Genomic DNA, 105,324 nt, shown 5'->3' with positions numbered 1-105,324 from the left:
CTGATCGGCGTCACGGCGGCCTACGGTCTGGCGCTCGCCATGCGGGAGGATGCGTCGCGCGACGGGATCGACCGGGCGGTGGCGACGCTCGCCGCCACGCGCCCGACCGCGATCAACCTGCGCTGGGCGCTCGACCGCGTTTCCGCCAACCTGCGGCAGGCCCAGCCGGGCGAGCGGTTCACCCGCGCCTTCGCGGAAGCCGGCCGCATCGCCGAGGAGGACGTGGCGAGCTGCCGCGCCATCGGCGCCCATGGTGGCCAGATCATCGCCGACCTGCACAAGGCCAAAGGGAACGGGCCGGTCACGGTCCTGACCCACTGCAATGCCGGCTGGCTCGCCACGGTGGACTGGGGCACAGCCCTGGCGCCGATCTACGCCGCTCACGAGCGGGGCGTGCCGGTGCACGTGCTGGTCGACGAGACCCGGCCACGCAGCCAGGGCGCGGCGCTGACCGCCTTCGAGCTCAAGGGCCACGGCGTGCCGCACACGGTGATCGCCGACAATGCCGGCGGCCACCTGATGCAGCATGGCGGAGTCGACCTGTGCATCGTCGGCTCGGACCGGACCACGGCGAGCGGAGACGTGTGCAACAAGATCGGCACCTACCTGAAGGCGCTGGCGGCTCACGACAACGGCGTGCCGTTCTACGCCGCGCTGCCGTTCTCGACGATCGACTGGACGCTCGACGACGGGGTGAAGGAGATCCCGATCGAGGAGCGCGACGGGCGCGAGGTCACCCACATGACCGGGCGGCTCGCCGATGGCGGCTTTGCCACGATCGAGGTGGTCTCCCCCGGCAGCCCCGTGGCGAATCCCGCCTTCGACGTGACGCCGGCCCGGCTGGTGACCGGGATCATCACCGAGCGCGGCGTCTGCGCGGCGAGTGCCGAGGGCTTGTACGGGCTCTATCCGGAGCGCCGGAACGCGGCGTGAGCTGCCTCACCGCACCCCGGGCCGGCCCGATTCCGCGAGCTGCTGCGCCCGGACGCCCTGGCGCTCGAACATCCAGCCCGGATACTCGGCCGGCAGCGCGCTCACCGCGTCGAGGGCGTCGAGTTCCGTGTCGGTGAGGTTGAGCTCGGTCGCCGCGATGTTGTCCTCGAGCTGATCGAGGCGCTTGGCGCCGACGATGACGCTGGTCACCGCCTTGCGGTGCAGGAGCCAGGCGAGGGCCACCTGGGCCACCGAGACGCCGCGCGCCTCCGCGACTCTCCGCATGGCGTCGATGCAGGCTTCGGCCCGGGGGCGATCGACCGGCGGGAAATCGAAGCTCGCGCGCCGGCCCTCGCCCGCGCCGCCGGAATACTTGCCGCTGAGCAGACCGCCGGCCAGCGGACTCCAGACCAGAAGGCCGAGCCCTTCCGAGCGCAGCATCGGGACGATCTCCCGCTCCAAGTCGCGGCCCGCGATGGAATAGTAGGCCTGCAGGGTCTCGAAGCGCGCGAGCCCGGCCCGCTCGCTGATCCCCAGCGCCTTGACGATCTGCCACGCCGCCCAGTTCGAGACGCCGACGTAGCGGACGTGGCCGTGCTGCACGAGGATGTCGAGGGCCCGCACCTGCTCCTCAATGGGCGTCGCCGGGTCGAAGCCGTGGATCTGGTAGAGGTCGATATGATCGAGCTGGAGCCGCTTGAGGCTCGCCTTGCAGGCATCGATCAGGTGCCGGCGCGAGGCGCCCTTCGCGTTCACGCCCGGCCCCGTCGGCCCGTAACCCTTGGTGGCGACAACGACGCTGTCGCGCGGGACCTTGAGATCGCGCAGGGCCTGGCCGGTGATCGTCTCGGAGAGGCCCTCCGCGTAGACGTCGGCCGTGTCGATGACGTTGATCCCGGCCTCGAGCGCCCGGCCGACGAGGCGCCCGGCCTCGGCCTGGTCGAGGGCGCCGATCTGGCGCCACATCCCGGCGCCGCCACCGAAGGTCATGGTGCCGAGGCAGAGTTCCGAGACGAACAGCCCCGTGTTGCCGAGCTTCTTCTGGTACATGCGGCCCGATCCCGTCCCATTTCCCAGGCGACAACGCGCGGGACCGGACCCGGTGCGCTCAGGGCGCCCAGCGATGGAAGACGGCGCTGTCGAAGGCGAAGACCGGCTCCCCGCGCTGGTTCACTCCGGTGTTGTGGGCGAAGGCCAGCCCCCAGCCGGGTCTGGACGCGGAGGCACGCTTGTCGGTGAGCTTCGTGCTGAACCGGACCGTGTCCCCCGCATAGACGGGCTTCAGCCAGCGCAGGTTCTTGAACCCGGGGGAGGGGCCCGCCTCGGGAATCGGCCCGCGGGCGGCCGTGTAGGCGGCGTCGCGGGCACGGGTGGTGAGCATCCGGTTCATGTAGGCGGCGGTCGTGTGCCAGCCGGAGGCGCAGAGGCCGCCGAAATGGCTGCGCTTGGCCGCGTCGTGGTCGAGGTGGAAGGCCTGCGGGTCGTAGGCCCGCGCGAAGGCCACGATCGCCTCGGCGCTGAACGGGTAGGCGCCCAAGTCGCGCACGGCGCCGATCTCGGCGTCCCGCAGGAACGGCAGGATCTCGGCATCCTCCGGCTCGGTGACCGGCCCCGGCGCGCCGATCTCCACGGGCCGCGGGGGCAGGGGATCGGTGCCGCGGCGGGCCAGCATGAAGGTGAAGCGCTGGGTCAGCACGGTCTCGGCCCGCTGGTTGGCGAGGGCGACCTCGGCGGTCAGGAAGCCGAGGCCCGGCTTCGAGGCCGAGTCGCGCAGGCCCGCGACCCGGAAGGTCAGCGTCAGCGCGTCCCCCGGCAGGACCGGCGCGAGCCACCGCAGCTCGTCGATGCCGGGCGCGCCCAGCGACGAGCCGCCCCGGAACGGCCCCTGCTGGAGCAGCCGCATGCCCAGGGCCGCCGTGTGCCAGCCCGAGCCGATCAGCCGGCCCGCGAAGGTCGTCTCCGCCGCCGCCTCGTCGAGGTGGAAGGGCTGGAAGTCGAAATCCTTCGCGAAGCCCACGATGTCGTCGCGGGTCACCGTCAGCGGCTCCCCGACGATCACGTCGCCGACGGAGAAGTCTTCGAGCGCGGGATCGGGCATGGCGGGCTCGTCACGTTGATCGGTGGGGTGGGCGATCGGGGTCGCCGTCTTTGCGAGCGGAGCGAAGCAATCCAGGCGGCGGCGCGCTCACCGATGTCGCGCTGACCTGGGTCGCGTCGCTGCACGCGCGATGACGGGTACCGGACCTCAGTTGGCGAAGCGGAAGTGCAGCACGTCGCCGTCCTGCACCACGTAATCCTTGCCCTCCAGCCGGAGCTTGCCGGCGTCCCGGGCCCCGGCCTCGCCGTTGAGCGCCGTGTAGTCCTTGAACGCGATGGTCTCGGCCCGGATGAAGCCCTTCTCGAAATCCGAGTGGATCACCCCGGCCGCCCCGGGGGCGCGGGTGCCCTTGGTGATCGTCCAGGCGCGGGCCTCCTTGGGACCGACCGTGAAGTAGGTGACGAGGCCGAGCAGGTCGTAGCCGGCGCGGATCACCCGGTTCAGGCCCGGCTCGGCGAGGCCCACCGCCTCCAGGAACTCGGCCTGGTCGGCCTCCGGCATCACGGCGATCTCGCTCTCGATCTTGGCCGAGACCACCACCGCCACGGCGCCCTCCGCCTTGGCGCGGGCGAAGACCGCGTCCGAGTAGGCGTTGCCCTTGTCGGCGTCGCCCTCGTCGACGTTGCAGACGTAGAGCACGGGCTTGGCCGTCATCAGGCCGAGCGACTGGAACAGCTTCTCCTCGTCGGGCTTGCGCTCCACGAGGCGGGCGGGCTTGCCCTCGCGCAGCAGCGGCAGGGCGCGGTTGACGAGGTCGAGGGTCTCCTTGGCCTCCTTGTCGGCGCCCTTGGCCTTCTTCTCCAGCGACTGGGCGCGGCGCTCCAGGCTGTCGAGGTCGGCGAGCATCAGCTCGGTCTCGATGGTCTCGATGTCGGCGGCCGGATCGACCTTACCCTCCACGTGGGTCACGTCGCCGTCCGTGAAGCAGCGGACCACGTGGGCGATGGCGTCGACCTCGCGGATATTGGCCAGGAACTGATTGCCCAGGCCCTCACCCTTGGAGGCGCCGCGCACGAGGCCGGCGATGTCCACGAAGGTCAGCCGCGTCGGGATGATCTCCTTCGACGCCGCGATCCGGGCGAGGTCTTGGAGCCGCGGATCCGGCACCGCCACCTCGCCGACATTCGGCTCGATGGTGCAGAACGGGTAGTTCGCCGCCTGGGCGGCCGCCGTCTGCGTCAGCGCGTTGAAGAGGGTCGACTTGCCGACGTTCGGCAGGCCGACGATGCCGCATTTGAAGCCCATGGATCAGTTCCGTCGCAGCGCGTCGTCGGGCGACGCGCGGAAAGGGTTGATGAGAATCAGGCCCGCGAACACGGCGCCGCGCGCCCTGTCCTCGGTCGAGCACGCGCGGCACCGACGAGCCGGGTCGCAGCCACCGGGAGGCAATCGAACCGCCGACAGCCGGGCGTGTCGCGCACCGCCTTCATCGGACCCTCTCGCCCGCCCCGATATCCCGTCCCCGTGTGGGCGTGTCAATTTCTGGCGCCCAGCGTCTTCACGTCGTCCCAGCCGCGGCCGGCCATGGCGAGGTGGACCTTGTTCTGGAAGCTCGCATCCTCGCCGGCGGCCAGAAGCGCGGCGTGGTCGGCGATTGCCCGGCAGAGATCCTCGACCCAGGGCCGCTCGGCCTTGCCGAAATCGTTGAGCACATAAGAGTGCACCAGTGCCTTGTCGCCGGGATGGCCGATCCCGAGCCGGACCCGGCGGTAGCCGTTGCCGCATTGCGCGGTGATCGAGCGCAGGCCGTTATGGCCGGCATTGCCGCCGCCGACCTTCACCCGGAGCTTGGCGGGAGCGAGGTCGAGCTCGTCGTGGAGCACGATCACGTCGCCGAGCGGGATCTTGTAGAAGCGCTGCGCCTCCGCGACCGCCCGGCCGGACTCGTTCATGAAGGTCGCGGGCTTGAGGAGGATCGCCCGCTCAGGTCCCAGCACCACCTCGGCGGCCTCGGCCTGGAAACGGTGGCGGAACGGGCTCGCCCGGTGCTGCCGGGCGATCTCATCGACGGCCAGGAAGCCGATATTGTGCCGGTTGCCTGCGTAGCGCGCGCCCGGGTTTCCGAGGCCGACGATCAGCCGCATGGCGGCGTTCCTGGCAGAGCCCCCGGCGCAATCCTGGTCATGGTGCATTCCTCCGGCCGCATCCTGTGCGGCGCGGTCTCTGGCACGCTTCCGCGCGCAACGCATCCCCGGGGCCTTCGTACCGCTGCGGGCCTCTCCGGGCCGGTGCCCGAGGCATTCGGGGCCGGCCGCGTTCCGGCCGTGCGCCAGCGCACGGCGGCGCGCGAACCCGAGGTAGAGTATCTCCGTTGAGAGGTCACATTCGGCCAAGCAAAACCCGAGTGATCAAGACCGCCGGACCGACGATCTTCCTCACACGACACGACTGACCGGATGGCTTCCCGCTGAAGTCATACGAAGACACTCGGAGATCATCATGACCATTCGCATGCTCGCCGCCGCCGCTCTGGTCGCCGCGGTCGCCACGCCGGCCCTCGCGCAGGGCCTGGATTCGCGGCACTCGCCCTATCCGGCCTCGGCCTATTCGGGCTGGATCGGCAACGGCACCGTCCTGCGGCAGGATACCGTCCGCGCCGAGCGGGCGCCCGCCTACCGCTATTCCGGCCCGCATGCCGGAGGCCCGGCCAACGCCCTGCCGCGGTTCTGACACGCCGAGACAGGCCCGCGGGTGAACCGCGGACCGTTTCGCAAATCGACCGATCAGGACATCCGGACGGATCGCGTCTCGCCGCGATCGGCGCCGGGCCCGCCGTCCGGCCCGTCCGGGCCCCCCGCCATCGCACCTGCGGCCTCCGCGCGGATCTGCCCGGGACGCAGGGTTCCGACCAGAAGATCGACCTGACTCACGAGCCGGGTGAGGGACTGTCCCCGGTCCAGTCCGGGCCGCTCCGGCAGCGGCCGATCCTCGCCCAGCGCCGCCACGGTGGCGGCGATCCAGGCCCGCCAGGTCTCCGCCTCAGGGGCGGCGGCTTCGGGAGCGTGCCGCAGCACGGTGAGCCGGGCGCTGATCCGGCGCAGGGTCGCGTCGGCTACGAGGGCGGATTCCACCTCCGGATGACTGCCGGCCCGGGGCTGCTGCAGGGCTCGCGACAGGGCTGCCTCCAGGTCATTGAGAGCGAGGCCGGCCGCCCGGGTGCTGGCCAGGATCGCGGCCTCCCGGTCCGGCCCGGAGGGCGCGAGCAGCACGGAACCGGCGAAGTCCGCATGGGCTTTGAGCGCCCGCCGCAATTCCTGGCGGACCTGATCGGGCTCCCAGATCGGCCAGAGCACCAGGCAACTCGCCACCGCGATCAGCCCGCCCAGCACGGTGAAGCCTGCCCGCATGGCGACGATCTCCCAGGAGCTGTGGCCGGGCTCCAGCAACTCGACCAGCAGCACCACGAGGGGCGTCAGGCAGGTGACGAAGAAGCCGTAGGAGATCTGGCGCGCCGCGAAGCCGACGATGCTCAGCACCAGGATCAGCCCGGCCTCCGCGAGCGGGGTCGTGGCCGAGTAGGCGAGCACCGCGCCGACGAGGCCGCCCAGAACCGTGCCGCCGATCCGCTCCAGGGCCCGCTGCCATGTCGCCGCGTAGAAGGGCTGCATGGTCAGCACCACGGTCATCACCAACCAGTGCGTGAAGGCGCCCGCATAGGTCAGGGTGGCGGCGAGCGCCGGCGCCGCGACCGCGCTCGCCCGCAGCGCGTGGCGCAGATTCGGCGAGGCGAGGGTGAAGTTCTGCTGCAGCGGCCCGACATAGCGCGTCCAGCGGTCGAGGCGGCCGCCCTCCGTCAGCGTGCCGCCGGGCCGGTAGCCCTCCGGCGTCGAGAGCTTGGCACCGATCCGCACGCGGCCAACGATCCGGTCGGCGAGGCGCGCCAGGGTCGGATCCGCCGAGAGCCCCTCGGCCGCCCGGGCGATCGAGTGCTCCAGGCGGGCGAGGTCGAGGCTGACATCGTCGCGGATCGCCCGGGCGATGGTCACCAAGAGGGGGCGCAGACGCCGCAGGAAGATCTTGGCGCGCGCCCGGCGGTCCGCGTCGGGCCGGCTGTCGATCAGCTCGCCGATCGCGATCAGCGCGGAGAAAATCTGCTCGGCGCTCTCCAGGCGCAGCAGCGCCTGGGCGGTGCGGTCCGAGACGCGCTCACGGGAGCGGGCGAGGTCGAGGATCATGGTCCGCGCGGTCTCGATGCTGGCCCGCACGCCCCGCCGGTGGCCCCGGGCGTGGCCGTCGAAGGCGGCCGTGTCGGGCTCCGGCAGGGCGACGAGCCGCTCCAGGTCGCCGCAGAGCCGCGCGAGGTTGTGCCAGACCTCTGCCACGGCCCGGTGCGCCGGCCGGTAGGGGTGTAGCCGCCAGATGACCAGCGCCAGAAACGTGGCCCAGAGGCCGCCCGCGGCGAACATCAGAACGGTGATCCCGGCCTGCTCCGGGCTGAGCGGCCGGTCCAGGGCGATGCACAGCACCACGACGAGGACGTTCCCGGCCGACTGCGCCTGCACGCTCCAGACGCGCGCGTAGGAGCAGGCGAAGATCAGTGCGCAGGCCACCGGGACGACAACGAGGAGCCCCAGAGATTGGATCAGGCCGAGCCCGGCCCAGAGCAGCCCGCCCAGCAGCGAGAAGGCTGTGAGCACGCGCAAGCGCGCCCGCATGGGCCCGCCATTGTCGCAGAAGCACGCCAGGTTGGCGGCGAGCGCCATCGTGAGCAGGGGCGGCCATTGCAGCCAGATGTTGATCAGGATGACGGCGCCGAACGCGAAGGCGGCGCGCACGCCCTCCACGAGCCGCACACCCCGAAGATCGAGCCCGGTCGGCAGGCGCCGCAGGTCCGCGCCTGGCCGGTTCAGGCTGCCCCGACCCGCGGCGAACCGGCGGCGGGTCCGCTCGGAGGACGATGCTGTGGGACTCGGCGGTGGCAACCTCGGTCTCCAGACACGGGCGCGGCGCCCCGGCATGAACCGCGACCCGGCCTGTCCGGATCCGTTCCGCTTCGCAACCCCCGCGGCCGGAGGCCGCGCGGGATTGTCTCCCCGCCGGCGAATCCGGGATAGGGCGCAGCGGTTTGGCCCGCGCGCTTGACCCTCGGACAAGCCCGTGGCTTCTGGGGCCGCCTGGCACCCTGACTCCGTAGCTCAGCTGGATAGAGCAGCCGCCTTCTAAGCGGCAGGTCGTAGGTTCGAGCCCTACCGGGGTCGCCAGAAATTCGCCCGCTTGGTCAATGGCTTGGCGGGTTTTCGTTGCCGCAATGGCCTCTTTCGAGCGCGCAACGCGTCACAACACAGATCGTTATTTTACAATGGGTTACGACCCGAGCCGACGCGCTGGCGGCTGCTCCACGGAACACGAGCGCAACACGGAAGGCGTGCCGGCACGCCGCAATCCGAACCTCGCGCCATGGTGGGACAGCTCGTCCCGACGCCTCAGCGTTGCGCCTTGCGGGCGCACTTATGGCCGCTAGCTGGCGGGGTAGCCGGCTTGGTCCGGTGCCCGACGCCGGAGGGTCCGATGCGCGTTCTGATGGTGGGCTATGAACCGGAGGTGGTCGATTTCTCGGACCCGGCTCTCCCGCCCGGGCTGAGCGCCGAGAAGATCCGCCAGGGGATCAAGGTTGCCCTGGAGGACATGCGCAGCCGCGGCTGGACGGCCGAGCAATGCTTCATCCGGCCGGACGATCAGGCCGGCCCGATCCTGAAGCAGATGCTCACCTCCGGCTCCTACGACTGCCTCGTGATTGGCGCCGGTGTGCGCTCCTGGCCGCGTCACCTGCCGGTGTTCGAGATCCTCATCAACACAGCCCGGGAGGCCGCACCGAAGGTTCCGATCGCCTTCAACACGCGGCCCGAGGACAGCGGTGATGCCGTCGAGCGGGTGTGCGGCGCGAAGCGCCTCTGACCGAATTCCCCCTTACCGCCGTTCGAGCATCAGGCGGTCCGCCATCCCCGATCCCTCCGGAAGGCCGCCGAGACTCGTCGGCGGCGGATCAAGGCTTCGCGTCGAAGTCCTGCCGGTCCGGAATGCCCATCGTGTCGGTCATGCGCGGAGCGGACTCCGTGATGTCGTCCATGACCAGCTGGCTCATCGCACAGATGAACGAGGACAGGCGGTAGCCGTCGTGCCGCGACAGCGCGTTGTCGAAGGCCCGCACGTTCCAGAATGGATCGTTGGCCAGCGTGATCGGCGCGATGCCGGTCAGGGGCAAGCCGTGCAGGAAGCGCGCAGCCGGATGTGCGGCAGCCCGCTCGGCCGCGTCGGGCGGGCCGAGATCCTCGCTGTCCCAGAACGCCCCGTGCCGATCCTGCCGGCGGGTCCGCGCCCGCGTCAGCCATCCTGCTGCACGCGGGCAATCGATCGCCGCGTCGGCGAGCGTGGCGTAGGGGTGGTGCCGCTCGAATCCTGGCTCCTGCAACCCAAGCAGTTCGTGTGTGGTGCCAAAGGGCGCGGCCGAAGGCTGCGCGTCCGCGAGCACGCCCGCTGCCGGCCGCGGCGGATCGAGGTTGCCGATCGTGTGCGACTCCTCTCGAAGGCTCACTTGGAACGGGAAGGTCTCGGCGAGAACCGCGAGGGCGCGCAGCGGCAGCGTCAGGAGCCGGTCAGTGAACCGGAGGGGCTTGGGCGGCGCGCAGGTCATCCCGCGGGGCTGACGACCTTCGAAGCGGGCTGCGAGGCGGTCGAGGAACCCGGCAGCGGGGCGGAAATCAAGCTTGAACGCCGGGAACAGGTCGTGTGTCGCCCAGTCGTAGTCGACGCCGGTGTTGAACATCGTGTCCGTGCTCGCAAGCCGCTGGCGGATGCGCCGCCGCGCGGCCTCGTACCCATCCTCGACGTCTAGGCCGATCCAGGCGCAGTCCCCCGGCCGCAATCCTCCGGCCGGGAAGGCGAGCGCGGCCGTGACGGACATCATCACGGGGCGCTGCTCGGGCGGGAACAGGCCGGTGTCGCGGGCGATCGCGGCGGCTGGCGTGTGCTCGTCCGGGTGAAGCGCGACGCGCTGCCAGACGGCGCGCTGGACCGCCGTCCACTTGCTCGCCTCGGACGCTGGGTTGATCAGCACCACGAGGTTGCCAAGGACCGGCGGCAGCACCTCGCCGAAGCGGTGCCGCTGCACCGCCTTCAGCACGTCGTCCTTGAGGCCGGTCGCCAGCATGTTGCCGCCCAGGCTGTGACCGGCGACAATCAGGCGATTGTTGCGCTCGCTGCCGTCCGGGCGGGGGGCGGCGAGCACCGACTCGATGGACCGCAGGGCGGAGATCGCCGCCGGCGCGACCGCCTCGCTGACCGGCTTGCGGTCGAACAGGGTGGCCCCTGCCGAGAGGCCGCCAAAGAAGCCGCCGAGCGTCTCGCCGAAGAGCTGCTTGAGGCCGCGTTCATCCACCCGCGCGCCGCGCCAGCCGACATAGATGCCGGTGACCTTGGTCTCGCACGCCGTCGGATCGCTCGGGCAGCGCTGCTGCAGGAAGCGGGCGGCGTGCGCGGCGTAGAGCCGGAGGTCAGCGACGTTCGGGTCGCCGATGCGGGCGTCGTGGCGCCAACCATGCACGAAGACCATCACGTAATGCGACCCGGTCGAGAGACGGCGCATGAGCGCGTCGAGCTGGGTGATCACGGGTTGGAAGCCGGCGACGCGTCCGCCATTCGCGCGCCTCTGGCTCTCCATGGCGCGGCTGAGCATGGCACGCGTGTCGTCCTCCTCGCTGTCGCCGCTGCGGGACACGAGGGCGTAGGGCTCGCCGTCCTCCTGGAACTCCAGGAAGCCCAGGGTGTAGTCGATCGCCTTCGCCCCGGGCCGCTCGGCCGGGACGACGTGGCGCTGCAGGGCGCAGCGAAAGCGGGTGCTCCAACGCGGATCCGCCGCGACGGCCGCATCTTCGTCGTTGCTGGGATCGCGCCAGCCGCCGTCATCGGCCGCCACCATCGCGGTCAGCCGCGATCGCCCGGTCTGCGCCAGCACGGTCCAGCCTTGAGAGAGACCCTCGCGGCAATCGGGAGCGGTCGGGTCGAGATTCCGGTAGGCCGTCGCCTTCGGCGTCGAAAGGACGACGTAGTTCACGAAGAACAGACCAAAGACGACGAGGAGGACAGTGACCAAGCCGGCCAGGAGGATGCGCAGGACACGCAGATATCCGTGCCAGATCCGAGCGAGCCGGGACCGGTGCACCCTGCCCGTGTCCAATCGGGCGGCTGACGGCCGGGAGGTCACGGGCGCGTGCCCCGGCGAATGGCTGCGGGGCGAGCGCCCTGCCCGTCCCGGGATCGAGGCCCTCTCCGGTGCATGGGACGTCGAGCGCGCTCAAACATCAGTGAGCTTCTCCCAGCTGAGACCCCGGCCCGCCTCGAGCGATCGCCCTGATCCCTCGGCCCGAGCGCGCCAGCGCGGAGGACCGGGACACGCCGGGACGAAGGTCGGCGGCCTTCGGCCGAAGGAGGAGAGATCCGCCGGCAGCATCGTCGCGTGAGAAGGGCCCGAGCGCCTCCCCGTCCTCGCAGCCGGACAGGAGCCGCCGCAGGGTTCCGATTGCGCGGTGAAGGTTCACCTTCAGGGAGACCTTGCTGCGGCCCGTCCCGGCCGCAGCTTCGGCGAGGGAGCGCTCCCGGACCACGAGCTGTTCGACTGCCAGTCTCTGCGCCGCCGGCAGCGCCTCGATCGCCCGAACGAGACAGGACCGGCGATCTTCTTGGGCGAGCTGTTCGCAGGGCAGCGGCGCGGGATCGGCGACACGCTCGAAAGCGGTGGGCGCCTGCACCTCCGGTGCCCGGCGGGCGGACCGGCGCAGATGATCGATGCTCCGCCGCTTAGCAAGGGCGCGCAGCAAGGGCAGGAAGGGACGGGCCGGGTCGTAGGTGGCGCGCGCCCGGTGCAGCGTGAGCAGCGTCTCCTGCACGACATCCTCCACCGCGGACACGGGGACGCCTTGGGCCCGGGCCGTCGCGGCGATCACCGGCACGCAGTCGCAGAGCAGGATCCGGTAGGCGCGAGCATCCCCGCCCTGGGCCGCGGCCATGGCGGCTGCGAGGTGTGCCTCGCCGTGCGAGGGGCCGATCGGGCTCGTCATCGGCGCCTCACCGCGTCACGGCTGCGTGACCCGCCGCGGCCTCGTGCAGCACGAAGCCTTCGAGGGCATCGACCTCTCGGGTCCAGGGCGCCTCGGCGAGGACGCGTTGGGTGTGCCGGTAGCCGGCCTCCGCGCGCGCTCGGATTCCGTGCGGGCTGAAGTCGATGTCGCGCAGGTGGTCCTCCGTTTCGAGGCGGGGCGCGAGGAGCCGGACCACGTGCATGCGGGTCAGACAGCCATGAGCGGCGAGTGCCTTGACCTCGGGATCGGCCGCGATGTCCCCGGGCAGGCGGCGGGCGAGTTCCGCGATGACGTGCCGGAGCCGGTGCATCTGCTTCTGGCGCGCGATGTGGCTGTGGGCGCGGCTTGCGTACTGGAGGTCCTTCTGGCGGTTGGCGACCTCCCAGAGGGTGCGGGGCTCGGGGCCGGACGGGTTCCACATATGGACCGCGAAGACGATGCCGTCGCGCCGCGGATCGTCGTCGAATACCGCCTCGACGGGCGTGTTCGAGAGGATGCCGCCGTCCCAATAGAGGTCATCTCCGATGCGCACCGGAGGAAAAGCCGGCGGCAGTGCTCCGGAGGCCATGACGTGGCGCAGATCGAGCTCCATGTCGCGGCTGTCGAAGTAGCGCATCTGCCCGCTGCGCACGTTCGCCGCCCCGACTGTGAGGCGACAATCGCCGCGGTTCAGCGTCGGCAGGTCGACGAGTTCCCGCAGTGTCGCCTCGAGGGGGTGCGTCGAATAGTAGGCCGCGCCCTCGGCACCGAGCGGGACGTGCGGCCCCGCGAAGGCGAGCGGGTTCGGGGCGAAGAAGGGCCCGATCCCCTGAACGAGCGTCAGCCAGGTGGCGGCAGCGGGCCCGAGCAGCGGCAGTGCCGCGAACGCCTGATGCACCGGGCTGTGCTCGACTCGGCTCCAGAACGCGTGCAGGCGCTTCAGACGGCGTTCTACCGGGTTGCCGGCGATCAGGCTGGCGTTGATGGCGCCGATGGATGTGCCGATGATCCAGTCGGGCTCGATTCCGGCCTCATGCAGAGCCTGATAGACCCCGACCTGGTAGGCGCCGAGCGCTCCGCCGCCCTGCAGCACCAGTACGACCTGACCGTGCCGCCGACGCAGGGCGTGGGCCAGCAACTCCGGCTCGGGTGCCGCGGGCGGGGCTTGCGGCTCCTCGTGAACCATGTCGAGCATCGCATCCTCCTCGCTGGTCAGGCGCGCTCCGCCGTGTCCCGGGTTCCCCTCTCGCCCGTCAGCATGGCCGTCTCCTCGTCGCCGCGTGCTCACATCCGGTGAAGGTCACCCCTCACGGGAAAGAGGTCCGCCGAGAGCACGATGGCGGGCGTGCTGCCGGTGTTCTTCCACCAATGCGCGGTGGCGTGAGTCTCCGAGGTCGCTTCGCCCGCTTTGTGGGTGATCGGCACCGCGCAGGTGCTCGCGTATTCGACCACCTCTCCCGAGACTACGTAGATGATGGCTGGTCGGTCGCCGTGGCTGTGCCAGGGCACGATTCCGCCCGGCTCGATCACAAGCCGGCGCAGCCGGAACTGCCGATCGGCGATGCCAACCGGCTCCTTCGCGAGTTCCGTCGAGGCGATCACGGTGTCGGTCACGCCCCGCGCCCCCGACGTGCTCTCGGCCTGCCCTTTGCCGCCAGCCACCACCTTGTCTCCCGGGCAGGAACCCGCCTGGGCCGCGTGAGCGCCGAGCGCGACGGCGCCGGCCACCGCTAGTGCCTTGCACAGCGTACGGCAGTCGGCGCTGCGGGGCATCGAGATCGGAGTCATGCTGCCCTCCTGATGGTCTGGGGTCGCCCTGGATGGGACGTGCTCCGATCATCGGAGGCCAGGCGCCGCAGCGGAAATGCCGTTTGGGTTTCGGGGCGATGCCTTGCGGTTATCGAGCGGCCGGCCTCATGCGGGGAGCGGCAGCTCGGCTGGCCGGTCCTCGCCGAGGTCGAAGCGGCTCGGGGGCCATGCGTACTGATTGAGCGCTGTCACGAGCGCTGCGAGCGGCGAGGACCAGCGCCGGCCCGCGACCGTGACGAGGCAGACCTGCCGCGCAACGACCGGATCCAGCACCGGAAGCAGGGCGATGCCCGGTAGAGTGGCGGAAAACTCGGGGAGGAAGCACACGCCCATCCCGGCGACCACCATGCTCTGGATCCAGTCCTCGCGCTCGCTGCGATGCGAGCGCAGGATCTCGGTGCCCTGCGCGCGCAGAAGGTCGGCGAGATGGTCGCGGTACTCGCAGTTGATCCGCTGCAGGTAGATCTGCCCGGCCATGTCGCGCATGCGGACCGCGTTGAGGCAGGAGAAGTCGTGCAGCTGCCCGCAGGCGACCATGAAGCGCTCTTCGTAGAGGGGGCTGGCCCGCAACGGCTCCGGAAAGCCCTCCGGCCGGGCCATGATGGCCACGTCGAGCTCGCCCGCCAGCAGCATCTCGGACAGGCGCCCCGGCACGCCCTCGATCAGGGTCAGTTCGATGCCCGGATGCGTAACCCGGAAGTGGTTCAGGAAGCCGACGAAGCGCAGCGGGCCGACGGTGCACATCACCCCCAGGGTGAGCTGTGCCCCCTCCAGACGCAGGAATCGCGAGGCGGCGCGCTTGGCTCGCTCGCGATGCTCGATCATCTGACGGAATTCCGGCTCCAGCAGGCGACCGAGGTCCGTCAGATGCACGTGGCTGCGCTCGCGCGAGAACAGCAGGCCGCCGAGTTCGTCCTCCAGCTTCTGGATCGCCCGAGTCAGAGCCGGCTGTGTCACGTTGCAGTGTTCTGCCGCCTTGGTGAAGTTTCCGAATTTGCTGATCGCCAAGAAGTAGCGGATCTCGTGGAGCTCCATCGTCGCCTCCCGTTCCCGCTCCTCTGCATTCCGCGTCCGAGGCCTGCTGTGGCCAATGCCGGATGCGCATGCGTTCGATGAGACAAGAGTATTGGCGATAGACCGATCTGAGCCGCCATTCTCCTTAAGACAGCATCGGAGTCCACCGGAGAGGCACCCATGGTACACATCCTCCAGTCTGCCGGGCTCGACCGCGCCGGCACGGTGCGGCCGCTCGACGGCCGTGTAGCCATCGTCACCGGCGCTACGAGCGGCATCGGTTACGTGGTAGCCGACACCCTGGCCGAGCAGGGCGCCTTGATCGTGATCAACGGCCTCGGCGAGGCGGGCGAGGTAGAGCGCCTGTGCCGGGATCTGAGTGAGCGGCATCAGACGCCCGTCCGCTACGACGATGCCGACCTTTCGCAGGCCGAGGCCGTCATGGACCTGGTCGACCGCTCCGCACGCGCCTTCGGCCCCGTCGAGATCCTCGTGAACAATGCCGGCATCCAGCATGTCGGCCCGATCGAGGAATTTCCGTTGGAGAAGTGGGACGCCATCCTGTCGGTCAACCTATCGGCGGTGTTTCACGCCACGCGCTGCGTGCTGCCCGACATGCGCCGGCGCGGATGGGGGCGGATCATCAACGTGGCTTCGGCACACGGGCTGATCGGGTCGCCGTTCAAGAGCGCCTATGTGGCGGCCAAGCACGGAGTCGTGGGACTGACGAAGGTCACCGCGCTTGAGACAGCCGAGGCCGGGATCACCTGCAACGCGGTTTGCCCCGGATATGTCTGGACGCCGCTCGTCGCGCATCAGGTGCGCGCCCAGGCGGCCGCGCACGGCCTCGCGGAGGACGAGGTGGTCCGTAAGCTCCTGCTCGCCGAGCAGCCAAACAAGCGCTTCGCCACGGCCGAGGAAATCGCCGGGACGGTCGCCTTCCTGTGCAGCCCGGCCGCGGCGTCCATTACCGGCACGTCCATCAGCGTCGACGGCGGCTGGACGGCACACTGAGATGCACCTTCCTGGGGCTGGCGGAGAGATGCGCGCGTTCCCTTGCCGGAGCGTTCCCGTGCCGGAGATTGCTGCCGAAGATGCTCGGCGCCTCCATTACGGCGGGCCGCGCCAGCGTCTGTTGCGCGCCTCGAAGCGGACCTACGAGGCGCGCTGCAACGTCGGCAAGGATCATTTCGCGTCGAACGCCTGAGCCATCATGACGGTTCGGATCTGCGGTTCGAACGCCGGAAGCCGGCGGGCTGCCCCCGGTCGAGTCTGCAGACGCAGAACGTCACACTCACATGACCGGGCCGGGTGGAACTCGGACCTTCGCATCCGAACCCGTGCGCGTTCGAAGGCGCCTCGAACCGGACTACCTGCCCATGCAACCCAGTTCGCGCAGTCCAGATCGGATGATGCCCTTCGGGCAGGCCTCCATCGGCGCAGGAGCCGTTGGGGCTCTAGCGGGAGCGTGCCGGTCCAGGCCTGTCCGGCCCGCGAAGCGTGCGACGTGCCACCATCCCGAGCGTCGAGCCCTGCACGATGATGGTGAAGAGCACCACCGCGTAGGTCGCAGCCAGGATTGCCGATTTGTCCGGCCCCTCTGGCAGCGAGAGCGCCAGGGCTACCGAGATGCCCCCGCGCACGCCGGCCCAGGTTAGGAACGGCAGGTTGCGCGCCGAGAACAGGTCGGTCCACCGGACCAGAAGGAGCGGCATCGCGACGGCAACGGCTCTGGCCACCAGCACGATCGGAACCGCAGCCGCAGCCAGGATGATTGCAGGCACCTCAAAGCGCAGGACCAGCACCTCAAGGCCGATCAGAAGGAACAAGACCGAGTTCAGCACCTCGTCAACCAGGGTCCAGAGGGCGGACACATAGCCCTGCGTGCGCTCGCTCATGGCGTCGCGCGGCGCGCGATCGCCGACGAGCAGGCCGGCGGCAACGACGGCGAGCGGACCGCTGGTCCCGAGCTTCTGCGCAATGGCATAGGTCCCGGCGACAAGGGCCAGGGTGATCAGGACCTCCACCGGAAAATCGTCGATCGCCCGCATCGCGCGATAGGCGATGTAACCCGTGATCACGCCCAGGAGCAGGCCGCCGAATGCCTCCTGCACCAGCAGCCGCACGATCTCGGCAGTTCCATGCCCGCCACCTCCGGTTCCGGCCGCGTAGCCGAGCAGGATCGTGAACAGCACGACGCCGACACCGTCGTTGAACAGAGCCTCGCCCTGCATCTCGATCTCCAGGGCCTCAGGCACCTGCACGTTCTTGAGCGTGCTCAGAACCGCGACCGGGTCGGTGGGACTGATCAGGGCGCCGAACACCAGGGCCCAGGATAGCGGGAGCGGACGCCCTATGGCCTGCGCGGCCCCCCAAAGCCCCGCACCGACCAGAGCGGTTGAGATGACGGTTGCGACGAGCGCCAAGAGGGCGATCGGCCAAGCCCGCTCGCGCATGGCCTCCAAGTTGAGGTTGAGGGCGCCGGCAAAGAGCAGGAAAGCCAGCATCCCGTTCATCACCACCTGGGTGAAGTCGATCTGCTGGAGCGCCTGCGTCAGATCCTCGTAGAGGTGCTGCTCGGGAAAGACGAGATCGAGAAGGACGAGGAGCAGCGAGGCCACGAGGCCCAGGATGAGCAGGCCGATGGAGTGCGGCAGGCGGACGAAGCGGCGATTGAGCCAGCCGAACAGGGCCGAGAGGGTCAGGAGCAGGGCGGCAAGGTCGAAGATTGAGAGCACGCAATTTCCTCGGCTTCCCTCACGGCGGGCCAGGAGAGATCGAGATCCCTGCCCGGGCATCCCGGTCGGGCAACGTGCATCGGGGCAGTCGGATCGTTAGACGATCATCATCGGGCACGTTGAGCAGCTCCAAGGACGCCCTTCGGTAGTCCCGCCGCGCGCGTGAGAGGGCCGTGACGGACCGGAACGGTCGAGATTGCGCGTCCCTCTGGGGCGAAGACAGGAGCGGCGTGCCGGAACCCGCCACAATCCGCATTGTTGGCCGAAGACTTTCGGAGAGGTGGCTATGTATCCGCTGTTAGCACTCGCCTTAGCCGGCGCCACCGTTGTAGGCGCCGCATTCGGGGCCCTCGCGCAGGGCGCATCCGAGCGGAGCGACGAGCAGGTGTGCCAAGCTCGGGCTGACGAACTGAAAATGGCTGCCGACTTGCGTGATGCCTACATGCGCGAATGTCTGGCCGGTGAGCGCTTGAAGCGAGGCGGATCCGAACAGAATAGGTGAGTTCGCCTCGCATCATTCAGCGACACGCCGGGAATGGAACGGACCCGTATTCGGAGTCAAACATCCTGCCAGACGTCGACTGGCTCCGCTCGGCCCGGTCGCAGCAACATCCCGCAGGCGGAGCTAGGTCTTGCTCGTATTCACCGACGGATGTCCGCCCGTCCATGGCCTCAGCGCCTCCGGGATGCGGAAGTCGGCCGGGACCCCGAAATCGGATGCTGCGCCGCGCATCGCATGCGGGGGGCGTGGAAAGCCGCTCCGGTTCGCGTAATTGAACTTTCCCGGAGGCGCGAGACGCTTCTCGGCGATCAACCCCTCTGCGCAGACGACGTCGAGCAGCGTCACGCCCGCCACTGCGGCCGTCGCCGCCGCAAGGTTGGCCTTTCGAGGGTTGCCACCTTCGAATCCGGTGACCAGCGTTGCGAGGTCGAGCGCATCGCCACCGACACGGCCCAGGATCCAGGGTGTCGGATCATGGCTCATGAGGATTGCGGCTCCGGTCGCTACCTCGCGAACCCCATAGCTGCGGATCAGCGTCTCCCGACCGTCGAGCCCGAGTGCGCGACACAGGCCGTGCGCTGCCGTCAGCTCCAGGAGTCCGAGCCCGATGGAGAACCAACCGAGGCCGCGGGCGAGTTCGTCGTGACGCGTGCGGGCCCCTCTCCCGGGTGCGCCGCGGGCGGATACGATCATATCAGTCGATTGGACCGTGCGGGCGCTGCTCATGGCCGGATCACCACTTTGATGCAGCCATCCTGCTTGTCGCGGAAGACACGATACATCTCCGGACCCTCCTCAAGTCCGACGGTGTGGGTGATGACGAATGAGGGATCGATCTGGCCCTCCTCGATCCGCCGCAGCAGATCGTCCGTCCAGCGATTGACATGCGTCTGCCCCGTCCGGACCGTCAGCCCCTTGTTCATGAGCGCGCCCATCGGGAACTTGTCGATCAGGCCGCCGTACACCCCGGGCACCGAGATCACGCCTGCTGGGCGACAGACCATGATCATCTGGCGCAGGACATGGGAGCGATCGGTCTCCAGCATCATGGCCTGCTTGGCACGGTCATAGATGGCGTCGACGGCACCGAGCGCATGCGCCTCGAGCCCGACGGCATCGATGCACTTCTCCGGGCCTTTGCCGTCGGTCATATCGTTGAGCCGGCCAACGATGTTCGTCTCTTGGCCATAGTCGAGCACCTCGGCGCCGCCGGCTTGCGCCATCTGGAGCCGCTCGGGCACGCGATCGATCGCGATCACGCGCTTGGCGCCCAGCAGGATCGCGGATCGGATCGCCATCTGGCCGACTGGGCCGCAGCCCCAGATGGCCACGGTGTCGGTGGGCTGGATGTCGCATTGAACAGCGCCCTGCCAACCGGTCGGGAAAATGTCCGACAGAAAGAGCAGCTTCTCGTCCGGTATGCCGGTCGGGACCTTGATGTGGGTGGCGTCGGCGAACGGCACGCGCAGGTATTCGGCCTGTCCACCGGGATAGCCACCGGTCAGATGCGTATAGCCGAACAGACCCGCCGTCGTATGGCCGAAGGCGGTGTCGCCGAGGGCCTTGTTGCGGTTCGAGCGTTCACAGACCGAGAAATTGCCGCGCCGGCATTGCTCGCATTGGCCACAGATGATTGTGAACGGCACGACGATCCTGTCGCCAACCTTGAGCGCGCTGTTGTCCCGTCCGACCTCGACCACCTCGCCCATGGCCTCGTGGCCCATGACGTCGCCGGACTTCATGCCGGGCATGAAGTGGTCATAGAGGTGGAGGTCTGAGCCGCAGATCGCGCAGCTCGTCACCTTGATGATGGCGTCGCGGCCGTCCTCGATGGTCGGATCCGGGACAGTCTCACAACGAATGTCCTTGGTGCCGTGCCAGACAAGTGCCTTCAAGGCAGGACCTCCCAGTCACCGGATGGAGTGCAGCTCTCGGTGGTCCAACCGACGTCAGATGAGTTTGTTGCTGCCGGTCTGAAAGCGGTCGCATGTCAGCGCAACACGAACGTCGCACACTCAGTCTTGCCTATACGGGCTGCGGGGGCTCAGACTCGGTCGTCGGCCCCCCGGCAATTCTCCATCGTTCGGCAGGTCAAGCGTCCAGCCGGTCTGCCACGCCATGCCGGCCGCCATCAGCAATGCCTGGCCGAGCTTCCCGACGATCTCCTGCATCCTGCGTGCTCCTTCACCGGGAGACGTGCGAAGCGGACCTCCCCACCTCCCGCTTCGGGTCGAAACCAGCCGCTCGCCGCGGGTACCAAGAAGATTTTAGGCCGCGACTTCCATCGCGTTGAAACCTCAAGCCAAGGATCTGTTTGCCTGAAGGCGATCACTTTTTCGGCTTCGAAGGGATATTCAGTTGGGCCTTGAGCTCGCGAATCCTCTCCGCGCGCGGGCTTGCCTGCCGTGCAGCTTCTCGCGCGACTGACAAACAAGCTTCCACCCCCGCGTGCAGCGTGGCCACGACGTGGTCCGCACCGATCTGTTTGCGCAGCGTCTCATCCCTCAGCACGGCATCGTTCGACGGCCACAGGCCGACGAGAACCGGAATGTTACCCGCTCGCTGGCGCAGCCGCCGCAACAGATACCGTAGGTGCGAAGGGGTCCCGCTGATGTCGACGCAGGCGACGCAGATCATCGCCACCCCCTCGATATCAAGCTCCCCTATCCGGCTGCGCTTTGTGACGGTGTACGGAAGAACGCGTGCGCCAACGCCATGCTTCTTGAGAAGTTGCGCCATCATGGCAGCAGCGGCCTCGTCGAGCGGCCCTCGTCCGGCAATGCACAAGACTGCAGCTTCACCACGCCAGAGCGGCGGGAGCTCCTGTGGGTCGGGCGCTCGATTGGCGACAGTCCGGCCCTCCGGCAAGGCTTGCTCGGACTGAGACGGGATGTCCGCCGACGCCCGACGTTCCGCAGCCTCCGGATCAGGATCGCCGTCCTCATGATCATCCAGGTCCCCGATCAGTTCACCGAGGGTTTCGTTGATCAGCGCGATCTGGTCCGGCTTGAGCACGCCACGTCGTGCGTCTTCTGCGGCCATCTGCAGCCCTTTCAGCGCCACTTCGTCATAGTAGGACGAGAGGGAGCGCTCCTTGAGCAGTTGCTCCGCATGCTCCTCAGCCTCATCGGCGTCTCCTGCCAGCATGCGCTGATAGAAGTTCTCGACCGGCGTAAGGGCCGGGCGATCGCCGAGGAGAACGTCCAGGAACTCAAGATGCTCGATGTGCTTGCCCAGCACGACCAGGCAAAGGGTCAGAGGCGTCGACATGAGGAGCCCAACCGGGCCCCACACCCAGGTCCAGAACAGGGCCGAGATCACCACGGCGATCGGCGACATGCCTGTGCTGTGGCCGTAAAGGAGCGGCTCGACACCGTTGCCGATCACGGGCTCGGTCACGAGGAACAGGGCTGCCGTCCACAGCGCCATCGACCAGCCTGGCTCTGCAGCAGCGGCCAGCAGGATCGGGCCTGTCGCTGAGGCGAACGCGCCAACGTATGGCACGAAGCGCATGATGGCAGCGACGACACCCCATAGGACGGGGCTCGGCACACCGATCAGCCAGAGCCCGCATCCGATCAGCACACCGAAGGAGATGTTGACCCCAAGCTGTGCCAGGAAATAGCGGCTCAAGCGCCGTGCCGCGTCATCCATCGCGACCGTGGTGCGGTGTAAGTCGCTGGAGCCGAAGAGGCGGATCATGCGGTCGCGCAGGTCCTGGCGCTGCATGAGGATGAAGATCAGCACGACCAGGATGATGACGGTCGTGGCGAGGGGCTCAAGCAGCGGGGCGATCAGGCGTTCGGTGAGCGCCAGAGGCGTTGGAGCGGGCTCCCGGACCTCGACAGGAACCGGCTTCGGAGCAGCTGGCACCGGCGTGGCGTTACTGCCACTTGCTGGCTCATCTGCGGGCTTGGTGGGCTGCTCAGTGCGGGTGCGGGCACCGCGGTTGAGCTGGTTCAGCAGTTCGGAGACGCGCCCGAGAGTCCCTTCCTGAAGGCTCAGCACCTTCTGCTCGATGGTGCGCTGATAGTAGGGCAGATCCGTCGCGAGCTGAGCGACTTGGATGCCGATCACGCCGGCCACGGATGCAAGAATGCCGAGGGCGACGGAGACGGTGACGAGCACCGCCAGGATGCGTCCTATGAAGCGACGCAGGAAGCGCACGGCTGGGGCTAGGAGAAAACCCAGCAGGACTGCGAGGGCGATCGGGATGAAGATCTCGCGGCCGAAGTGGAGCACCGCGACCACCAGCACGAGAACAGCCGTGGTTCCGAGACCGGATTGACCGGGCGTGGAGGGCGGGAGCACACGTGGCGCGGCAGGCTGAGCTTCAGGTTGGTTGGCGGCTTGCATCCCGTCCTCGGCGAACTCACGACAGTGGCAAGCGCTCCGCTCGGCGGAGGCTCAGCTTTAGACAACGCGGCCGCTCATCCTCGTTTCAAAGGTCCGCACGGAACCGCTCGAACGGTCTTCGTGAGGACCAGACCTGTGCAATTCACCCCGCGTTGTGAGCGGCAGTGCTCCCGCACATGCGGCAGGCTCTTGGCGCGCCATCACGCTACAAAGTCCAGCTCTGTTGCGTCCGAAAGGCGGCCTCCGACTTGGCTTGAATGCCGCGCCATACCCCGTGTAATTTGCTGAAGGTGACCGCTGACGTGCAGATGTATGCCGTCGAACTGCGGGATTACATACAGACCGCCGGAAGCGCCGTATGCGTTGACTGTCGTGCAGTTCTCTTCCGAGCCGATCATGTCAATACGGAGCAGCCCAGCGCATACGGTGCGGAAGCCAGCGATCTGGTTTGAAGTCGCACGCCGAGCCGTACAGACGCTTCCGCATGTGGTGGAGGAGCTGAGCCCAGCCGGACCTGTGTTCAGGCTCGGCCGGCGGCGCTTGGCCTGGCTGGACGTGGATGGCGTCTCACTCGTGGTTCCCGTCGAATCTGACGAAGGTGAGATGCTGATCCAGGCGGAGCCCAGAACATTTTCTGCCGTCGGACGGAGGAAGGGGCGTCTGCTGCTCCGGGTTCATCTCGCCTATGTGGCAGAGGCAACGCTCAAGCGCCTCCTTGAGCAGGTTTGGCGCGAGCGCGCGACGCGCAAGCGTTCGTGATCGCGTATCAGCCGCAAGCCGCATCTGAGTGGGCGGAGGAGATCTGGTTGCGGCTATGCTGCTCGGGACGTGAGCGAATGGCTTCGCGGGGCTGCTGGCCCCTTCGGCATCGGTGAGCTCCCTGTGCGCCAGCCGCTGGTTCAGGCCGAACCCGGTTGCTTGCGGTGCGGCCTCGGGTAGCCCAACGGGGGACCCTCACGGTTCTGGGAGATTTCGGCACTCGGCCAATGTCCAATCCCCTCTCAGCGGGCCCCCAGTCACACTGATCGCGCTCACAGTCGGGCCCTCGCTTGGATGGCGCGGATAGTAGCTGTCCCGCCACGACGAGGTCCGGATCTCATGTGCGCCAGGGTAGGTGCGCGTGACGAACACGTAAGCGCGCCGGCCGTCCAGCGAACCGGACGTCACCTCGGTGATCTCACCAAACCGCACGTTGACATGCACCCCGTAGGTGTCCGCGACGAAGCGAGCGTTGTCACCGGCACGAACAAACACGCCCAGGGTAACCGCACATGCAACGGTCGGATCACGCCCAACAGGATCACCTAGGGCGCTGTGTTGCCCGTCGCCGAGGGGCCCGACCGCAGGAGTGGCCGCCTGCACGGCCAGACACAGGCAGGATGTGAGCAGCAGGACCTTTGCGGTGCTGGTGCGGAGCAGGTTCGTTGATCCGGCACAGTGCAGATGCATGCGGGCGTTGCTGCGCCTGACCTATGGGGGGCCGACTGTGTCGGCAGCAAAGGCCTGCCGGGATCCTAACGGCTTCGGGCGGCCGATCGTGCTGTCGCAGGCGGTCTGCCGCTCCATCTCGGCGTTCAACTCAGCCCCGAGAAGCACGATGACGACCGACAACCAGATCCAGGTCATGAATCCGACGCCTGCACCGAGCGAGCCATAAACTCGATTGTAGCTGTCGAAGGTTGCGACATACCAGGAAAACAGAGCTGAGGCGCAGACCCAGCACAGCGCTGCGACGGAGCTGCCCCAACTCACCCACCGCCATTTGGCCTCCCGTCGGCTCGGACCATACCGGTAGACCAGGGACAAGCCGAGGCTCACGAAGACGAGCAGGGCTGGCCAGCGCACGATCCGCAGCAAGGTGTCGGTGCGCGGGCCTAAGCCGATCTGGCTCAGCACGATAGGAAGGCCCACCACCATTCCCATGGCGGTGACGGCAACGATGGTGCCGCTGAGGGTGAACAGAAACGTCGTCGCGTAAAGGTGGACCAAGGTGCGCTTCTCACGCTCCTTGTAGATCACGTTGAGTGCATCGAAGAGCGCGCTCACGCCTGAATTCGCGCTCCAGAATGCGACCAGGAGGCTCACGACCGACGCTGTGCTGAGCGTTCCGGTGCTCTGCGTGGCGATGCGCTGGAGCTGGTCAGCAATGAGATCGAGCACCCCGTTCGGGAGTACGCCGGCAAGCAGACTGAGACTCTTGCCGATGACGCTCGGGTCCGAGAACAGGCCGTACACGGAGACGACGGTCGCAAGGCCGGGAAAGGTCGAGAGAAGGGCGAAGAAGGCGACGCCCCCGGCCGTTGAAAGGACCCGGTCTCGCGGCACGGCCCAGAATATGCGCCAGAAGATGTCCCTCCAGCCCCGGGCCGGTATCTGCGTGGGCTCAGTCGCGGTGCGGCCGTGGCCAGGTTCGCGAGCGCGGGCGCGAGCGATGTTGACGGTTGTCGCGTCGGGCGCGCGCGTGCTGACGGAGCGCCAATCCTCACCGTCTGCCTCGTCCTGGGTCATGAGGCCCCCGCGGAGGGAAGCGTAGGTCCTGCTGAGTTTATCGTCTGTCTCTTCAACGGGCCAGCGAACTCGTTTGCGCATCGCGCATCGCACCAGGCCTACGAAGTCCGGCAACGCGCCATTGCCGAATGGCGTCAAACATCGGCGTCCTTCCCCAGATCCCGATTCAGGCCCGCTGCCGGGTCCCCTTCAAGCTCGCGCCTCAAAAGCACCCAGCACCTCCCGGACATCGGGCAGGAGCTTCTCCGTCGCGTGACGGCCAAGCGCGATCGTCTCGGCCGCCCGATGAAACTCAAACAAGCCGATCTCCGCGAGGCGGGGAGAAATCATCAGATCTGGGGGGTCGCCGGCGAGCCGCGAGCGGGCGATGCGGTCCTGGGCGATGTTAAAGGCATCCGTCAGGATCGTCGCGGGACGCGCCGTGCGTGATGCCGAACGTGCGCTGCTCGGCTCCGGCGTGGCCCGTTGCGTCTGCAGGCGTGCCCACCAGCCAGCCGTGCTCGTGACAGGCTGGAGCGGCTCCCGCACGCAACCATGGGCGGGTATCACGGTGCCCCGGGTGCGCGGGTCGCCATTGAGATTGACGCAGATGACGATGTCGGCACCAAGGGCCCGTGCCAGAGTGACCGGTATCGGGTTCACCAACGCACCATCCATCAAGAGACGCCCGCCTGAGTTCAGCGGCTCAAGGATCCCAGGCAACGCGTAGGACGCGCGGATCGCATCGACCAAGGAACCCTGTGTCAGCCAAATCTCATGCCCGGTCGCGATCTCGGTCGCGACCGCAGCAAAACGCAGGGGCAAATCACCGATAGCGGTTGAGCCGAGATCTCTCTCCAAAAGCGCGCGCAGCCGCTCCCCACCGATGAGGCCTGCACCGCCGATCTGGAAATCGAGCAGGCCAAGGATGCGCCGCTTCGTCAGCAAACGGGCGAATGCTTCGATTTTGTCGAGCTTGCCTGCCGCATAGCATCCGCCGACCACGGCACCGACCGAGCATCCAGCAATGACATCCGGGACGATCCCGGCTTCGGTCAACGCTTGCAGCACCCCGATATGTGCCCAGCCCCGCGCTGCTCCGGAGCCCAAAGCGAGGCCGATCCGCATGCGGCTCCGCCGGTCCGCGAAAGCCGGGAGAAGGTCCACCAGCGTCGATCCTGAAGGGTCCCTGCTATGGCGTTGGTCATCCATCGCTCGGCCTGACTGCGTTGGGGTCAGGAGCATAGCTTCGGTGAGGCCGCCTACTGAAAGATGAATTACATGGGTAAGTCGATACCCACTAAGTCGCACTTGCGGGCCCACTCTGCCGCCGGGGCTCTGCTGCAAGCTCACATCTTCCAAAGAAGCGCGTTGCTTGAGTTGGGCGCATCATGTTCACCAGACCGGTATTTCGCACTGGGCCAGCAGAGAGGCCGCTGCATGGTGGCGGCCATGGGGAGTCGGAACGCCAGATCTGGCTCCATGACGGGCGCCGGCGGCCGGTGGTCGAACGATGAACGCGGCCGCATGCGGTTGTTGGTGTTCTGCCAGAGGCCGATCACGGCTTGCGCTTCTTTAGAGCGGGAAGAGAATCTCCTGCTACGGGTGCTCGTCACGAAGCTCTGCTCGGAGATATCTGCCTCGACGTCGCTGATCCGTCGGACTGAACAGAAGCGGACCTTCCGCAATGGGTGGAGAACCGGCATCGGGTCGCCGCCCGAAAGCCGACATTCGGCTTTACGCCCATTGCAGCCATCCAGCGCAGTGTGGGGGCATCGCAGAAGCGGATTTCGCGGGAGCTCGATTCATACGGAGGACTGGACGCGCTAAGCCTGTGCCGGGCTGGAGCAGCGGGCAGGATTGGCGCTACCCTGCGGCACCAAAGCGTGTTGTGGAAGTTATGCCGATGCTCCGAGGCTCACCGTGAGCCTCACGTATCGGTGAGACATGGCGGATCCGCGAACTCCTCTCGCCCCTTCTGCGCAAGGCAGCCACACCTCCCCGGTCCTCTGGACGGCCTTCCTTGGCACGGCCCTGCTGGGGCTTATTGCTCTGCCGAGACATCGTGCGTTTCCGCCGCGCGGAGTTCCAGCCTCTCGACAGGCCGGCGAGAAGCCCGGATCGGGGGATGGCCACGTCTCGCACGAGGGCGCTGCGGCCGGACGTCTGGCCGAGCGCGAGGCGGATCGGGGCCGGAAGGCGGACACGCCGTCCGAGATCTCCGCCCAGGGCTGGAAGGACGTCACGCTGCGCGTCTACCAGGAGTTCAACAGAGACCGTCTCTTGCTGGTCGCAGCTGGCGTCACCTTTTACGCAATCCTGGCCCTGTTCCCGGCTATCGCGGCGCTCGTCTCCCTGTACGGCCTCGTGGCGGACCCGAGCACGATCAACCAGCACCTGAATGACCTGCGCGGTGTTTTGCCGGGCGGAGCCATCGACGTCATTGGCGATCAGGTGAAGCGCCTGACCGCCAAAGGCGGCGGCACGCTGGGCCTGACCGCGGTGATCAGCGTCCTGATCTCGCTATGGAGCGCCAACGGCGGGATTAAGGCGATCTTTGAGGCTCTTAATATCGCCTACGAAGAGGAGGAGAAGCGCTCGTTCGTGATGCTGAACCTGCAGTCGTTCGCCTTCACGCTCGGCGCACTGCTGTTCGTCGTGCTGGCACTCACCGGCATCGTGGTTGTACCTGCGATGCTGCAGGTGCTCGGGCTGGACGAGAAGGCTTGGTACATCGCGCTCCTGCGCTTCCCGGCCCTTCTGCTGCTCGTGATCGGCACGCTGGCGGTGCTCTACCGCTACGGCCCAAGCCGCCGCAAACCGAAATGGCGCTGGGTGACGTGGGGCAGCGCGGTGGCGGGCGTGCTCTGGCTGATCGTGTCGGGCTTGTTCTCCTGGTATGTGGCGAACTTCGGCAGCTACAACGAGACTTACGGCTCGTTGGGAGCGGCCGTCGGCTTCATGACCTGGATCTGGCTGTCGACCACGGTCGTGCTGCTCGGCGCGGAGCTCAATGCCGAAATGGAACACCAGACCGTCCGCGACACTACGGTCGGCGACCAGAAGCCGCTCGGCGCGCGGCAGGCCCGCATGGCTGATACGGTCGCCGGATCCGGTCGAAGCTGAGGCCGGACATCGCACGTGTCCACGAGGAGACGTTCTCCGGCACGGCAGGAGAGCCGGGGGTTTTGATCCTCTCAACCCGCTTCGCAGCTCAAGCTCCCACGACCGACCTTGGCGCGCGGAGGAAGCGGAGCGCCACGCGGTCTGCGGCGTGAGGCGCATACGTCCAGAGCGCTCGCCTGCGCCGAACCGGCGCAGGCGAGCGCGTCAGATCAAGACCTGAGAGCCGCTTCCGATTGCAATGCGATCGGGAACGGCTCTCGGTCGGCCGTTCACGATGCGGAGCGGCCTCGCAGAGACGGCCCGGGATAGGAACCTGATCTTCATTCTGCAGTCGTTGCGGCGCGGAACCGACGCGGGCTGCCGAGAGGCTGCGGGCTACTCCGACCGATACTGGCGGGCGGTAGATGACGCGGAATCCAGGCTCAGCAGAGCGATATGTGAGTAGTCCGCAATCGTACAACTTGGCGGCCGAATCCCAGCACCGTGATGCAAGGTAGAGGATCGCATAGGGGCGAGTGATGTTGGTTCGTAGGTTCACCGTCCAGCACGCGAGGGCCCAGCCCATGTTCGACCCGCCGGAAATCCTGGCCGAACAGGTAGAGGAGTTCGCCGAAGCCGCTCGGCAGGCGATCGACGCGCGTCTAAGAGTGCACAGGGGTGAGTGTCCGGACTTCTGGGAGATCGTTGCGGGCCTCTACGCCCGAGGTCAGCCGAAGGCGCCTGAGGACACGAAGAACCACATCCCGGCCCCTTCCGTTAAGGATTCCGGAAGGGACGGGAATGTCGGCAGATCTCGCGATCCCATTCGTCATGGCCACCGTCTTCACGGGTGGTGCCATGCTGATCAAACACCTTGAGCGCCACGCGGAGCGCGTGACAGAGATCCTGGCGCTGATACTCACTACGTGCTTCGCCTTATTCGCCTGCGGTCTTATAGTCACGTATGGTGATTTGATCGCGGCTGACAGCGAGAAGAAAGCAGAAGTGAGGTCCAGTTCCGCAATAAGGAAGATGGATTCGCGGCTGGCCGGGAATTCCGGTGTTCGGCAATCTCTCGCCGTGCCGCCACGTTGACTGCCTGGGCTGCTTGTGGGAGGCGGCCAACAATTGATGCCATTTCTCGAGCCTCCGGCACCCTGTGCCGTTGAGCGCGAGCTCCCCGATGATTTCAAACCGAGATGTGCGCCCTGACATAGGTGCTGTCGATGGCGGCCGCCTCGCCCGACCATCATACTTTGGCCGGCGCGACGAGTATCCACTTCCGCAACCCCCACGGGATGCTGAGGCTGCCGCGTAGAGGGCACCGAAGGGCAAGCACAATGGCAACCGGCGCTAGGGGCGCTCCACGCGGGAAGTGGTGGGAACGCGGCGCAAGTTGAGTGCTTGGATCAGGATGCCGCGGCAGGCTGCCCAGGACGTCGCTTAGGGGCCGCGATCCGATCCCGGCCTCGCCCGGCAATTCGCGGAGAAGCGCGTGCATGGCCTACGAGATCGGTGTTGGTCCGGCTCAGATCACGATCAACGTCGGCGACAGCGTGCTCATCACCGAGATCGATGGCCAGATCCATCAGCCGAGCGAGCGCGGCCTGTTCTTCCGCGACACCCGCCTCGTCAGCTCCTGGACCGTCACCATCGATGACCGACCGTGGCAGGTGCTCAATTCCGCCGCCACCGACCACTTCGCCGCCCAGGTCCTGATGGTGAACCCGGCCCTGCCCAAAAATGCGGGCGAGGTGCCTGCCGGCAGCGTCAGCCTCACCCTGTCGCGTCTGCTCGACCATGGCGGCATGTGCGAGACGCTCAAGCTGCGCAATCACAACCGAAGTCGCGTGCGTCTCTCCCTCGCTGTGCGCTTGTCCTGCGACTTCGCCGATATCTTCGACGTGAAAGCCCACCGGATCGTCGTGCGCGGCGAAACCTGCACCCGCTGGTCTCCAGAGGAGGGCCGCCTCGCGACAATCCACACCAACGGCCGCTTTCGTCGCGGGCTCTCGGTCGGTCCAGCAGCCGGCGCCTTGAGGCCAGTCCTGCGGGACGGCGCGCTCTGCTTCCTCGTCGAACTCGATCCTCAGCAGTCTTGGAGTACCGACCTTGACTACCGCTGGATCGACGGTGACGCCGTGCTCGACGCACCGAGCGTCGCCTTCGCCGAGCGTGGGCGATCCAGGCCGGCCGCCGCCCTGCGCGACTGGCGCGATGGGGCCACGCGCCTGTGCACGCCGCACACTGGCTTGCAGCAGCTCTACGACCAGTCCTTCGACGACCTTGCCGCCCTGCGCCTGCCGTTTGAGGGCACGGACTGCAAGGCCTTTGTACCGGCCGCCGGCATCCCGTGGTTCGCCGCCCTATTTGGGCGTGACAGCCTGATCACCGCGATCCAGACCGTGCCGGTCTACCCCGACTTCGCCCGTGGTGCGCTGGAGATGCTGGCCCGCTATCAGGCCGACGAGACCGACGATGCGCGCGACATGCAGCCGGGCAAGATCCCGCACGAGTTGCGCCGCGGCGAGATGGCTGCCCTGGGTCTGAACCCATACCGGCCGTACTACGGCACCGCGGATGCCACCCCGCTCTACCTTATCCTGCTGCACCACGCGTGGCAGTTCACGGGCGACCGCGGCCTCATCGAGCGCCACCTCATCACCGCCGAGCGCTGCCTCGCCTGGATTGACGATTACGGTGACCTGGATGGAGACGGCTTCCAAGAGTACCAGTGCCGCGCGCCGGACGGGGCCGAGAACCAGGGCTGGAAGGATGCGGGCAACGCCGTCTTGGACGAGAGCGGCGGCGACGTCCCCGCGCCGAAGGCCCTGTGCGAGTTGCAGGGTTACGTCTACGACGCGTGGCGCCGGATGGCCCAGGTCTACGACGCACTCGACCGACCGGATCGGGCGCAGGGGCTCAGGGAAAAGGCGCGCGTTCTCCGCCGACGCTTCAACGCCGCGTTCTGGGACGAGGACGCGCAGTTCTACGCGCTGTGCCTGGACCCGGAGAAGCGGCGCGTGATGAGCGTCAGCTCGAACCCCGGTCACCTGTTGTGGTCGGGGATCGTGCCGCCCGAGCGGGCCGGGGCCATCGCGCGGCGGCTGATGGCCGAGGACATGTTCAGCGGCTGGGGCGTGCGCACGCTGTCGGCAGATCATCCGGCCTACAACCCGCACGACTACCAGCTCGGGGCGGTCTGGCCCCACGACAACGGCCTGATCGCGGTCGGGCTGTCACAGTATGGCTTCCGCGCCGAGGCGGCCCGCATCGCGGCCGGCCTGATCGCGGCGGCCAACCGCTTCATGCTGCATCGTCTGCCGGAGGTGTTCGCCGGGACGAGCCGATCCGACGCGCCTTTCCCGGTGCAGTATCTCGGGGCGAACGTCCCGCAGGCTTGGGCTGCGGGCTCAGTGTTCAGCCTGCTGCATGCCCTGCTCGGTATTCGGGTCGACGCCAGAGCCCGCAAGATCCTGGCCGACCCGCACTTGCCGGACTGGCTGCCGGAACTCACCCTGGTCGATTTCAGCGTCGGGCAGCAGACGGTTGATCTGCGCGTGTTCCGCGACGGCGCGGAGACCTGCATCGAGATCCTGCGCAGTGCCGGGGTGAGGCTGGTGCGGGAGCCCTTCGCCACTGCGGTCGAGTGCTCCTGAAACGACGATCCGTGCGCAATCGTGTGATCCCGAGTCCGGTTTGGACGCCGGCCGGCGCGCCAAAATGCCTGATCCGGCAGGGAACGGGCGGGTCCCTTTTGGGCTCTGACCCACTCTCCATGACGCCAGCGACGTTGGTGGTGCGGATCTCCCGTGGAGGAGCCGCTCGACGCGCCGCCCGCTAACCCGTCGCTAGCGGCGCGGGAGGCGCTCTAGAGAGCATCTGCCTTCACCCCCGACGGCATGAGGCTTACGTGGACCGCCCCATGAGATTCGGGCCCGCCCGATCCTGAGACCTGTCTGGGAGATTGCGCCACTTCACGGGCGACAAGGTCGGCCCGCGGGGCATTGCGTCCCGCTGGTAGAATCCACAGCGGTCGCGTCTGGACTGGGGCGGCGCGGCAGCCCGTTCTCAAACGGACAGATCTCTCGTCTCGGCGCGGAACGGGCCCATTGGCATGCACCTGTAAAGTCAGTTGGAATGGGGAAGGCGCACGGCAAACCCCTCACGATGCGCCTCGGGCCGATCCACGTAAGCCGCCACGCCCGCGAAGTCCCGTGGTGGGCTCAACTCGCAGCTTAGGCTGATCACTCCACGGTGCGCCACGTCACGGGCGGGAGGGCCTATCCTGGCGTGGTCGCATCCCGCTGGTCGAAGCGCCGCCGGTCGCCGGTTATGACCTCGGTCAGCCCGCCGATCGCGTCCACGAAGCCTTCCGTGACCTTGTCGGGCGGGCCCTGCGGCTTGGCCCGGGACAGGACGTCGATGCACGTCCGGCGCAAGCGGGCCGCCTCCCCGAGGAACGCGACCTCCTCGGCCCGCACGAACACTCCGCGCCGCGTCATTGTCCGTCCCCGATCCTTCAACAGGAGCTGGAGCGGCACCGCTGTGACGGGTGGCGGCGCTCAACGCCTGGGATCCCGGCGGCGCGGGGCGAGGCTTGGACAGCGACACGGGTTCGGCGGCCTCGTGATTCCGGCCCGCGATCCGAACCGTCGTGGACGGCGCGGTACGGAGTCAGTGCCCCGGCTGCTCACATCGAGCGGCGGCATAGTATGGTAGCAGACTATGGCCACATAATCGTGATCGGAAATCTTTGATTACGAACAAATTAAAATAATGTAATTTGAACTTCGATCCGAAAACAATATTCACCAATCATGCGCTTCGGCCGGAGAGAGAGCTATGGCTTCTCCTCGCAACCTGATCCTGTCCGCTCTGCCCGCCGAGGATTGGGAGGAGCTTGCGCCGCTGCTGGAGCGCGTCCCCTTGCGACGGCGGCAGGTGCTGAAGGAGACCCGCACAGACATCCCATACGTCTACTTCATCGAGCACGGGCTCGCCGCCCTTCAGGCGCGGACGCACGCGGATGGGGCGCACGGCATAGGGCTCCTCGGCCGCTTCGGCATGACGGGCCTGCCGCTCGTGCTGGGGACCAGGCGCTCGCCCTTGCGCGTCGTCGTCCAGACCGAGGGCGAGGCTTACCGGCTGAAAGCCGCCGATGCCGAAGTGCTCTTCGGCAGGGACACCGCGCTCCGGCGCTTGGCGCTGGCCTATGTTCAAGTGCGCATGGTCCACGCCGCTCAGGTGGCGCTCTGCAATGCGCACCACCCGGTCGAGCATCGCGTTCGGCGCTGGCTGCTGCTGGCCCAGGACCTGCTGGGTGAGGACGAGATCTGCGTCAGCCATGCCATCATCGCCGGTCACCTCGGGATGCGACGGCCCAGCGTGAGCGAGCACGTCAAGCAGCTGGAGAGGGCCGGCCTCGTGCGCCAGTCGTTCGCGTGCATCACGGTCCAGGATCGCGCGGGTCTGGAGCAGGATGCGTGCGAGTGCCACCGGCTGGTCTGGGCCGAGTACCGCCGCTTGCAGGTCCCGCTATCTGACTCGCATGGGCTATCGGTACCCAGAAGCGTCTCGATCGGCACGGCGGAACGGCCATCAGGATCCCGGCCGGTCAGTCACACGGGCGCGGGTTGATTGGGATCGGGAGGAACGAGCCATAGCTCAGGCGTGAGGACCCCCGAACAGGTCTCCGGGTGCCTTCCCCCGGACCAGCGTCGCCCAGCGCCGGCGCCGGTGCTCGGGCCAGTCGTGGATCATATGGCACCGCTGGTGGAAGGCCGCACGGTTGGCGTCCGCGTTGTTGGACGCGCCGTGATCGCGGTGTGCCGCGGCCAACACCACGCGAGGGGTGCGCACGACCGCCAAGGCATCGACCGTGCCGGAATCGAGGCGCACCCGGCGCCCTCGCCGGTCGCGCCACGTGGCCGTCGGCGCGCCCCACCAGTGCCCGTCGCCCAGGTGAAACACCCGTTGCCCGTGCGGTCGCCCACAGCCCTCACAGCACCCGCCCGCGCGCCGGAAGCGGATGGCAGCCGAGAGCTGAGGCCCATCGGCCGGATAGAAGAAGCGGTGCTCGCGCCGGATCGGCACGAGGGCGCACGGCGGCATCCGGGGTGAAGAAGGCGTAGCGCTCGCCCCAGGCCGCATCAGGGCACCAATGATTGCTCATCGGCGTTCCTCGGCGATTTTGCTGGCACACCCGGTGAAGAGATGAGCGAGGGATATAACCAGATCCTCGACGCGGCTGCGGCACTTCGGGCCCACGGCCACACCGTCGAGCTGGATGGCGCGTCTGAGCGCTGGCTGATCGACGGCGGCCTTTGGCTCACGGCCACGGAGTTGCTGGCCCTGGCAGTCCGCCTCGGCCTGATGGAAGGCCCTGGGCGGCCACAGTAGTCGTCGCGAACGGCAGGAGGCGCTTCAGCTGCCCCTCGCCGCGAAATCCGCCGGTATGCTCGCCTTCGTATGAGCACGAGCAAGCGTGGCCGCGTGCGTCATTGGGTGGTCACTTTGGTGAGCCTCGCAGGCTGGCTCGCCTTCTTCTCGGCGTGCTGGTTCAAAGCCTGTAACAACATGGCTCGAATGTGGGAGCGTCTTTTATGTTTATTTAATAGCTCGTAAGTAATAATCTGACTTGACTTGATTGCGACCGTCATTGCGGCTGCTCCACAGGAAAGAAGGCGCTGCGGCTACGTGTTGAGGTCCGGTCAAACCGTGGACGACCACTGATTGCAAATATTGATGCAATGTGGTTCTGCGCAGGTTGACTCATAATGCCCTCGAAGAAGGGCTCTGGTCGGGGGGCATGGATGTTGAGACGCTTCTACTTCGACTTCGAGGACGGTCAGGAGACGATCCGGGACGACGAAGGGGTCGAGGCCGAGGACCTGGAACAAGCGCTGGCCGATGCCCGAAGCGTGATCAGAGAGATGGCTGGAGAGGTGGCCGCCAACGATCCGGGGGAGGCCTGGGCCCTGGTCGTGCGCGACGAGACCGGATCGTCGGTCGCGCGACTGCCGATCGAGAAATCGCAGCACCGCTTCTCCAGTTCGGACCGGGGACGCGCGCTGAAATTGATCCAGCGCCCACACTGATTCAGAGGGCTGAACGGCTACGCTTGTCGATAGTTCCTCGTCAAAACTACCTAGACTATGGGCCGAGCATGCCGATTTCGCCGGGCCGAGTACGGTAGCGGACAGGTCGCCGTTGCGCGCGCGAACTGCTGTTCCAGATCACTGCGGACCGCGACGCCCAACCGAGCGGTCAGCCGCCCGGCCCGGCCCCGGCTGAGAGAGCCAGTAAGGCGCTTCGTGTCCTGTGCGCCTCATCCGGGCCGGGCGGCCGCCTCAAAGCGCGTCTTTGGACTGAGCGCTCACCGCGCCGCGGTAGCCAGCGCAGAGTTCTGCGGCAACTCGCGCTCGCCCTGCTGTGAAGCCGCGTGCTGCGGGAAACCAGCCTGCCAAGCCCAAAGGCCCGCAATGGCGCAGACAAACAGAAGGCCCGCTACTGCGACCGCCATCACGAGATGCAGTGACCTGCCGCCCGTGGAGTGACGCAGCGCAGGGGAGGCAGTGATGAGCACAGTGCATCTGCTCTGGAGCAGCAAGCCCGGTGCAAGGCCTCAAGAAAAGGATCTGCGCCGCAGAGGGCTGGCGCTGAACCTCGCTGATCGTCTGATTTTCTATCGCGACAAGGACGGTAAGGTTGCCCAGTGGAGCGCGGCAGCTATGCCGGACGAGCTTTGGGACCGGTTCGCCAATGGGTTTGAGCTGCAAGAGGCATAGGAGAAGCCCACCGCATCGAGACGGGGGTTGGCCTGCTCACGGGCGCAGGCTCCGCTCCCGGAGGGTGAAAGAGGCTAGAGGCCCTCCGATGAAGGCCCGCACGCGCGAGCCAGATCAGCGCGACATGGCCAAGCGTGACGTTCGCCTGCGACAATACGAACAATCATACCATCAGCGAACGATTCGTGACGGGCACGCTGCGGGCCAGGGCAGTCATCGCGGACACAAGCCGCCGCGGCATCCCGCGTTCTTGCCGCCGAGCCTCCTCACGCCTCGGATGGGCTAGCGCGAAGGCGCTTCGGCCAGCGAGTGGGTAAGGCGGGCGCTCGGGTCCGTCGTGCGGTCCGACAGCCCGCCTCGCGCGCCCACGCCTCCGCCCCGGCTGCCGCCTTGCCGGTGGCGGCCTGACCGACGGATTCGCGCGGCGACATCCTCGGCGCCTGTCTGGATCAGGGCGACGACGAACGGGAGCCGGCCACGCCGCTCCAAGCCCGGACGATGGCCTGCCAAGCCGAGGGCGCAGCCCTGTTTCGCGGTCTCCGCGAGGTCAGCGAGCAGATCGTCGAGAACTTGGAGGGCCGGCGGCTCCTGCGGCTCACGAATGCCTGCGCCGGCGCTTACGTGGCGCACGCGACTTAGGCTCACCGGCTGCTATCGCCGCACGGCAGGCCGGGCTCAAGCTAGCTCTCCTGCTCAGCAGGCACGCCCTAACCCGCCCGGCATCGGGAATGTAGGCCTGACAGAGGCTCATGGCGTCGGGTGTGCAGGCTTGTTGCTGTTCGGGCGTGCCCTGTGCGAGCGCCGGAGAGGCAAGGGCAAACAGGGATAGCCCAAAACAGGCGGTCATCATCTTGACGGTCATGGCCCCTCACGCGCGGCGCTTCATCGACGCCCGCCAAGATACGAAGCTTGAGCGTAAAAGCGAGGCTCGTGGCCCATCAGCGTTGGAACGGGACCGGGTTTCCGGGGCGGCAAGGATGCGGACCTTCGGTGCGGCTCTTCTATTCGGCCTTCAGGTACGGGCCTTCCAGATGTCCACCTGCCGGAACACCGGCTGATCGCCCAGCCGCGTCACCTTGACGATCCTCGCCTGTCGGGCAGCAATGCCCGTCGCCTGGCGCCTGGTTGACCGTGCGTATCGGGGCCCGGGTGTGGCTGAAGTCGGCGCCTTGCACGACCGACCATGTCTGCGGGCCGCCCAGCTCGCGGAAGGTCTCGTCTTTCAAGCCGTACACCTGCGCGCTGGCGGATCAGTTGATGCCGCCGCAGCCTTCGACCGTGTGGATGACCACGAGAGCGCTATCGAGCCGCGGGGTGCTCCGATCCGACCCGTGTTCAGCCGGCCCGTGTCGGTCACCTCGACGGAGCACTGCGCGTTCTCAGCCTCCAGCTTGCTGGCGATCTGCTGGAGGATGACAGAGCCTCGTGGGTGATCCGGCTCAGCCTGCACGACGCTGGCTGAGGCGGCACGCGCGAGGCAAGTGAGGACCTGGCGCGTAAATGCCGGTTACCTGCGCGGACCTGTCCTGGCCGACTCCAAGCTCGTGAAGCTCTTTGTGCCCGGCTGGCGCAGCGCGGCCGTGACGGTCTTGCACACAAGCGAGACGGTCTTCACGGACCAACCCTCCACCGGGCGAAAGGCCTTTCTGCGCACGTGCGTGCAAACAGGGGCTGAGACAGCGACAGCCTCTGCGGGCTTGGGCGCGGCACTCACTGGCCGCGCGAGGGCCGCCTCTGGGGCGGCCAGAAGCGCGAGGATGAGAATGTGGCGGAGCATGGCGGAGACCTCGGAGACACTCCGACGGGACAACGCTCAAGCTCGGCCGTTGTTCAAGCTTAACTGACTGAGACGGTTACCCGAGGCACTGCTCGGCACCGCCCTCAACGCGCGGCCGGAGCGCTCGTATGCGAGCCTCGGCGGTTGCGATGCGTCTGCGAGAGCGGCGGTTCGGACCCGATCGGTGGACGATGCGGCCATGGCTGCCTCCAGTCATTGGCACTTCGTGCCCGTTCCGGAGCTCGATGACATTCACATACGTGCTCGCCCCACCTGCGGCCCGGCAGAGTGAACATGCGGGCATCGCCGGCGTTTTATGGAACTCAGGGGACCTTTCATGAGGAGCGTCCCGTGTATGATTGGTGCCCGATGGACAGAGCGCCTCGCGATGGGCGCTGGATTATCGCCATCCACCGTCATGAGCCGGACCAGCGTGCTGTGATCCGATGGGACCCGGAGCGGGTGGGCGATCAACAGCCGTGGCATGTCGCCACCTGCGATCACGGCTATTCCAGCGATGCTTTCACGGACTGGATGCCGTTCCCGGACTGTCCATCGGACGCTCAGCGGAAGGAGGGAGCCAGATGACCCACCAGGGAGGTTCGTTCCGCCTGTATATCGAGTCCTGCAGGCGCGAGCCCAATCGTTACGCCTGGGTGATCCTCGATCACGAGCACATCGTGCGGCAATCCTGTCACTCGTTGCCGAGCGAGCAAGAGGCGCGCAGGCGGGGACGGGCTGAACTGAAGGACGTGGAAGCCCTGTGGCGCGATAGCCGCTGATCCTGCCCAGGATCGCCAATTCCCCTCGACAGGCTTTACGGTCCCACTCCCCGCCCCCGTCCTGGGGAGCCGGCCTTATCGTGTCCGAGCACCGTCCTGCGCAGAGGCCCCAGGATCGTCTGAGAGCCTTAACACCGGCCGGTGGTCGACGCCCGGCGTGGTCTGTCTGCCGCCTAAGGCCAAGCTTTGGACAGGGCGAAGCGGCGGATCCAAATACCACTTAAGTTTCCGACCACCTGCGGAATACGTATCCGCTGCCACTTTCCTTTAAGTATTTTTCTGAATCCGCCGCATTTGCAGATAGAGTTGCGACAAGCCGACACAAACAGCATTGTCCAGTTTTGGCTGCCCGGTCCGACATTGAGGAGCGGCCGCGTCGGAGGGAGGGGCAACGATGTCTCATTCCGCATCCAGAGCAATGCGTGTTGCCGCAATAAATCTCGGCTGCGCGTTTCCTCTGATATGCCATGCTGAGCCGCGTGAGGTTACGCTTCCGATGCTCGAAGTTCCTGATGGAATGGGCAAGTCAGGGCAGGTAATCTCAGGACAAGTCATCCCAGGGCAAGGTATCCGTCGGCTCGACCGCTCTGCGTTGCTCAAGAGACCCTTCGAGCTCTCAGATGCTGACCGGCGCATTGTAGCGCGTGAACAGGCTGCGTGGCGGCGGCTGTCTGGTTCGCTCTGCTCGGGCTGTGGTGAAACGCAGCGCGTCCGCAAAGTCGACTACGTCGACCCGATCGCCGTTCTGAACGCGAAGCCTGCGTCCTGGCGTCCGACGGTCGTTGCAACCCGTACCGTTCAGCCGTCGCGCGTCCATCGCGTTCAACTCGCGCATCGCCACCGGCATAGGTCGAGACTCTACGCCTACTTCAGCAGATTTCGCTATGCGCTCCTCAAGTGGCGCAGACACCATCATCATCGGGTTCGCCTCGTCCAGCGCTGATCCTTCTGCGCCATGCCTCTGCCTCCCCAGGCTTGCCGGGCAGGCAGAGCGCGCCGCCACTGCGCCGAATCATGCCGAAGCGCATCGGTTGAGGTCGTCCGCTGCCCTTCGGCAGCCTTGTAGGCGCGTTTCCGGGAACCGATCACCTGCCGGCGGATCTTCGTGTCAGGCGTTCATCGGTCATGCCCACCTCGGCCCGGCCGCGGTGGGCTTTCCCGTGTGCGCCCTCGCCTCTAGCCGACCACCAGCCAGATCAGCAGGATGGCCACGACCGCGCCCGCGACTCCGACGCCGAGCAGGACCAAGCTGCTGAGCTGGTCGATCGTGTTGATATCCTGGCCCAGCCGGTGGGCTGGTGTGTTTGCGGCCGCGTTGCTCGCCGAGGTTGTGTTCACATCTGAGTAGACTCGCGCGCTCATAGGGGACTCCTTTCGGCGGGAGAACGAGCGGCCCCACGGGGCGGTTCAATCTTCGCGCGGTTGGGGAGGGGCCTCCCCCTGCTCCGGGAACCGTTCGCCCGCCTTTCGCGTCGGTAGGGGAAACCCTGACGCGATGTGATGTGTTCGGTGCCCGCCCGGCCGATCCGGGCGGGCTTTTTCGTTCATCCAGATGGGGGACCTGCCTTTCAGCAGCGCTACGGCGGTCCTGTCCCGTATAAGAGACCACCTTCAGCCCGCCCGGTTCGCCGCGGCGGGCTTCTTCATGCGCGCGATGCTTGGCAATGGCTCAACTCTTAAGATCGCAGTCCGGCCAAAGGTAGAACTGCTCAGCTCGATTGTGTGTAGACAGATCTATATACGGATATATACTGGAATCATCCGCCTCTCCTGGCGGTTGGTTTTCCTGACCCGGACTAGCCCGCTGCGTTGGCGTAGCGGGCCTCCTTTTTTGGAAATGTTCGGGAGCGTACAAGGGCTAACAGACACATAAAGTAGAACACCTAAACAGGAGGATCGACCATGCCTAGGTTCGTGATCTCTGTATTATCGTCCGTCGTTGTGACGGATGTGACCGTGACGGTGCTCTCGCTACTGGCCGTGTAAGCGATTTCCTGGGAAACGATCACCCGCAAGGGGATTCTCCCGAGTTCCCAGTCTGGACCATATCCTGCCCGTCCGGTTCGCCGCGGCGGGCTCTTTCATGTCGGTTCGCTCGCCTCGCCCGTCACGAACCGGGCGGCATGCTTTTGGAGACCTGCGCCAACGGAGATGTCGGGATGGCGCGGCCTCGCATCCCGGCGATGGCTCGCAGAGGATCCGTGCCGGCGCTCATCCCGTCCGCTCGTCATCGTCCTATAGCTAAGCTCAGGGGGGGGGCGAGGGCGATCGGCGGGCCCCACGCCCGCCTGATCTATCCGCGGGCGCCGGCGCGCTCTCTGGCGATCCGAGCGGCCCCTGGCGGGTGGGTCCTCCGACCACCGCGGTGGGGATGCGGGGCCGCGCGATCCCGATGCCTCTCCAGGTGACCGGCTCGAAAAGGTGTACGCACCGTCGGCGCGGAAGGCCGCCCGCTCGACGGGCTTCGGACAAGTGCCGAACGAGACACGGTGCGTCCCGCCTGGACTCCGCTGTTAGTGCCGGCTCCGATTGGCGCCGCGCCGACCCAGGTCGCCCTCCTCGACCGGCGCCAATCCGAGCTGGCGGGCGAGCGAGACCAAGTCCTTCAGCCGCCCGGTCTGGGTCTTCCGGCGCAGGTTGAGCCGATGGGTCTCCACCGTGCGCACGCTCAGCGCCAGGCGCCGGGCCACCTCCTTGTTGCTGAAGCCGGCGCAGAGGAAGCGCAGCACCTCCACCTCGCGCGGTGTGAGCCCGAGAGCTTCGCTTTGGTCCACCGCAACGGCGGCGGGCTGTTCCGGCGGCACGAGGCAGCCCGAACCCTTCGCGAGGGCCCGCAGGGCGGCGCCGACTTCCCGCAGCGACTTCGAGCGCGCCACGAAGGCGTCGGCGCCAGCGGCCAGGAGTGCACGCAGGTCGTCGGCGGTCAGGGCTCCGAAGGCCACGAGCGTCCGGAGTTCGGGCTGGCGCTCCTTCAGGCCGGCGATCCGGGCGATCCCGTCCGCGAGCCGGATCTCGTCGAGGAAGACCAGGGCAACCGCGTTCCCGGCACCGAACCGATCCAAGTCCTCTTCGTTGATCGTGTGGAACTCCGGCATGTGCTCCAGAGTGGCGCGAACAGTCGCGCTCAGGTCCTGCGGTTCATCCAGGATCAGGATGCCAACGGCCGTACTCATGACCTCGCACCTCTATCTCCCAGCTTGATACAGGCGGCCGGGATCGGAGGCTAAGTTTCAAGTTCCGTTCCACGGATCTTCCGCAAGTATTGCAATTTAGATGGTTAAAATGTTGCTTGTTGCTTCAATGCGAAACGATGGATCGGCTCAATATGGAACATACAAGTTATCCTTACTGAGTTCTGCTGTTCCCTCACGCCTGGGCGTTACACGCCGCAGGCCGAACGGTGCGGCGCGCCGGTGACCCCAGCCGTGCCGGTATTGGGAGGCGAGGCGACCCGCGTCCTGTTCGAGCAGACCTCGGCCTACGGGAACCGGCCGGCCAGGACTGGGGCGTGCCGGTCTGGGAGTTCGCCGCCAAGGGCGGCCGAGCGCGCGTCGCTCGACGATGCGCCATTTCACCGGCGACAGGTCTGGCCCTAGTGGGCTTCAGAACGCGTCTCAACACGCTTGCGTGAGATCAACGATCCGGTGGCGCTAGATCGGTATCGTACCGTTCAGCGACGTCAGGCTGGACTGCCAGTTGGAACGGGGTGGTGCCCCTCATCCCCGCGCGATGCGCCTTGGCCGATCCCCGTAAGCCGCCACGCCCGCGAAATCCCGTGGCGGGCTGAACGCATCGCCAAGATTGCTTGGGAACGCGCCATGGCTCGGACCGAGACGGAGATGCGGGGCTGAAGTTCGGGAAGACCAATCGACGATCGATCCCGCGAGTACCAAGAAGGTCACGACGACCACGGTCCAGATGATCGCGTCGCGCGTTCCGATCTCGATAGGCTCGGAGGCCACACTTGGCTCAGTGGCCGCGCGTAAGCTCATACGAGTCAGAGCGCCGCATCGGCGGCAGATCCTGGCCGCCACATCGGTCCGCTGTGCCTGGCGGCCCGGTCGTAGGACGCGCGCACCCGCCGCACCTGTGTGGCTGTCCACGCTCCACCCCGGGCCGCCACGAAGCGTACGCCGGCCTTCGCGGGTTGAGCAGAAAGGCGGCATCGCGGGACACCCTGTGGAGCTTGGCGGTCACGAGCGTGGCGCTGTGCAATCGGCAGGGTCGCTCAGGGCTTCGGCGAGGTGCGAGCGCGTGTCGCGCGCCCCGCTCTCCACCTCGACAAGCTCAGCCACGCGCCGCCAGGAGTCGCTGTTGAGGAAGTCGGCCACGGCCCGGCGCTGGGCCTCGAGTACGGGCCCTGAGCGACCCTGCCGCTCGGTGGAGACCCGCAGACAGGGGACAAACGCGCCGGCGCTCACCGGCGCCGCTCCTGGGCCTCGGTAGCGTCCTGCATGGCCTTGGCCCAATGCGGGCAGGTGTGGGTCCGCAGATCCTTCAGGTGCCGGCGCTCGTGCACGTGCTCACACAGGCGCACGAACTCCTCGGCCCAGATCCCGGTGTCGGCAGCCCCCTGCTCGTCCGTCCCGAAATCCGTGAGGCCGCAGCGGGGGCAAACGGCGGTGTTCATGAATTTCCCGCTCCCTATGCCCCACGTGACCAACGCACGACCATGCGTTCGAGGCGACGCCACAGGCTTGGCTGGCGGGGGTAAGGGTCCGTTAACCGACGGGTGGTCGTCTAAGGCGTCGCTGCGGCTTTGGGGGTACAGAGCCGAACGGCAGGTGGGCCGAGCCTTTCACCCCCTGGCTCGGCCCGCGCCTTCGGGTGCTATTGGCTTCGCTCAAGGAGCAGGGGGCGGCACGACCGTGCCCCGTACCCCGGCCGGTAAAGCCGTTTGAACCACGCGGGCCGGACCTACCGGGTGTTCCACGCGGTAGGTCCGCTCCAAGGTCAGCAGCGTGCGCATCGGCGCTTCGGCGAGATCGAGAAGCTTGGCGTCACGCCACCGCCGCTTCGTCTCCCCGGGACCGCCGAACCAACGCGGCCGCTCCTCCTCGACCAAGAGGACGAGCTTGCCCGTCCAAGATTTCCGGAACCAGAACCGCCCCGTCAGCCCCGCCGTGCTCATGGCCGCACCACGCGCAAAGTTGGATTGCACGCTCAACTGACGGATAGCGGTGCGGTTCCTGATGCTGGCTATCATCGCGCCGGCCGCGTCTCGGTATCTGGGATGGAGAAGCTCTGCAGCGCGCTCTTCGAATAACCGCACCATGGCTAAGCTTACGCTTAGGCTACGAGACGACTATGTACATTTCACGGATATTGTTGCGTTCGCCTTATGGGCCTCGCGGAATCTTCTTTTCCGCTTGACCAAGATCGCCTGGGGCTCCTTGGCCGTGATCCGTAGCCGAAAGGGATCCGCCCGTCCATTTTCAGATCAGACACTTAGCGGGCCGACCAGTGTCCAAATCGCGCTCTGGATCCTCAACCACATTACGGCCTAAATCTTGGGGCGCTCCAAATAAGCCCCGGCAACCCGAGCTTGGACGGCGGCGGTAGTGCTTCCGAGATCTGCACTTGCCGCGACGAGGACCGCGGAAAGGCGTGCGCGCCATCGGCGTAGCGCCCGAGCAAAGCGATCGTCGCCAGACCAGCCACAATCAAAAACGCCGGAATCAACACGTCTTCGACGTACTCGGCATATTGCTCAAGCCGTTGGATCAGCATGCAGCCGGCCGTGAACACGAATGCCAGGATCAGCGGCAGGGGGAGGTTCTCCCGCATCGGACCCTCCTATGGACCCTTCGCAGCCCTGATCAGAGATGGAAGGCGCGGAGGAACTGGCTGGGCGTGTATTGCACGCCCTGGCCGTCGGCGATCAGGACCTCGGCGAAGCCCGCGCGGATCAGCTCCGCAGCCTTCTCCAGCGCCCCGATCTCGGAGTCACAGCCTATCAGAGCCGGACCCGATACGCTCAACCCTGTGACGATGAAGGTCATGGCAGACCTCCGTCTCGTAGCGCCCCGGGATCAGGATAGACCCGGCCGTTGACGTTCACCACTCCTGTCGCGCGCCAGCTGCTGGCCCGCTTGGTTCGCTTCGCCCGCTACTCCTCGGAGTCTTGCGCCTGCCAGACATCGCCCAGACGCAGCGACCAGATCACGTGACCGTTGGGGGCGGCCAGGTAGATCGCATTCGCATCCGAGCCGATCATGTCGACATGGATGCGCTTGGCCGCCTCGATGGGCTCCGCCCCGTTCCTGGCCGTGATGCTTTCCGCGCGCACGGGCGCGTCGAGCGTCCTATCGGAGCGCCGGAGGGGTACACAGAAGCGATCGTGATTTATCGGACCCACAGACTGCGCGTCCGTGCATACAGCCCGCCTCGAAGCTCAAGCCTTCGCTGGGGTCGCCCGCCCCTCCGGTAGCCTTGAGTGCTCGCCGACGCGGCGCGCCGGGGTGCTGAATCGTTATCGTTTGCAGCACGGGGCGGGACAGCGGCCTCTGACATCTCGGCGTGAACAGGCGTGCTGACCGGCCTATCTCTCCCGAGAAGAGCCAGGAATAGGCCGGTCAGCAGTCCGGCCGCAGGTAAGCTGATCCGCTAACGTTCGGCGGCATGCGGCGAGGGACATGCGCATACTCAAAGCGAGTGCGAGCTACAGTCCATCCGCGCCGATCCAGGGCGCGCCGTCGAGGCCAGCGGGGCTGGCGGACGGCGTGCCGACGCTCCGCAGGACAGCGCCTTGCCTGTGCCGCCGGCGATGGCCGACTTTATCCGACCCGAGGTCGGCGAACCTCGGCTTCCAGCCGAAGGATAGCTCCGGGTCACACCGGCCCGGCGTCTGGCATATTGAATACAGATAGCTGCCGGTCTTGATTCGATCGTGGCATGATAGTGCGCATTTCAAGTTCTCTGCTGAGGCCATGCTTCTGAATTCGGGCTGTCGCGGCACTATCTTTCTTCTGTCTGCTCATGTTACTCTGGTGGCGTGCTGCGATAGGAGCCTGCGATGGGCGTAGGGTGCATGCTTGCAGGTCTCGCCTTGCTGGGTGGCCTCGCGTACCGGTCCGACCATGGCCCAGGATACCCCGGTCTCATCTCGGGTATGGGGCTGATCCTGCTCGGCGGGTACCTGCACACTTGAACCGATGCACAGACGCGGACGGGCTCAATGCCGCGAAAATCGCGATGAATACGTCGACGCCCCCAACAGCACAGCGATAGGGAAGGCTAAAGGGCCTGCATCATCACGGCGGCAAGGAAGACAGCAGTGTAGCTGGCCGCCAGGGAGATCACGACGATGAAGGGCGCGCGGTCGGACATGACCGCTAAACGACCTGGCCCGCATCGTCGTTCCCATCCGGATCCGGCTGGGTCTCGCTGCACCGAGGTCGCACGGTGCTCGTCAGCAGGTGCGATCGGCTAGACGTCGCCTCGGCGCGTGACCAGATCCCGTGACCCCCGATCCCGTGACCCTTGGCGACGGTCAGGTAGATCGCATTGGTGCCAGGGCCGACCATATCAATCGGGGTGCGCTTGGCCGCTGACACGGCCTCAGGCGCGTTCTCAGCCGTGACAATCTTCTCGCGCACGGGCGCGTCGCGTGTGCCGGAGGGCAACACAGAAGCGACAGTGCGGCATCTCCCACTGGCTAGCCTACCGCGTCCTCACACTCTGCGCCGCTCTCGGATGTGGCGCCCCCTTGCTCAAGTCAGCATGCTCTGGATTGGCCGGTCTTAGATCGGTGCCACCAAGTGGTCTTCGGAGCGTCCTGCCGAGAGGCCAGCCCACGCCGCACCAGCTCCTCGCACGCCGCAACGACACGGTCTCGGTCCCGTGTTGTCGTGGGCGTAAGTCCGTTCAGGAGCCGTACCCTGGCGTGCAGCACGCTCGTGCAAACGGCTTTGTCGGTCAACACCTCCAGCAGGTCGCGTTCAAGCTTCGTAAGCGGCGCTAAGTCGGAGGAGGCGTGGCGATGAGCGTCTAAGCCTCCGGCACCAATCTCCGTAGCATGCATCGGGTGACCTCCCGTGATCTCTGACGCCGCTCTGCGGCGGCGACGGAAACGTGGGCTGTTCGAGTGAGCGGCCTGAGCCTCCATTCATCCCAACACAGGTGAGTAAAGTAGGTTTCCCTTCGCCTGTCCCGCTTACCCTGGGAGCCTTTCCGTGAAGCGAAACGGTGGCATGAGAGGCTGGTCTGAATGCAGTTGCAATCTTCGAAAGCAGGTATTTCGCGTTCGGTGAGAGAGCTGATCGCATTTGGCTGTAGCGATCGCTGGCGAGACCACGGGCATGACCAAGGTCAGCCTCACGTCGTTTGATCCCGCAGGCGAAAGGGAAGCCAAGCCGGCCGTGCACGTGCCGGCCGTGATCGACGCGCGTACGATCCGCAGGCGCGCCGGCACATCGCAACCCATCTTCGCGGCGAGCATCGGCATGCCGGCTTCCACCCTGCGGCAGGGGGAGCACGGCCGGCGCCGTCCAGAGAAGGCTGCCGATGTCCTTCCGGCGCTGCTGCAGCGCAATCCCTGGCTCGTCGAAGAGTGGGTGGCTCTTCCACGTGAGCCAAGTCCGTTCATCTTATCACCCGCCGACTGACTTTCGGCGCACAGCTCCGACCGCTCGACCGCCCGCGAGAAGTCTCATTCCGCCTGATCGGCTGAAGTCGCTCGCCGCTCCTCAGCGCGCTCGATAACGGTGCCGCATCGGCAATCTGCGGGTCGTAGGCCTTGTCCACCCTCAGCGCTCCTGAGTCAGATCGAGGGTCTTCACGAACGGAGGATGGCTGGTTCATCGTAGCCTCGAGGCACGAAGATGAAGCAGTCGTCCGGGCCGGCGCGGAAGCCGGCAGAAGCCGTGATCAAGGACATCCGCCGGGCCACGCGCCGGCAGTTCTCGGCGGAGGCGAAGATCCGCCTCGTGCTGGAGGGCCTGCGCGGTGAGGACAGTATCGCCGAGCTGTGCGAGGCGTTGGCGAACGGCGACCAAGTCGAGCTGCGCGGCTTCGGCGCGTTCGAAGTTCGGGAGCGGGGTGCTCCCAGCGCCCGCAACCTGGAGACTGGCGAGGAGGGCGCCGTTGAGGCCCGAGCCAAAGCCCACCCTAAGCCGAGCACGACGATGCAGGCCCGCCTCAATCGTGGTGAGGCCGGCACCGAGCAGGAGGCCGAGCGGTTCCTACGTGCCTCCTGACCGAGCTTCTGAGGTTCTGCATCATCGTTCGCACGTGGGGGTCACCCGGCGTTCTCAAGCGCCTGCGGCAGGCCCAGCCACCCCTTCACCTTCGCCGGCAAAGGGCCGGAGCGCTTCTTCACCGGCGTGGCTGGACCACGGACTGCGTCCAGCCGGCTTGCGGCCTCGTCGATACCGAGAGGATCCGCCTGCCGCCCGATGGCGAGTGCGCCTTCCAAGGCTCGCAGCCCTTCATCGAAGCGGAATTCGGTCGCGAAAAATCCGCCTCGATTGAGATGAGCGTCGATGTAACGCTCCCGTTCACGCTCCACCTTGGGTGCGTCCGCACAGGCCAGCCGCGTCACGAACGGCAGCAGGCGCTGCCGCTGCGTGTTCGTCGCACTGTCGTTCAGCTGCATGGCGAGCCGGCAGATCGGGCGCGAGAAGCAGGCTGGCATAGCTTCGACCGAGCCGATACGCTGGTAGGGAAAACCGCACGCGACCACCGCCGCCTCATTGATGCAGGTTCCCCCGTCCGGTCCCGGGAAGGGATGCGAGCCCGCAAGAAGCTTCCAGTTCAGGATGTGATCGAAGTTGCTCATGGTGGCTAACTCCGTAGCCGCCCCCGCACCGAGCCTCCTCCCGTCTGGCGACACCGTCAATCGCTCGAACGTCGTCGCCTGAAGAGGGCCTCGGTGCCGCAGCGCTGCCCGCACCTGAGCGACGTGCGGAGGCTCGTGAATGCTCTCGCTTGTTCGTGCGGCGCCGCTCGGTGGGATCTCCGCGCAGCGTGTAAACTAAGATTTACACGAATTTTCGATATCTGAAAGCTTATACGATCGCGTGCAAGGCCCACCATCCATCTAGATGGATTGCGTGCAACTAAAATCGCAGACTTGATTTCGCGGCGTTCCTATATCATTGCCGCGATTGATGGGATCTATAGGGGCAAGAGCCTTGAGCGAAGAACCACAAGAGGTCGGCGTCAACCTCACTGAGCTGGCCGCCGAGATCGTCTCAGCCTACGTCTCGAACAACCCTGTGCCACCAGCCGAGCTGCCGGCCCTGATCGCGAGGGTTCATGACGCGGTTTCCAATCTCACCGCCACGGGCAGTGCGGGTGCTGCGGCTCCGGACGCCGAGATCGAGAAGCCGACTCCCGCTCAGATCCGTAAGTCGATCCGAGACGACGGGATTGTGAGCTTCATCGACGGCAAGACCTACAAGACCCTCAAGCGCCACCTGAGCAGCCACGGGCTCGACCCGCGCAGCTACCGCGACCGTTACGGCCTGCCCGCCGATTACCCGATGACTGCTCCGAGCTACGCTGCCCAGCGCTCCGCCCTCGCCAAGGCCATCGGCTTGGGCCGTGTGGGGGGCATTGCAGAGCGCCAGAATAACAGACGGAAGGCGTCCTGATCGCGGCCGCCGCCTTTAGCCTTGCTCCGCCGGACGGCCGTAGGTCTGAGCCCATGTCAGCGAAACGACGTTGTCGGCCGGGGCTTGCGACGGCACCGATGCACGTTCGGCGGAGATGTTCCGAACCGAACCCGCGCGCCTTCGGCCTGGGGCTCCGATCCAGCGAACGATCCGATCCACGGGCTTGCAGCGCCACATCAGCCGGATTTCGCGAGCTGTCTTCGGCCGCCATACGCGGGCGTACCTGATAGCTCGTCTTATGGCGGACATAAGCTCGTCCTCTGCCGCCCACTCACGGTCCGTGGTGCCAGCGATGAGGCAGTCTTTCATTGATGCGGCACGCGTCCAAGCACGTGCAGGGCACCCCGAATGCTCAGTCTTGGGCTTATCCCAGTAGCCCAAATACTTAGATACACATCTCAAACGGAACGATGCTAGGCATCCGGGGCGTTCCAGCAGGTCAGCAGGCCGGTGCCAGCCGAGGCGATGACGTTGCCGTTTCCGCTCCAGCGCAGGGGCTTGATGCGGACACGGTCGCATCAGAGCTGGGGGGCGTGGCCGTCGCCTCCGGCAGCACGGTCTCGAACGCCGCGGCCTCGCGGTCCTGGTCGTTCCGCACCAGATGCGTGAGCGGCGTTCGTCAGAAGCCGTAGTGCAGCAGGTTGGTCGCCAGCAACTACAGCCGGGTCTTCTCGATCCAGCCTCAAGCCGCGCAAGCGATCCGACACCGACCGCTCGCCTTGGCCTCAGAGAGTGTCCGATCCGCCCGACGCATCAGGTCTGGCCACGCGTCGTCCGGCGTTAACGCCTGCGCCACGCCGATGCTGACCGAAAGCCTCAGCCTGCCACCATCTCGCAGGTCGAGCGGCGGCAGTTCCTCCAGAGCCTCCATCAAGCAACGGCCGAGCCGTCGCTGTCCGCGCTTGCCACGGGCAGGAACTCGTCACCCGGCCGGGATCTTGGCTCGGTCATCGCGGACGCTCCGGAGAGCGGCGTTCCAGGAGGTGCGATGCTGGAGAGATATGGTTGAGTGGCCTGTCTATGCCGGCTGGAGACTTTACCGTGTGTGTGATACACACACCTGTGTCGGAATGGGTCGCAACTCCTAAGTGTGTGGCAAACATCAATGCTCGTGACGGGCAATCAGCTCAAGGCCGCGCGCGCGCTGCTAGGCGTCGAGCAAACCGATCTCGCTGCGCGGGCGGAGCTGCACGTCAACACGATCCGGAAGATGGAAGGAAAGGGGCCAGCCGAGATCACCAGTGGGGCCGACATCGTGCGCCGCGTGCAATCAGCCCTTGAGGCGGCCGGCGTCGAATTCCTGAACCATGGGCGGCCTGGTGTGCGTCTGCGGGAGTGAGCCATGACCGTCGAGCCTGCCTCACCTGAGCAGATCTCGGAGGTGCTACGCCTCTGCACCTTGCTGGCCGACCGTGCGCTCGACACGAAGATCATGGGACGGGCAATGCCTGCGGATCAGACCGTCGCGCTGGCAAAGGCCGCGCGCCTTCTGCAGGACCACGGGGTGGAGTGGCCGCCACTCCTGGCGCAGGTGCTGCACGAGGTGATTGGCGAAGTCGGCCAGCCAGCGTCAGGGCTGCAGTCCGAAGCCGAGCCGCCAAAAGGGATCGACGCGCAAGGACTGACCCGCTTCTTCGCCGCGCTCTGGAGAGAGAAGAGGCAGCCATGACGGCCGGCCTGGATTTCATCCCCGAGAGTGGCGGCGGGGCCGGGATCAGGTTCCGGGAGCGGAAGGGATCGTGACACACTTCAACGGCGACCCGTTGCCGACGCAGCAGCAGGAACGAACGATGCCACGCTGGCTGGCGCTCGCCATCACCGCCCTGGCCCTCAATGTGCCGATCGCGGGCCTGTTCTTGATCATGGGACCGGTCCTGCTGCAGCGGCCGAGCTTTGCCGCTGAGCGGTTCGCGTTGATCTGCGTGGGAAGCGCGGCCGTCATCATCGGAGCCGTGATGGCAGCTTTCGTCGGCCGGGAGAGGTCTCCATGCCTGTGAGCCGACCTCAGCCGCGCAGATCCGCCTACTCTCGTTCCTGGCGCTCGCACCAGGTGCGGGCTTCGTCGATCTCGCGCGGCTCGAACAGGTCAATCAGATCCGGTTGGGCGATGATCTGTTCGTGCCATCGCTTGTGGCGCGGGGCTGGGCTGAGTTGGCGCCGCCGCGCAGATGCCGCGCGCGCATCACCGAGGCCGGGCGGTTCGTGCTGGATGACGCGGATCACGGCGGGGCGGGGCTCCGGTTTTGATCTCGCTGGCGCGTTGGGTGAAGGGTTAATCGATTGATCCTACCTCCCTTTCGCCGAACCGCGGCCGACGCACAGAAGGTCGCCACCATCCTCCATGGAGATCAGGTGGACAAAGCCGGTAGGCCTTCTGTCGAGCACCTGGCGCGGGTGGCCGCAGGTGTTCTCAGACTCTCGGAGGGATGTCCGTTCTGGTCCGACGAGGAACGGGACGAGGCGGTGCAGGCCGCATGGCTGCATGATGTGATCGAGGACACCAGCTACGGGTTTGGCGACTTGGCCAAAGAAGGCTTCAGCGACAACGTGCTGACCTCCGCCGCCATGCTGACGAAGCCGGGCGGGCAGATCACCTATGCGGCGTGGATCAACAACATCGCGAAGGTCGGAACCCTCAGGGCCATCCTCGTCAAGCTCGCCGACGTTGAAGACAATTCAGATCCGGAACGACTTGCCTTGCTTCCGGCCGAGGCCCGCGACCGGCTTCTCAGCAAGTATGAGCCGGCTAAGAGGACCCTGCGAACGGCTGCGCGGGCGAAGGGGTGGCAGGGATAGGTCGAGAGCGTCAGACCAATCCCCCGCCTCGTGGAAGAGGCACTGAAGGCGAAGCGGTCAGGAGGGGTAAGCATGGCCGAGGAACAACACACCGCTGGCCAGCCAGCACGCCCCCTTCCCGAGTGCCTGACCCGTTTGCTCACCGATCCCAAGGAGCAGATCCAGCGGGTTACGCCTTCGCTGGCTTCTGATCCGAGGCCGCGCCTGTTTGACCGAGTGCTGTGGTGGTTCAACATCGTGATGTTCGGGGCAGCGGCTTTGATTTTCAGTGCTACATTGACGGTCAGAATGTTGCAGTAGACCAGATCCTCACCGAGTCCCTGAAGGCGAAGGGCTCTCTGAAGTGAGCCGCCCCCGGTTCGCGATGGGCCTCCGGTTTTGTCGTAGCCGCCGCGTCCGTGGTCGTGCTTCAAGCCGCTGCCGGTGCTGTCACCGAGGTCAGATGAGGCGTCTGACGCCGCGTGGAAGCGGCCTTGAATACTTGGTGATCCTGATGGACAGGTTTGCCGGCCGTGTCGCGCAACGCGCCCCCGAATCCGTCTTGACCGGAAGCCGTACGCCACGCCCTAAAGGAGTGGCTTGTCGGACACGGCTACCTCCAACACGACTCGAGCTCTGAGGGGCCTAACTGAAGCTCCTCGCCTACATGCGAGGGCGAAGGGCTATCCGAAATGGGCGACGCTCATGCTCAGGCTCTAGATGTCCGCCACATCCTGCGTCTGTCGACAGCGCTCGCTGAGCAGATCCTTGGGTTGGACAAGACTGACCACCCACTTTCAGAGAACGAGGTGGCTGCGTTGGTGAAAGCGGCCCGATTTCTCTACGACAATGACGTGCCTTGGCCAGCGGTCGTTCAGAAGGCCATCGATATGCTGGCGGAACAGATGGAGGCTGTCAGGGCGACGGCCATCAAAGCAGCGGCTGAGGCTGGACTGGATCGCCTATGAACCCTGTCGCGATACTATCGATGTTAGCTCTTCTGGCAGGCTGGATCGGGATCGGTATCCTCGTGATCGCCTATGGCACGCCGCTCGGCGTCGCCTTCTATGTCCTAGCCGTCGTCGCCACGAACCCGAGAGTGTGGCGACTGCACTGACCCCCGCGCCGCGCGGCCTGGCACCGTCCTGAGTTGCCACCCCTTGCGGGCGCCTGCGGATGCAGGGAGGGCGCACCGGCGTATGTGTCAGGCTTCAGCGGGCAGCCACTGTGCGACCGCCGGTGAGACAAGGTGCGGCGGAGGCCCGGGCAATGAATCGTGCAGTTCCTCACCGAGCACCTGAAGGCGAATGGCTATCCGAAGTGAGTGATCTCAGGCCCAAGTGGATCGCCTGTGAACCAAATCAGATCCGATCTTCAACCCCGAAAAGGGACGGACAACGTGTGTTCGTTGCCAGAACAACAGATTTCACTATTTCGGATTGCTAGAAATACTGCTTTTCCGACGTGATATGAGATTCGAGCGGAACGCTTCGAAGACCCTGCGGATCGGAGCTGGCTGACACCCGCGCCTCGGCGGCTTTCCGGCCGGGATGGGCGTTGCCCTGAACGATAGCAAGTCACCTCATTGCAACGGCAGGGAAGAGGTTGCGATTTGGACTTGTGCCTCTCTGGCCGCAATTGTATCGCGCGCAATCTTCCGCGGGTCCTGTTTATCGAAATGTTCACCTATGCAAGTGACTTAGCCAGAAATTGATTTGTCTTTAAGCAATCGTCTGCGATAATCCGCGCTACCAAGCAAGGGGCGCGGTGATGGATCGGATTTTTCAAAAATTCATTAGCGACGATGAAGGTGCTACTGCAATTGAGTATGGTTTGATCGCTGCATTGATCGCAGTTGTCATAATCGGGGCTCTGCAAGTCGTTGGAACTTCACTGAGTGCGAAGTTCTCTGCCATCTCCGGCAATCTGAACTGAATACTGCCGACTTGGGTGCGGTGTTGCTACGTGCACAGCGCATCCGTTCACGCCTGCTCCCTGTTGGCTGCCATCGCGTGGACCCGGCCCTTCAGGCTCTGCTTCAGGTCGGACACGACCCGATCCCGTAGCTCACCGCCACCGAAGGAGCGCGGTGAGCTACGGTTGATATGCGGCCGCTGTTATGCTGGCGAGGCGAGGGGGGTGCCTTTCTCGGCACGCCCTACATGTTGACCAATGGCCGGGCGACTGCCAGCAACCTGTCCGAAGTCACCTTATCCATGCTGTCCGACGGCGTGAGGCCATCGGCGATCTGGACATCGCGCGTCGCGTCGAAGGTGTGCCGAGTGAAGCGCTCGGTGGAAACAGCGTTCTGGTAGCCCGAACCGATCAGCAGCACCTGCTTGTGCTTCTAATTGCCCAGTTGTAATTTTCAATAACGGTTTTATCGAAAGTTTCAGACGGTGCAATTTGAAATGGCGGTGGTAAAGTGAACTCTCGGCTATATCGGGCAGGGTGCTGACAGCATCTCCCTACTCATTCGCCGATTCTCGGCCGGCGTCCGACGTTAGTATCCTCTGAGTTCAGCTGGAGGGGTTCGGCATGTCTGAGGCACCCATCGTCGTCGTCCCAACCGAGACGCTCTCTCTCACATCGGAATGGAGGGAAGCTGCCGAGCAGGCGGCACGCAATCTGGGCCAGGGTAAGCCCCTCGCCGAATTGTGCCCCGAGCATTGGCAACTCGTGCTGGCCAGTGTCACGGATAAGATGCGGGTGCGCGGCGCATCGCTGCCACGCGGCTGGTGCCTCGCCCTCGCTCGGCAGGTCGGGCGTCAAGACGCTGAGGAACCGGCGGAAGCACGCATCCTGGCTCTGCACGCAAAGCGCGAGGAGATCGCCGCCCACATCGCGCGCGACCTTGGCCTCGGAGATCTGGCCGGGCTCAGTCGAGAGGAGCGCGCCGCGGTGGATCAGCAGACCACCGAGACGATCGAGGGCTGCGACCCTGCCTCTCCCGAGCCGGCCGACTGCTCGGATGCGGATCGGACGATGCGGCGGTTGCTCTCCGAACATCACGCGTTGAGTGAGCTGCGAGCCGACGAGGGTAACGCGCGGCTAACGGAGGAGGGCGAGGTGTTCGCCCCCGAGGACGATGCCTGACAGCCGGCCCACCGAAGTTCTCATCGGCGCGCCGGCAAGGCCGACGCCATCGTGCGGGCGTACTCGGCGGATGCCCGCGTATTCCAGGACTGGTGCGACCGGTTCGGCTTCCGGTCCCTGCCGGCGACGCCCGCGGCCGTGCAGCCTTGATGCCATCTGCGGCAAAGGTTCGGCATAGGTGCCGGCGATCTCGGCGGCGGCTCGATAATGATCCGTCGGGTTGCGCGCCAATTCAGGGCGATCGGGGGACGGGGCTTCTGCCGGCTGTCGGGCTGAAGCCGTCTCACCGCTTGATCGGCAAGCGCGCCAAAACCCATCCCGCCGAGTTCCGTACAATCAACGTCAATGGCTGACCTGGATTGGCCTCTGCCACCTCGTCCGCCATCTCAGAGATAACGCGGCGTGCCTCAGTCAGCGCCTCATTGAGGTTGGCGGCTTCAGCGCCTAATCCATCGGGCATGGTCTCCTCGCCCCTCAGCACGTCGAAAAAGAAGCGCGGAGACACTGCCAAGCTCCCTTGGATCAGCTCGTTGCGAGGGGGGCGTGAGCCCCTACGTAGTTTGACCTCACGATAGCGCAGAACTCGATAGAGGTAGATTTATCCCAAAGGCGGCCCCGTATACTTAATTTAGCTTGCCAGCATCGAAAAAACTGTCTTAATCAATGCCCGCATTCGTGATGCGTCTCTCGAGATGCATACGCGACGTCGATGTATTGTTTTTATGTCTAAAGACTTGGGTGGCCGCCATGCGTGCGACGCTGGAAGAGCTGTCACAGCTAGCAGACCTATCTGCGGATATTAACAAGCACAAACTCCGCTCACATATTGCCAAGACGATCGAGAAGGTTCTTGCCGGCAAACGCTTCCCGACGAACGATGGCAAAGAGGCCGCCGAAACGGGACGGCGATAGATCGCGACCGAACGCGGCAGCAGCGGTGCACCGCGGCCCCGCCGCGCTGGGCGGGAGCAGAGGAAGCGCTGGCAGGTGATGCCCCCCTGTATCCCCACGACGCCCCTGCAGACTTCTCGGCCTTCCGCGACCGGTCAGCCCGTTTCGGCTTCGCCTTGGCGGCTTCGGGTGTAAGGCCCCTGATCGTCAGGTGATGACGCAGCGTCTTGTGGGGCTTGCCGTCCGCGACGCTGATCAGCGCGTCGTGGGTGATCGACTTCCGGATCTGCGCGGGCGTCAGCTTTGTGGTGCCCCGGGCTTCGCACCTAGACCCGTCGGTCGCCGCTTCCGCCCTGAACCTCGCTGCTTCGTGCGCCGAATCGCAGTCGGCCCGCGGCGCATCTGCCGCTCGGGAACTCAGCCGCGCCGGGGCGTCTGTCCCGGCGCCTTATGGCGACACCTCCGTGATGACGAAGCGCGCAAGCGCCGCCAGGTCGAGCCGAACGGCGCCGTCGACGGACAGCTTGGAGACGAGCGGCCCATCCAGACATCGGAGATAGGCGATCTGCGCCCGGACAGCAGCACAGCCCATGAGGGCGACTGCAGCGGTCATGATCCGCGAACGGCTCCGTCTACACAGGTGCTCCAGGACACGCCGAGCCTGAAAGCTTGGGCATACATCAGGGTCACACCGCGAACGTAGTCGCGAACCTGATGGAGACGACGATGACCTGGACGAACCGCATCACCATAGCCGCCACCCTGATCGGCGGCGCGATCGCGCTGGTGACCTACGCGCAGGCTCTGAGCCTCCCCGCGCATTTCGCGTGATCGAGGCCGGCCGGGAGGGGAATCCTGCTCGGCTCTCCCGGCCTCCGATCGCGGACGCAATAATCGACGCAATCCCGGTGACATCCAGCTTGACCATAAGGCCGCCTCAGAGCAGCCGAACCGACGAGGTGCCCGCGATGACCAAGCCGATCACCCTCACGAGCCGCCTCGTCGACGCCGTCGTGACGGCTGCCATGTCGTTCAGCCTGATCGTGCATGCGCAGTTCATGATCCTGCCGCCGCACTTCGTGTGAGACGCCGCGATGTCGCCTCGATGCCGATGGCTTTCCGTTCTCGACACGTTATCGGCCAAGGCTCGGCCGAACGGAAAAACCCCCACCGCGTGTTGAGATCACGGCAGGGCTTCCCAAGAGCGAACGGAAGGGAGGACGTGTCCGTTCGGGTGCCAAACTCGCGCGACATGGTTAGCAAGTGGTTAACGTCGAGCGCGGGCGCGGCGTGCAGGTCAATTCCGCCTCGAACGTTGCCCGCAGGAGCCCGGCCAATTCGCGGGCCGTTTCCTCGCCGAAGACAGCGGCGCCACCGCCAGCGCTCTTGGCGGGCGGGTTCGTCTAGGCCAATCTCGTCTTCGAGGTCGTGCCAGGGCGGTGGGGTTCGCGCTTGCGAGGGATCATGGCTGGGGCCCCACATGCGCTTCCGGCTTGGCCCCGAACGCAGCCATCTCCTCCCGTGAAGACGACAGAACCGCACCACTGCGAATGCACCGGGATGGGCATCACGCAGGACGGCACAGTGTAGAAGCCGAAGGCATCGCTGCGGACCGCCCCGCCGGTATCCACGATCAGCCCAGCGTCGAGCATGTTGCCGAGCGTCTACGGCGAGCAGCGCGGGGGCTCACCACAGCCGATGCGATCGAGAGCGCGGCGCTCTGCTGAGGTGCGGCCAGGGTGGAAGCATGGCAGCTCCTTTCAGGCTGCGGAACGTGCGACGGCGGCATAGAACGCGAGGATCTGGCGACCGCCGGTGACGTAGAGCGTGGTTGTCGACGCCTCAGGCTGCGCTCGGCGTGATGCAGGAAGCCGTTGATGTGCTGGCCGGTAAATCCCAGGCATCGCAAGCGACGACCCTCGGCCGTTCGACAAAGACACCCTGACCGCCACGCGAGGGGCGGCCTCGGCGGGCGACGCCACGGTTCGGCCTTTCAGAAGCAGAGACGATCGAGGTCTTGCGGGTGGGCCGAGCCCCAGGCGCGGGCTCACCCAGCGCCTCAGCGGGCGGGACCGTCAGATGACCTCAGCGCAGAGCGAGGATCTGCGCTGCGTGGGCGGCGACATCCTGCACCACCGGCAGATCGTAAGCATAGACGCGCCCAGCCAGGATCGCGAGCGCCAGAGTCCAGAACACCGCGCCGCCGACCCGCCGGGCCGTCCGGTCTCCGGCGGCATCCGGACAGGCACGCGCGACCCCGTCCGTGACGGGCTCGCCGAACGGATCGAAGGCCGTCGGCCGGGTTTCGGAAGCGGTACGCATGACGGCGAATGTCGCGCCCGAAAGCCCCTTTCGCAATGGACGCGTCTTTCGAAATTCCATGCGGGCAGAGACTCTTATTCTATCGCTAGCGTCGGCATGAGCATCTTCTTCTCTGCTTCCCGCGGAGAGGCGGCGCCGACGCGAATCGTCTCCTCTACGGGGCCGATGGAGCGCGGATCGGGGATTGCCGCACCCGCGCCGCAGCGCGCTTCCGGATCGGTCCACTTCGGGCGGCCCGGGGGCCGGTACCGCAGGAGCGGCCCCATAGGCGCAGCAGCCGGACGGGGAGGGTCCACATCACCCCGGGCTCTCAGGACAGCGAGATCAGGACGATGCCGGCGATCATCAGGGCGGCGCCGATCAGGCGCGGCGGGCCGGCTTTGACCCGCTTCATCCCGAACCAGCCGAAATGGTCCAGCGCCACCGAGGTCAGGAGGTTGGCGGTGATGAGCAGGCCGTTGAAGGCGCCGGCACCGACCTTGTCGACGAAGAGCAGCCCGGCGAACACCGCCACCGCCCCGCTGAGGCCGGCGAGCGGCATCCACCAGCGGATCCCGTCGACGTCCCGGCGGCCCGGCAGCGGCGCGGGCCGCAGCAGGAATATCAGCGCGAACACGAACACGACGGGGAGGAACGACACGGTGGCGGTGAGCCAGGGATTCTCCAGGGCGCCCCGAAGCTGCGCGTTCCACGCCACGCCGATCGCCATGAGGGCGCCGGCCACGAGGATGAACGGGTAGAGCAGCTTGCCCGACATGCCGTGGCTGTCGCCGCCCTCACGCTTGCCGCCGGAGCGCGCGATGAAGGTCACGCCCACCGCCATCAGCAGACCGCCGAGCCAGGGCATCGGCTTGAAGCCGGCTGCCTGCAGGCCGAACAGGCCCAGCGCGTCCATCGCCAGGGAGGTGAGGATGTTGGCGGTGAGCGTCAGGCCGTTGAATGGTCCGGCGCCGACCTTGTCGATGAAGGCGAGGCCGCCGAACACCGCTACCGCGCCGGCGAGCCCCCCGAGCGGCGCGTACCAGGGCATCGCGCTCAAGGAGCCGAGGCTCGGCAGGGGCGTCGGCATCGTGAGGAACAGCGTCGTGAACACGAAGACGATCGGCAGGAACGACACGGTCGCGGCCAGCCACGGGTTGACGAGCTTGCCGCGCAGCTGCGCGTTCATGGCGTTGCCGATCGCCTGCAGCGCGCCCGCTACCAGGATGAAGGGATAGAGGAGGGCAGCCGTCACGCGCGGACCTTCGGATAGGCGGGAGGGGTCAGACGAGCAGCAGGCCGGCGAGCGCCAGCACGAGGGCCGGCGGCATCACCAGCAGGCCGAGCTTCAGGAAGGTCCAGGCGCCGACATCCTGGCCCTCGCGGCGGATGGCGGTGAGCCAGAGGATCGTGGCGAGCGAGCCCGTCACCGAGAGGTTCGGGCCGAGATCGACGCCGATCAGGATGGCGCCCGCCACCTTCTCGGGCACGTCGGCGGCCTGCACGGCGGCGCCCGCAATCAGTCCGGCCGGCAGGTTGTTGACGAGATTGCACAGCACCGCGATGAGGCCGCCCGCGCCCCAGGCGGTGGCCTCCGGGGCGCTGCGCGCGTAGCCCTTGAGGAGGTCGGCCAGCATGGTGAGCACGCCGGTCTTCTCCAGGGCCTCCACCAGCACGAACAGCCCGGCCACCAGCGGCAGCACGCTCCACGACACGTCCTTGGCCACCTCGACGAGGCCGCCGCGCTTGAGCAGCAGCACGACGAGGGTGGTGGCCAGCCCCGCCACGAAGGTCGGCAGGCCGAGGTCGAGGCCGAGCGCCGAGGCCCCGATCAGCACGCCGCCGGTCGCCACGATGCCCAGGCCTGCCACGAGGCCGGTGCGGGCGAGCGTCACGGCTTCGACGTCGGCGGCCACGCTCTGGCCGCGCAGGGTCCTGGCCGGGGTCAGGCGCAGAACCGCGTAGGTCGTGGCGATGGCCAGCACGGAGGGTAGGGCGAACAGGCCGAGCCAGCGGACGAGGGGCGGCATGTGGGCGGCGAAGACCACGAGGTTGGCCGGGTTGGAGATCGGCAGCACGAAGCTCGCCGCGTTGGCGATGAAGGCGCAGATGAACAGGTAGGGGAGGGGGTTCTCCACCTTGGCGGCCTTGGTGGCCGCGTAGACGGCGGGCGTCAGCACCACCGCGCAGGCGTCGTTCGACAGGAACACCGTGACGGCGGTGCCGACCATGTAGACGAGGGTGAACAGCCGCGCCGCCGAGCCCCTGGCGGCGCGCACCGCGATGCCGGCGAGCCAGTCGAACAGGCCCTCCTTCCGGGCGACCTCCGACATCAGCATCATGCCGACGAGGAACAGGTAGACGTCGGTCCCCTTCAGCACGCCCTCCCAGGCGGTGGCGGGGGCGAGCAGGCCGAGGGCGACCAGCGCGCCCGCGCCCAGGACGGCCCAGATCGCCTCCGGCCACGAGAACGGCCGCACGATGACGCCGAGCGTCGCGAGCGCCGCGATCGCCCAGGTCGCGAGGTTGGGGGTCAGCGTCAGCGCGCCCATGGATTGCGGTGATCCTCTGGTGGAGTGGTTCGGGTGGGGATGCGGCTCACCAGGGCCGGCCGTTGCGGTTCGGGCCGAGCTGATCGCCGCGCAGGCCCTTCCCGGGCCAGGCGGGCAGCCGGAACGCGTCGCTGCCGGGACGCTCCGGGGCGGGGGGCGGCACGAAGCTCCGGCCGACGGGCTCGATCCCGTCGGCATCGCTGTTCGGCGCCCCGGTGCGGGCGTTGACCGTGCCGTCCGTCACCGTGACGGTGAGACCGCGCGATCCCTCCGGCCAGGCGACCCGGGCGTGGACCGTTCGGGGGCCGTTGGGCTTCATCGGCTGCGCCGGCCCGTCATCGACGCGGACATGGCAGCGCCAGTCCGCCTGCGGCGCGGCCGAGAGCACGAGCGCGCGCACCTCGACTCGCCCGTCTGGCGCTCCGAGGGCTCCGGCGGCGAGGCGCCGGTCGGCGGGGCTCGTGATCATCGCGAAGGGCAAGGGCCGGCCGAGGGGCTTGAAGCGCCAGCTCGTGACGGCACCGTCGATCGCCGCCACCGCGTAGCCCACCGAACCGTCCTCGTTCTGGCCCACGGAGCGCGCCGAGGCGTAGAGCGTGCGCCCGTCATGGGCGAGTTCGTTGTAGTGGGTGTGCCCCATCTCGACGAGGCGCACGCCGTGGCCGCGGATCAGGCCGGACAGCGGCGCCCGCTCCGCGGGATCGCGCAGATCATCCGGATAGGTGTGGGCGAAGACCGCGCAGGGCAGGCCTTCGTCGGCGGCCTTGGCGAGCTTGCGTTCGAGCCAAGCGAGCTGGCGGGCGCCGAGCCGGAAATCGAGGCCGAATCCTGTCTCGCCGTAGCCGGCGCTGACCATGTCGAGGAACAGACAGCGGATGCCGGCGATCGTCTCGGCGTAGTAGTACTGCGTGACGCAGGCCGGGTCTCGGGGCCGGGGCAGGGGGTGGCGACGCGCCGCGTGCCCGCCGCCCCGCGGGCTGCCGGCGATCCGCGCGAACAGGGCATCGAAATCCGTCATCGTGCCATGCTGGCGGTCGTGGTCCCCGGCGATCAGGCGCACCGGCAGGTTCGGATGGGCCGCCAGGGTCGCCTCGAGGACGCTGTACTGTGCCGCCTGCCCGTCCTCGGCGAGGTCGCCCGGCAGATAGGCGAAGTCGAGGAGGCCGCGCCCATGGAGCCCGTCCACCTCCCTCAGGATCGCCCGCAGGTCGACGGCGTTGGGATCGCCGGCCAGCTCCAAGTGCAGGTCGCCGATATGGGCGAAGGCGAACACGTCGCGCTTCTCGCTCATGGCGCGCCCGCGCGGCCGGGACGGCCGGCGGCCGCATCCGGCCCGCTCGATCTGCGGTTCCCTTGAGCCATCGTACCCCCCGGATAGGCTCTCCCGGCCCGGCCGGAGTTCGGCCGCGGCGGTCGCGACCGGCCCGACGTTTCGGACACGGCCGAGTTCCAGTTTCCAGGCGGTGTCCCGGTGCGGCGAGGCCTAAATCTTCGTGATCGCCGGCCCAGGGCCGGCCGAGACGCACGGAGTGTCGGAAAACCGGACATCGGTTGTCTTCTCAGAAGACATTTGTCCGGTCGTCGGGGCAGTGCCTGCCGCGGCGCCGGCGCTCGCGCCGTGCCGCACGACATTGCGGGCCTTCCAGGACCCATTCGGGAGACAGGCGCCCCCTTGGTCAGGAGGCCCGGAGCAGCCCGCGCCGCGTCACTGCACGCGCCGGAACAGGTCGGGCAGATAGGCTTCCAGCGTGTCGTGCCCGTCGAACTTCACGTCCACGGTGGCCGGGGCGTCGCCCGGCCCGCGGAGGCCCACCACCCGGCCTCGGGCGTGGCGCCAGATCCCCAGGATCTCGGCAAGGTCGAGCCGCTCGAACACGACCTCGTCCCCTTGGGACATCACCGCCGCGATGGCGACGGGCCGGGTCCGGGATTCGAAGGCGGGCTGGTGAGACCTCTTCTCGTCCCCGGAAAGCCCTTCCACCGGCTCCGGCGAGGTGGGGAAGGTTTCGTTCGCGGAGGGTTCGCGGAAGAGCATGATCTTCACTAACCTATTGCGATATCGGCATAATTGCAGGATCGGCACCGGCCAGCAAGGCGTGTTCCGGGTCGCGCGGAGCGCTGCCACGATGCGACGGGCCGCCGCCGCGACTCCCGAGTCGCGACCCTGGGGCGTTCCATGGGCACCTCTCTCCCCGCGCTCGCCGGTGGCGTCCTGATCGGCCTAACCCCGCAGGACGCGCGGCACGGAAGCCCTCTGACCTGACCGGGCCATGGGCAGCATTGCGGTCTTCCCTGCCGGCCGGACGGGGATCATTCGTATCGCTGCGCCAAGATCTTTGGAATGTTCGCCCGTCTTATTTGATCTAGTTTCTCATTCAGAAGATCACTCAGGCGAGCTGCCTTGTCTTGGGCTGAGGAACGGTCACCGCACCCCATAGGGCTGCGGATCCGATACCTCATGGCTGGCGACCGGGCTTGCTCACGTCCTCCCCTGCCAGAGTTCCGCCCGATGCGAATCCTGCGTTTCCTCGCCGCCGCCCTCTCCCTCGGCGCGATGGCTGCCCGGGCGGAGAGCCTCACGATCGGCGTGGTGCCCGACGCCTAAGGCGACGCCGTCACGGTGGCGGCCAAGGAGGCCAGGGCCGAGGGCCTCGCCGTCAAGGTCATCGAGTTCAGCGACTGGACGACGCCGAACGTCGCGCTGGATGCCGGCGACATCGACGTGAACTTCCTCCAGCACCGCCCCTTCATGGAGAACGCCGCGAAGCAGAAGGGATACCGGTTCGACTTCGTCGGGCTCGGGATTCTGTCCAATATCGGCCTGTACTCCCTCAGGCATAAGAGCTTCGACCAGATCCCGGTGGGCGGCGCGGTGGCGATCGCCAACGATCCGGTGAACCAGGGCCGCGGCCTGCTGCTCCTCCAGAGGGCGGGGCTGATCAAGCTGAAGGACGGTGTCGGCTTCCTCGGCACCCTCGACGACATCACCGAGAACCGGAAGAAGCTGTCCTTCACCGAGGTTGAGGGTCCGCAACTCGCGCGGCTCACGGGCGATGTCGACCTCGCGCAGGGTTTATCCGCATTTCATCGTCGCCGCCGGCAGCTTCGACCCGACCAGCGGGCTGATCTATTCCGGCATTGAGGACAAGCTCTTCACCGTGAGCTTGGTCACCAAGACGGCCCGCAGGGACGACTCGGTGATCCGCACGTTCGTGAGCCTCTTCCAGAGTTCGGAGGCCGTGAAGCAGCAGATCCGCAAGTCGTTGGCCAACAGCGACAAGCTCTACCTGCTGGCGTGGCAGAACTGATGATCGGCTTGGTTTTCGACGGCCTGCGCGATGGCCGGGGCGGTGGGCGCAGGCGGCCTCGGGGACGTCGCCATCCGGTATGGCTACCAGCGCTTCGACACCACCGTGATGATGGCGGTGATCGCGATCCTGATCGCCCTCGTCTGCCTGGTGCAACTCGCGGGCAAGACCGCGGTGCGGCGTCTGCGCTCCCGCTGACGGGCCCTGTTCGAGGCGATCCGGCCGCGATTCTGCACTCCTCCAGGCTCGCGAACGGGATCGGAGTGGCGAAATGGTCCGCGCGATGCGACGCCGAGGTGGTGTCGGCGACCGTGCCAACCCGCGTGCCCGGCAGATCCTGCGGGCCGGCGATGGCGCCGCGCCGGCGCTCGACCGCCGCCGTGCTCGTCAGGCCCGCGGTGAACCACGCCACCAGGGCGATGCAGGCAAACAGCCAGAGGACGGTCACGGCCCGGGCGAGGGGGCGGTGGGGCATCTCCTCCGCCTGGGCCGGCCTGTCCGGCGGAAGCCCCGCGCCGTGATGTCGGGTGCGGCACGTCAGAGGCTCTCGATCCAGCTGTGCAGGACCGAGCCGGGAACGCGGTCCGGAGCCGGCCCCACACGGTGCGGCGTATCGCTCGGGATGAAGCCGAACCGGCGCTTGAACGCCCGCCGGAAGGTCCGCTCGTCCGAGAAGCCGACCGCGTAGGCGACCTGCGAGATGCGCAGGGGCCGAGCCCCGTCGTCCCGCACGAGCATCCGCATCGCGGCCATCAGGCGGCGGTCGCGGACGTAGGCGACGATGCCGTTGGGCGCGAACAGCCGGTACAGCGTCGAGCGCGACAGGCCCAGCCGGGTGGCGATCAGCGCGGGCGTCAGGCTCGGATTGCCGAGCTCGGCCTCGATGAGCCGGCGAATCCGGATCCGCACGTCCTGGTGCTCGGTGGGGCGTCCGTCCTCCTGCCCGCGGAGCCAGCTCGCGCAGAGCTGGGTTATCGCCGCCGCGGCCGAGAGGGCCTCGCGCCGGTCCAGAAGGTCGCCGCACGCCACGACGTTCGCGACGAAGTTGTGGACAAGGCGCCCGAACGGATCGCCGTCGTGATCGAAGGGGCGGCCGTGAAGGCTCTCCGGATGACACCCCTGCTTCTCCAGGAGGGCGCGGGGGATCACGACATTCGTGGCATCGACGGCGTCCGCGACGATGCGCACGGGCTGGGCGAGGTCGAAGACGATGCACTGGACCTCGTTGACGGGCCCGGCGCGACGGTCCGTCTCCACCACGCTCTGACCCCGGCGGTAGAATTGCAGGAGGATGTGGTCGATGCCCTGCTGGCCAATCATCTCCTGTGACCGGACGAGGGTGTGCGCCGGCGCGATCACGTCACCGACGAGGAGGTCGCCGAGGTGATAGCTGCGCATCGCGATCGGCGCGGTGAGATCGGTCTCGGGCCGGAAGCTGACCGCGAAGATGGGCGCGAGATGATCCTGCCAGGCTTGGCCGAGCGCCTCTGGATCCTTCGGCGGCTCGAATCGCAGGCAGGCGACCTCGGCTCGGGGGCCCTCGTCGCCCGGAGGTCCCTCGAGAACCGGTTCTCTCCTACCGGAAGACATCCATGCGACCTGACGCTACTTCTTATATCGACCGATAAAACAGAACATCCGAATGTGATGTATCGCGGAACATCCCCTTCAGGCCGTCCCACACCATAGCCCTATCTGTCCTGGGGTCACCGGTTCAGGCCGACCAGAATGACCGCTGTGCACTGTCCTTTGTCACGGCGGCGTGCGCTTCGGCGCAGACGCCGCCGGATCGCGGCGTCGACCGCGCCGAGTCGGGCCGTGACGGTCCGCGGACCGGGCGCCATGGTTCCTTCCATCTCGGAAAGCGGGATCGGTTGTGCCAGGCCGGCCTGCGCACCGTCGCCTATGGCGCCGAAGTGAGAGTTGGTTAAAGGCCCTGTCCCTAAAGACCTCCTGGCCAGCGCCGGCCGGAACGACGGCGATCCCCGCAACCACGCAGGGCTTCACGGCGGTCCTGAGTCCCGCGCTGTCCCGGGCGCCGACCGGCCGTCGGCCCGGGACGCGGGCGTGTCGGGATTTGCCGGCTATGCGCTGGCAGCCGGCTGGCCGCTGGAACTCGTGCCGGAGCTCGGCCTCAGCTACGACCGGCTGACGCGGAGCCGAGTGGCCGAGCGGGGCAGCTTGGCCGATCAGGCCTTCGCCACGGCCGGTCTGCACTCGGTCCGGCTGCTGGTGGGCGGGCGCGTGGCGAGCCGGGAGCGGGAGGAGATGGCCGGGCTGCGGTTCAAGGGCCGGGCCTACTGGGCGTACGAACTGGCCGACACGGTCGCGGTGGTGCGCTCGGACCTGTTCGGGGCGCCGTTCGCGACGCGCACGAGCGCGCGGGGCCGGGACGGGGCGGTGCTGGCCGCAAGCCTCACGGGCACAGGCGCAGAGGGGGTGAGCCTGGGGCTGAACTACACGGGCGACGTGCGTTCCGGCGCCAAAGCCAAGGTCTTCTCCGCGGGCCTGCCGGCGCCGGTGTTCCACGTGAAACATGAGCGGCTCCCAAGCTCCGATCCGGCGAGCCGAATGGGTGTGGAACGTCACCGGACGGCTCCAGGGCGCCTCGCCAGGTCCACGATGCCGGCTGATTCGAGAAGGATTTCAGCTACGCTTCCGCGCCAGAGACCGGCCTTGACCGTTCCATGACAACATCCGGAGTGCTCCCGTGACCGCGCCGGCCGCCCCGGCCGCCCTCCGCCTCGTGATCGTCGGCGGCGGCTTCACCGGCGCGGCGCTCGCCATCCATGCCATCCGGGCCGCGACCGGTCCGCTCGACATCGTCGTGCTGGAGCCCCGGTCCGAACTCGGGCGTGGCGTCGCCTACGGTACTGTCGACCGCAGCCACCGCATCAACGTCCCGAGCGACCGCATGGACCTTGCCGCGAGCGGATCGGGAGCCGCGACCGCGTGGTTCCTGGCGTACGGCATCCTTCCCGATCCCGAGAGTGACGACGGCACCGGCCGGGCATACGTGCCCCGCGCCGCCTTCGGCGCCTATGTCGGCGACCGGCTCGCCCGGACTGTGGCGGCAGCCGGGGACCGGGTGCGTCTGCGCCACATGCGCACCGCCGCTACCGCGGTCCGGCGGGAGGAGGGCGGTTGGCGGGTCGTCACCGGGACGGCCGAGCCGATCGCGGCGGACCGCGTCGCCCTGTGCTTCGGCCATGCGGTCCCAACCCTGCCGTGCCAGCTTGGCCCCGGCGTCGCGGCATCCCGACGCTTCGTGTCCGATGCCTGGGCGACCGATGCCCTGGCGCCCATCGGGGCGGACGCGTCCATCCTGATCGTCGGAACCGGGCTCACCATGGCCGATGTGGTGACGAGCCTCCGGGCCGGCGGGCATCGCGGGCCGGTCAGCGCGGTGTCCCGCCGCGGGCTCCTGCCCAAGGCGCATGGGATCTTCCTGACAAGCCTCGACGTGCTGGGCCCGCACAGGCCGCGCACGGCCTTAGCGCTGCTCCGCCTCCTCCGCCGGCAGGTCGCGGCCGTCGACCCGGACCTGGGTTGGCAGCCCGTGCTCGACTCCTTCCGCAAGGTCCTGCCCGAGATCTGGAACGGCCTGCCGCCCTCCGAGCGGCGGCGCATTGCCCGCCGCCTCTTGCCGTTCTGGGAGGTGCACCGCTTTCGCATCGCCCCGCAGATCGCGGCCGGCCTCGAGCAGGCGCGGGCGGAGGGGCACCTCTGCGTGGAGACGGCGGCCGTGACCGGACTGACCCTTGCGGAGGACGGGCGCCTGGAGACGGAGGTGCGGCGCCGGGGCGTGGCCGAGCGCCGCCGGTTCGACGCGGTGGTGCTCTGCACCGGGCCGGAACGCGACGTCTCCCGCAACCCGCTGGTGGCCGCTTTGCTCGCCGACGGCACGGCGCGCCTCGATGCGGTCGGGCTTGGCCTCGCCGTCGACCGCCGCAGCCGCGTGATCGACGCAGCGGGCGAAGTCCGGCCCGGCCTCTATGCCTTCGGTCCGATGACCCGGGGTAGCTTCGGCGAGATGACCGGCGCGACCGACATCGCCCATCATATCGAGTCCGTCGTCGGCGGCCTCCTCGAGCCGAACGTCTAGCCGGCGCGCCGTACGGTCCGGCGGAAGGTGCGGCGCGGCTCGGCACCCCAGCGATACTTGTAGGGTTCCTCGCCGCGCAGGAAGTGGAACTCCGCGGCTCCGGCGGCGGCCGCCGCCTCGATCTGGCAGGCGAAGGCCAGCGTGCCGAAGCTCTGGCCCGGCACGCTCATGTCGACGGCGTTGATGTAGGAATAGCCGTTGCGCGCGTCGGCGAGGCCGTAGAGCACGGCGACGATCGCGCCGTCACGGCGGACGAAGGAGATCCGGAGCAGCCCGGCCTCCGCCAGGACCGGCGCAGCCGCCCGATGGAAGGCCTGGATGTGGGGATCTCCCAGCACCCCGGGCTGACCCTCACGCGCCCAGCGGGCCGCATGCAGCGTGAACAGCGCGTCCAGCGCCGCCTCGATCTCGTCCGGGCCGGCGAGCGCCTCGCTGACACCGCCGAGCCGACCGGCGCGGTGACGGTCGTGCACCACCTTGCGGCGCTGCGTCCCCGTCAGCGCTGCGAGCGGTGAGCCCTGCGCGGGCAGGATCATGACCGGGCAGATCTCCGCCTCCTCATCGACGGCCCGCCAGCCTTCGGGCATGGGCCCGAGGAGCGGCGAGTCGGCCCGCAGATCCGGCAGCAGGATCTCGTCCCACCGTTCCGCGGTCGCGAGGATCGCGGCCCACAGCCGGTCCACCGGGATGCCGGGCTGGACCAGCGCGTCGCAATAGTCGCTGTGCCCGGCCCCGACCGGCACGAGCCGGCGCAACCCGGCATCGTGCCAGACGAACAGGGGCAGCGCCGCCACGAGGGTGCCGGCGGCGTCGCGTACCTCCGCGTCGAGGCGCTCGCCGCCGCCGAGATGCGTCCACCACGCCTCCAGCCAGGCCGGGGACTGGAACGGGGTGGCGCGAGGGTCGCGCCGCCACAGGGACCCGTGCTCTTCCGGAGTCACGGATGCCGCCTCAGGTGGAAGCCCGTTCCGTCCCAGATGGTGAACGGGTGCTCGCCCGCCCGCAGCACCGCGAAGCCGTGGGCGGCCGCGAGGGCGTGGGCCTCGGCCATGTCCCGCTGCGGATCGGACCGGTAGGACCAGTTGAACACGAGGAGGTCGCCGCCCGCGCCCAGCACCCGCGCGGCGTCCGCCATGAAGGATTCGAGGGCATCCGCCTGCACCACGTAGGGCAGGCTGTCGACCGCTACCAAGAGGTCCGAGGCGCCGTCCGCCACGGGGCAGAGGCCGCCCGCGTTCTGCGCGAAGGCGAGGTTCGGGCGGGACCCAGCCCGGCGCCGCGCCTCGGCGATCATACCGGCCGAGACGTCGAGGCCCAGGACCATCCCGGCCTCCTGAGCGAGCGCGATCGCCACACGGCCGATGCCGCAGCCGTAATCCACGATCCGGCGGCCAGTCGTCGGCGCCCAGGCGCGGATGATCCCCGTGAGCTCCGCGGTCGCGGCTTCCAGCTCGGTGGGATCGCCGAACGCGTAGAAGGCGACGCCGGCCTCCGGCGCCTCCTCGGCAAGGCGATCGAACAAGGCCGCGGTCGCGGCGCGGACATCCTCCCCTTCGGGCCACAGGCCCGAACGCGCCAGCCGGCCGAGGGCGTCGAGGCGGTCGCGGTGGCGCTCGGCCAGATCCGCCAGGGCGGCGAGCCGCGGCGCGTCCGGCCGGGCGGCGGCCTCCTGTGCGAGTTGCGCCACGTCGAGCCTCCGGCCGGTCAGCAGCAGCCGCGACAGGGCGATGTGGGGCGAGATCTCCCCCCGCGCGCAGGGTTCGAGGATCTCCGGATCGGTCATGCGGCGAGTCTCGTGTACAGGTCGAGATAGGCGTCGGTGCTGCGGTCGAGGGAGAAGCGCGCGCAGGCCGCACGGCGGCAGGCAGCGGGATCGATCCCGCCGACCGCCCGGATCGCCTCGGCCATCTGCGCCACGGTATCGACGATCAGCCCGGTCGCCCCGTGCTCCACGATCTCGGGCAGCGCACCGACGCGGAAGGCGATCACGGGCGTGCCGCTCGCCAGGGCTTCCATGGCCACCAGCGAGGAGGTCTCCGGAGCCGTGGAGGGGATCAGCACGCAGCGCGCCTGCGCGATCAGCCGGCGCTTCTCGGGACCTGCCACCGGCCCGACCCAGCGGCGCAGGGTATCGAGCCGCGGCGCGATCTCGGCGTCGAAGTAGCGGCGGTGGGCCGCGTAGGGGAACACCCGGCCCGCGGCGATCAGGGGCGCCTCGGCCATCCGGGCTGCATCGAGGGCGTGATGGAATCCCTTCTCCGGAGCGACGCGGCCCAGAACCAGGGCGTAGGGCTGATTCGGCGGACCCGGCCGGTAGGCATCGGTGTCGACCCCATTGGGGATGGGCGGCAGCAGCGCGACGCCGGGCGGCGCACGCCTGGCCTGATCCGGGGAGACGGGGTTGAGCCAGGTTCCCGGGCGGCCCGGGCGAAGGGCCCCGGGGGCGTACCAGTCGATCGGAAGGTGCAGGGTCGCGAGGACCGGCATGCCCGGCGGCGGCAGGTATCGGTCGAAGTCGAGCCCGTGCAGATGGATGAGATCGGCCGCTCCCGCGCGGACGATCTCGGACAGCAGAGCGTGCAGGCGCGCGTGCACGGCGGCGCGGTGCGTCTCCGTGATCTCGTCCGCCGAGCCCGGCAGGGTCACCAGCGTCCCCGCCACTTGGGAGCCCTCCGGGGCGATCACGCGCGAGCGGTGCCCCGCCCGCACCAGCGCGCGGTCGAGCTGGGCCAGAATCTGCTCGGCGCCGCCGGCCGGGTCGGCCGTCACGGGCGCGAACGGATAGGCCACGCTGACGACGGTCAGGCGCACGCCGCGACGGCCTCAGCCAGGCGGCGCCAGCGCCCGGAGGTGATCGACCAGCCGAACCCGTCGTAGAGGCTCGCGCCGGGCGGTGGCGGCGCGGTGAAGTCGTAGGCCGGTGCGGCGCGCCAGCGCTCCGCCTGCGGGCACCAGCCGTCGATCACGGCGGCCTGGCTGCCATGGGCCGCGATCGCGCGCGCGACGCGGCCCCGCTCGTCGGGATCGAGCGGGCGGACCTGCTCGGGGCAATCGGGGTCGGGCCAGAAATGGCCGAAACGGCGCGCACCCGCCTGCTGGTGATAGCAGGCGAATTCCGCCAGGACGGGCCTCCGGCCTGTCCGCCCGCCGATCCGGTCGGCCGCCGCCCGGACGGCGAGCGCGGCGGTGTCGTGGTCGGGGTGGCCGCCCTCGTACGGGTGCGTCAGGATCGCCACCGCGTCCCGCAGGTCGTGCGCCAGCCGCGCGACGAGATCCGGCAGATGCGCGGCGGCCTCCTTGTCGGGAAGGCCGTAGGCGATGCGGTCGGGCCGGGCGTCCAGCGCCGCCAGCGCCATTTCGAGCTCGTCCGCCCGGGCGCGGGCGTAATCCGCTCGGGTCACGAAGCCCAGCCGTCCGGCATCGGCCATGTCGGCCGGCGCGCTGTCGGTGAGATGGACCAGGGTCAGCCGGGACAGGCGCGGGAGTGCGGCGCCCGCCCACAGCGTCTCGTCGTCGGCATGGGCCACGACCAAGGCGACGGGTTCGGAGATCGGTGCTCCGCCCGCGAGGCGCTGCGCGAAAGCATGCGAGACGCTCACTGATTTCCCGAGCCCAGCCGGCGAGACACGAGCCGTCGATGGCTCCCGAAGGGCTATCCTCCGTCGCCGCCGGAAGTTCCCGCGGGCTCCGCGTCCGCGGCTGCGGGGCCTCGGCCGAACAGCGTCCGGGCGATGATCTGCGGGTCGATCGGCTTCTGGCAGAAGGCCACGGCTCCGTGCGGGGGCGGCACGGCGCCCGAATCGTAGCCGGTCGCGAACAGGAACGGCACGCCCCGAGCCTGCAAGGCCTCGGCGACGGGATAGACCAGCTCATCCTGCAGGTTGATGTCGAGCACGGCCGCGTCGATCTCGGCCGTGCGGGCGATCAGGTCGAGCGCCTCGCTCACGCTCGGCACCGGGCCGAGAATCTGGGCGCCGCGCTCCTCGAACCAAGTCTTGAGGTCGACGGCGATGAAGTAGTCATCCTCGACCAGCAGAAGCCGTCTGCCGGTGAGCGCGTCTGAGGAGAGGGTCATGGGATGCCGCCTATGGCTTCTCCGTCGGGGAGGGGAATGTCGATGGAGCAATGGAGCGCGGTCTCGCCCAGCCGGTAGCAGGTCCTGGCCTTGAGCGCGTAGGGCAGCGCCCGCTCGATCAGCTCGCGCCCGTAGCCGCCGCGATTGGGCTCGCCAGGGCTGCCCTGGCGGCGGACGATGCCTTCCTCCACCCACTCCACCAGCAGCCGCCGCCCTTCACCGTCGGCCGCATAGGCCCGCCACGTCACGCTCAGGCGGCCGTTCTCGGCGATAAGGGCCCCGTATTTTAACGCGTTGGTGGCGAGTTCGTGCAGGGCCAGCGCGAAGGTCTGCACGGTCACCTTGCGCAGCCGCACCGCCGGTCCGTCGATCCGGATACGTTCCCGCATGGCAGAGGTATCGAGGGCCGCCAGCTCCGTCTCGATCAGCGCGCGGAGGGTGATCGGTTCCTGGTCCGAGCGGGACAGGAGACCCTGGACTCGGGAGAGCGCGGACAGCCGGTCGTTGAACCGCTCCTTGAAGGCCTCGCCCGGCCCGGTCTGGCCCATCGTCTGCTGCGCGATGGACCGGACGACGCCCAGCAGGTTGCGGGTCCGATGCTGCAACTCGGCGACCAGAACCTGCTGCTGCTCCTGAAGCTGGCGCAGGTCGTCGATATCGGTGGATGTGCCGAGCCACTCGACGATCCGGCCCTGCGGGTCGCGCACCGCCGCCGCGCGGGTCTGGAACCAGCCGTAGCGGTTCTCGACGGCGTTGCGGAGCCGGTGCTCATACGAGAGATGGCCGGTCACCGCGGCCGCGCGCCAAGCGGCCTGGGCGGCGGCGCAATCATCGGGATGAACCGCGTCCAGCCAGCCCCATCCGAGGCTCGTGACGCCGCTCTGGCCGGTATAGGCCTGCCATTGCGGGCTCGACCAGATGCATTCCCCGCCGATCGCGGCGCGCCAGATGAGCTGCGGGATCCCCTCGGTCAGCGTCCGGAACAGCGCCTCGCTTTCGCGCAGGCGCCGCTCGGCGAGCACGCGCTCGGTGCTCTCGACCACGATGGCGATCACCCCCGCGGGCTGCCCGCCCTCGTCGAAGACTGGCGAGTAGTCGAGGTCCATCCAGACCTGCTCGGGCCGGCCGTACCGGTGCAGGGTGAGTTCCTGGTCCCGATAGGACAGGGTGCCGCCGGCCAGGCCCACGCGCATCACGTGGTCGTTGAAATCGGCGACCTCCGGCCAGCCCTCGCGGACCTTGGAGCCGAGGAGCTGCGGGTGGCGACCGCCCGCGAAGCCCGAATAGGCATCGTTGTAGATCATGATGCCGTCCTCGCCCCAGAGCAGCACGATCGGCACCGGCGACAGCAGCACGGTGCTGACCGCGAAGATCAGGCACTGGGGCCAGTCCGCGATCGGACCGAGGGGCGTGCGCGCCCAATCGTAGGCCCGGACGAGGTTGCCGAGTTCTCCGGAGCCGGCCGGAAGGGTCCAGGTATCGCTCATCCTGTGAACGACCCTCGGGGCACCGGTATGGGCGAGCGCGAGACTGGCGGAGATGACGGCGGTCCCGCGACAGGCAGAGGTCCTCGGCCGGACCGGCCTGCCGAACGGTCCGTTCGCAACGCTACAACAGGGCGGCGCTCCGCGGTAGAGGCCGGACCGGTCCCGATGCCCTGCGGGAAGGCTCAGGCCGCCGCACGCTCCACCGCCTCGGCAAGCCGGCTCGCCGCCTCGTCGCCCCGGTAGATCTCGTCCACCGCCTGCTTCAGCTTGGCCGCGTCATCGGTACGCCCGAGGGCCTTAGCGTAGGCGGCCGCGGAGCCGAAGCCCGCGAGGCCGTAATGCGACATGCGCTGGTACTGCGCGATGATCGCCACGTCGCGCAGTCTGCCGTCGCGCGGCGCCTCCTTGACCCCGTGCTGCAGGGCCTCGGCCGCGAGGCCCTCCATGCCCTTGCAGGGCTCTGGCCTGGTCTCGCCGCCGTTGGCCTGGATCAGGCTCCGCAGCACGTCGGTGTGCTTCTGGATGCCGCCCACCGACTCCTCCAGCATCCGCTTCAACGTCCCATCGCTGGCTTGGCCACTGAGCTGCTGCACGGCCTTGACCATCTGGTCGTTGGCGGACCAGAGGTCCTGCATCTCGTCGAGGTAGACCTCCTTCAAGCTGCCGGGTGCCGACATCGCCGCCTCCTGATGGGTCGCCGATGCCCGGTGAACCCGAGCGGGCAGGGGGTGTTCCGGCCCGCCGCGCGCCGCGGTGAACTTCCGAGCGGTTCCCGGACTTCCCCTGCGGATGGCCGGCGCAACCTGTCCGCCGCGGCCGAAGGAGAGACGATCGATCATGCGTGCATCGACCATTGCCGCTGCCCTGCTGGCCGGGCTCGCGGCGGCCTCGCTGGCAGGCCCCGCTGCCGCAACGCCCGCTCGCCCGTCCGCCGCCGTTACCGCGTCGGACGGCCTGCTGACGCAGGTGCGCGCCAAGCGCCATCGGGTCCGGCGCAGTGCCAGGATGCCGGCCGGTAGCCGATTTAACAACGTCACGCGGGGCGCCATCGGCGGCGACACCGGCGGCAACGCCGCCACCGGGAGCACGGCAGCCCCGAGCGGCCGGTAGGAATCACCGGACCGGCCCTTGCCGGTCCGGGCCTGCATCAGGCGCCGCGGTAGCCGCTGCCGCGGTTGCCGGCCGGGCTCTCGTGCCGGGGCTTGGCGTAGGCCTCGTTGTCGAAGGCCCCCATGTCGCCGGGTTCGGACTGGCCGGGCGAGCGAGGTCCCTGCGGGCGCTTCGGCACCGCCTCCGGCGGATAGGTCCGGGCGCCCGGCGGATTCTCGACGAGGACGTTGCGGGCTGATCTCGGGTCGGACTCGCTCATCACGGGCTCCTGATCACAGGTCGGCTGCTCTGGAGAAGGATCCGTCGGCGGCCCGGTTCCACCGGGGCGGCCCATCCGCGGTCCGCAGGGTGGAAGATCCGGGTCAATCCGGCGAGGGTGACCTGGAGCGGCTGCCCGGAGCCGAACCGGTTCTCGGCATCGGCGAAGCGGTCCGGTGCGACAGAGCGCAGCTGACCTGCGCGCCGGCCGACCCTGTCGTCAGCATGGCCGCCGCGCGGGCGAAGCCAACCCGGCCGAGCGCGGTGCACCTCCTCATGTCCCGCGCCTTCTTCTCTGCCGATCAGATAGAACCGCCGCGTTCATAGTCTTGCCGTGTTCCGGGCGCCTGCTGGCGCCATCAGCCCTCAGGGGCCGCCCAGTTCTGGGAGCACGACGGACATGGTGAACTCTATTTTGGCGCTCCTCACGGTCATCGCGGTCCTTGTGGTCACGGCGCTGTTCAAGCTGCCGCTCCTGCCGTTCCGCCTCGTCGGCCGCCTGCTCCGGGGCCGCCCGGCGACCGCCTGACCCGGCGGATCGATCATCCCGCCGCGTCGATGGTGAAGGCCATCCCGCGGCCCGGCCCGTGGTCGGCATAGTCGACGAGCGCCAAGCCACGCGCGGCCAGCGTTCCCTCGACGATCGCCCGCTCCTTGCGGACCATCTGCCCGACCGCCAGCGGGGTCAGCCGCGGGCTTGCCCGCCGCAGCCGGTCCACCTCAATGCTCGCCGGCGTGCCCTCGCTCTCGGCGATCCGCGCCAAGGCGAGAGCCAGATCCTTCGCCTTCGTCTCGGCGGCGGATTTCGGCTTGAACGCCATCCTGCTTCTCCCTCCATTCGACCAGGCCTGCAGCCCTGAGGCCGTTTCCCTCACGCCGCACAGGCATCGACATTCACGTCGGGGAACGCCCTGATCCAGACCCGCCGTCCCCGGGCGTCGTAGACCTCGACCTGCCAGCCCGACCAATCGAACCGCTCGACGACCCGCTCCATCAGGCCGAGCGCCACGCGCTCGGCATGGACCCGCATCTGCGCGGCATTCGGCATCCGGCTGCCCCTCAGGTCGGTCACCAATTCATGCCCATCCGTGCAGTGGAAACGGTAAAGCCGCGCCGGCATTGAAGTTTCCTCGATCCATCCACAGCGCTCCACCGCCATCCGGAGACGCAGCGCCCCAGCGGCTGAACCGCCGGGGTCAAGGCGCTTTGTTCATGATATGTTCTAGACGGAATCGGGCGGCGATGCACGCGGATCCTGACGATGTGCCTGTGGAGATTCGTCTCAGGGAGGCGGAGGTTATCGCCCTGGCCTGTCACCGGGCCGCGCAGGACGATGCGTGGAGCGCCCTGGTGGCCGCCATCGCGGACGCCCACGCCGAGCCCGGGGAGGCCGAGCAGCGCCTCGCGTCGCAGGATCGGCTGGTTTCCCGACGCTGGGCCCGATGCTGGACGGGAATGTCCGGACTGGTGGTACCACCGCCGCCTGGGGCGGCCGTGGCATCGAAACGACCGAGGGACAGCCGTCCGTGACGCGGCCACCCCTTCGGAGTGGCGCGGCTCAAGCGGTCCTGCGGCACTTCCGCTCGCGCTCGGCCATGGCACCCGGCTGGCCCAAGCCGATGGCCTTGGCGAGGGCGGAGCGCTGCTCGGCATAGCCCGGTGCCACCATCGGGTAATCGGCGGGCAGGCCGTAACGGTCGCGGTAGCTGCGCGGGTCGAGCCCGTGGCTGCTCAGGTGACGCTTGAGGGTCTTGTAGGTCTTCCCGTCGATGAAGCTGACGATCCCGTCGTGCCGGACCGACTTGCGGATCTGGGCCGGGCTCGGCTTCTCGACCTCGGTCTGCGCCACCGGGCCGCTCTCGGCCGTCACGGTGCCGGAGACGAGGCCGGCGATCGCGCCGTGCACGCGCGCGATCAGCGCCGGCAGCTCGGAGGCCGGCACCGGATTGTTCGACACGTAGGCGGCGACGAGCGCGGTCGTCAATTGCGCCAAGGTGCCGGTCTCCCCATCGGGCATCTCGATCATGGAAGCTCTTCCGAACAGTGCTGAGTCTTATAGTTGTTTGGGGAGGATAAAGGTTGAAAAGAAGTAAATTAAATCGAAAGACATCATGAATATCTTCCGATTTCTGGGACTTCCCGGCCGCCGATGAGCGTCGGGAGGTCCGGTTCGGACCCGTCGGGTCGGCGGCCGGATGCTCCGGCTCGCCGCGGCCGGACGGTGCCGCGTCAGATGTCGGTGGTGGCGGGATAGGTTCGGACGCGGCGCCGCTCCCCGAGCGTGCCGCCGGCACCGGCCCCCGTGTTCGGCGCGTCCCAGCCCTCCGCGCGCCACGCCCCGGCCTTCTCGTCGAGATCGACCGGACCATGCCGCTCGAGGATCTCGGTCACAGTCGGAGCCAGCGCCGCCCGGGCCGGGTCGACGCGGACCGTGACCAAGGTCCCGCCCCGGCGTACACCTTCGCCGTAGGCCTGCGCGTCCGTCTCGCTGACCCCGGCGCCGGCCAGGGCGCCGGCGAGGCCGCCCGCCGCCGCCCCGATCCCGGCGCCCGTCAGGGTGGCGACGAGCCAGCCCGCGGCCACAACCGGCCCGACGCCCGGGATCGCGATCAGGCCGAGGCCCGCCAAGAGGCCGGCGGCGCCGCCCACGACGGTGCCGAGGGAGGCGCCGGCACCGGTGCCGTCCTTGGCCTTGTCCTTCGTGTCGGAACTCCCGTGACCGCTGCGCCCGAGGAGGCCGGCATGGCGGTCGCCTTCGTTGTTGCTGATGAGGCTGATGTCACCGTGCGCAATACCGCCGCCTTCGAGGTCGGTCACGGCGGCGCTGGCATCCGCGTAGCGGTCGTAGAGGGCCGTGATGGTCTGCTGGGCCATGAGAATCTCCTGCACGGGTCGAGGGGTCACTGCGCCGACACGTTGCCCTTGAAATCGAGGCCGACGCTCACCTGCTGGCCGCCATGCGTGGCGGTGCCGCGCCAGATGCCGTCGGCGTCCTTCTTGAGATCCTTGGCATCGGTGTAGCCGGCCTTCGCGAGACGCGAGCGGACCTCGCCCTCGGTGAAGCTGTTGGCGCCCTTCTCAAGGCGGACGTTGGCTGCGGCGTCCGCGGCCCCACCGTTCGGTGTCATCTTGTCGGTGTTCGGACGCGTCACGCTTTCCTGGCCACCGGATTGCTGGCTCGTCCTGGCATCGGGGGCGGCCGGAGAGCCCGTGACCGTGGTCTGAGCGACGGCGCTCGATCCGAGCAGGGTCACGAGGACGAGGGCGGTGGACATACGCATGATGGGCTCCGTCGATCGTTACGGATCCACCAATCCTACAGAATGTAATACGTTCCGGAGATTTCTGATTTGGATAATTGAGCTACATTTTTCGCAACATATGACAGACTATTCTAGATGCTTTGCTGCAAATATTTCGGATATCCGCCCTGAACTGATCGGATCCCCCGGTCCGATTCCGCTGCGGCGGCCGGTCCCCGGTCAATCGGCTCGGTGGCGCGTTCATCCGCTTCCTCGGACGATCCGCGCCCGAACCGAGGCAGCCGTGCGGCGGCGCAGGACCGCCTGCCTGCGGTGCAGCCCGAGGAGCGCGGACCCGCCGGCTTCAGCCTGCGCCGTAGCCGCCCTTCCGATTGTCCGGCTGGCGGGCCGGCGGCCGGGTGTCGTAGCCGCCGCTCTCCGGTGCCGCGTCGGGTGCCGGATCCGGAGGACCCGGCGCGTGCGGGCCGCTGCCGCCGGCCGCAGGATCGGGCTTCTTCTCCGCACCGACCGGCCGTCCCGGCGGCACCGTTCCGAATGCTTGGCGTGCCGCGTCGACATCCTGTCCCATGCGACCCTCCTGACATCTCTCCCAGCAGTCTCTGTAGGGCCAAGACCGCAGACCGGCGCATGTTCCCGCGGCACCGGGCAGATCCGAGGTCGGCCCGGTCACGGCAGCAGCCGGAGCGCGGTGCCGGTGCGCGCAGGCCGCGTCTCCGGGCGCGCGCGACCCGGAACGTCCCTCACGCTCTCTCGATCCTCATGTGGCTGACGGCGCGTACAGTATCGCGCGCCGGACGATCGCGATCGCCCAGGTCCAGAGCGGCCAGCGCGTCGCGTAAGAATCCGGCCGGCGCATCCGTCGGCACGAAGTCCCGGGTGCCGCTCTCGAGGGCGCGCAACGATGACCGGGCCGCGATGGATCTTGGTGGCGCGGATGCGGGCGGCTCGCTCCAGGGTCCGGATCCGGCGGATCAGCGAGAGGCCGGACAGGCCGCCACCCCCGAGGCACAGATCAGCCACCACCCGGTCTGGAGCCCCGATCGGGCCCGGCCCGATTGAGGCGTCATTTCCGCTGCGCGGTCGGATTCGGCGTCGATGACGTGTCCGGCGACACGGCCGGGTTCACGGGCGTGACCTTCGACCAAGTGGCGGCGATCACCGCGATGGCGGCGAACAGGGCGACGAAGATGCCGACGAGGAGGAAGCGCTTCATGAGGGTGGTCTGGAACTTCCGTGGAGCCCTCTTCGCCGAAGGGGCTCCGCCCGGCGAGTAAGAGAGCGCGTCAGAGCGGGACGTGGAGCCGTGCACGCGGGGAACGGCCGGGACGGCCTTTCGATCCCCGGCGCCGCGCGGGATCGTCAGCCCCCGGGCTGCTCCGCCCGCATCCGAGGGGAGGCCACCTCGCGCAAGACGCGGATCCGCGTCAGGGCGGCTGCGGCCCGCTGGGCCAGGGCTTCGAGCCGGCAGACGGTCGCGTCGTCCGGGATGACTGACGCACACCAATAGGCGCCGAGCGCGGCGACCGGCTCAGGTGAACCGATCGGCACCATTACGAGGCTGCGCATCGAGGTGATGCGATAGGCTGCGGCGGGCACCCGGGGATCGAGTTCGATGTCCGGCACGACGACGGTCTCGTCGTGGAGCATGGCCCAGCCCGAAATGCATTCAGCCAGCGGGAACCGCCGCCCGCGCCAGAGCGGTTCGATCGCGTCCTCGGCAGCGTAGAACGAGGCGTCACCCTCGCGCAGGACTACGGCGATTCCATCCGAGCCGACGATGTCCCGCGCCGTGCCGCGGAGGACGGACACGATGTCCGCCACGGAGCGGGCGACCGAAAGCTGCTCGATGGCCTGCTCCAGGCCCTGTTCGGGCCGGAAGTGGGTCTCAGCCATGGAGTTAAAGTACCGGATGCCTCCCGCTCCGTCCACGCAGGGTTCGCCGTCCCGCCCGCGGTTCGCGCGGGCCTCCCGCCGGCCGAGATGTGCCACCCACCCGCCATCCGCCGGTAGGGGAACAACCTGGGATAGGAATGCGGCCGCTGAAGTGCTTTCGGGGCGCACTGGGAGTTGTTGCCCCAGTTTATTGTGCGCAGGGTGCGGGTGTCGCCACAAAAATCGGTACCGCGCAGCAGAACTGCGCTAATAGTTCCCGACGATTCGATCGCGGCATCGCGATGATGTGCTCCAGCGCACTTTTCAAACCGTGCGTCCCGAGCCTTCAGGCAGCCCTGTTGCAAAGCTGCACTATCGCGGGAGCGCATCCTGGGGTCCTTGTCGCGCCGCACACATCCCGCACAACGGGAGACTGAGGACCAGATGATCAAGAAGCTTCTTCTCGCGAGCGCCGCCACGGCGCTCCTGACCGGCGCCGCCTCCGCGGCCGACCTGCCGCGCCGGGCTGCGCCCCCGCCGGTCTTCACCCCCGTCCCGGTCTTCACCTGGACCGGCGCCTACTTCGGTATCAACGCCGGCTACGCCTTCGACGCCAGCAACCGCAACACCGGCTCGGCCTTCGCCGTGCCCTTCCCCTACGCCGCTCCGGGCACCATCGCGGTGTTCCGCGACCGCAGCCAGGACGGCTTCTCCGGCGGTGGCCAGATCGGCTACAACTGGCAGCTGACCCCGGGCTCGGGCGTGGTCATCGGCTTCGAGGCTGACGCCCAGTACCTCGACTTCGGCCGCAACCGGAACAACGCCTTCGTCAGCGGCGCGATCGCGCCCGGCTACTACGTCACCGACCCGCGCGGCCTATCGAGCCTCGACTTCTTCGGCACGGTGCGCGGCCGCCTCGGCTACGCCTTCGACCGCACCCTCGTGTACGGCACCGGCGGCTTCGCCTACGGCTCGGGCAGCGCCGACCGCTCCTTCGGCGGCTTTGCCGGCAACGACAGCTTCCGCACCGGCTGGGCCGTCGGCGGCGGCATCGAGTACGCGCTCCCGACCGACTCGTTCCTGAACTTCTTCCACTCGTCCGCCGTGACGCTGAAGGTCGAAGGCCTGTACGTGAACCTCGACCGCAACACCCGCAATCAGGGTGCGTTCGTGATCAACGCCGCCAACAACTTCCCGGTCGTCTACAGCGGCGTCGGCCGCCGCAGCGACGAGTTCGCCGTCGTCCGCGCCGGCCTGAACTACAAGTTCGGCACGTACTAAGGGACCGCACAGGTCCGACGGCCGCGGCTGATCTCGGGCGCAAGCTCCGCCCGAGACCGACCTGAGGCCCTGGAGAGGCCGCTTCCGAAAGGGGGCGGCCTCTCTGCGTCTGGCCGTCGCCGCGTCCCGCTTCGCGCGCGGGCCTCAGCCGAGGAAGCGGGACAGGGCGGCCTCAACCATTTCGGTCGAAACGACATGCCCGCCGCTGAATGGCCGAAAGTCGACATCGTAGCCGGACTGCTCGAGCGCCGCCGCGACCCGGCCCCGCAGCGCTCGAACAGAAGGACGGGATCCTGCCGGCCATGCGCGATGAAGATCCGGGGTTCGCCCGCCACGCGGGAGGGGGCCGCAAAGCCCGGCGAGAAGGCCAGCACGTCGCCGAACAGCCCACCGTTGGCGAGGCCCAGCGACAGCGCGTAGGATGCCCCGTCCGAGAAGCCCGCGATCGCGATGCGCGCGGGGTCGACCCAATGGGCGCCGAAGACATGGCCAAGAGCCCGGTCCAGGAAGGCGACATCCGGTCCGTAGCCGTGTCGGATCAAATCCCAGGTGCCTTCCCGCGCGTCGGGGGCGAGGACCAGAATTCCGTGCGCGTCGGCCGCGTCCGCGACCAGGGGCATCACGTCCTGCGCCGAGGCGCCGGCTCCGTGCAGCATGACGAGGACCGGGATCGGCCGGTCCGGCGTCGAACGCGCTGGACCGTGGACGAGGCCGTCGCGCCCGGAACCCAGGCCGAGCGGCCGCGTCCCGCGCTCGGGACTTCTGAGCCCGGTGCTGTCGCTCCCGTGCTCAGGTGGCGGCGCGCTCAAGATTCCTCGGTGGTGATCCGTCTCTGCCCGCATCGCTCCACCGCCGGCTGTTGCCGGATCGCTTCCGGCGCCCTCGCTCGCCGGGCCCGGGCTGCGTGTCGGCGCCCGCGTCGCAGCTTCGCCCCTGGACCGGCGCGCCGCCCGAGATCCGGGTGAAGGACATCCGGGACGATGCGCTTACGCCGTGATGATCCTGTCCGGCTGATGCGCGCGATCCTCGCGCTGCAGGCGCTTCGTACGCCGCAACTGCTTCTCGACCTTGTTCAACGCCGTGCGGAAGGCCAGCGGGACGCTCTCCGCCACGGCTTCAGCGCTCATCATCTCCTGGCCGCTCATCTGCATGTTCACCGAGCAGCGGAAATCGCCGCCCTCACGGGCGACGTGAACGGAGGCCGCGACGAGATTGCCGAGATATTTGTTCGCCGCCTCCCGGATCCGCTGCTGAGCTTGCTCCCGAAAGCTCTCGCCGAGATCAAGATGTGCGCTGCCGACCGTGATATTTTCGCTGATCATCGCTCTCTCCCGTAGGCAGACAACTTGGAAAGGCGGCCTGGGTTCGGCTGCGATCGGTACGGCCGAGCGCGTCCCGTTGCCGGCAGGGGCCCGCAGCGCCTCAGTAGCCGCGCCAGAGGCCGGGCGTGGCGAGTTCGAGCAGGTGGCCGTCCGGATCGCGGAAATAGAGGCTGGTGCCGCCGCGCGGCCAGTGCGTGCGCCCTTCGATGGCGAGGCCTGAGGCGGCCAGATGATCCTCCCACGGAGCGAGCGCTTCGGCGTCGATCGCGAACGCGACGTGCGCCGGCCCGCTGCCGTCATGGGGCGGGATATCTCCGCCCGGTGTCGGGATCGGGTGCAGGGAACCGCCCTGCGGAAACAGGAGGAGGACGCCGCGCCCGCCGACATCGTAGGCGCGCATGCGGAAATCGGTGTGGATGCAGGTCAGGCCGAGCGTATCGCGGTAGAACGCGTCCGCGCGCTCGAGATCCGCGACGTACAGGACCGTTTCCAGAACGGCGTTGAGCTTTGGCATGGCGATCTCCCGCCGCGTGCCGCCCCTCGGATCAGGGGCCGCCCGCGAGGGCGCCCGCGACCACCATGATCAACGCCTCGATGTCGATGCGCCCCGTGATGCGCGCATAGCCCGGCTCCGACAGATCCACCTGGGGCGCGGGATCCTCTGCCTCCGCCTGCCGCTTCAGTTCCGCCAGGATGGCATCACGCACGGTGTCGTTCAGGTCCATGGTCTCTCCGGCTCCCCATCGGCGGCGCCCCGCCCGTGTCGGCTGCGGCACGAGGACTAACCGCGCGGTCCCGGGAGCGGTTCTCGCGAGGCCCGCTCCCGACCCGCACCGGTCAGGCCGCAGAGGGCCGGGGCGCGCCCCGGTCGGGCCGCGCCGTGCGACCGGGGACGAGCGACAGGGCGGCGGAGATCAGGGCGAACAGCACCAGGGGCAGGAGGCTCAAGGTGAAGCTGCCGGTCCCGTCCTTGATCGCGCCGATCAGATAGGGGCCGAGGAAGCCGCCGAGATTGCCCACTGCGTTGATCGCCGCGATGCTCGCCGCCGCCGTGGCGGGGGGGAGCTGCTCCGTCGCCAGCGCCCAGAACGGGCCCTTCAGCATGTAGACGCCGACCGCCGCCACCGTCAGTGCTGCGACGACCGGGCCCAGCCCCGAGAATACCGTACCGCCGGCCAACCCGAGGGCCAGGACCAGGAACGAGAGCGCCAGATGCCAGCGCCGCTCGGACATCCGGTCGCTGTGCCGCCCCCAGAGGATCATGGCGACCGAGGCGAACCCGTACGGGATGCTGTTCAGGAGGCCGGTCTCGAAATTGCCGAGCCCGAAGCTCTTGACGATCTGCGGGGTCCAGAACGAGAGCCCGTAGCTGCTCGCCGTCGACCCGAAATAGATGGCCGCGAACAGCGCCAGTCGCCGGTCGCGCAGCACCTCCCAGAGCGGCGGTTTCGCCGCCTGACCAGGCTTGGTGTTCCGCCCCGCCTCGGTCTGGAGACGACGCTCCAGCCATGCGCGCTCGTCGGCCGGGAGCCAGGCCGCGTCGCGCGGCCCGTCGGGCAGCAGCCACAGGACCGCGAAGGCCATCAGCACCGCTGGCAGACCCTCGAGGATGAACAGCCATTGCCAGCCGCGCAGGCCCCAGCCGCTCAAGCCCAGCAGCGCGCCGGAGATCGGCGAACCGAGGAACGACGAGATCGGGATCGAGATCATGAAGACGCCGACGATCCGCGCCCGATAGGCCGAGGGAAACCAGTAGGTGAGGTAGAGGATCACGCCGGGGAAGAACCCGGCCTCGGCCACGCCGAGCAGGAAGCGCAGGCCGATGAAGGACCACGGCCCCTGCACGAGGGCCATGGCGGCGGAGATCAGCCCCCAGGACGCCATGATCCGGGCGATCCACAGCCGCGCCCCATAGCGCTCCAGCATCAGGTTGCTGGGGATCTCCATCAGGAAATAGCCGAGGAAGAAGATCCCGGCGCCCCAGCCGAACACCGTCGCCGACAGGCCGACATCGTGGTTCATCTGGATCGCCGCGAAGCCGACATTCACGCGGTCCAGGAAGGAGACGAAGTAGGCGAGGATCAGGAACGGCACGAGCCGCCAGCCGATCCTCCGCATCGCCGAGCGTTCCAGCGCGGTGTCGTCCATGGGCCTATCCTCGCGGCGTGACATGGGTCCAGGCCGGATCCCGGTCGGGTCCGGATCGATCCAGGTCACAGCCGGGCCCGCGCGGGGCCGGACGGCGCCGATCGTCGCCACGCGGGCGGCGGGCAGGGCGGATCATCTCGGGCTTCCTCGCGGGCCGGTCATCTCGGACGGTGACCTGTGCCGGCCCTGCTTAACGCGTCAGCGGCGGGGCTGGGAAGCAGCCCGGGCGCTTTAGGGGCGGATGATTGACCGTTGTTGTCGCGTATTGGCGCCCGCTGCATCCGCTTCCGCCGCTCGTCAGCTCTTCCTGACGTTCCAGAAGACCGGTACGCCGTCGATGACGCCGGTCAGGGACGGCTTGAACGAGGTCTGGTTGAAGTATTGCCCGAGGGGTAGGTAGGGCAGGTCGGCGAAGGCTTGCCGCTGCAGGTCATCCGCGAGCCTTTTCCGCGCGGCGGGATCGGGGGCATCGAGCCATTGATCCCGCAGCGCCTCGATCTTCTCGCTGGTGGGCCAGCCGATCGCCGCGGTCGCGCCCGTCCCGCGCAGGAAGGCGCTGACCGCCGGGTTGGCCTGGTCGAGCCCGGACCAGAAGGTGCAGAAGGCGCTCCAGCCACCCTGGGCGACAGGGTCCTTCTTGGCGCGCCGCTGCACGACCGAGCCCCAATCCATGATCTGGTAGTCGACGTTGAAGCCGGCGCGCGTGAGCATGTCGGCCGCCACGTCGGCGAGCGCCTTCAGGCTCGGGAAGTCGGAGGCGCCCATCAGCACCACCTTCTCGCCCTTGTAGCCGGCCGCCGCGAGCGCCTTCTTGGCGCCCTCGTAGTCGCGCTTGCTCGTGAGGGCGTCGAGCCCGACCGTGCTCGCCATCGGCAGGCCGGGGCAGAAGAAGCCGGTGGGCACGTGGATGAGCTTGGGGTCGGTGCCGGTCACCGCCTGCATGAAGTCGGTCTGGTCGACGACCTTCAGCAGCACCTGCCGGATCGCCGGGTTGTCGAAGGGCGGCTGAAGCTGGTTCATCCGCAGGCAGCCGATGAGGCCGGTCGGGTCGGTGATCCGCGTCGTCAGGCCCCCGAGCGTCGGCACGAGATCGGCCGGCGGCTGCTCCCACCAGTCCATCTCGCCCGTCTGCATGGCGGAGGCGGCGGTGGCCTGGTCGGGGATGACGTTCCACTCGACCCGGTCGAAGAAGACGCGCTTCGGACCCGAGGTCCATTGCGGCTCGCCGCCCTCGCGCGGGACGTAGCCGGCGAAGCGCTCGTAGACGACGCGGGCGCCGACCACCCGCTCGTCCGCCTTGAAGCGGAACGGGCCGCTGCCGACCATCTCGGTCACCTGCGTGAACGGGTCGGTCTTGGCGAGACGCTCCGGCATGATGGCGCAGATCGAGGAACCGACCTTGCCCAGCGCGTCCGGCAGGAGCGCGAAGGGCTTCTTCAGGCGGAACTGGATCGTCCGGTCGTCCGGGGCCGAGAGTTCGTCCGTGTAGGCCATGAGTGTCTGGCCCATCGCGTCGCGCTTGCCCCAGCGCGCGACGCTCGCCACGCAGTCGCGGGCCAGCACGGGGCTGCCGTCGTGGAAGGTCAGCCCGGGCCGGAGCGTCAGCCGCCAGAGCTTGCCGTCGTTCTCCACCGTGTGGCCGGCCACCATCTGGGGCTGGGCCGCGTAGCTGGCATCCGTCCCGTAGAGCGTGTCGAACACCGCCAGCCCATGGTTCCGGGTCACGTAGGCGGTCGTCCAGATCGGATCGAGCACCGTGAGGTCGGCCTGCGGGATGAACTTGAGAACCCGGGCGGCCGGGCTCTGTGCGAGGGCCGGAGCGGCGAGCGCGGCGCCCGACAGGGCCACGAAAGATCGTCTGTTCAGCATGCCGACTCGCCTATGCGTTGCAAACCGCCGGATGATAGCACGCAATGGGCCAAGCTTCGCCACACGCAACCCGGGTTCGGCACCGCTGAGCCGCTTAACCGGCAGGACAACCGATTCTGATCCGATGCCGCGGGCGGCGGTCGCGCCGTGACCTTGTCCTGAAAAGAAAGAAAATTGACGAGTACGCGGTTGTCTTTCTGGACATCGTCCGAGAGCATGCTTAACCTCGGTCTGTTCGTGCAGACCATGTGTTGGCGCGAATGTTTCCAAGGATCGTCTTACATGAAGCGCCGCAGCGCGCGACCGTTCATGGTCGAAATCAAGAGCACCCGCACCGCACGCGCGTCGTCGACCGCCGCCCAGCCGCGGACGCGCGCGGACAAGAGCCTGTGGCCGGAACTCCTCCAGGACGAGGTGAAGCTGGCGCAGCCCGAGATTCAGGCCGCCCCGCCCTCGCGGCTGGACAAGGAGCCGGATGCGCCGGCCCGGCGCATCCTGCCGAGCCTCGTCCCCATGTTCCCGGCCCCGGCCGAGCCGGAGGCCGAACCCGAGGCCGAGATCGCTCCGGTGCCCCGCGTACGGCGTCCGCGGAGCGAGCGGGCTCCGGCCAAAACCCTTGCCGCGCTCGGCGCACCTGCGGCCGCGCCGGCGGAGGAGCCCCGTCCGGCCGCGGCGCGGCCCGAGCCGCTCGGCGACGAGCTCCCGGCGCGCCCGCATCCGGCCGAGGCCGGGCAGGCTCCCGCATTGCGGCCCGTCTGGCGGCGAGGAAACGAGCTGCGGCTCGGGGAGCGCTGGAAGCGCCGCCTCCCGCAATTCCTCCGCTGAGCGTGTGCGGCTCCGGCCGGTTGCGGGCCGGGGCGGCCGGCCGCGCGATCAGGTGAAAAAGGGCCTGAAATTCTCGAGCCAGCCGCGCAGCCAGACTTCGCAGCCCTGCTGGGCGCCCTGGGCGTCCTGGCCGTGACCCCAGATGTCCTCGGCCAGGGGGCTCCACCACGTCCAGAGCCGGTTCGAGCCGTCGTACTCGCAGATTCCCACCTCGACCGTGCCGACCCGGCCGACGAAGCGCGGGAGCGGCACGCCGGCGGTCACGTCCTGGTTCCAGGTGATCAGGCCTTGGGGCATCCCGTTAGAACGGCGCCGTCGCCCGGGCGTTCAACCGGCGCGGTCCTCAGGCCACCTGCCGGTCCGGCACCGCGCCCGTGGCCAGCCGCGAGTTGCGGTAGCGCGCGTCGTCCGTGACCTCCCGCTCGATCCATGGCGGCAGCGCTACGGGCTGGTCCTCGCGTTCGAGCTCGATCTCCGCCAGGATCAGGCCCGAGAGTGCGCCGCCGAACACGTCGACGTCCCAGACGGCACCGGCATGCGCGACGCGGTAGCGCGTCTTCTCGAGGCGCTGGCCGGCCGGCACGCGGGCCAGAAGCTCCTCGCCGTCCAGGGGCGCGACAGCGAACTCGACTTCGTCGCGGCAGGCGCCGCGGCGCGGGCTCTTCCAGGTGACGACCATGCGATCCCCCGCCCGGCGGATGCGGACCGTGTTGGCGTCGTCCGTGTAGAGATAGCCTTGAACGAGCTGCGTCCCCGACCGGCAAAGCGCCAGGACAGCGGGGCTCGCGATGAACTTGCGCTCGATCTCGACAGGCATGCCGTGACTCGTTGCCGGTGAACGCAAGAGCCTTCGCGGACAAGCCGGGATAATGCAAGCGGCCCATGAGACGTTGAGCATGGCATTACAGGCATGGCTCGATGGCAACGCGACCCGGCCGCGAAGCGCATGTATTCAACTATGTAAAGGCGTGAGGAGTCCATCGATTGCAGAAGCGTCCGCAGCACATCCTTCCCCTCTCGCCCTCGAGGTCTGCGCTGAAAACCGCATCCAAGCGGCCGAGCCTGAAGAAGCTGCTGCGAAAGGCTCATGCCAAGCCGCTCAAGCAGGTCGCGGCCCTACCGTTCCGCGTCGGTTCGGACGGCCAGGTTGAGGTGCTGCTGATCACCTCGCGCGATACGGGCCGCTGGATCCTCCCGAAAGGGTGGCCGATGCTCGGCCGCAAGGCGCATCGGGCTGCCGAACGGGAGGCCTACGAGGAGGCCGGCCTGAAGGGGCAGATCGCGGTGGATCCGGTCGGCTGGTACCGCTACGAGAAGCGCCTCGATCACGGTCGCGCGCTCCCCTGCAAGGTGCGCGTCTATCCGTTGCGGGTGGAGGCGCAGCACGCGCGCTGGCCGGAGCAGGACCAGCGGACGCTGCGGTGGTTTCCACCGGAGGAGGCGGCGCAGCTGGTCCACGAGGACGAGCTTCAGCGCCTGCTCGCGGATTTTGCGGCAGCGCGAATCGACGTCGGAGCCTGAGGGTCCGGAGCCCGGTCTTCGCGCGGGGCCCGAGCAGCCCTGGTGGAACCGGCCGCGCAGTCCGCCGTTGGTTGCGCAGATTGGATCATTTCTAAGTTTCAAGTCGGGGCCGCCTCGGCCGCCGGCCTCACAGGAGCCTGACCATGAACGCGAAGTGCGAGACCTGCCGGTTCTTCGACGAGCACAAGGGCAACGGTGCCGTCGCGCAGAACGATGCCGGCCTGTGCCGCTTCAACCCGCCTGTCAGCCAGCCCGCTCCCGAATCCAAGGGCCTCTGGCCGGTGGTCGCTGCTCAGGATTGGTGCGGCCACTACACTCCCGAGATGACGGCGGCCGAGTAGGAAAGCTTCGGACCGCGCTCGGGGCCGGCCTTCGGGCTGGCCCTTTCGTTTGCGCATCCCCTGGACCGGCCGACCGGTGCGACGGGGCCGAAAGAACCCGGCGCCCGACTGCGCGCCGACCTGCACCCCGGCATCCGTCCCTCTCGCCGCTGCTCTCGACCACCGTTCGAGAGCAAGACGCGCCTCATCGGTCCGGGCAGCCCCATGCCGCAGCCGGGCCGAAAGCGTCCGGTACGATTTCGGGCGGCATCCCGCCCGGGATCCCGAGCGGCTCGTTCGCAGGCGGTATGTCGTCGGGCTCCGAAGCCGAGACGTTCAGGGGCTCCGGAAGCGGCACCGAGGCGGGCTCCGGCGGACGCACCGGCGACGGGGACGGGAAGGTCGGATCGGGCTGCCCGGGATTGCCTGGATTGGACATGGGAGCGTCCTCGCGGCTCTAGTGGGACATCAGGCAGCAGACGGAGGCTGCCGCCAGCAGGTCGCGCGTCACCCCGCCGAAGAACCATTCCCGCATCCGGCTGTACCCGTAGGCGCCGGTCACGATCAGATCCGCGCCGAAGCCCGCCGCCGCGCTCTGCAGGTCGTCGGCGACGGTCCAGCCGGAGGGCTCCGCCAGGTGCGCGCGCGCGTTGACGTCGTGCAGGGCGAGAAAGCGGACGACATCCTCGACCTCGGCCAAGTCCGCGCCCTCCGCGACCCGCATCACCTGGACCGCCTCGGCGCGCCGCAGGAGAGGCATGGCGTCCGACACGGCCCGGCGCGTCTGGGGCGTGTTCTTCCAGCCGATGAGGATCCGGTTCGCCTCCAGGTGCTCGATGCTCGGCGGAACCACCAGGGTGGGGCGTCCGACGCTCATCAGCGCGTCGCCCACCGCGAGCGTGACGGTCGGATCCGCTCCCTCATCGTCCGCGTGGCGCCCGAGGACGACGAGATCCGCCGCCCGCGCCTGCTGCTCCAGGAAGCGAACGGGAAAATCCAGCGCCGAGCGCCACGTCACGCGTTCGTTGAGGCACGCGGCATTCCGGAAGGCCTGTTCGGTACTCGCGAGCCGGTCGAGGGCCGCGAGGCGGATCTGATCGAAGATCAGGTCGATGGGGCTCGCTGTCTCGCCATTGAAGCGCGGATATTCCGGCATGCAGGCACCCACGCCGACGAGGCGGGCACCGAGGCGATGCGCCAGATCCGCCGCGAGGCGGACCCGTGCCCGAGCGTGACGCCCATCATCGACCGCGACCATGATGCTGGCATAGGACATGGGACCGCTCTTTCCGCAGGATCGTCGAGGCCGTCACGGTGCGGTCGCCGCCGGCGCGCAGCCTTGATCTGCCTCAACCGGCTCCGGCGCCTATCCCCGAGGCGCGCCGCCCGGGGACATTGCCGCCGGCTTGCCCATGGCCGGCGGCAGGCGGCGGAAGAGCAGGCCGGACGAGTCCCAGATCACGGTGCAGCCGTGCCCGCGCGCAAAGTTCGCCACCCGGCCGACCAGGGCATCGTTGATGCCGAACAGGCGGTCGCAATCGTCGAGGGGCAGGCGCAGGGTGTGCTCCATCCCGAGACGGTCCAGGGCGGTCTGGAGATCGGGAAGCGTGTCGAGGCCCGATAGCGTCGTACAGTCCATCACGGCGTCTCCGGCACGAGCAGATCGAGGCGCGGGGCGGAGCCGTTTCAGGGCCGCGCGGCCGCCTCGCTCTTGAGGCTCAGGATGTAGTCGATGACGGCGTCCAGCTCGTCCCGGTCGAGGCGCAGGCTGGGCATCCGCTGGTGATGGCTCTGCAGGAAGACGTTGAGGGCCAGACCGGTCGTCGCCGGCATGTTGGCGATCCTGGCGAAGGAGGGACCGACGAACCCGCCCTCCAGCCTGTCCTCCAGCGGATCGCGGCCGATGACGTGGCAGGAGCTGCACAGCTGCACCGCCACCGTCCGGCCCTGGGCCCGATGGTCCCCGGCGGCGGCCGGACCGCCGGCGCGGGCCAGGATGGCCCCGGCCAGCAGCGCCGCGGAGACCCCGCGCAGGCGAGCCGCCCTCATGGCGCCCCCGCCCGCCTCAGCGACGCCGCAGCCATGGCGAGCGCCAGCCCTCCGAGGACCACGTGCGCCCAGGTTCCGGCATCGTTGGCTGCGAATCCGAGGGTCCAGGGAGCCATGACGATCCAGGCGCCGATCAGCGCGATCGCCTGCTCGATGGCAGGGCGGAACCGGATCTGGCCGGCGGCCGACAAGCCGAAGATCAGCAGGCCGGGCAGGAGGGCCGAGGAGGCGGCGCGGTGCTGGTCCATGATGGCGAGTGCCCAGGCCGCCAGAACCAGGGCGGAGCCGACCGCGTTCTGGGCGACGCCGAGGAGGATCTCGTCGGTCCTCCAGCCCGGCGGTGACGGTCTGGTATGCGGTAGGATGCGGGTCACGGCCGGCCTCCGGTAGGGTGAGCCTCCGCCCTGGATCGCCGCCCGGGCGCCTGAGCGCGTTGATCCGTGTCAAAGGCGGGCCGTCCCCGGCCCTCAGGGACGGATCTCCGCGATGGTGCAGCCCGGGTCGAGAACCGCCAGCGCCGGCGCCACGATCGCCACGTGACCGCCGGCCGGTGAGACGATGTCGTGCAGCGCCGTGCCGACCCTGACGGCCGCCACGGCCTGTCCGGGACGGACCAGTGCCCCGTCCTCCACGAGCCACCGCTCCAGGATTCCCTCGGGCAGCACGCCCGTGGCCCAGAGATCCTCGGATACGCGAATGTCCGTCATGATCCGACCTCGCCTGCTCGCCCCTTCGGCGGCGCCTCCGGGAGATGCCGCCAGGCCACACCATCCGGGGAGGCGCCACCTTGATCTGGATCATCGTCGTCCGGCAGAGCCGGCTTACCGGAGCGGTCCTGCCGAGCCGTGCCCGCGGTCGCCGCCTTGAGGCAGGTCAAGGCGGACGAGGCGCTCGGGCGCGACCCTGATCCCGCCCCTCGTCCGGGACAGCACCATGTTCCTCGCCATGACGACCAGCGTCATCCTCGTCGTCTCGACGATCTTGGTGCTCTACGAGACGCTCCGGCTGACATCCGAACACCTGTCCGAGCTGCCGATCCCGCCGCGCATGCGGATCCTGGCCGTCGTGCTCATGACCTTCGTCGGGCATACGGTTGCCGTCTGGATCTACGCGGGCGCCTACTGGATCCTCGTGCTGCGGCTCGGCATCGGCGCCTTCGCGGGCGCGCCGGTCACGTCCTTCGAAGACTGCCTCTACTTCTCGGTGGTGGCGTACACGTCCCTCGGCTTCGGCGACCACTTCCCGACCTCGCATACCCGCCTGCTCGCCGGCGTCGAGGCGCTCAATGGTCTGCTGCTGATCGGCTGGTCGGCCTCGTTCACCTACCTCGCCATGGAGCGATACTGGCCGCTGCACGGGAAGGCGCGCGCGCATCATGCCGCCAAGGCCGGCCTGGGCGGCGAGCCGGGCCGGAAGCGCCTGTACCCTCCGGCGCCGGGTACCTGACCGGCGCGGCGGTCCTTGCGCGAGATCAAGGCGCCGGCCGCGGCGAAAGCCAACGTTGCCCCATACCTCGAACCGGGAGACGCGCCATGCGCAGGTTCCTCGTCACCTTCCACAAGGTCGTTCCGGATGATTGCGGTCACGACCACCGCACCCTGCAGCAGCAGGCCGTAGTCCCTGCCTATTCCGAGCACGCCGCCGCCGCCGCCGCCAAGGCGCTGTTCTGCGAAGCGGCCGGGATCATCGACTGGCGGCTGCGGGCCGACACCTGCGATGTCGTCGAACTCACCGAACAGGCCGCCTGAGGAGAGCGCCATGAGCCATGACCTGACCGAACCCGTGCACTGGGAAGGCCGGCAATGGGCCGTGACCGGCTACGGCATTGAGGCGCTCGACGGGATGTACCACGTCCCATACTCCGAGATCGGGGATGCGGACGAACGGGCCATGCCCTGGTTGGAGGCGCTCTGCCGCCGATACGGAACCGACCGGGACGACTTGGCTGCGGCCCTCAAGGTGGCGCGCGCGATCCGACCCCGCGCCGGCGGTGCGGATCCGAAGCCGGCCCCGCGAGGTGGCGCGCGCGATCCGACCCCGCGCCGGCGGTGCGGATCCGAAGCCGGCCCCGCGAGCGCGCCTCCGTTGACCTAGCGCAAGGCGAGCCGCTGCGCTCGCGCCATCCTGCCCCCGAAGCAGAAGCAGACGGGAGGCGGCGCATGCAGCGTCAGGGGGACGAGGAGCGGACGATCGTGCTGGTGGCGGAGCCTCAGGCCTTGCCGGGGCTGTGGCTGGAGGATGCCCTGACCGATGCCGGCTGCGCCGTCAGCGGCCCTTACGGAGGCTGCGACGACGCGGTGGCGAGCCTCGACAGGGTGCCGCCGGACTTCGCCGTGCTCAGCGTCGATCTGAACCGGGGTTCCTGCTTCCCGCTGGCCTGCGCACTGCGCCGGCGCGGCATCCCCTTCGCGCTGATCTCCGGGAGCGCCCGCGTCCCGCGCCCCTTCTCGGACGTGCCCCTGTTCGGCCGGATCTTCGACGCCGGAGAGATGATCGGGACCGTCGTGGCCGGCGCGGCGCGGCGCGACCGTCGCGGCGCGGCCCGGACCTGCCCGATGGCGGCCGGAATCGAGGCCGGCGAGCCCTTTGCGCTGGATCAATGCCCGGCGGCCTGCGGCGCATAGCGTCGGTATTGGCCAGGTACAGCCTGGATTACATACGGGAGGTTGACGATGGGTGACAAGCTGATCCGCCAGGATGTCATCGATGAGCTCGACTTCGAGCCGAGCATCGATGCGGCCAATATTGGCGTCGCGGTCGAGAACGGCATCGTCACCCTCACCGGGCATGTCGGGACCTACGCGCAGCGCGTGGCTGCCGAGAAGGCGGTCCGACGGGTGCGCGGCGTGCGCGGCGTCGTGGAGGAGATCAAGGTGCGCTTGGCCGGCGAGGCGCCGCCCCGCGACGAGGATCTCGCGCAGCGCGCCGTGCAGATGCTCGACTGGTCCGTGACCGTGCCGAAGAAGGCCGTGCAGGTCCAAGTACAGGACGGCTGGGTGACGCTGACCGGTCGGGTCGAGTGGCAATACCAGAAGGAGGAGGCCTATCGGTCGATCAGGCGCCTCGCGGGTGTGGCCGGCATCATCAACAAGGTCGAGGTGGCCCCGAAGGCGAGCGCTCCCCAGGTGCAGTCCAAGATCGAGGCGGCCCTCAAGCGCAACGCCGAGCTCGAGGCGAACGCCATCAAGGTGAGCGTGAAGGATGCGAAGGTCACCCTGGAGGGCACGGTGCACGCTTGGTACGAGCGCGAGCTCGCCGAGAATGCCGCGTGGTCGGCGCCGGGCGTGCGCGCCGTCGAGGACCGCCTGACCCTGGGTTGAACCGCGGCGCGGGGGCCAGGGCCCTCGGACCCGAGCGCCCCCGCCCGTCGTCACCGCTTCCGGAAGATGTCCCATGACCTATGCCAGCATCATGGTCGCCGTGGATCTGACGGACCAGGCGCGGAACCGCGTTCGCTTGGCCGCCCACTTGGCCGACACCTTTCACGCGGGCCTGATCGGCGTCGCCGCGGAGCAGCCGGCCTATGCGGTTCCGCCTGTCGGGCCGACGCCGGCGAGCGCCTATGCCCTCGAAGCATCCAGCGAGATGGTCCTGAACGACCTCAGGCGCGCCCATGCGACCTTCGCGGAGATCACCGGCACGCGCAGCCGCATCGCCTGGCGCTCGAATCTCGGCATCCCGCTCGCCTTCGTGACCGCGCAGGCCGCCGCCGCCGACCTCGTCGTGGTCGGGCGTAGGACGGAGCCGGGCCCCGCGCTGTTCGCGGTCGATCCGGGCGATCTCGTGATGAATCTCGGTCGACCGGTCCTGGTGGTGCCGCCCCATGTCGACGTCCTCGATGCCAAGCGCGTCGTTATCGGCTGGCGGAACACCCGGGAGGCGCGCCGCGCCGTCTGGGACGCGCTGCCGTTCCTGACGCGGGCCTCGCAGGTCATCATCGTATCGGTCGCCGAAGACGGCGGCCCCGCCGACGGTCAGGATATCCTCGGCCTCGTCCGGGCCCACGACGTCCACGCCACCGCGATCCAGAGGCGGGCCCAGGGCCTCACGGCCGCGGAGGCGCTGATCGAAGTGGCCGCCGAGCAGGGGGCCGACCTGATCGTCACGGGTGCCTACGGCCACGGCCGCCTGCGCGAATGGGCCTTCGGCGGGGTCACCCGGGCCCTGCTGGCCGGCGCGCCCGTCTGCTGCCTGATGAGCCATTGAAGACATGAATCTGTCCGGAGCCGCCCCATGAGCGACACGCTCCCCCTGATGATCCCGCGCGGCGGCTACGTCGTGGTCGGAGACGGCCGCAGAGCCCTGGTGCTCCGCAACGACGGCCCCGGCATCCAGCCCTGCCTGCGCGTGCAGAAGGTCTTCGAGGCGGCTGCCAATCCGCCGACCCACGAGCAGGGGACGGACAGGCCGCCGCGGGTCCGGACCGCTGACCGGCGCAGCGCCATCGAGCAGGCGGACTGGCACGAGATGGCCGAGCACCGGTTCACCGGGGAGGTGGCCGCCGCGCTCGGCCGGACCCTGGATCCGGTCGCGGCCCTGGTCATCGTCGCCCCGCCGCGCACGCTGGCCGCCTTGCGTCATGCCCTCCCGGAACCCCTCAAGCGCGCCGTCATCGCGGAAGTCGCCAAGGATCTCACCAAGCACCCGGTGAGCGAGATCCAGAGGCAGCTCTGCAGCGTGTGAGCTCCGTCCGCGGCTGCCCTCCAGCGCCGCGATGCGCCATTCTCAATGCGCCATGAGCACCGGCAGGCGCGCATGCTCGATCACGTGGCGGGTGACCCCGCCGAGCAGGAACTCGCGCACGCGGCTGTGGGTGTAGGCGCCCAGCGCGAGCAGGGAGGCCCCCCGCCGCTCGGCCTCGGCCAGGATCGCCGCGCCGACCGGCGTCCCGTCCTGGGCCGGCAGGGTGACGGCCTCGGCCACGATCCCGTGCCAGCGCAGGTAGCCGCACAGGTCCGCGGCCCGCGCCTCGTCGAAGCGCTCGGTCCTCGCATGCACCACCGTGACCCGGGTCGCCTCGTGCAGGAGCGCGATGGACTGCCCGATCAGGCGCGTCGCCTCCAGGCTGCCGTTCCAGGCGATCACGACGTGGTCCAGCAGGTCGTGCGGAACCCGCTCGCCGACCATCAGCGTCGGCCGGCCGACCGAGAACAGCGCGGTGTCGAGCGCCCGCCCGGTGAAGGGCCGCTCCGGATCGGGCCGGTCGACGATGACGAGGTCATTGACGCGGCCCGCCAGCGTCAGGAGGGGCTCGACCTCGCCGGAGAGTTCGGTCCAGCTCGCGAAGGTGGCGTCGAGGCGCTCGGCCTTGCCGGTCAGCGGCACGCCTGCGCGCGCGCACCAAGCCTGCAGCGCCGCCCTGCCGTCGGCCGCCGCCTCGCGCACGCCCTGCTCGATCGCCGCGATGGTCCGGCCATCGACGGGCACGATGCTCGCCATGCCGGCCAGCACGTGTTCCGGCCCGGGCGCCAGGAAGCAGACGCCGATATGGGCCTGGAGGCGCCGGCCGAGACGCAGGGCGGCGTCCAGCCGGCGGGTCGGGTCGATCCCCGGGCCTGTGGGGACGAGCAGGCAGCGCAGGTACATCGGGGTTCTCCTCGCTCAGCGCTCAAGGGATTTCAGGTAGGCGATGAGGGCCTGCGCCTGGTCCGGATCGAACCGGAATTCCGGCATGCTGGGGTGGCCCGTGCGGATGCCCTCGGCGAGGGCCTCGCCGAGATCCTCGACGGGGTAGCGCGTGTGGAGGTCGCGGAAGGGCGGCGCCTCGGACCAGGGGCTGGCACCGGTGCGCCCGACGGCGTGGCAGCGGGCGCAGTTGTTGAGCGCCAGGGTCTCACCCTGCTGCACCTGCCGCTCCCGGGCCGCCGCGGGGCCGCCCAGCAGGACCACGAGGAGCACGAGGGACTGACCCACTTGGCTGGCTGACGGACGCATCAGTGGCTCATCAGGCAACACAGGGACGTGCTCCCCAGCATGTCCAGGGTCGCGCCGCCGAAGATCCACTCCCGGAGCCTGGAATGGCCGTAGGCGCCCATGACGATGAGGTCCGCGTCCTCGCGTCGGGCGAACCGGAGGATCTCGTCCGCCGTGCTGATCTGGGGCTTGTGCAGCAGATGGGTGGTCACGCCGACGCCATGGCCGGACAGGTAGGCGGCGATGTCCGCCGCGCCCTCATGGCGGGCATCCGGGCCCACCACCGCGACGTGGACCTGCTCGGCCCGCACCAGGAGCGGCAGGGCGTCCTGGACGGCCCGGCGGGCCTCGCGGGTATCCTTCCAGGCCACGACGATCCGCTTGGCCGCGAGGCGCTCGACGCCCGGCGGCGCGACGAGGACGGGGCGGCCCACCTCCATCAGCAGGGGGCCGGCGGAGATGCCCATCAGGCCCGGGTCGCCGTCCGACGGCCCGTGGCGGCCCACCACCACGAGGTCGGCGGCGCGGGCCTGCTCGACGAGATAGCTCAGGGGCTCGGCCAGAGCGGAGCGCCAGGCGGTCTTGACCCGGTCGCCCGCCTCCCGCCCGAACAGCGCGCGCGCCTCGGCCAGATCCTCGCGGGCGCGGCGGTCCTCGATCTCGAAGATGCGCTCCGACGCATCGGGGCTCTCGACGGGGATCATGGTGATGATCTGCCGGGCCGCGACGCCGGTCAGCGTGGCCTCGAAGCGCTCGGCGATGCAGGCGGCGAGCTGGATACGGTCCGCGGACGCGGCCCCGAGATCGACCGAGACCATGATGTTTGAGATCCGCATGATCGCCTCCCGCGCCCGGGCGCGTCGGCCCAGCCGGGATACCCTTCGCGCGCGCGCGCACCGGGGGCCTTGATCCAGCGCAAAGGGCGGAGCCCGAGAGGCTCAGGGCACCAAGACGGCGGCGCCCCGCAGGCGTCCGGACCGGTGCGCCGCGAGGGCCTCGTTCGCCTGGGCGAGGGGATAGGTGCGCGTCTGCGTGACGATGCCGGCGCGGGGCACGATCGCGAAGAACGCCCGCGCATCCGTCCGGGTGAGGTTGGCCACCGAGAGCACGGCCCGCTCGCCCCAGAGCCGGTCGTACGGGAAGGCCGGGATGTCGCTCATGTGGATGCCGCCGCAGACCACGCGGCCACCCTTGCGCAGGGCCTTGAGGGCGGCCGGAACCAGGCTTCCGTCCGGGGCGAAGATCAGCGCCGCGTCCAGGGGCTCGGGCGGGTCCTCGTCGGAACCGCCGGCCCAGACGGCGCCGAGCGCACGGGCGAAGGCCTGGGCCTCGCGGTCGCCGGGCCGGGTGAGCGCGAACACGCGCCGGCCCTGCCACCGGCAGACCTGGGCGACGATATGGGCGGCCGCCCCGAACCCGTAGAGCCCCATCGCCTCGGCCTCCCCGGCCATCTGGAGGGTGCGCCATCCGATCAGGCCCGCGCACAGGAGCGGCGCGGTCGCGACGGGATCGAGGGCCGGGTTCAGCGGGATCGTGAAGGCGGCCTCGGCGACGATGTGGCTGGCGAACCCGCCGTCGCGCGTGCAGCCGGTGAAGCCGGGAGCGTCGCAGAGATTCTCCCGGCCGGTCTCGCAGTAGCGGCAATGGCCGCAGGCGTGCCCGAGCCAGGGCACCCCGACCCGCGCGCCCGGGGCCGGATCCGTCACGCCCGCGCCGGCGGCCTCGACGATGCCGACGGCCTCGTGGCCCGGCACGATCGGGTAGACGGCCTGCGGCAGTTCGCCGTCGACGATGTGCAGGTCCGTGCGGCAGACGGCGCAGGCCTCGACGCGGATGCGGACCGCGCCGGGTCCGGGCTCCGGGTCGGGCCGCTCCTCGGGGACGAGGGGCTCGCCCACCGCGCGCAGGACCATCGCGCGCATCGGGGTGTCCTCAGCCGGCGAGGGTCAGCCGGTCCTCGACGGCGCGCACGCCCGGCGCCGACCACGCGGCCCGCTCGGCCAGTTCGCGCTCGCGCCAGACATCGACGCACCCGTCGAGGATCACCCGGTCGCCCTCGACCTGCACGCGGATCGTGTCCGGATCCTTGGTGCTTCGCTTCAGGGCCGCGAGGATCCGGGCCTTGATCTCCGTCGGCTGTGCGGGCGGCTTCACGGCGATGAGGTTGACGATGTCGGTAACCCCGGCGAGGCGCCGCAGGGCTTTGTCGACCTCGGCCTTCTGGTGGTAGTAGGGCACGCAGCCCTGCAGGGTCACGCAGCCCTTCTCGACCTTGACCTCCACCGACCGTTCCGGGATCTGCACGTGCCATTCCAGCACGCGGGCACACCGGTCGGCCAGCGCCTCGTCGCCGAGGCGCACGTTATCGGGGTAGCGCACCTCGATCTGCTCGACCACGGCCCGGACGCCGCGGACCCGGAGCGCGACGCGCTCGGCGATGCCCTTCTCGGCGTAGTTCCGGACGTGGCCGGAGAGCGTCACGATGCCGTTCTCGACCGCGACGCCGATCTGCGCCGCGTCGATCATCGGGGCATAGGCCAGCTCGTCGATGACGTGCTGGCGCACGGTCCTGTCGTCCATGGCCGTTTCCTCCGCGCGACCGGGTTTCAGAGGGCCAGCCAGAGCAGGACCGGGGCTACGATCGCGGCCGCGACGGCCAGGGCCAGCGCCTGCAGGCTGCCGATGGCCTGGTAGCGGGAACCGTCCGCGACAAGCGCGGGGCTCGGATCGTTGCGGGCGGCCAGCGTGACCGGCGCCCGGACGCGCCGCACCGTCCGGATGGTGGTGGATCGAAGCACCAGGGTCATCACGCACTCCCGTCCTGTCCGACGGCGGCATCCTGCCCGGCCCGCATCCGGGTGCCTTGATCCATCTCAAGGCTGCCGCGCCGCCCGGCCGGCACGGTCCCGCCCGGGAACCTGCAGGCATCGGAGGGCGGCATGGGCGAGCGGCACGCGACACGGCCCGAGGGCCAAGACGGTGACGGCGCGCACCCGGAGCGGCGCGACGGACCGGCCTTCGTGCCGGGGCCGCTGGCGCCCGACGGCCTCCGGCAGATCGACGCCTACTGGCGCGCCGCCAACTACCTGTCGGTCGGCCAGATCTACCTGATGGCCAACCCGCTCCTGCGCGAGCCGCTCAAGGCCGAGCACGTGAAGCCGCGGCTCCTCGGGCATTGGGGCACGACGCCGGGGCTGAACTTCATCTACGCGCACCTGAACCGCGTCATCCGGCAGCGCGACCTCGACATGATCGCCGTCTGGGGGCCGGGCCACGGCGCGCCGGGCCTCGTGGCCAACGCCTATCTCGAAGGCACCTACAGCGAGATTTACCCGGACGTGGCGCGGGACGCGGAGGGGATGGGCCGCCTGTTCCGGCAGTTCTCGTTCCCGGGCGGCATTCCGAGCCACGCCTCGCCCGAGCTGCCGGGCTCGATCCACGAGGGTGGGGAACTCGGCTATTCCCTGGCACACGCCTTCGGCGCGGCCCTGGACAATCCGGGCCTGACGGTCGCCTGCGTGGTCGGCGACGGCGAGGCCGAGACCGGGCCGCTCGCCGCCTCCTGGCACTCGAACAAGTTCCTCGATCCGCGCCAGGACGGGGCGGTGCTGCCGATCCTGCACCTCAACGGCTACAAGATCGCCAACCCGACGCTGCTCGCCCGCATGCCGGAGACCGAGCTGCGCAGCCTGCTGGCGGGCTACGGCTACGAGCCGATCTTCGTGGAGGGCAGCGAGCCGGCGCCCATGCACCAGGCCATGGCGACCGCCCTCGACGGGGCCCTCGACACGATCGCGTCGATCCGGGCCGCCGCGGCCCGGGGCGCGACCGGGCGCCCGCGCTGGCCGGTGATCGTGTTGCGCAGCCCCAAGGGCTGGACGGGACCGGAGACGGTGGACGGCAAGCCCGTGGAGGGGACGTGGCGTTCCCATCAGGTGCCGGTCGCTTCCGTGCGGGAGAACCCGGACCATCTCGCGATCCTGGAACGCTGGATGCGGTCCTACCGGCCCGAGGAGCTGTTCGGGGCGGAGGGCGCCCTCATGGCCGACCTCGCCGCCCTGCCGCCGAAGGGCCCGCGGCGCCTCTCGGCCAACCCGCACGCCAACGCCCATGGGACGCGGCCCCTACGTCTGCCGGATCTGCGGCGCTTCGCGGTCCCGGTGCCGGATCCCGGCCGGACCCGGGCGGAGGCGACCCGGGCGCTGGGCGCCTATCTCCGGGCGACGCTCAGCCTCAACGCGCAGGCGCGCAACTTCCGCATCATGGGACCCGACGAGACCGCCTCGAACCGGCTGGACGCGGTGTTCGAGGTGACGAGCCGCGCCTGGCAGGAGGCGATCCTGCCGGGCGACGACCATCTCGCCCGGGACGGGCGCGTCATGGAGGTGCTGAGCGAGCATCTCTGCGAAGGCTGGCTCGAAGGCTACGTCCTCACCGGCCGTCACGGGCTGTTCGCGACCTACGAGGCATTCGTGCACGTGGTCGACTCGATGGTGAACCAGCACGCCAAGTGGCTGAAGTCCTCGCGCGACCTGCCCTGGCGCCGGCCCGTGCCCTCGCTCAACATCCTGCTCTCGTCCCATGTCTGGCGACAGGACCACAACGGCTTCAGCCACCAGGATCCGGGTTTCATCGACTTCGTGGCCAACAAGCGCGGCGACACGGCCCGCATCTACCTGCCGCCGGACGCGAACTGCCTGCTCTGTGTCACCGACCACTGCCTGCACACCTTCGACCGCATCAACGTCGTCGTGGCGGGCAAGCAGCCGGCCCTGCAATGGCTGAGCCTGGACGCGGCGGCGAAGCATTGCGCGGCGGGCGCCGGCATCTGGACCTTCGCGTCGAACGACGGCGACGCGGAGCCCGACGTGGTGATGGCCTGCGCGGGCGACGTGCCGACCCAGGAGACTCTGGCCGCGGTGGACTGGCTACGCCGGCACGTCCCGGAATTGCGGGTCCGGGTGGTGAACGTCGTCGACCTGATGACGCTGCCGTCGCGCACGATGCATCCGCACGGGCTCGACGACCCGACCTTCGACAGCCTGTTCACGCGCGACCGGCCGGTGGTGTTCGCCTACCACGGCTATCCGTGGCTGATCCACCGGCTGACCTACCGGCGGACGAACCACCAGAACTTCCACGTGCACGGCTTCATCGAGGAGGGCACGACGACGACGCCCTTCGACATGTGCGTACTCAACCAGCTCGACCGGTATCATCTCGCGCAGGCCGCCCTCCGGGCCGCCCCCCGGCTCGGGGCGCGGGCCGAGCACGCCGAGCAGGCGCTCCGGGAGGCGCTCGCCGCCCATCGGGAGTATGTCTGCCGGACCGGCGACGACCTGCCGGAGGTGCGGGACTGGGTCTGGCCGGAGACGCACGCGCTCGAGGATCCCGACCGTCGCCGGACCGAGGGTGACATCATGCAGTGCGGGCCGGCCGAGACGGACGAGCCCCGCCCGGGCGGGACCGTGGACGGCTGGACGGTCGTCGGGGAGACGGGGCGATGAGGCCCGCCCGCGGTGTCCCGGACGGAGTCCGGGTCACCCGGGGCGGTGCCTCCGCTCAGCCGAGGGCCTCGTCGGCATAGTCGCCGCAGTCCAGGCCGAGCGCGACCGCCGTCGCGGGCGTCTCCGGCTGGTCGGGCGCGCTGTCTTCCCCGGAGGATGGCGTGGCCGCACCGGCCACCGGCTCCGTCGGCCGGAACAGGAACCGGTCCATCTCGTCGGCCCAGATGAGCGGCAGATCGAGCCAGAGCGCGCGCCACATGGCCAGCCACGGATCCTCGCCCAGGGGCAGGTCCGGCCCGGACCCCCTGTAGGGCGGAGGCGGGGACATCGGCATCATGCGTGACCTCCCATCATGGCCTCGCCGACGCGGGCGACCAGGAAGGTATGGTAGGTCGCGTCATCCGCCTCGCGGATCGACACGTACTCGCCCTCGACGAAGGCGTGCGTGCCGAGACGGTAGCCGGGTTCATCGTCGTCCGTGGTCCGGTCGTCGTAGTCGATCAGCCACGTGGCGCCGCCTTCGCCGCCGGCCCGATGCACGAGCCGGCCGTGGCGGTCGGGCTCGCCGGTCCAGAAGCGGCGCACGCGGCAGCGGTCGCGGGCCTCGCGCCAGAGCGCCGCGTCGAGGTGGCCATCCGGTCCGAGCGGGGCGACGATCTCGTAGCCGCGTCCGGCGCTTCCGTCCGGATGGTCCGGGCAGCGCGCCAGGGTGAGCGTCACCCGGTGCAGGCCGGCCGACGGGCCTGGTGACCCCAGTGGCCGGGCGGGTGCGACGGGGTCGGGGGCTTGATGCGGCATGGTTGTTCCTGTCAGGCGAGGGCGACGATGCGGTCGTTGACGGCGCGCACGCCGGGCACGGACCAGGCGGCGCGCTCGGCGGCCTCGCGCTCGGCCCAGGCCGAGACGGCGCCCTCCAGGGTGACGGTGTCGCCCGCGACGCTGACCTTGATGGCGTCGGCCTCGAACAGCGCGCTGCGGCGGAACGCCTGCAGGATCTTGTCCTTGACCGCGCTGGGCGGGACCCGGGGCTGGACCGTGATCAGGTTGGTCACCCCGTGCACGCCCGACAGCTTGCGCACCGCTGCCTCGGCGGCCGCCACCTGGTACTGCCAGGCCACCGCGCCGGTGAGCGTGATCCAGCCGCCGGCGACTTTGACCTGGAGGGCGTCCTTGGGCAGGTGCACCGACCAGTCGATGATCGCCAGCGCCCGGGCGGCGATCTGGTCGTCGGCGACCTTCTTGTCGTCGGGGTAGCGGACCTGGATCTCCTGGGCGAGGGCGCGCACGCCCCGGACGCGGCGGGCGGCGCGCTCGGCCTCGACCTTCTCGGCGTAGCTGCCGACATGGCCGGTGAGCGTGACGACGCCGTCCGCCACGCTCACGCCGATGGCGCCAGCGTCCAGGCTGGGATCGAAGTCGAGCTCGTCGAGCACGGCCCGGCGCAGGTCCTTGTCGGTCATGGCGTCCCTCCCGGCCTGCCTCCCGCAGGCCCGTTCCGAAGAGGCCCGGCCCGAAGGCTCCCGGCCCGCAGCCTCGGGCGGACTCTGCCCGCCCTAGACCGGCGAGCCTTGATCTAGCGCAACACCAACCCCACCCACCGCACGCGCCAGCGCGGTGCACCTGTCCATCTCCTGGCGCAGGGCGGGGAGGGATTCGTCGACCCCGGCCGCGTTCAGGTCCGCCTGGAGCTTGGCGATCAGGGCCTCGTCGCCGGTCACCACGCCGTGTTCGATGAAGGCGGTGACGTAGCCCTCCGCGGCCCGGCCGGTCAGGCGCATCCGCTCTGCGGCCCAGGTGGCCAGGAGCCGGTTGCGCCGGTTGCGCGCGTGGAAGCGCAACTCCTCCTCATGCGCAAATAGGCGCTCGAAGGCCTGCTCGCGCTCGTCGAACGTCGTCATGGGGAGCCTCCCTCTCGGGCCCGTGCCAGCCGCCAGCGGCTTGCAGATCGGGCATTCTCGGTTCGGCCATGGCGGCGAACCTTGAGGCAGATCAACGCTCGACCCGCCCGCCGGTCCGCCGTCACGGGCCGGCGGACACGGTTCGAAGATGCCGGAGCGCCGCCCGGAGCTGCGGGTCCTGCGCGGGCTCGACGCGGGCATCGTCGATCGTGCCGCCCTGCAGGGATCCGCCGCCCGGCAGAGACTGGCTCCGCAGTCGGCCGTCGTCGCGCTGCCCCGTCCTGTCCTCCCGGGGCACCACACGGTCGGGCTCGATGCCGTTGCCCTCGATCTGGCGGCCCGCCGGTGTGACCACCCAGGCCGTGGTGAGGCGCAGACCGCGCCCGTCGCGGTGGGCATAGGTCGTCTGGACAGCCCCTTTGCCGTAGGTGTGCGTGCCGATGATCGTGGCGCGTCGGTGATCCTGGAGGGTGCCGGCGACGATCTCGGCCGCGGACGCGGTGCCGCCATCGACGAGG

123 protein-coding genes, 1 tRNA gene and 6 pseudogenes (2 of these 130 only partly in view) are annotated in these 105,324 nt (G+C 68.6%); 48 read left to right on the top strand and 82 right to left on the bottom strand.

Annotation, left to right across the window (positions count from 1 at the left end):
• A protein-coding gene (gene mtnA, locus ACYCO6_RS31445; RefSeq protein WP_459766725.1) for an S-methyl-5-thioribose-1-phosphate isomerase crosses the window boundary here: on the top strand, nucleotides 1-933 show its 3' portion. 168 nt of this gene lie to the left of the window's left edge; only the last 933 of its 1,101 coding nucleotides appear in the window; its start codon lies beyond the left edge, outside the window; the stop codon is at nucleotides 931-933.
• Between the two features lie 6 nt (nucleotides 934-939).
• Here mtnA and ACYCO6_RS31440 read toward each other — a convergent pair whose 3' ends face one another.
• The 4 genes from ACYCO6_RS31440 to pth all read right to left on the bottom strand — a co-directional run bounded on the left by ACYCO6_RS31440 (nucleotide 940) and on the right by pth (nucleotide 5,115).
• A complete protein-coding gene (locus ACYCO6_RS31440; protein ID WP_459766723.1) occupies nucleotides 940-1,983 on the bottom strand; it encodes an aldo/keto reductase in 1,044 nt (347 codons plus the stop codon).
• A gap of 58 nt (nucleotides 1,984-2,041) precedes the next feature.
• Nucleotides 2,042-3,031 (bottom strand): MaoC/PaaZ C-terminal domain-containing protein, encoded by a 990-nt coding sequence (locus tag ACYCO6_RS31435; protein WP_459766721.1) that lies wholly within the window; start codon nucleotides 3,029-3,031, stop codon nucleotides 2,042-2,044.
• A gap of 147 nt (nucleotides 3,032-3,178) precedes the next feature.
• Nucleotides 3,179-4,276, bottom strand: a complete 1,098-nt coding sequence (gene ychF / locus ACYCO6_RS31430; RefSeq protein WP_459766719.1) for a redox-regulated ATPase YchF — start codon at nucleotides 4,274-4,276, stop codon at nucleotides 3,179-3,181.
• 230 nt (nucleotides 4,277-4,506) lie between these two features.
• Nucleotides 4,507-5,115, bottom strand: coding sequence for an aminoacyl-tRNA hydrolase (pth, locus tag ACYCO6_RS31425; protein WP_459766717.1), 609 nt, complete (start codon nucleotides 5,113-5,115; stop codon nucleotides 4,507-4,509).
• Between the two features lie 355 nt (nucleotides 5,116-5,470).
• Between pth and ACYCO6_RS31420 the strand changes: the two genes are divergently transcribed.
• Entirely contained in the window at nucleotides 5,471-5,701 is a 231-nt protein-coding gene (locus ACYCO6_RS31420; protein ID WP_459766715.1) for a hypothetical protein, read from the top strand.
• Nucleotides 5,702-5,754: 53 nt separating this feature from the next.
• Here the strand turns inward: ACYCO6_RS31420 and ACYCO6_RS31415 are convergent, their stop codons facing one another.
• Nucleotides 5,755-7,989, bottom strand: a complete 2,235-nt coding sequence (locus tag ACYCO6_RS31415; RefSeq protein WP_459766713.1) for an FUSC family protein — start codon at nucleotides 7,987-7,989, stop codon at nucleotides 5,755-5,757.
• 166 nt (nucleotides 7,990-8,155) lie between these two features.
• Here ACYCO6_RS31415 and ACYCO6_RS31410 point away from each other — a divergent pair.
• Nucleotides 8,156-8,232, top strand: a tRNA-Arg gene (locus ACYCO6_RS31410).
• A 307-nt stretch (nucleotides 8,233-8,539) separates the two neighbouring features.
• On the top strand, nucleotides 8,540-8,926 hold the full coding sequence (locus tag ACYCO6_RS31405) for a hypothetical protein (RefSeq protein WP_459766711.1): 387 nt from the start codon (nucleotides 8,540-8,542) through the stop codon (nucleotides 8,924-8,926).
• Between the two features lie 88 nt (nucleotides 8,927-9,014).
• On the opposite strand, the gene ACYCO6_RS31400 is transcribed toward ACYCO6_RS31405, so the two are convergent.
• The 5 genes from ACYCO6_RS31400 to ACYCO6_RS31380 form a co-directional block, all read right to left on the bottom strand.
• Entirely contained in the window at nucleotides 9,015-11,189 is a 2,175-nt protein-coding gene (locus ACYCO6_RS31400) for a hypothetical protein (RefSeq protein ID WP_459766709.1), read from the bottom strand.
• 139 nt (nucleotides 11,190-11,328) lie between these two features.
• A complete protein-coding gene (locus ACYCO6_RS31395) occupies nucleotides 11,329-12,084 on the bottom strand; it encodes an RNA polymerase sigma factor (RefSeq protein ID WP_459766707.1) in 756 nt (251 codons plus the stop codon).
• Nucleotides 12,085-12,091: 7 nt separating this feature from the next.
• Nucleotides 12,092-13,270 (bottom strand): patatin-like phospholipase family protein, encoded by a 1,179-nt coding sequence (locus ACYCO6_RS31390; protein ID WP_459773803.1) that lies wholly within the window; start codon nucleotides 13,268-13,270, stop codon nucleotides 12,092-12,094.
• 98 nt (nucleotides 13,271-13,368) lie between these two features.
• Entirely contained in the window at nucleotides 13,369-13,872 is a 504-nt protein-coding gene (locus ACYCO6_RS31385; RefSeq protein ID WP_459766705.1) for a cupin domain-containing protein, read from the bottom strand.
• Nucleotides 13,873-13,998: 126 nt separating this feature from the next.
• Nucleotides 13,999-14,928: a LysR family transcriptional regulator gene (locus ACYCO6_RS31380; protein WP_459766703.1), complete on the bottom strand. Its 930-nt coding sequence runs from the start codon at nucleotides 14,926-14,928 to the stop codon at nucleotides 13,999-14,001.
• Between the two features lie 159 nt (nucleotides 14,929-15,087).
• Here ACYCO6_RS31380 and ACYCO6_RS31375 point away from each other — a divergent pair, with 159 nt between their 5' ends.
• Both ACYCO6_RS31375 and ACYCO6_RS31370 read left to right on the top strand, forming a co-directional pair.
• The gene (locus ACYCO6_RS31375) at nucleotides 15,088-15,921 is read left to right on the top strand and encodes a 3-hydroxybutyrate dehydrogenase (protein WP_459766701.1); all 834 of its coding nucleotides are present in this window, start codon (nucleotides 15,088-15,090) and stop codon (nucleotides 15,919-15,921) included.
• Between the two features lie 58 nt (nucleotides 15,922-15,979).
• Nucleotides 15,980-16,114 (top strand): hypothetical protein, encoded by a 135-nt coding sequence (locus tag ACYCO6_RS31370; protein ID WP_459766699.1) that lies wholly within the window; start codon nucleotides 15,980-15,982, stop codon nucleotides 16,112-16,114.
• Nucleotides 16,115-16,364: 250 nt separating this feature from the next.
• Here the strand turns inward: ACYCO6_RS31370 and ACYCO6_RS31365 are convergent, their stop codons facing one another.
• The 5 genes from ACYCO6_RS31365 to ACYCO6_RS31345 all read right to left on the bottom strand — a co-directional run bounded on the left by ACYCO6_RS31365 (nucleotide 16,365) and on the right by ACYCO6_RS31345 (nucleotide 22,503).
• Nucleotides 16,365-17,645, bottom strand: a complete 1,281-nt coding sequence (locus ACYCO6_RS31365) for a cation:proton antiporter (RefSeq protein WP_459766697.1) — start codon at nucleotides 17,643-17,645, stop codon at nucleotides 16,365-16,367.
• A gap of 625 nt (nucleotides 17,646-18,270) precedes the next feature.
• Nucleotides 18,271-18,873: a cyclase dehydrase gene (locus ACYCO6_RS31360; protein WP_459766695.1), complete on the bottom strand. Its 603-nt coding sequence runs from the start codon at nucleotides 18,871-18,873 to the stop codon at nucleotides 18,271-18,273.
• Complete coding sequence (locus ACYCO6_RS31355) at nucleotides 18,870-20,042, bottom strand: zinc-dependent alcohol dehydrogenase (RefSeq protein WP_459766693.1); 1,173 nt, start codon at nucleotides 20,040-20,042, stop codon at nucleotides 18,870-18,872. The genes ACYCO6_RS31360 and ACYCO6_RS31355 overlap by 4 nt, the downstream gene beginning before the upstream one ends.
• Before the next feature lie 120 nt (nucleotides 20,043-20,162).
• Complete coding sequence (locus ACYCO6_RS31350) at nucleotides 20,163-20,318, bottom strand: hypothetical protein (RefSeq protein ID WP_459766691.1); 156 nt, start codon at nucleotides 20,316-20,318, stop codon at nucleotides 20,163-20,165.
• A 157-nt stretch (nucleotides 20,319-20,475) separates the two neighbouring features.
• Entirely contained in the window at nucleotides 20,476-22,503 is a 2,028-nt protein-coding gene (locus ACYCO6_RS31345; protein WP_459766689.1) for an AI-2E family transporter, read from the bottom strand.
• Between the two features lie 363 nt (nucleotides 22,504-22,866).
• Here ACYCO6_RS31345 and ACYCO6_RS31340 point away from each other — a divergent pair, with 363 nt between their 5' ends.
• Complete coding sequence (locus ACYCO6_RS31340) at nucleotides 22,867-23,262, top strand: hypothetical protein (RefSeq protein ID WP_459766687.1); 396 nt, start codon at nucleotides 22,867-22,869, stop codon at nucleotides 23,260-23,262.
• Between the two features lie 711 nt (nucleotides 23,263-23,973).
• Here ACYCO6_RS31340 and ACYCO6_RS31335 read toward each other — a convergent pair.
• From ACYCO6_RS31335 to ACYCO6_RS31325, 3 genes and pseudogenes are all read right to left on the bottom strand, one after another.
• The gene (locus tag ACYCO6_RS31335; RefSeq protein WP_459773799.1) at nucleotides 23,974-25,011 is read right to left on the bottom strand and encodes a YihY/virulence factor BrkB family protein; all 1,038 of its coding nucleotides are present in this window, start codon (nucleotides 25,009-25,011) and stop codon (nucleotides 23,974-23,976) included.
• A 189-nt stretch (nucleotides 25,012-25,200) separates the two neighbouring features.
• Nucleotides 25,201-26,118 carry a patatin-like phospholipase family protein gene (locus tag ACYCO6_RS31330; protein ID WP_459766685.1) on the bottom strand — a complete coding sequence of 306 codons (918 nt, stop codon included), beginning with the start codon at nucleotides 26,116-26,118 and terminating at the stop codon, nucleotides 25,201-25,203.
• Between the two features lie 308 nt (nucleotides 26,119-26,426).
• Nucleotides 26,427-26,567 (bottom strand): annotated as a pseudogene (locus ACYCO6_RS31325) (IS3 family transposase); the annotation flags it as partial.
• A gap of 370 nt (nucleotides 26,568-26,937) precedes the next feature.
• Here ACYCO6_RS31325 and ACYCO6_RS31320 point away from each other — a divergent pair.
• From ACYCO6_RS31320 to ACYCO6_RS31310, 3 genes are all read left to right on the top strand, one after another.
• Nucleotides 26,938-28,116 (top strand): YihY/virulence factor BrkB family protein, encoded by a 1,179-nt coding sequence (locus ACYCO6_RS31320; protein WP_459766683.1) that lies wholly within the window; start codon nucleotides 26,938-26,940, stop codon nucleotides 28,114-28,116.
• Between the two features lie 780 nt (nucleotides 28,117-28,896).
• Nucleotides 28,897-29,190, top strand: a complete 294-nt coding sequence (locus tag ACYCO6_RS31315) for a hypothetical protein (RefSeq protein ID WP_459766681.1) — start codon at nucleotides 28,897-28,899, stop codon at nucleotides 29,188-29,190.
• A 404-nt stretch (nucleotides 29,191-29,594) separates the two neighbouring features.
• A complete protein-coding gene (locus ACYCO6_RS31310) occupies nucleotides 29,595-31,754 on the top strand; it encodes an amylo-alpha-1,6-glucosidase (protein WP_459766679.1) in 2,160 nt (719 codons plus the stop codon).
• A 624-nt stretch (nucleotides 31,755-32,378) separates the two neighbouring features.
• On the opposite strand, the gene ACYCO6_RS31305 is transcribed toward ACYCO6_RS31310, so the two are convergent.
• The gene (locus ACYCO6_RS31305; RefSeq protein WP_459766677.1) at nucleotides 32,379-32,600 is read right to left on the bottom strand and encodes a hypothetical protein; all 222 of its coding nucleotides are present in this window, start codon (nucleotides 32,598-32,600) and stop codon (nucleotides 32,379-32,381) included.
• A 340-nt stretch (nucleotides 32,601-32,940) separates the two neighbouring features.
• On the opposite strand from ACYCO6_RS31305, the gene ACYCO6_RS31300 reads away from it, so the two are divergent.
• On the top strand, nucleotides 32,941-33,735 hold the full coding sequence (locus tag ACYCO6_RS31300; protein ID WP_459766675.1) for a Crp/Fnr family transcriptional regulator: 795 nt from the start codon (nucleotides 32,941-32,943) through the stop codon (nucleotides 33,733-33,735).
• A gap of 27 nt (nucleotides 33,736-33,762) precedes the next feature.
• Here the strand turns inward: ACYCO6_RS31300 and ACYCO6_RS31295 are convergent, their stop codons facing one another.
• Nucleotides 33,763-34,191: a hypothetical protein gene (locus ACYCO6_RS31295; RefSeq protein ID WP_459766673.1), complete on the bottom strand. Its 429-nt coding sequence runs from the start codon at nucleotides 34,189-34,191 to the stop codon at nucleotides 33,763-33,765.
• A gap of 120 nt (nucleotides 34,192-34,311) precedes the next feature.
• Between ACYCO6_RS31295 and ACYCO6_RS31290 the strand changes: the two genes are divergently transcribed.
• The 3 genes from ACYCO6_RS31290 to ACYCO6_RS31280 all read left to right on the top strand — a co-directional run bounded on the left by ACYCO6_RS31290 (nucleotide 34,312) and on the right by ACYCO6_RS31280 (nucleotide 35,885).
• A complete protein-coding gene (locus ACYCO6_RS31290; protein WP_459766671.1) occupies nucleotides 34,312-34,497 on the top strand; it encodes a hypothetical protein in 186 nt (61 codons plus the stop codon).
• 413 nt (nucleotides 34,498-34,910) lie between these two features.
• Nucleotides 34,911-35,195, top strand: a complete 285-nt coding sequence (locus tag ACYCO6_RS31285; protein ID WP_459766669.1) for a DUF6894 family protein — start codon at nucleotides 34,911-34,913, stop codon at nucleotides 35,193-35,195.
• A gap of 480 nt (nucleotides 35,196-35,675) precedes the next feature.
• Nucleotides 35,676-35,885 (top strand): hypothetical protein, encoded by a 210-nt coding sequence (locus ACYCO6_RS31280; RefSeq protein ID WP_459766667.1) that lies wholly within the window; start codon nucleotides 35,676-35,678, stop codon nucleotides 35,883-35,885.
• A 282-nt stretch (nucleotides 35,886-36,167) separates the two neighbouring features.
• Here ACYCO6_RS31280 and ACYCO6_RS31275 read toward each other — a convergent pair whose 3' ends face one another.
• A complete protein-coding gene (locus ACYCO6_RS31275) occupies nucleotides 36,168-36,515 on the bottom strand; it encodes a hypothetical protein (protein ID WP_459766665.1) in 348 nt (115 codons plus the stop codon).
• Between the two features lie 1,731 nt (nucleotides 36,516-38,246).
• Between ACYCO6_RS31275 and ACYCO6_RS31270 the strand changes: the two genes are divergently transcribed.
• Nucleotides 38,247-38,444 carry a hypothetical protein gene (locus tag ACYCO6_RS31270; protein WP_459766663.1) on the top strand — a complete coding sequence of 66 codons (198 nt, stop codon included), beginning with the start codon at nucleotides 38,247-38,249 and terminating at the stop codon, nucleotides 38,442-38,444.
• 1,176 nt (nucleotides 38,445-39,620) lie between these two features.
• Here ACYCO6_RS31270 and ACYCO6_RS31265 read toward each other — a convergent pair.
• The 8 genes from ACYCO6_RS31265 to ACYCO6_RS31230 form a co-directional block, all read right to left on the bottom strand.
• Nucleotides 39,621-39,806, bottom strand: a complete 186-nt coding sequence (locus ACYCO6_RS31265) for a hypothetical protein (RefSeq protein ID WP_459766661.1) — start codon at nucleotides 39,804-39,806, stop codon at nucleotides 39,621-39,623.
• 1,151 nt (nucleotides 39,807-40,957) lie between these two features.
• The gene (locus tag ACYCO6_RS31260) at nucleotides 40,958-41,617 is read right to left on the bottom strand and encodes a LuxR C-terminal-related transcriptional regulator (protein ID WP_459766659.1); all 660 of its coding nucleotides are present in this window, start codon (nucleotides 41,615-41,617) and stop codon (nucleotides 40,958-40,960) included.
• A 1,020-nt stretch (nucleotides 41,618-42,637) separates the two neighbouring features.
• The gene (locus ACYCO6_RS31255; RefSeq protein WP_459766657.1) at nucleotides 42,638-42,865 is read right to left on the bottom strand and encodes a recombinase family protein; all 228 of its coding nucleotides are present in this window, start codon (nucleotides 42,863-42,865) and stop codon (nucleotides 42,638-42,640) included.
• Nucleotides 42,862-43,074 carry a hypothetical protein gene (locus ACYCO6_RS31250; protein ID WP_459766655.1) on the bottom strand — a complete coding sequence of 71 codons (213 nt, stop codon included), beginning with the start codon at nucleotides 43,072-43,074 and terminating at the stop codon, nucleotides 42,862-42,864. The genes ACYCO6_RS31255 and ACYCO6_RS31250 overlap by 4 nt, the downstream gene beginning before the upstream one ends.
• A 213-nt stretch (nucleotides 43,075-43,287) precedes the next feature.
• Nucleotides 43,288-43,575: a hypothetical protein gene (locus ACYCO6_RS31245; protein ID WP_459766653.1), complete on the bottom strand. Its 288-nt coding sequence runs from the start codon at nucleotides 43,573-43,575 to the stop codon at nucleotides 43,288-43,290.
• 365 nt (nucleotides 43,576-43,940) lie between these two features.
• Nucleotides 43,941-44,231: a hypothetical protein gene (locus ACYCO6_RS31240; protein ID WP_459766651.1), complete on the bottom strand. Its 291-nt coding sequence runs from the start codon at nucleotides 44,229-44,231 to the stop codon at nucleotides 43,941-43,943.
• Between the two features lie 32 nt (nucleotides 44,232-44,263).
• Nucleotides 44,264-44,446: a hypothetical protein gene (locus ACYCO6_RS31235; protein WP_459766649.1), complete on the bottom strand. Its 183-nt coding sequence runs from the start codon at nucleotides 44,444-44,446 to the stop codon at nucleotides 44,264-44,266.
• 107 nt (nucleotides 44,447-44,553) lie between these two features.
• Nucleotides 44,554-44,733: a hypothetical protein gene (locus ACYCO6_RS31230; RefSeq protein ID WP_459766647.1), complete on the bottom strand. Its 180-nt coding sequence runs from the start codon at nucleotides 44,731-44,733 to the stop codon at nucleotides 44,554-44,556.
• A 2,011-nt stretch (nucleotides 44,734-46,744) separates the two neighbouring features.
• Between ACYCO6_RS31230 and ACYCO6_RS31225 the strand changes: the two genes are divergently transcribed.
• The 3 genes and pseudogenes from ACYCO6_RS31225 to ACYCO6_RS31215 all read left to right on the top strand — a co-directional run bounded on the left by ACYCO6_RS31225 (nucleotide 46,745) and on the right by ACYCO6_RS31215 (nucleotide 47,641).
• On the top strand, nucleotides 46,745-47,050 hold the full coding sequence (locus tag ACYCO6_RS31225; RefSeq protein ID WP_459766645.1) for a helix-turn-helix domain-containing protein: 306 nt from the start codon (nucleotides 46,745-46,747) through the stop codon (nucleotides 47,048-47,050).
• A gap of 216 nt (nucleotides 47,051-47,266) precedes the next feature.
• A pseudogene (locus tag ACYCO6_RS31220) lies at nucleotides 47,267-47,416 on the top strand (IS3 family transposase); the annotation flags it as partial.
• The gene (locus ACYCO6_RS31215; RefSeq protein ID WP_459773796.1) at nucleotides 47,402-47,641 is read left to right on the top strand and encodes an HU family DNA-binding protein; all 240 of its coding nucleotides are present in this window, start codon (nucleotides 47,402-47,404) and stop codon (nucleotides 47,639-47,641) included. The pseudogene ACYCO6_RS31220 and the gene ACYCO6_RS31215, both read left to right, overlap by 15 nt.
• A gap of 41 nt (nucleotides 47,642-47,682) precedes the next feature.
• On the opposite strand, the gene ACYCO6_RS31210 is transcribed toward ACYCO6_RS31215, so the two are convergent.
• Complete coding sequence (locus tag ACYCO6_RS31210; RefSeq protein WP_459766643.1) at nucleotides 47,683-48,222, bottom strand: hypothetical protein; 540 nt, start codon at nucleotides 48,220-48,222, stop codon at nucleotides 47,683-47,685.
• Nucleotides 48,223-48,577: 355 nt separating this feature from the next.
• Here ACYCO6_RS31210 and ACYCO6_RS31205 point away from each other — a divergent pair, with 355 nt between their 5' ends.
• From ACYCO6_RS31205 to ACYCO6_RS31190, 4 genes are all read left to right on the top strand, one after another.
• Nucleotides 48,578-49,039, top strand: a complete 462-nt coding sequence (locus ACYCO6_RS31205) for a Ros/MucR family transcriptional regulator (RefSeq protein WP_459766641.1) — start codon at nucleotides 48,578-48,580, stop codon at nucleotides 49,037-49,039.
• Nucleotides 49,040-50,165: 1,126 nt separating this feature from the next.
• Nucleotides 50,166-50,399, top strand: a complete 234-nt coding sequence (locus tag ACYCO6_RS31200) for a helix-turn-helix domain-containing protein (RefSeq protein ID WP_459766639.1) — start codon at nucleotides 50,166-50,168, stop codon at nucleotides 50,397-50,399.
• 3 nt (nucleotides 50,400-50,402) lie between these two features.
• Nucleotides 50,403-50,729, top strand: a complete 327-nt coding sequence (locus ACYCO6_RS31195; protein WP_459766637.1) for a hypothetical protein — start codon at nucleotides 50,403-50,405, stop codon at nucleotides 50,727-50,729.
• Nucleotides 50,730-50,799: 70 nt separating this feature from the next.
• Nucleotides 50,800-51,057: a hypothetical protein gene (locus ACYCO6_RS31190; protein ID WP_459766635.1), complete on the top strand. Its 258-nt coding sequence runs from the start codon at nucleotides 50,800-50,802 to the stop codon at nucleotides 51,055-51,057.
• A gap of 25 nt (nucleotides 51,058-51,082) precedes the next feature.
• Here ACYCO6_RS31190 and ACYCO6_RS31185 read toward each other — a convergent pair whose 3' ends face one another.
• Entirely contained in the window at nucleotides 51,083-51,283 is a 201-nt protein-coding gene (locus ACYCO6_RS31185) for a hypothetical protein (protein WP_459766633.1), read from the bottom strand.
• 129 nt (nucleotides 51,284-51,412) lie between these two features.
• Between ACYCO6_RS31185 and ACYCO6_RS31180 the strand changes: the two genes are divergently transcribed.
• The 5 genes from ACYCO6_RS31180 (at nucleotide 51,413) to ACYCO6_RS31160 (ending at nucleotide 53,770) form a co-directional block, all read left to right on the top strand.
• On the top strand, nucleotides 51,413-51,856 hold the full coding sequence (locus tag ACYCO6_RS31180) for an HD domain-containing protein (RefSeq protein ID WP_459766631.1): 444 nt from the start codon (nucleotides 51,413-51,415) through the stop codon (nucleotides 51,854-51,856).
• A gap of 72 nt (nucleotides 51,857-51,928) precedes the next feature.
• Nucleotides 51,929-52,156: a hypothetical protein gene (locus ACYCO6_RS31175; RefSeq protein ID WP_459766629.1), complete on the top strand. Its 228-nt coding sequence runs from the start codon at nucleotides 51,929-51,931 to the stop codon at nucleotides 52,154-52,156.
• Nucleotides 52,157-52,527: 371 nt separating this feature from the next.
• Complete coding sequence (locus ACYCO6_RS31170; RefSeq protein ID WP_459766627.1) at nucleotides 52,528-52,803, top strand: hypothetical protein; 276 nt, start codon at nucleotides 52,528-52,530, stop codon at nucleotides 52,801-52,803.
• A gap of 20 nt (nucleotides 52,804-52,823) precedes the next feature.
• Nucleotides 52,824-52,952 carry a hypothetical protein gene (locus ACYCO6_RS31165; protein WP_459766625.1) on the top strand — a complete coding sequence of 43 codons (129 nt, stop codon included), beginning with the start codon at nucleotides 52,824-52,826 and terminating at the stop codon, nucleotides 52,950-52,952.
• Nucleotides 52,953-53,605: 653 nt separating this feature from the next.
• The gene (locus ACYCO6_RS31160; protein WP_459773795.1) at nucleotides 53,606-53,770 is read left to right on the top strand and encodes a Flp family type IVb pilin; all 165 of its coding nucleotides are present in this window, start codon (nucleotides 53,606-53,608) and stop codon (nucleotides 53,768-53,770) included.
• 223 nt (nucleotides 53,771-53,993) lie between these two features.
• On the opposite strand, the gene ACYCO6_RS31155 is transcribed toward ACYCO6_RS31160, so the two are convergent.
• On the bottom strand, nucleotides 53,994-54,170 hold the full coding sequence (locus tag ACYCO6_RS31155; RefSeq protein ID WP_459766623.1) for a hypothetical protein: 177 nt from the start codon (nucleotides 54,168-54,170) through the stop codon (nucleotides 53,994-53,996).
• A 203-nt stretch (nucleotides 54,171-54,373) separates the two neighbouring features.
• On the opposite strand from ACYCO6_RS31155, the gene ACYCO6_RS31150 reads away from it, so the two are divergent.
• Nucleotides 54,374-54,931 (top strand): hypothetical protein, encoded by a 558-nt coding sequence (locus ACYCO6_RS31150; protein WP_459766621.1) that lies wholly within the window; start codon nucleotides 54,374-54,376, stop codon nucleotides 54,929-54,931.
• Between the two features lie 283 nt (nucleotides 54,932-55,214).
• Here the strand turns inward: ACYCO6_RS31150 and ACYCO6_RS31145 are convergent, their stop codons facing one another.
• A complete protein-coding gene (locus ACYCO6_RS31145) occupies nucleotides 55,215-55,436 on the bottom strand; it encodes a DUF6894 family protein (RefSeq protein WP_459766619.1) in 222 nt (73 codons plus the stop codon).
• Between the two features lie 242 nt (nucleotides 55,437-55,678).
• Here ACYCO6_RS31145 and ACYCO6_RS31140 point away from each other — a divergent pair, with 242 nt between their 5' ends.
• On the top strand, nucleotides 55,679-55,843 hold the full coding sequence (locus tag ACYCO6_RS31140; protein WP_459766617.1) for a hypothetical protein: 165 nt from the start codon (nucleotides 55,679-55,681) through the stop codon (nucleotides 55,841-55,843).
• A gap of 148 nt (nucleotides 55,844-55,991) precedes the next feature.
• Here ACYCO6_RS31140 and ACYCO6_RS31135 read toward each other — a convergent pair.
• The 7 genes and pseudogenes from ACYCO6_RS31135 to ACYCO6_RS31105 form a co-directional block, all read right to left on the bottom strand.
• Nucleotides 55,992-56,126 (bottom strand): annotated as a pseudogene (locus ACYCO6_RS31135) (MucR family transcriptional regulator); the annotation flags it as partial.
• A gap of 144 nt (nucleotides 56,127-56,270) precedes the next feature.
• Complete coding sequence (locus tag ACYCO6_RS31130) at nucleotides 56,271-56,435, bottom strand: hypothetical protein (RefSeq protein ID WP_459766615.1); 165 nt, start codon at nucleotides 56,433-56,435, stop codon at nucleotides 56,271-56,273.
• A 1,472-nt stretch (nucleotides 56,436-57,907) separates the two neighbouring features.
• Nucleotides 57,908-58,144, bottom strand: a complete 237-nt coding sequence (locus ACYCO6_RS31125) for a hypothetical protein (RefSeq protein ID WP_459766613.1) — start codon at nucleotides 58,142-58,144, stop codon at nucleotides 57,908-57,910.
• Between the two features lie 310 nt (nucleotides 58,145-58,454).
• The gene (locus ACYCO6_RS31120) at nucleotides 58,455-59,378 is read right to left on the bottom strand and encodes a DMT family transporter (RefSeq protein ID WP_459766611.1); all 924 of its coding nucleotides are present in this window, start codon (nucleotides 59,376-59,378) and stop codon (nucleotides 58,455-58,457) included.
• Nucleotides 59,379-59,406: 28 nt separating this feature from the next.
• A complete protein-coding gene (locus ACYCO6_RS31115; RefSeq protein WP_459766609.1) occupies nucleotides 59,407-60,675 on the bottom strand; it encodes an arsenic transporter in 1,269 nt (422 codons plus the stop codon).
• Between the two features lie 46 nt (nucleotides 60,676-60,721).
• A complete protein-coding gene (locus ACYCO6_RS31110) occupies nucleotides 60,722-61,966 on the bottom strand; it encodes a metallophosphoesterase family protein (protein WP_459766607.1) in 1,245 nt (414 codons plus the stop codon).
• A 414-nt stretch (nucleotides 61,967-62,380) separates the two neighbouring features.
• On the bottom strand, nucleotides 62,381-62,572 hold the full coding sequence (locus ACYCO6_RS31105) for a hypothetical protein (protein WP_459773793.1): 192 nt from the start codon (nucleotides 62,570-62,572) through the stop codon (nucleotides 62,381-62,383).
• A gap of 612 nt (nucleotides 62,573-63,184) precedes the next feature.
• On the opposite strand from ACYCO6_RS31105, the pseudogene ACYCO6_RS31100 reads away from it, so the two are divergent.
• Together ACYCO6_RS31100 and ACYCO6_RS31095 are read left to right on the top strand one after the other, a co-directional pair.
• Nucleotides 63,185-63,983, top strand: a pseudogene (locus ACYCO6_RS31100) (MetQ/NlpA family ABC transporter substrate-binding protein).
• 21 nt (nucleotides 63,984-64,004) lie between these two features.
• Nucleotides 64,005-64,181, top strand: a pseudogene (locus ACYCO6_RS31095) (ABC transporter permease); the annotation flags it as partial.
• Between the two features lie 339 nt (nucleotides 64,182-64,520).
• Here the strand turns inward: ACYCO6_RS31095 and ACYCO6_RS31090 are convergent.
• Entirely contained in the window at nucleotides 64,521-65,573 is a 1,053-nt protein-coding gene (locus ACYCO6_RS31090) for a helix-turn-helix domain-containing protein (RefSeq protein ID WP_459766605.1), read from the bottom strand.
• A 333-nt stretch (nucleotides 65,574-65,906) separates the two neighbouring features.
• On the opposite strand from ACYCO6_RS31090, the gene ACYCO6_RS31085 reads away from it, so the two are divergent.
• Nucleotides 65,907-66,674 carry an autotransporter outer membrane beta-barrel domain-containing protein gene (locus ACYCO6_RS31085; RefSeq protein WP_459766602.1) on the top strand — a complete coding sequence of 256 codons (768 nt, stop codon included), beginning with the start codon at nucleotides 65,907-65,909 and terminating at the stop codon, nucleotides 66,672-66,674.
• Nucleotides 66,675-66,693: 19 nt separating this feature from the next.
• Nucleotides 66,694-68,088: an FAD/NAD(P)-binding protein gene (locus tag ACYCO6_RS31080; protein WP_459766600.1), complete on the top strand. Its 1,395-nt coding sequence runs from the start codon at nucleotides 66,694-66,696 to the stop codon at nucleotides 68,086-68,088.
• Here the strand turns inward: ACYCO6_RS31080 and ACYCO6_RS31075 are convergent.
• The 7 genes from ACYCO6_RS31075 to ACYCO6_RS31045 form a co-directional block, all read right to left on the bottom strand.
• Nucleotides 68,085-69,029 (bottom strand): GNAT family N-acetyltransferase, encoded by a 945-nt coding sequence (locus ACYCO6_RS31075; RefSeq protein ID WP_459766598.1) that lies wholly within the window; start codon nucleotides 69,027-69,029, stop codon nucleotides 68,085-68,087. The two genes, ACYCO6_RS31080 and ACYCO6_RS31075, sit on opposite strands and share 4 nt — an antisense overlap.
• The gene (locus ACYCO6_RS31070; protein ID WP_459766596.1) at nucleotides 69,026-69,871 is read right to left on the bottom strand and encodes a class I SAM-dependent DNA methyltransferase; all 846 of its coding nucleotides are present in this window, start codon (nucleotides 69,869-69,871) and stop codon (nucleotides 69,026-69,028) included. The genes ACYCO6_RS31075 and ACYCO6_RS31070 overlap by 4 nt, the downstream gene beginning before the upstream one ends.
• Nucleotides 69,868-70,899 carry a glycosyltransferase gene (locus ACYCO6_RS31065; RefSeq protein ID WP_459766594.1) on the bottom strand — a complete coding sequence of 344 codons (1,032 nt, stop codon included), beginning with the start codon at nucleotides 70,897-70,899 and terminating at the stop codon, nucleotides 69,868-69,870. Before ACYCO6_RS31065 ends, ACYCO6_RS31070 begins: the two co-directional genes overlap by 4 nt.
• On the bottom strand, nucleotides 70,890-71,687 hold the full coding sequence (locus ACYCO6_RS31060; RefSeq protein ID WP_459766592.1) for a PIG-L deacetylase family protein: 798 nt from the start codon (nucleotides 71,685-71,687) through the stop codon (nucleotides 70,890-70,892). Before ACYCO6_RS31060 ends, ACYCO6_RS31065 begins: the two co-directional genes overlap by 10 nt.
• 53 nt (nucleotides 71,688-71,740) lie before the next feature.
• Complete coding sequence (locus ACYCO6_RS31055; protein WP_459766590.1) at nucleotides 71,741-72,163, bottom strand: response regulator; 423 nt, start codon at nucleotides 72,161-72,163, stop codon at nucleotides 71,741-71,743.
• Nucleotides 72,160-73,650 (bottom strand): sensor histidine kinase, encoded by a 1,491-nt coding sequence (locus ACYCO6_RS31050; protein WP_459766588.1) that lies wholly within the window; start codon nucleotides 73,648-73,650, stop codon nucleotides 72,160-72,162. The genes ACYCO6_RS31055 and ACYCO6_RS31050 overlap by 4 nt, the downstream gene beginning before the upstream one ends.
• Before the next feature lie 182 nt (nucleotides 73,651-73,832).
• Nucleotides 73,833-74,327, bottom strand: a complete 495-nt coding sequence (locus ACYCO6_RS31045; RefSeq protein WP_459766586.1) for a ferritin-like domain-containing protein — start codon at nucleotides 74,325-74,327, stop codon at nucleotides 73,833-73,835.
• A gap of 160 nt (nucleotides 74,328-74,487) precedes the next feature.
• On the opposite strand from ACYCO6_RS31045, the gene ACYCO6_RS31040 reads away from it, so the two are divergent.
• Nucleotides 74,488-74,760: a hypothetical protein gene (locus ACYCO6_RS31040; RefSeq protein ID WP_459766584.1), complete on the top strand. Its 273-nt coding sequence runs from the start codon at nucleotides 74,488-74,490 to the stop codon at nucleotides 74,758-74,760.
• Nucleotides 74,761-74,797: 37 nt separating this feature from the next.
• Here ACYCO6_RS31040 and ACYCO6_RS31035 read toward each other — a convergent pair whose 3' ends face one another.
• A complete protein-coding gene (locus tag ACYCO6_RS31035) occupies nucleotides 74,798-75,019 on the bottom strand; it encodes a hypothetical protein (protein ID WP_459766582.1) in 222 nt (73 codons plus the stop codon).
• 399 nt (nucleotides 75,020-75,418) lie between these two features.
• On the opposite strand from ACYCO6_RS31035, the gene ACYCO6_RS31030 reads away from it, so the two are divergent.
• Nucleotides 75,419-75,547, top strand: coding sequence for a hypothetical protein (locus ACYCO6_RS31030; protein WP_459766580.1), 129 nt, complete (start codon nucleotides 75,419-75,421; stop codon nucleotides 75,545-75,547).
• Between the two features lie 13 nt (nucleotides 75,548-75,560).
• On the opposite strand, the gene ACYCO6_RS31025 is transcribed toward ACYCO6_RS31030, so the two are convergent.
• The 6 genes from ACYCO6_RS31025 to ACYCO6_RS31000 all read right to left on the bottom strand — a co-directional run bounded on the left by ACYCO6_RS31025 (nucleotide 75,561) and on the right by ACYCO6_RS31000 (nucleotide 78,849).
• A complete protein-coding gene (locus ACYCO6_RS31025) occupies nucleotides 75,561-75,839 on the bottom strand; it encodes an adenylosuccinate synthase (protein ID WP_459766578.1) in 279 nt (92 codons plus the stop codon).
• Nucleotides 75,840-75,889: 50 nt separating this feature from the next.
• Nucleotides 75,890-76,138, bottom strand: coding sequence for a DUF6894 family protein (locus tag ACYCO6_RS31020; RefSeq protein WP_459766575.1), 249 nt, complete (start codon nucleotides 76,136-76,138; stop codon nucleotides 75,890-75,892).
• 438 nt (nucleotides 76,139-76,576) lie between these two features.
• The gene (locus ACYCO6_RS31015; RefSeq protein ID WP_459766573.1) at nucleotides 76,577-77,044 is read right to left on the bottom strand and encodes a Ros/MucR family transcriptional regulator; all 468 of its coding nucleotides are present in this window, start codon (nucleotides 77,042-77,044) and stop codon (nucleotides 76,577-76,579) included.
• 203 nt (nucleotides 77,045-77,247) lie between these two features.
• Nucleotides 77,248-77,892: a hypothetical protein gene (locus ACYCO6_RS31010; protein WP_459766571.1), complete on the bottom strand. Its 645-nt coding sequence runs from the start codon at nucleotides 77,890-77,892 to the stop codon at nucleotides 77,248-77,250.
• A 26-nt stretch (nucleotides 77,893-77,918) separates the two neighbouring features.
• Nucleotides 77,919-78,299, bottom strand: a complete 381-nt coding sequence (locus ACYCO6_RS31005) for a hypothetical protein (protein WP_459766569.1) — start codon at nucleotides 78,297-78,299, stop codon at nucleotides 77,919-77,921.
• A gap of 325 nt (nucleotides 78,300-78,624) precedes the next feature.
• Nucleotides 78,625-78,849: a hypothetical protein gene (locus ACYCO6_RS31000; protein ID WP_459766567.1), complete on the bottom strand. Its 225-nt coding sequence runs from the start codon at nucleotides 78,847-78,849 to the stop codon at nucleotides 78,625-78,627.
• A 308-nt stretch (nucleotides 78,850-79,157) separates the two neighbouring features.
• Between ACYCO6_RS31000 and ACYCO6_RS30995 the strand changes: the two genes are divergently transcribed.
• Nucleotides 79,158-79,340, top strand: coding sequence for a hypothetical protein (locus ACYCO6_RS30995; RefSeq protein ID WP_459766565.1), 183 nt, complete (start codon nucleotides 79,158-79,160; stop codon nucleotides 79,338-79,340).
• A gap of 4 nt (nucleotides 79,341-79,344) precedes the next feature.
• On the opposite strand, the gene ACYCO6_RS30990 is transcribed toward ACYCO6_RS30995, so the two are convergent.
• Complete coding sequence (locus ACYCO6_RS30990) at nucleotides 79,345-79,494, bottom strand: hypothetical protein (protein ID WP_459766563.1); 150 nt, start codon at nucleotides 79,492-79,494, stop codon at nucleotides 79,345-79,347.
• A 146-nt stretch (nucleotides 79,495-79,640) separates the two neighbouring features.
• On the bottom strand, nucleotides 79,641-80,174 hold the full coding sequence (locus ACYCO6_RS30985) for a GAF domain-containing protein (RefSeq protein ID WP_459766561.1): 534 nt from the start codon (nucleotides 80,172-80,174) through the stop codon (nucleotides 79,641-79,643).
• A 423-nt stretch (nucleotides 80,175-80,597) separates the two neighbouring features.
• Between ACYCO6_RS30985 and ACYCO6_RS30980 the strand changes: the two genes are divergently transcribed.
• The gene (locus ACYCO6_RS30980) at nucleotides 80,598-81,434 is read left to right on the top strand and encodes an outer membrane protein (protein WP_459766559.1); all 837 of its coding nucleotides are present in this window, start codon (nucleotides 80,598-80,600) and stop codon (nucleotides 81,432-81,434) included.
• Here ACYCO6_RS30980 and ACYCO6_RS30975 read toward each other — a convergent pair.
• From ACYCO6_RS30975 to ACYCO6_RS30950, 6 genes are all read right to left on the bottom strand, one after another.
• Entirely contained in the window at nucleotides 81,431-82,243 is an 813-nt protein-coding gene (locus tag ACYCO6_RS30975; RefSeq protein WP_459766557.1) for an alpha/beta hydrolase, read from the bottom strand. The two genes, ACYCO6_RS30980 and ACYCO6_RS30975, sit on opposite strands and share 4 nt — an antisense overlap.
• A gap of 177 nt (nucleotides 82,244-82,420) precedes the next feature.
• The gene (gene hpf / locus ACYCO6_RS30970; protein WP_459766555.1) at nucleotides 82,421-82,756 is read right to left on the bottom strand and encodes a ribosome hibernation-promoting factor, HPF/YfiA family; all 336 of its coding nucleotides are present in this window, start codon (nucleotides 82,754-82,756) and stop codon (nucleotides 82,421-82,423) included.
• 100 nt (nucleotides 82,757-82,856) lie between these two features.
• Nucleotides 82,857-83,270 carry a VOC family protein gene (locus ACYCO6_RS30965; protein WP_459766553.1) on the bottom strand — a complete coding sequence of 138 codons (414 nt, stop codon included), beginning with the start codon at nucleotides 83,268-83,270 and terminating at the stop codon, nucleotides 82,857-82,859.
• Nucleotides 83,271-83,301: 31 nt separating this feature from the next.
• The gene (locus ACYCO6_RS30960) at nucleotides 83,302-83,481 is read right to left on the bottom strand and encodes a hypothetical protein (RefSeq protein WP_459766551.1); all 180 of its coding nucleotides are present in this window, start codon (nucleotides 83,479-83,481) and stop codon (nucleotides 83,302-83,304) included.
• Nucleotides 83,482-83,593: 112 nt separating this feature from the next.
• On the bottom strand, nucleotides 83,594-84,904 hold the full coding sequence (locus ACYCO6_RS30955) for an MFS transporter (RefSeq protein WP_459766549.1): 1,311 nt from the start codon (nucleotides 84,902-84,904) through the stop codon (nucleotides 83,594-83,596).
• 297 nt (nucleotides 84,905-85,201) lie between these two features.
• Nucleotides 85,202-86,773, bottom strand: coding sequence for an ABC transporter substrate-binding protein (locus ACYCO6_RS30950; RefSeq protein ID WP_459766545.1), 1,572 nt, complete (start codon nucleotides 86,771-86,773; stop codon nucleotides 85,202-85,204).
• 282 nt (nucleotides 86,774-87,055) lie between these two features.
• On the opposite strand from ACYCO6_RS30950, the gene ACYCO6_RS30945 reads away from it, so the two are divergent.
• On the top strand, nucleotides 87,056-87,598 hold the full coding sequence (locus ACYCO6_RS30945) for a hypothetical protein (protein ID WP_459766543.1): 543 nt from the start codon (nucleotides 87,056-87,058) through the stop codon (nucleotides 87,596-87,598).
• 48 nt (nucleotides 87,599-87,646) lie between these two features.
• Here ACYCO6_RS30945 and ACYCO6_RS30940 read toward each other — a convergent pair whose 3' ends face one another.
• Both ACYCO6_RS30940 and ACYCO6_RS30935 read right to left on the bottom strand, forming a co-directional pair.
• Entirely contained in the window at nucleotides 87,647-87,895 is a 249-nt protein-coding gene (locus ACYCO6_RS30940) for a hypothetical protein (RefSeq protein ID WP_459766541.1), read from the bottom strand.
• Nucleotides 87,896-87,941: 46 nt separating this feature from the next.
• A complete protein-coding gene (locus ACYCO6_RS30935; protein ID WP_459766539.1) occupies nucleotides 87,942-88,415 on the bottom strand; it encodes a CYTH domain-containing protein in 474 nt (157 codons plus the stop codon).
• Between the two features lie 167 nt (nucleotides 88,416-88,582).
• Here ACYCO6_RS30935 and ACYCO6_RS30930 point away from each other — a divergent pair, with 167 nt between their 5' ends.
• A complete protein-coding gene (locus ACYCO6_RS30930) occupies nucleotides 88,583-89,119 on the top strand; it encodes an NUDIX hydrolase (protein WP_459766537.1) in 537 nt (178 codons plus the stop codon).
• A 143-nt stretch (nucleotides 89,120-89,262) separates the two neighbouring features.
• On the top strand, nucleotides 89,263-89,460 hold the full coding sequence (locus ACYCO6_RS30925; RefSeq protein WP_091782746.1) for a hypothetical protein: 198 nt from the start codon (nucleotides 89,263-89,265) through the stop codon (nucleotides 89,458-89,460).
• Between the two features lie 184 nt (nucleotides 89,461-89,644).
• Here ACYCO6_RS30925 and ACYCO6_RS30920 read toward each other — a convergent pair whose 3' ends face one another.
• The 6 genes from ACYCO6_RS30920 to ACYCO6_RS30895 all read right to left on the bottom strand — a co-directional run bounded on the left by ACYCO6_RS30920 (nucleotide 89,645) and on the right by ACYCO6_RS30895 (nucleotide 92,195).
• Nucleotides 89,645-89,878, bottom strand: a complete 234-nt coding sequence (locus ACYCO6_RS30920) for a hypothetical protein (RefSeq protein ID WP_459766534.1) — start codon at nucleotides 89,876-89,878, stop codon at nucleotides 89,645-89,647.
• Between the two features lie 18 nt (nucleotides 89,879-89,896).
• A complete protein-coding gene (locus ACYCO6_RS30915; RefSeq protein ID WP_459766532.1) occupies nucleotides 89,897-90,715 on the bottom strand; it encodes a universal stress protein in 819 nt (272 codons plus the stop codon).
• 90 nt (nucleotides 90,716-90,805) lie between these two features.
• Nucleotides 90,806-91,078, bottom strand: coding sequence for a hypothetical protein (locus tag ACYCO6_RS30910; RefSeq protein ID WP_459766527.1), 273 nt, complete (start codon nucleotides 91,076-91,078; stop codon nucleotides 90,806-90,808).
• Between the two features lie 47 nt (nucleotides 91,079-91,125).
• Nucleotides 91,126-91,488 carry a c-type cytochrome gene (locus ACYCO6_RS30905; protein ID WP_459766525.1) on the bottom strand — a complete coding sequence of 121 codons (363 nt, stop codon included), beginning with the start codon at nucleotides 91,486-91,488 and terminating at the stop codon, nucleotides 91,126-91,128.
• Nucleotides 91,485-91,862 (bottom strand): SPW repeat protein, encoded by a 378-nt coding sequence (locus ACYCO6_RS30900; protein WP_459766523.1) that lies wholly within the window; start codon nucleotides 91,860-91,862, stop codon nucleotides 91,485-91,487. Before ACYCO6_RS30900 ends, ACYCO6_RS30905 begins: the two co-directional genes overlap by 4 nt.
• 93 nt (nucleotides 91,863-91,955) lie before the next feature.
• Complete coding sequence (locus ACYCO6_RS30895; protein WP_459766521.1) at nucleotides 91,956-92,195, bottom strand: biotin attachment protein; 240 nt, start codon at nucleotides 92,193-92,195, stop codon at nucleotides 91,956-91,958.
• 226 nt (nucleotides 92,196-92,421) lie between these two features.
• Here ACYCO6_RS30895 and ACYCO6_RS30890 point away from each other — a divergent pair, with 226 nt between their 5' ends.
• The 7 genes and pseudogenes from ACYCO6_RS30890 (at nucleotide 92,422) to ACYCO6_RS30860 (ending at nucleotide 96,171) form a co-directional block, all read left to right on the top strand.
• Nucleotides 92,422-92,934 carry an ion channel gene (locus tag ACYCO6_RS30890; RefSeq protein ID WP_459766519.1) on the top strand — a complete coding sequence of 171 codons (513 nt, stop codon included), beginning with the start codon at nucleotides 92,422-92,424 and terminating at the stop codon, nucleotides 92,932-92,934.
• A gap of 86 nt (nucleotides 92,935-93,020) precedes the next feature.
• Nucleotides 93,021-93,236 (top strand): hypothetical protein, encoded by a 216-nt coding sequence (locus ACYCO6_RS30885; protein ID WP_459766517.1) that lies wholly within the window; start codon nucleotides 93,021-93,023, stop codon nucleotides 93,234-93,236.
• Between the two features lie 10 nt (nucleotides 93,237-93,246).
• Nucleotides 93,247-93,492 (top strand): annotated as a pseudogene (locus ACYCO6_RS30880) (hypothetical protein); the annotation flags it as partial.
• 155 nt (nucleotides 93,493-93,647) lie between these two features.
• Nucleotides 93,648-94,112 carry a response regulator gene (locus ACYCO6_RS30875; protein WP_459766515.1) on the top strand — a complete coding sequence of 155 codons (465 nt, stop codon included), beginning with the start codon at nucleotides 93,648-93,650 and terminating at the stop codon, nucleotides 94,110-94,112.
• Between the two features lie 48 nt (nucleotides 94,113-94,160).
• Complete coding sequence (locus ACYCO6_RS30870; RefSeq protein ID WP_459766513.1) at nucleotides 94,161-94,808, top strand: BON domain-containing protein; 648 nt, start codon at nucleotides 94,161-94,163, stop codon at nucleotides 94,806-94,808.
• Nucleotides 94,809-94,881: 73 nt separating this feature from the next.
• Complete coding sequence (locus ACYCO6_RS30865; RefSeq protein ID WP_459766511.1) at nucleotides 94,882-95,694, top strand: universal stress protein; 813 nt, start codon at nucleotides 94,882-94,884, stop codon at nucleotides 95,692-95,694.
• 27 nt (nucleotides 95,695-95,721) lie between these two features.
• Nucleotides 95,722-96,171: a host attachment protein gene (locus ACYCO6_RS30860; protein ID WP_459766509.1), complete on the top strand. Its 450-nt coding sequence runs from the start codon at nucleotides 95,722-95,724 to the stop codon at nucleotides 96,169-96,171.
• A 42-nt stretch (nucleotides 96,172-96,213) separates the two neighbouring features.
• Here the strand turns inward: ACYCO6_RS30860 and ACYCO6_RS30855 are convergent, their stop codons facing one another.
• The 6 genes from ACYCO6_RS30855 to ACYCO6_RS30830 form a co-directional block, all read right to left on the bottom strand.
• Nucleotides 96,214-97,074 (bottom strand): universal stress protein, encoded by an 861-nt coding sequence (locus ACYCO6_RS30855; RefSeq protein ID WP_459766506.1) that lies wholly within the window; start codon nucleotides 97,072-97,074, stop codon nucleotides 96,214-96,216.
• 15 nt (nucleotides 97,075-97,089) lie between these two features.
• Nucleotides 97,090-97,422, bottom strand: a complete 333-nt coding sequence (locus ACYCO6_RS30850) for a c-type cytochrome (protein ID WP_459766504.1) — start codon at nucleotides 97,420-97,422, stop codon at nucleotides 97,090-97,092.
• Nucleotides 97,422-98,237 carry a universal stress protein gene (locus ACYCO6_RS30845; protein WP_459766502.1) on the bottom strand — a complete coding sequence of 272 codons (816 nt, stop codon included), beginning with the start codon at nucleotides 98,235-98,237 and terminating at the stop codon, nucleotides 97,422-97,424. The genes ACYCO6_RS30850 and ACYCO6_RS30845 overlap by 1 nt, the downstream gene beginning before the upstream one ends.
• Before the next feature lie 102 nt (nucleotides 98,238-98,339).
• Entirely contained in the window at nucleotides 98,340-99,323 is a 984-nt protein-coding gene (locus ACYCO6_RS30840) for a zinc-dependent alcohol dehydrogenase family protein (protein WP_459766500.1), read from the bottom strand.
• Between the two features lie 10 nt (nucleotides 99,324-99,333).
• Nucleotides 99,334-99,981 (bottom strand): BON domain-containing protein, encoded by a 648-nt coding sequence (locus tag ACYCO6_RS30835; protein ID WP_459766498.1) that lies wholly within the window; start codon nucleotides 99,979-99,981, stop codon nucleotides 99,334-99,336.
• A gap of 26 nt (nucleotides 99,982-100,007) precedes the next feature.
• Nucleotides 100,008-100,208 carry a hypothetical protein gene (locus ACYCO6_RS30830; protein WP_459766496.1) on the bottom strand — a complete coding sequence of 67 codons (201 nt, stop codon included), beginning with the start codon at nucleotides 100,206-100,208 and terminating at the stop codon, nucleotides 100,008-100,010.
• A 132-nt stretch (nucleotides 100,209-100,340) separates the two neighbouring features.
• Here ACYCO6_RS30830 and ACYCO6_RS30825 point away from each other — a divergent pair, with 132 nt between their 5' ends.
• Nucleotides 100,341-102,908, top strand: coding sequence for a phosphoketolase family protein (locus ACYCO6_RS30825; RefSeq protein ID WP_459766494.1), 2,568 nt, complete (start codon nucleotides 100,341-100,343; stop codon nucleotides 102,906-102,908).
• 55 nt (nucleotides 102,909-102,963) lie between these two features.
• On the opposite strand, the gene ACYCO6_RS30820 is transcribed toward ACYCO6_RS30825, so the two are convergent.
• The 5 genes from ACYCO6_RS30820 to ACYCO6_RS30800 all read right to left on the bottom strand — a co-directional run.
• Nucleotides 102,964-103,245: a hypothetical protein gene (locus ACYCO6_RS30820; RefSeq protein ID WP_459766492.1), complete on the bottom strand. Its 282-nt coding sequence runs from the start codon at nucleotides 103,243-103,245 to the stop codon at nucleotides 102,964-102,966.
• A complete protein-coding gene (locus ACYCO6_RS30815; RefSeq protein ID WP_459766490.1) occupies nucleotides 103,242-103,706 on the bottom strand; it encodes a hypothetical protein in 465 nt (154 codons plus the stop codon). Before ACYCO6_RS30815 ends, ACYCO6_RS30820 begins: the two co-directional genes overlap by 4 nt.
• A gap of 11 nt (nucleotides 103,707-103,717) precedes the next feature.
• A complete protein-coding gene (locus ACYCO6_RS30810) occupies nucleotides 103,718-104,368 on the bottom strand; it encodes a BON domain-containing protein (protein ID WP_459766412.1) in 651 nt (216 codons plus the stop codon).
• A 93-nt stretch (nucleotides 104,369-104,461) separates the two neighbouring features.
• The gene (locus ACYCO6_RS30805; protein WP_459766488.1) at nucleotides 104,462-104,806 is read right to left on the bottom strand and encodes a DUF1476 domain-containing protein; all 345 of its coding nucleotides are present in this window, start codon (nucleotides 104,804-104,806) and stop codon (nucleotides 104,462-104,464) included.
• 121 nt (nucleotides 104,807-104,927) lie between these two features.
• A protein-coding gene (locus tag ACYCO6_RS30800; protein WP_459766486.1) for a S41 family peptidase crosses the window boundary here: on the bottom strand, nucleotides 104,928-105,324 show its end. Its footprint extends 929 nt past the window's final position; 397 of the gene's 1,326 nt are visible here — the last part of the coding sequence; the start codon falls outside the window, past its right edge; its stop codon occupies nucleotides 104,928-104,930.

Source organism: Methylobacterium sp. CM6257 (genome assembly GCF_054611515.1).
Note: the sequence above shows the minus strand (reverse complement) of the source record. Positions and strands in the feature narration are given on the sequence as shown.

What these genes read in the sequence shown, in the direction of transcription:
- ACYCO6_RS31440 (WP_459766723.1), bottom strand. Translation starts at nt 1,983, where the DNA reads ATGTACCAGAAGAAGCTCGGCAACACGGGGCTGTTCGTCTCGGAACTC.
- ACYCO6_RS31435 (WP_459766721.1), bottom strand. Translation starts at nt 3,031, where the DNA reads ATGCCCGATCCCGCGCTCGAAGACTTCTCCGTCGGCGACGTGATCGTC.
- ychF (WP_459766719.1), bottom strand. Translation starts at nt 4,276, where the DNA reads ATGGGCTTCAAATGCGGCATCGTCGGCCTGCCGAACGTCGGCAAGTCG.
- pth (WP_459766717.1), bottom strand. Translation starts at nt 5,115, where the DNA reads ATGCGGCTGATCGTCGGCCTCGGAAACCCGGGCGCGCGCTACGCAGGC.
- ACYCO6_RS31420 (WP_459766715.1), top strand. Translation starts at nt 5,471, where the DNA reads ATGACCATTCGCATGCTCGCCGCCGCCGCTCTGGTCGCCGCGGTCGCC.
- ACYCO6_RS31415 (WP_459766713.1), bottom strand. Translation starts at nt 7,989, where the DNA reads ATGCCGGGGCGCCGCGCCCGTGTCTGGAGACCGAGGTTGCCACCGCCG.
- ACYCO6_RS31405 (WP_459766711.1), top strand. Translation starts at nt 8,540, where the DNA reads ATGCGCGTTCTGATGGTGGGCTATGAACCGGAGGTGGTCGATTTCTCG.
- ACYCO6_RS31395 (WP_459766707.1), bottom strand. Translation starts at nt 12,084, where the DNA reads ATGACGAGCCCGATCGGCCCCTCGCACGGCGAGGCACACCTCGCAGCC.
- ACYCO6_RS31390 (WP_459773803.1), bottom strand. Translation starts at nt 13,270, where the DNA reads ATGGTTCACGAGGAGCCGCAAGCCCCGCCCGCGGCACCCGAGCCGGAG.
- ACYCO6_RS31385 (WP_459766705.1), bottom strand. Translation starts at nt 13,872, where the DNA reads ATGACTCCGATCTCGATGCCCCGCAGCGCCGACTGCCGTACGCTGTGC.
- ACYCO6_RS31380 (WP_459766703.1), bottom strand. Translation starts at nt 14,928, where the DNA reads ATGGAGCTCCACGAGATCCGCTACTTCTTGGCGATCAGCAAATTCGGA.
- ACYCO6_RS31375 (WP_459766701.1), top strand. Translation starts at nt 15,088, where the DNA reads ATGGTACACATCCTCCAGTCTGCCGGGCTCGACCGCGCCGGCACGGTG.
- ACYCO6_RS31360 (WP_459766695.1), bottom strand. Translation starts at nt 18,873, where the DNA reads ATGAGCAGCGCCCGCACGGTCCAATCGACTGATATGATCGTATCCGCC.
- ACYCO6_RS31350 (WP_459766691.1), bottom strand. Translation starts at nt 20,318, where the DNA reads ATGCAGGAGATCGTCGGGAAGCTCGGCCAGGCATTGCTGATGGCGGCC.
- ACYCO6_RS31345 (WP_459766689.1), bottom strand. Translation starts at nt 22,503, where the DNA reads ATGCAAGCCGCCAACCAACCTGAAGCTCAGCCTGCCGCGCCACGTGTG.
- ACYCO6_RS31335 (WP_459773799.1), bottom strand. Translation starts at nt 25,011, where the DNA reads ATGACCCAGGACGAGGCAGACGGTGAGGATTGGCGCTCCGTCAGCACG.
- ACYCO6_RS31330 (WP_459766685.1), bottom strand. Translation starts at nt 26,118, where the DNA reads ATGCGGATCGGCCTCGCTTTGGGCTCCGGAGCAGCGCGGGGCTGGGCA.
- ACYCO6_RS31320 (WP_459766683.1), top strand. Translation starts at nt 26,938, where the DNA reads ATGGCGGATCCGCGAACTCCTCTCGCCCCTTCTGCGCAAGGCAGCCAC.
- ACYCO6_RS31315 (WP_459766681.1), top strand. Translation starts at nt 28,897, where the DNA reads ATGTCGGCAGATCTCGCGATCCCATTCGTCATGGCCACCGTCTTCACG.
- ACYCO6_RS31310 (WP_459766679.1), top strand. Translation starts at nt 29,595, where the DNA reads ATGGCCTACGAGATCGGTGTTGGTCCGGCTCAGATCACGATCAACGTC.
- ACYCO6_RS31305 (WP_459766677.1), bottom strand. Translation starts at nt 32,600, where the DNA reads ATGACGCGGCGCGGAGTGTTCGTGCGGGCCGAGGAGGTCGCGTTCCTC.
- ACYCO6_RS31300 (WP_459766675.1), top strand. Translation starts at nt 32,941, where the DNA reads ATGGCTTCTCCTCGCAACCTGATCCTGTCCGCTCTGCCCGCCGAGGAT.
- ACYCO6_RS31290 (WP_459766671.1), top strand. Translation starts at nt 34,312, where the DNA reads ATGAGCGAGGGATATAACCAGATCCTCGACGCGGCTGCGGCACTTCGG.
- ACYCO6_RS31285 (WP_459766669.1), top strand. Translation starts at nt 34,911, where the DNA reads ATGTTGAGACGCTTCTACTTCGACTTCGAGGACGGTCAGGAGACGATC.
- ACYCO6_RS31280 (WP_459766667.1), top strand. Translation starts at nt 35,676, where the DNA reads ATGAGCACAGTGCATCTGCTCTGGAGCAGCAAGCCCGGTGCAAGGCCT.
- ACYCO6_RS31270 (WP_459766663.1), top strand. Translation starts at nt 38,247, where the DNA reads ATGACCCACCAGGGAGGTTCGTTCCGCCTGTATATCGAGTCCTGCAGG.
- ACYCO6_RS31265 (WP_459766661.1), bottom strand. Translation starts at nt 39,806, where the DNA reads ATGAGCGCGCGAGTCTACTCAGATGTGAACACAACCTCGGCGAGCAAC.
- ACYCO6_RS31260 (WP_459766659.1), bottom strand. Translation starts at nt 41,617, where the DNA reads ATGAGTACGGCCGTTGGCATCCTGATCCTGGATGAACCGCAGGACCTG.
- ACYCO6_RS31250 (WP_459766655.1), bottom strand. Translation starts at nt 43,074, where the DNA reads ATGAACACCGCCGTTTGCCCCCGCTGCGGCCTCACGGATTTCGGGACG.
- ACYCO6_RS31245 (WP_459766653.1), bottom strand. Translation starts at nt 43,575, where the DNA reads ATGAGCACGGCGGGGCTGACGGGGCGGTTCTGGTTCCGGAAATCTTGG.
- ACYCO6_RS31240 (WP_459766651.1), bottom strand. Translation starts at nt 44,231, where the DNA reads ATGCGGGAGAACCTCCCCCTGCCGCTGATCCTGGCATTCGTGTTCACG.
- ACYCO6_RS31235 (WP_459766649.1), bottom strand. Translation starts at nt 44,446, where the DNA reads ATGACCTTCATCGTCACAGGGTTGAGCGTATCGGGTCCGGCTCTGATA.
- ACYCO6_RS31225 (WP_459766645.1), top strand. Translation starts at nt 46,745, where the DNA reads ATGACCAAGGTCAGCCTCACGTCGTTTGATCCCGCAGGCGAAAGGGAA.
- ACYCO6_RS31210 (WP_459766643.1), bottom strand. Translation starts at nt 48,222, where the DNA reads ATGAGCAACTTCGATCACATCCTGAACTGGAAGCTTCTTGCGGGCTCG.
- ACYCO6_RS31200 (WP_459766639.1), top strand. Translation starts at nt 50,166, where the DNA reads ATGCTCGTGACGGGCAATCAGCTCAAGGCCGCGCGCGCGCTGCTAGGC.
- ACYCO6_RS31195 (WP_459766637.1), top strand. Translation starts at nt 50,403, where the DNA reads ATGACCGTCGAGCCTGCCTCACCTGAGCAGATCTCGGAGGTGCTACGC.
- ACYCO6_RS31175 (WP_459766629.1), top strand. Translation starts at nt 51,929, where the DNA reads ATGGCCGAGGAACAACACACCGCTGGCCAGCCAGCACGCCCCCTTCCC.
- ACYCO6_RS31170 (WP_459766627.1), top strand. Translation starts at nt 52,528, where the DNA reads ATGGGCGACGCTCATGCTCAGGCTCTAGATGTCCGCCACATCCTGCGT.
- ACYCO6_RS31165 (WP_459766625.1), top strand. Translation starts at nt 52,824, where the DNA reads ATGTTAGCTCTTCTGGCAGGCTGGATCGGGATCGGTATCCTCGTGATC.
- ACYCO6_RS31160 (WP_459773795.1), top strand. Translation starts at nt 53,606, where the DNA reads ATGGATCGGATTTTTCAAAAATTCATTAGCGACGATGAAGGTGCTACT.
- ACYCO6_RS31150 (WP_459766621.1), top strand. Translation starts at nt 54,374, where the DNA reads ATGTCTGAGGCACCCATCGTCGTCGTCCCAACCGAGACGCTCTCTCTC.
- ACYCO6_RS31140 (WP_459766617.1), top strand. Translation starts at nt 55,679, where the DNA reads ATGCGTGCGACGCTGGAAGAGCTGTCACAGCTAGCAGACCTATCTGCG.
- ACYCO6_RS31130 (WP_459766615.1), bottom strand. Translation starts at nt 56,435, where the DNA reads ATGACCGCTGCAGTCGCCCTCATGGGCTGTGCTGCTGTCCGGGCGCAG.
- ACYCO6_RS31125 (WP_459766613.1), bottom strand. Translation starts at nt 58,144, where the DNA reads ATGCGTACCGCTTCCGAAACCCGGCCGACGGCCTTCGATCCGTTCGGC.
- ACYCO6_RS31115 (WP_459766609.1), bottom strand. Translation starts at nt 60,675, where the DNA reads ATGGGCGCGCTGACGCTGACCCCCAACCTCGCGACCTGGGCGATCGCG.
- ACYCO6_RS31110 (WP_459766607.1), bottom strand. Translation starts at nt 61,966, where the DNA reads ATGAGCGAGAAGCGCGACGTGTTCGCCTTCGCCCATATCGGCGACCTG.
- ACYCO6_RS31105 (WP_459773793.1), bottom strand. Translation starts at nt 62,572, where the DNA reads ATGTCCCAAGGGGACGAGGTCGTGTTCGAGCGGCTCGACCTTGCCGAG.
- ACYCO6_RS31090 (WP_459766605.1), bottom strand. Translation starts at nt 65,573, where the DNA reads ATGTCTTCCGGTAGGAGAGAACCGGTTCTCGAGGGACCTCCGGGCGAC.
- ACYCO6_RS31070 (WP_459766596.1), bottom strand. Translation starts at nt 69,871, where the DNA reads ATGACCGATCCGGAGATCCTCGAACCCTGCGCGCGGGGGGAGATCTCG.
- ACYCO6_RS31055 (WP_459766590.1), bottom strand. Translation starts at nt 72,163, where the DNA reads ATGACCCTCTCCTCAGACGCGCTCACCGGCAGACGGCTTCTGCTGGTC.
- ACYCO6_RS31050 (WP_459766588.1), bottom strand. Translation starts at nt 73,650, where the DNA reads ATGAGCGATACCTGGACCCTTCCGGCCGGCTCCGGAGAACTCGGCAAC.
- ACYCO6_RS31045 (WP_459766586.1), bottom strand. Translation starts at nt 74,327, where the DNA reads ATGTCGGCACCCGGCAGCTTGAAGGAGGTCTACCTCGACGAGATGCAG.
- ACYCO6_RS31040 (WP_459766584.1), top strand. Translation starts at nt 74,488, where the DNA reads ATGCGTGCATCGACCATTGCCGCTGCCCTGCTGGCCGGGCTCGCGGCG.
- ACYCO6_RS31035 (WP_459766582.1), bottom strand. Translation starts at nt 75,019, where the DNA reads ATGAGCGAGTCCGACCCGAGATCAGCCCGCAACGTCCTCGTCGAGAAT.
- ACYCO6_RS31030 (WP_459766580.1), top strand. Translation starts at nt 75,419, where the DNA reads ATGGTGAACTCTATTTTGGCGCTCCTCACGGTCATCGCGGTCCTTGTG.
- ACYCO6_RS31025 (WP_459766578.1), bottom strand. Translation starts at nt 75,839, where the DNA reads ATGGCGTTCAAGCCGAAATCCGCCGCCGAGACGAAGGCGAAGGATCTG.
- ACYCO6_RS31020 (WP_459766575.1), bottom strand. Translation starts at nt 76,138, where the DNA reads ATGCCGGCGCGGCTTTACCGTTTCCACTGCACGGATGGGCATGAATTG.
- ACYCO6_RS31015 (WP_459766573.1), bottom strand. Translation starts at nt 77,044, where the DNA reads ATGATCGAGATGCCCGATGGGGAGACCGGCACCTTGGCGCAATTGACG.
- ACYCO6_RS31010 (WP_459766571.1), bottom strand. Translation starts at nt 77,892, where the DNA reads ATGGCCCAGCAGACCATCACGGCCCTCTACGACCGCTACGCGGATGCC.
- ACYCO6_RS31005 (WP_459766569.1), bottom strand. Translation starts at nt 78,299, where the DNA reads ATGCGTATGTCCACCGCCCTCGTCCTCGTGACCCTGCTCGGATCGAGC.
- ACYCO6_RS31000 (WP_459766567.1), bottom strand. Translation starts at nt 78,849, where the DNA reads ATGGGACAGGATGTCGACGCGGCACGCCAAGCATTCGGAACGGTGCCG.
- ACYCO6_RS30990 (WP_459766563.1), bottom strand. Translation starts at nt 79,494, where the DNA reads ATGAAGCGCTTCCTCCTCGTCGGCATCTTCGTCGCCCTGTTCGCCGCC.
- ACYCO6_RS30985 (WP_459766561.1), bottom strand. Translation starts at nt 80,174, where the DNA reads ATGGCTGAGACCCACTTCCGGCCCGAACAGGGCCTGGAGCAGGCCATC.
- ACYCO6_RS30980 (WP_459766559.1), top strand. Translation starts at nt 80,598, where the DNA reads ATGATCAAGAAGCTTCTTCTCGCGAGCGCCGCCACGGCGCTCCTGACC.
- hpf (WP_459766555.1), bottom strand. Translation starts at nt 82,756, where the DNA reads ATGATCAGCGAAAATATCACGGTCGGCAGCGCACATCTTGATCTCGGC.
- ACYCO6_RS30965 (WP_459766553.1), bottom strand. Translation starts at nt 83,270, where the DNA reads ATGCCAAAGCTCAACGCCGTTCTGGAAACGGTCCTGTACGTCGCGGAT.
- ACYCO6_RS30960 (WP_459766551.1), bottom strand. Translation starts at nt 83,481, where the DNA reads ATGGACCTGAACGACACCGTGCGTGATGCCATCCTGGCGGAACTGAAG.
- ACYCO6_RS30955 (WP_459766549.1), bottom strand. Translation starts at nt 84,904, where the DNA reads ATGGACGACACCGCGCTGGAACGCTCGGCGATGCGGAGGATCGGCTGG.
- ACYCO6_RS30950 (WP_459766545.1), bottom strand. Translation starts at nt 86,773, where the DNA reads ATGCTGAACAGACGATCTTTCGTGGCCCTGTCGGGCGCCGCGCTCGCC.
- ACYCO6_RS30945 (WP_459766543.1), top strand. Translation starts at nt 87,056, where the DNA reads ATGAAGCGCCGCAGCGCGCGACCGTTCATGGTCGAAATCAAGAGCACC.
- ACYCO6_RS30940 (WP_459766541.1), bottom strand. Translation starts at nt 87,895, where the DNA reads ATGCCCCAAGGCCTGATCACCTGGAACCAGGACGTGACCGCCGGCGTG.
- ACYCO6_RS30935 (WP_459766539.1), bottom strand. Translation starts at nt 88,415, where the DNA reads ATGCCTGTCGAGATCGAGCGCAAGTTCATCGCGAGCCCCGCTGTCCTG.
- ACYCO6_RS30925 (WP_091782746.1), top strand. Translation starts at nt 89,263, where the DNA reads ATGAACGCGAAGTGCGAGACCTGCCGGTTCTTCGACGAGCACAAGGGC.
- ACYCO6_RS30920 (WP_459766534.1), bottom strand. Translation starts at nt 89,878, where the DNA reads ATGTCCAATCCAGGCAATCCCGGGCAGCCCGATCCGACCTTCCCGTCC.
- ACYCO6_RS30915 (WP_459766532.1), bottom strand. Translation starts at nt 90,715, where the DNA reads ATGTCCTATGCCAGCATCATGGTCGCGGTCGATGATGGGCGTCACGCT.
- ACYCO6_RS30910 (WP_459766527.1), bottom strand. Translation starts at nt 91,078, where the DNA reads ATGGACTGTACGACGCTATCGGGCCTCGACACGCTTCCCGATCTCCAG.
- ACYCO6_RS30905 (WP_459766525.1), bottom strand. Translation starts at nt 91,488, where the DNA reads ATGAGGGCGGCTCGCCTGCGCGGGGTCTCCGCGGCGCTGCTGGCCGGG.
- ACYCO6_RS30895 (WP_459766521.1), bottom strand. Translation starts at nt 92,195, where the DNA reads ATGACGGACATTCGCGTATCCGAGGATCTCTGGGCCACGGGCGTGCTG.
- ACYCO6_RS30890 (WP_459766519.1), top strand. Translation starts at nt 92,422, where the DNA reads ATGTTCCTCGCCATGACGACCAGCGTCATCCTCGTCGTCTCGACGATC.
- ACYCO6_RS30885 (WP_459766517.1), top strand. Translation starts at nt 93,021, where the DNA reads ATGCGCAGGTTCCTCGTCACCTTCCACAAGGTCGTTCCGGATGATTGC.
- ACYCO6_RS30875 (WP_459766515.1), top strand. Translation starts at nt 93,648, where the DNA reads ATGCAGCGTCAGGGGGACGAGGAGCGGACGATCGTGCTGGTGGCGGAG.
- ACYCO6_RS30870 (WP_459766513.1), top strand. Translation starts at nt 94,161, where the DNA reads ATGGGTGACAAGCTGATCCGCCAGGATGTCATCGATGAGCTCGACTTC.
- ACYCO6_RS30865 (WP_459766511.1), top strand. Translation starts at nt 94,882, where the DNA reads ATGACCTATGCCAGCATCATGGTCGCCGTGGATCTGACGGACCAGGCG.
- ACYCO6_RS30860 (WP_459766509.1), top strand. Translation starts at nt 95,722, where the DNA reads ATGAGCGACACGCTCCCCCTGATGATCCCGCGCGGCGGCTACGTCGTG.
- ACYCO6_RS30855 (WP_459766506.1), bottom strand. Translation starts at nt 97,074, where the DNA reads ATGTACCTGCGCTGCCTGCTCGTCCCCACAGGCCCGGGGATCGACCCG.
- ACYCO6_RS30850 (WP_459766504.1), bottom strand. Translation starts at nt 97,422, where the DNA reads ATGCGTCCGTCAGCCAGCCAAGTGGGTCAGTCCCTCGTGCTCCTCGTG.
- ACYCO6_RS30845 (WP_459766502.1), bottom strand. Translation starts at nt 98,237, where the DNA reads ATGCGGATCTCAAACATCATGGTCTCGGTCGATCTCGGGGCCGCGTCC.
- ACYCO6_RS30840 (WP_459766500.1), bottom strand. Translation starts at nt 99,323, where the DNA reads ATGCGCGCGATGGTCCTGCGCGCGGTGGGCGAGCCCCTCGTCCCCGAG.
- ACYCO6_RS30835 (WP_459766498.1), bottom strand. Translation starts at nt 99,981, where the DNA reads ATGGACGACAGGACCGTGCGCCAGCACGTCATCGACGAGCTGGCCTAT.
- ACYCO6_RS30830 (WP_459766496.1), bottom strand. Translation starts at nt 100,208, where the DNA reads ATGACCCTGGTGCTTCGATCCACCACCATCCGGACGGTGCGGCGCGTC.
- ACYCO6_RS30825 (WP_459766494.1), top strand. Translation starts at nt 100,341, where the DNA reads ATGGGCGAGCGGCACGCGACACGGCCCGAGGGCCAAGACGGTGACGGC.
- ACYCO6_RS30820 (WP_459766492.1), bottom strand. Translation starts at nt 103,245, where the DNA reads ATGATGCCGATGTCCCCGCCTCCGCCCTACAGGGGGTCCGGGCCGGAC.
- ACYCO6_RS30815 (WP_459766490.1), bottom strand. Translation starts at nt 103,706, where the DNA reads ATGCCGCATCAAGCCCCCGACCCCGTCGCACCCGCCCGGCCACTGGGG.
- ACYCO6_RS30810 (WP_459766412.1), bottom strand. Translation starts at nt 104,368, where the DNA reads ATGACCGACAAGGACCTGCGCCGGGCCGTGCTCGACGAGCTCGACTTC.
- ACYCO6_RS30805 (WP_459766488.1), bottom strand. Translation starts at nt 104,806, where the DNA reads ATGACGACGTTCGACGAGCGCGAGCAGGCCTTCGAGCGCCTATTTGCG.